A 112,342-nucleotide genomic window follows, 5' to 3' on the forward strand; every position below is an offset into this window, starting at 1 on the left:
GTCGGCAACTGCTGGAACGCCCCCGAGGTGGACGAGGCCGGGCTGCGCGCCCTGGGCCGGCTCGGCCCGCGCGTGGGCGCGTACGTGCTGGCCCTGCCCCCGCGCCCGGCGGACGGCGCGGCGCTGTCGTTCCTGGCCGAGGCCTACACGGCGGCCGGCGCCGCCGAGATCCACTGGTATCACGGCGGCCTCGCCTCCGCGGCCCGGCTGAAGGCGATCGCGGAGGCCGTCCGCCGCTGACCGCCTGCCGGCGGAGCCGCCCGCCATGCCCGGAACCCGCTCACCGCACCGTTCCGGGCATGGCGGGCCACGTGTCCCTGACCTCAGCCGAGGCCGGCGAACGGCTGGACGGCCCGTAGGCGGACGTGCAGGGTGCAGTCGCCGGCTCCGTTGCCGGGGGAGGAATTGATCGTTCCGGTGCTGTCCAGCGTCTTCAGCTGGTCCAAGGTGTACGGCCCCCACCACTGCCAGGTCCGGCAGACGTCCTCGTCACCGCTCAACTCGTCGAAGTCCCGGAAATGGATGTAGGTTTTGATCGACTCGTTGTGCCTGACCTTGACGCGGAACCTGTTGTTCGGCTTCCGATAATCCGTCCCACAGGACGAATATGTCTCAGCCGAGCACATGTGGGCGTCGGCGAAGGCGTACGTCGTGTCCTCGAGCATGCCGCGCAGGCAACTCTTGTTGTCTTCCCACCAGAAGTAATAGTCGGGGGTGCTGGTCCCCGGGCACGCCCCGGGAGCGCCGCCCCACGTGCCGAGGTTCCGGTACGGATAGGGATCGCTCTTTCCCGAACTGGACTGAGCGAAGATCGTGCCGTACACCTCGGCCCGATCACAGTTCGACGCTATTGCCTCGCAGTCGTCCACGGAGTTGAGCCGCACATCGGCGAACTCCACTTCGACCACGTAACCCATGACGCGGAACGGAGGATCCGCGGCCGCGATCGCGGACCCTTGCGGTGACACTCCCAGGAGCAGGGCTGCACCCACCGCTCCCAGGCGGAGGATGTGCGGTGTGAGTTTGACTGGCATGAATTCCCCATCCTCGTCCAGGGTGTTTCGATTGAGCTCCGCGCGGCGTCAGGCCATGCGCAGCCAGGCTCGGTACAGGCTCGAGTGGTCGTCGAACTCCAAACGCGGAAGCCAGCCCGACTGGGTCGTCACCCATTCGCTGTCGGTGCCTATGAAATCGTCGTTCGCGAGTCTGGCGTCGAGGCTGGCGCTCATGGCCTGCCTCATCTTCTCGCTCGTGTACGCCTTGTCCGCGTGCCGGTAGTCCTGCCAGTAGTTGTTCATGGCGAAGGCGAGGCTGTTGATCTCGCTCTGCCCGAGATCAGGATTGACGTCCTCTTCGACCAGTGTCACCACCACGAGCGAATTGTTGGGGGCATAGGAGGTGACGAGATGCTGCGGCTTCGACACATATCCGGTGTCCACGTTGTCGTCCCACCAGGACTTGCGGACCCTGGTGGTCATGTTGGTGCCGTCAGGCCGTCCCACGAACACGACGAAGTACGGGCTGTCGTCCCCGTCCTCCGCACTGGCCATGTAGCACTTGAACTCTTCGAATCTGAGTCCGCCGGCGGCGGCGGCCGGCGGCGCCGGCAGAACCAGCCCGGCCATCACGGCAAGCACGGCTGTAGCCGCGCGGAAAGATCGCCTGATCGTTCTTGTCGGCATCGGAACTCCGCTCTCGAATACGGCAGCGCCCCTCAGGTAGAGCGGCCAAGAAAACGCGACGGGAACTCGCCTCGCCGCGTGTTATCCCTGTGGCGCCGGCCGTGTCAGTGGTAGTCGTTGGGAGAGGTTCTGACCGTTCCGGAAAAGGTGGTCATGTCCAGCGTCCAGTTTGCGTTCGTCTTCGCCGCGTAAGCCCTGGAGATCTGATAATCGGCGACGCCCGGGGACGGGTCCCACCCAGCGGGATGGATGGCCTCGGCCTGGGCGGTCGGCAGGTAATCGCCCACCAGGTCCTGATTGGTGTAGAAGCTTTCCCAGGACATCTTCGACTGCGCGGCGGTCACCGTGTAGGTGTTGGACGGGTGGGTGTTCCGGATCCTGACTCGCGCGCCTTTCGAGACGTGCCCGTCGTCCGCCACCGCCCAGCGGACGCAGGACTGAATCTGGAGACCGGGCAACTTGTCGTCGCCGAATCCGTCGACCGGCCCCCAATAACCGCACGTCTCTCCACTGCTCAAGACCTTGGGACCGGCGAAGGCCGGCAGCGTGGTGGAGAAAGAAACCGCGCAGATCGCGGCCACGACGGCGGACTTCCTGAAAACCATCATCCTCTGCACCTTTCCTGGTGATCACGGCTCCGAAGAACACACATGCGCCTCGACGGGAAATTCCCTGCCGAGACACCGGGTTCCGGCACGGCATTCCAGCGACGAGAGCGGATTCACCCGGCGCCGGTATCCCTGTGAATACGACCCCTTCTTCCTTTTCGAGACCCAGCCTGCGGCCTCCCGTAGCGTGAGAGTCAACAAGTCCGGCCCATCACGTCGTACGGCGGCCGTGCCGGGTCAGGAGGCCGGGTCAGCGGCTACCCCCTGCATCGACGCGCGGCGTTGCGGGACAATCATGGGCATGCGGTTCGGCATCCTCGGCCCGACGGAGGCGCGGCCCGACGGCGAGCGCCCGGTCCCGGTCGGCGGGCCCGGGCTGCGGGCGCTGCTCGGCCTGCTGCTCCTCAACGCGGGGCGGGTGGTCACCACCGACCGCCTGATCGACGGCCTGTACGGCGCCGAACCTCCGTCCGGGGCGGCCAACGCGCTGCAGGCCCAGGTGTCGCGGCTGCGCCGGCACCTCGCCGGCCTCGGCGGCCTGGGCGACCTGGTCGTGCGGGAACCAGCCGGCTACCGGCTGGCGGTGGACCCGGACGACGTGGACGCCTCGCGCTTCGAACGGCTGGCGGCCGAGGGGCGGCGGGCGCTCGACGCGGGCGACCCCGCCCGGGCCGCCGATCTCCTCGGCGCCGCGCTCGCGCTGTGGCGCGGGCCGGCGCTCGCGGACGTGCCCGACGCGCCGTTCGCGCCCGCACAGGCGGCCCGGCTGGAGGAGCTGCGCCTGTCGGCGGCCGAGGACCTCGCCGAGGCCGGCCTGGCCCTCGGGCGGCATCGCGACCTGCTGTCCGAGCTGCAGGAACGGGTCGCCGCCCACCCGCTGCGGGAGCGCTCGCGCGGGCAGCTCATGCGCGCGCTGTACGCGGCCGGCCGCCCGGCGGAGGCGCTGGCCGTCTTCGAGGACGCCCGGCGGGTCCTCGCCGACGAGCTGGGCGCCGACCCGGCGGCCGAGCTGTCCGCGATCCACCTCGCCGTGCTGCGCTCCGATCCGGCCCTCGCTCCCGCCTCCACCGCCGTACCCGGCGGGCGGCCGGTCCCGCTCACCTCTCTCGTGGGCCGCGCCGCCGAACTGGAGCGCATCGACGCGCTGCTCGCCGAGGCGCGGCTGGTGACGCTCACCGGTCCGGGCGGCACCGGCAAGACCCGGCTGGCGATCGAGGCGGCCGCCCGGTGGCCGGGCGAGGTCTGCCTCGTGGAACTGGCCCCGCTCACCGACGGCGCCGACGTGCCGCAGGCCGTGCTCGGCGCGCTCGGGCTGCGCGAGACCGCCGTGGCCATCCCCACTCCCGGCACTCGGCACGGCACCGCCGATCCCGTCGCCCGCCTGGTCGCGGCCCTCACCCTGCGGCCGATGCTGCTCGTGCTCGACAACTGCGAGCACGTCGTGGAGGAGGCGGCCCGGCTCGCCGACCGGCTGCTCGCCGCGTGCCCCGCCCTGCGCGTGCTGGCCACCGGACGGGAGGCGCTCGGCATCACCGGCGAGCGCCTGTGCCCGGTTCCCCCGCTGCGGGTCCCTCCGCCCGGCAGTGAGCCCGCCGTCGAAGACGCGCTCGCCTATCCGGCCGTGCGGCTGTTCGCCGAACGGGCGGCCGCCGTACGGCCCGGCATCGCCTTCGGTCCCGGCGATGTCGAGCACGTGCTGCGGATCTGCCGGGCGCTGGACGGGCTGCCGCTGGCCGTCGAGCTCGCCGCGGCGCGGCTGCGCTCGCTGCCCCTGGCTCAGATCGCCGCCCGGCTGGGCAGCGACGACGGCGACCCCGTGGCGGAGGGCGATGCGCCCCGCTTCGCGTTGCTGTCCCGCGGCAGCCGTACGGCGCAGCCGCGCCACCGGACGCTGCGCGCGGTCGTCGAGTGGAGCTGGGACCTGCTCGACGAGCCGGAACGCGCGCTCGCGCGGCGGCTGACGGTGTTCGCGGGCGGCGCGACGCTGGAAGCCGCCGAGCGGGTGTGCGGTCTGCCCGACACCGACGGCGTGCTCGCCTCCCTGGTGGACAAGTCCCTCGTCGAAGTGGTGGACGACCGCTACCGGATGCTGGAGACGATCCGGGCGTTCTGTGCCGAACGGCTGACCGAGGCCGGCGAGAGCGAGCCCATGCGGAAGGCCCACCTCGCGTACGTCCTGGACCTGGCCACGACAGCCGACCCGCACCTGCGCGGCCCCCGCCAGATCGAGTGGCTGCGCCGGCTGGACGGCGAGCACGAGAACCTCACCGCCGCGCTGCGCCGGGCCGCCCGCGCGGGCGACGTGGAGGGCGGGCTGCGGCTGCTGTCGGCCATAGCCGGCTACTGGATCCTGCGCGGCCTGCGTGGGGAGGCGGCCAGGCCGGCCGCCGAACTGCTCGGCAGGATCGGCTCCGCGCCGCCCGAGGGGCTGGAAGAGGAGTACATCGTGTGCGCCTGCCTCGTGGCCTGGGGCGGAATGAGCGGCCCCGGCCTGGACACCCGCGTGGCCGAGGCCGTCCGCCGGACCTACACCCTGCCCATGCCGCCCCGGCAGCCGTTCCTCCTCGTTCTGCACGCCTTGATCAACGGCCCGCCCCCGCGGGAGGAGTTCCACGACATGGGGGGCCTGTTCGACGCGCTCAAGCGCGATCCGTGGACGCAGGCGCTCAGCCGCTTCAGCCTCTCTTATCTGAAGATGTTCGACGGCCGGCTCGCGGAGGCGGAACAGGAGCTCGCCGAAGCGCTCCGAGAGGCGCGTTCCATCGGCGACCTGTGGGTCCTGGTGATCATCCTGTCCGCGGTGGCGGACATCGCCGACCGGCGGGGAGATCACGAACAGGTCGAGGCGCTGGTGAACGAGGCGCTCGAGCTGGCCGAGCGGCTCGGCGCGACGTCGGACGTCGCGGAGACCCTCTGCCGGCGCGCCTGGGCACGGATGCGCTCCGGGCGCGTGGACGCCGCGAAAGACGACTACGACCGTGCCGCCGCGCTGTCCCGCCGCACGGGCGCCCCGGAGGTGCTCGCCGCGGCGCTCCTCGGGCTCGGCGAGCTCGCCAGGCTGGACGGCGACATGGCCGGGGCCCGGCGCCGGTACGAGGCGGCCCTGGCGGAGTGCACGACCGCGTGGTTCAACGTCGAGGAGACGCGCTCGCGCGTCTACCTCGCGCTCGGCTGGGCCGCGCAGAACTCCGAGTCGGCCGCCGAGGCGCTGGCGTGGCACCGCCGCGCCCTCACCACCATGCCCGGCACCCGCCGCAGCTTCGGGATGACCGCCGCGGTCGCGGAGGGAGTCGCCGGTGTCGCGCTGCTGGAGGGGGATCCCGGCCGGTCCGCGTGGCTGCTGGGCGTGGGCGCCGCCCTGCGCGGGGCCCCGGCCGCGGGCGACCCGGACGTCGCCCGGGTCGAGGCACACTCCCGGGCCGCCCTCGGCGGCGACGCGTTCGACCGGGCGTACGGCCAGGGCATGGCGTACGCGCGCGAGCGGATGGCGATCACCGCGGACACGGATGCGGCGGCGCTGACCATCGTCGAAGGGCACCTGTCAGCGCTCGGTGGGTGATCCGTCAGCGTACGGGCGGACGCTGCGGGCATGAACGACACCTCTCGTAAGTGGGGCACGCTGGTCATCGCCTGCCTGGCCGTGCTCCTGCTGTCCATCGACCTCACCGTGCTGCACCTCGCCCTTCCGAAACTGGGCGAGGACCTGGCGCCCACGGCCACCCAGTTGCTGTGGATCGCCGACATCTACGGCTTCGCGCTGGCCGCGCTGCTCATCACCATGGGCAACCTCGGCGACCGGATCGGGCGCAGGCGCCTGCTGCTCATCGGCCTGGCCGCCTTCGGCGCGACCTCGCTGCTGACGGCGTACGCTCCGAACGCCCCGCTGTTGATCGCCGCCCGCGCCCTGCTCGGGGTGGCCGGCGCGACGATCATGCCTTCGACGTTGTCGCTGGTCCGCAACGTGTTCCCCGACCCGAAGGAGCGGACCACGGCCGTCGGCATATGGAGCAGCGTCTCCGCCGTGGGGTTCGCCCTCGGGCCCATCGTCGGCGGCCTGCTGCTCGACCACTTCTGGTGGGGCTCGGTGTTCCTGATCAACGTGCCCGTCGTCGTGGCCGTCCTGGCCGCCGGGCTCGTCGTGCTGCCCGAGTCGCGCAACCCCCGTCCCGGCAGGCTCGACCTCGTCAGCGTCCCGTTGTCCGCCGTGGGCGTGCTCGGTCTGATCTACGCGATGAAGGAGGCCGCGACCGGCGGTGTCGCGCAGGTTCCCGTGATCGCCGCGGCGGTGATCGGGATCGCCGCGCTGGTCGTGTTCGTCCGCCGACAGACCCGGCTGGCCGAGCCCCTGATCGATGTGGCGTTGTTCCGGCGGCGCGCGTTCGCGGCCACGGTCGGCGCCCAACTGGTCGCGATCTTCGCGATGCTCGCCATGTCGGTGGTCTTCGCTCAGTATTTCCAGCTCGTCATGGGCTGGTCGCCGCTGACCGCCGGGCTCGCCGGCATGCCGGGCGGCCTCGCCGGAGGCGTCGGCGGCGCGCTGTCGGGGGTGCTCGTGCACCGGTGGGGACGCGGGCCGGTCGTCAGCCTCGGGCTGGCGCTGACCGCGATCGGATTCATCCTGTTCAGCCGGATCGACACCGAGACGCCCTACCTCTACATGCTCGTCGCCATGCTCATCCAGGGCGTCGGCATGGGCTTCACGTTCGCGGTGACCGGCGACACGCTGCTCGCCTCCGTGCCCAAGGAGCGGGCCGGCGCGGCGAGCGCGATCTCGGAGACCGCTCAGGAGATGGGCGGCGCGCTCGGCATCGCCGTGCTCGGCACGGTGCTGACCACCGCCTACCGCAGCGGCCTGGTGCTTCCGCCCGGGCTGCCCGACGACGCGGCGGCCGAGGCCCGCGACACACTGGCGGGCGCGCTGAAGGCCGCCGCCGCGCTCCCGGGCGACGCCGCGGGGGCCGTCGCCCGGGCCGCGCGGCAGGCGTTCGTCGAGGGCATCCACGTCACCGTGCTGACCGGCGCGGCCATCCTGCTCGTGCTCGCGGTCGCCGCGCCGTTCGCGCTGCGCGGCGTGCCCAAGGTGATCCCGGAGACCGGGGATGACATCGGCGGGCAGGAGCCCGCCGAAGGCGCTGTCACGGTCCGCTGAGGCGCTCAGGTCACGCGAGAGAGCCAGCGGTCGTGGGCGCCGCCGAAGGGGCCGGTCCGCGCGCCCACGGCCTCCATCAGCCAGGCGGCCGACCGCTCCGCCTGCCGGATGATTTCCTCCGGGTACGCGTACCGCACCTGGTGCTCGGCGAACTCGTCCTCGTCGTCCAGGATCAGCCGGCCGTCGCGCATCCGGAGCACGTCGAGGTCGAGGTCGGCCATGGTGATCCGGCCGTCGCCGCGGACGGGCACCGTCGTGATGTCGCAGTAGATCTCCGCCTTGTGCGGCGGGGCGTTGAACGCCGCCGTCCACCACGCGTCGCGGGGAAACAGGATGACGGACGCGAACTCGAAGACCGTGGGGGGCTCATGTCCCCGCTGAGCGATCATCCCGGAGGGACAACCGGCCCAGACGCCGTGCTCGTCCTCACCCAGCACCCGGGCGTGGTGGTGCCAGTGCAGCGATCCGCCGTACTTGCGGTAGATGATCCTCACCTCGGACACGGGCGGGACGCTACGCCACGCCCGTCTCCGAGTACAACGGGATTTGTTCCCTAGACCTCGACGACCACCGGAATGATCATCGGGCGTCGGCGGTAGGTGTCGCTCACCCAGCGCCCCACCGTACGCCGGATGGTCCGGCGGATCTGCATCTCGTCGGCCACCCCCGACGCGGCGACCTCCTGCAGCGCGGCCTCGATCTGCGGGATGACCGCGTCGAACGCGTCGGGGTCGATGCCCGAGCCGCGCGCGGTGATCTCCGGTCCCCCGGTGAGCTTCCCGGTGGTGGAGTCCACCACCACGACGATGGAGATGAACCCCTCGTCGCCCAGGATGCGCCGGTCCTTGAGCGCCACGTCGGTGATGTCGCCCACCGAGGTGCCGTCCACGAAGACGTACCCGCACGGGACCGCGCCGGTGATCCTCGCCTGGCCGTCGACGAGGTCCACGACCACACCGTCCTCGGCGATCACGATGTTCTCCGTGGGCACGCCGGTCAGCTCGGCCAGCCGGGCGTGCGCCCGCAGGTGCCGCCACTCCCCGTGCACCGGCATGAAGTTGGACGGCTTGGTGAGGTTGAGCACGTACAGCAGCTCGCCCGCGGCGGCGTGGCCGGAGACGTGCACCCGCGCGTTGCCCTTGTGGACCACCCGCGCGCCCCAGCGGTTGAGGCCGTTGATGACCTTGCTGACGGCCGTCTCGTTGCCCGGCACGAGCGACGAGGCGAGCAGGACGGTGTCGCCCTCGGCGATCCTGATCGGGTGGTCGCGGTTGGCCATGCGCGACAGCGCCGCCATGGGCTCGCCCTGGGAACCGGTGCAGATCAGCACCACGTCCTCCGGCGGCCACTCCTCGATCTCCCGGGAGTCCACGAGCAGGCCCCCGGGCACCTTCAGGTAGCCGAGCTCCCGCGCGACGCCCATGTTGCGGACCATCGACCTGCCGATGAGCGCGACCTTGCGGCCGTGCTTCTCGGCGGCGTCCATGATCTGCTGCACGCGGTGGATGTGCGAGGCGAAGCTCGCCACGATGATCCGCTTGGACGCGCTGCGGAAGACGTCGTCGATGACCGGCGCGATCTCCCGCTCGCTGGTGACGAAGCCCGGCACCTCCGAGTTGGTGGAGTCGGACATCAGCAGGTCGACGCCCTCGGCCCCGAGCCGGGCGAACGCCCCGAGGTCGGTCAGCCGCCCGTCCAGCGGAAGCTGGTCCATCTTGAAGTCGCCGGTGTGCAGGACGAGGCCCGCCGGGGTGCGGACCGCCACGGCCAGCGCGTCGGGGATCGAGTGGTTGACCGAGACGAACTCGCACTCGAACGGCCCGAACGAGCGCCGCTCGCCCTCGATCACCTCGACCTTGACCGGCTGCATCCGGTGCTCGGTCAGCTTGCTCTCGATGAGCCCGAGCGTCAGCCGCGAGCCCACGATCGGGATGTCGCGCCGCTCCCGCAGCAGGTACGGCACCGCGCCGATGTGGTCCTCGTGGGCGTGCGTGAGCACGAGCGCCTCGATGTCGTCGAGCCGCCCCCGTATGTAGTCGAAGTCGGGCAGGATGAGATCGACGCCCGGCTGGTCAGGCTCGGGGAACAGCACGCCGCAGTCCACCACGAGCAGGCGGCCGTCGTACTCGAACACCGCCATGTTGCGGCCGATCTCGCCGAGACCGCCCAGCGCGACGATGCGCAGGCCGTTCTCCGGCAGCGGCGGAGGCGGCCCTAGTTCGGGATGCGGATGACTCATTCCGCGCCCTCCGCCCCGCGCTCGCAGTGCGCGCTCACGCGCGGTTCCCTATCTTCGTTTCTTCTGTTCAACTCGCTCATTCGGCTCCATCTGCTGATCTAATCCACAAGCTTGAGGCCCCCCGTGATGAGGTCCTCCCGAAGCGCCGTGACCTGCTCCTCCGTGGCGTCCACGAGCGGCGGCCGGACGTAGCCCGCGTCCTGGCCCACCAGCTTCAACGCCGCCTTGACCATGATCGCGCCCTGGGTGCGCGTCATGATCGCCGAGACCACCGGAAGGAGCTGACGGTGGACGGCCAGTGCGTTCTCGACATCACCGGACCGGTAGGAGTCGACCATCGAGGCCAGCTCGGCGCCCACCACGTGGCCCACCACGCTGACGTATCCCGCCGCGCCGACCGAGAGCCACGGAAGGTTCAGCAGGTCGTCGCCGGAGTAGAAGACGAGGTCGGTGGAGGCCATCACCTGCGAGCCCGCGAACAGGTCGCCCTTGGCGTCCTTGACCGCGGCGATGCGCGGATGCTCGGCCAGCCGGAACAGGGTCTCGATCGTGATGGGCACCCCGGCGCGGCCCGGGATGTCGTACAGCATCACCGGAAGGCCGGTCGCGTCCGCGACGGCCGTGAAGTGCCGGAGCAGACCCTCCTGCGGCGGTTTGTTGTAGTAGGGGGTCACCACCAGGAGACCGTGCGCACCCGCGCGCTCGGCGGCCTTGGCCAGCTCGACGCTGTGCCGCGTGTCGTTGGTGCCGGCGCCGGCCACGACGGTGGCCCGGTCGCCCACGGCCTCGACGACCGCGCGGAGGATGCGGTCCTTCTCCTCGTCGGAGGTGGTGGGGGACTCCCCCGTGGTGCCGCTGACGACCAGGCCGTCGTTGCGCTGCTCGTCCACGAGATAGGCGGCGAGCCGCTGGACGCCCTCGTAGTCGACGGCGCCGTCAGAGGTGAACGGCGTGACCATCGCGGTCAGCGTGCGGCCGAAGGGGGCGTCGGAGGTTCCAGTAGGCGATGCCATAGACCGAACGGTACCCGGATCCGCAGGAGTGATGGACCTCGCCACCCCGTTATGTCCAGTACGGCCTGCGGCACCGCCGCGGACAGCGGAAGAGGCCGCCGATATGTGCTCGGGGGTACACACATCAGCGACCTCTAACCGGGAATCGCCGCGCCTTACGCGGACGTTACACGCCGGTGGCGAAATTTTTCCGGAAGGCCGCGAACTGCGGCTTCTGCACCCCTGGGGTGACTTCAGGGGCCGATGGCAGGGCCTCGGCGGAAAACACCGTGGCGGATCAGCGGACCTCCCCGGAGAGGAGCCTCACCCACAGCCCCTTCATCCGCGCGGCGACGAGCCGCTCGGTCTCACGGATCTCCATCTTCTTGCCCCTTTTCGTCCGCCGGATGAACCACAGCCCGCCCGCCGAGCACAGCTCGTAGATCGTCGCCTTGCACTCACACGTGTGGCGGTGCACCCGCACGCGGTCGCTGCGGTTGGTGGGCTTCATCCACGCGATCGGCTTGTGCCCGTCCCAGGGAGGGCCGGCATGGATGCCGTGATAGGGCGGCGGGAGGGGAATATCGGCACCTGGCCGCTTAGCGGCACAATCACCCATTAGCAGCCCTTTCAGCAGGCAAAGTTGGAGTCACAGACCAACGCCGTCACTCTCGGTGGCCCAGCGAATACGCCAAGATTTGGAGGACCCGTCACCCCCTCAGGGATGGATTGATGGCAAACTCTGATCCGGTCTACCTGCGCGTAGTCGAGGACATTCGCCGCCAGATCGTCGACGGCACGCTCCCCCCGGGCGCACCGATCCCCTCGCGGCACCAGATCACCCGGAAGTACAGCGTCGGAGAGACGGCCGCCCGTCACGCGCTGCGCGTGCTCGCCCAGGAGGGCCTCATCATCGGCCGGGTGGGCTCCGGCCACCGGGTGCGGGAGAAACCGATCCTGCTCCCGCTCCACCGCAGCCGCCTCCCCGAACCGCACGCCGCCTTCGCCAGCGACATGCAGGCGGGCGGGCGACAACCCAGCTGGAGCTGGCGCAGCGAGCTCGCCGACGCCCCTCCCGACATCGCCCATCGGCTGCGCGTCGGGGAATGCAGCCCGGTGATCAGAACCCGCTACGTCTTCCGTGGGGACGGCCGCCCGGTGCAGTTGCTCACCTCGTACGAACCGGTCGAGCCCGGGCAGAGCCAGGCGCCCGAGGAGGGCACGTACGAACGCCGGAGCGCGGCCTTCCGGCTCGCGGCGAGCGGCCTGCCGCTCACCGAGATCAGCGAGACCGTGCTCATCCGCGTCCCCCAGCCGACCGAGAGCGATCTGCTGGAGTTGCCCGCCGGCGTCCAGGTGCTCCAGATCGAGCGCACGTACTGGGCCGGGGATCGCCCGGTCGAGACCAGCGACGCCGTGGTGCCCGGCGACCGGTTCCGCCTGGTCTACGGCATTCCCAGCCCCCTCTGACTGTCGGTGCCCGCTGGTACAACCGATCCGGATCCCCCATCCGGAGGTGCCGATGCGCGTCAAGGACATGCCCCTGGCCGACCAGCCGCGTGAGCGGCTGCTGGCGTCGGGAGCCGCGGCGCTCGCCGACAGAGAGCTGCTCGCCCTGCTGCTCGGCTCGGGCAGCAGGGGCGTGAGCGCCGTCGAACTGGCCTCCCAGCTCATCGCCCACTGCGGCGACCTCGGCGAGCTGGCCCGCTCCGAGGCCCATCGGCTGCTCGCCGTCCCTGGTGTGGGCCCAGCCAAGGCCGCCCGCGTGGCGGCCGCGTTCCATCTCGTACGGCGGGCCCAGGCGGAGCCGGAGCGAAGCCGGATCACCTGCTCGGCCGACATCGCTTCGGCTGCCGCTCCCCTGTTGCACGGGCAGCCGCGCGAGCGGCTGGTCGTGGTCGTGTGCGACGGCCGCGGCGCGGTGCTGCGCCGGACAGTGGTCACCGAGGGCGGCAGCGACCACACCCCAGCACCCGTCCGCGACATCGTCACGACCGTCCTCCTCTCCGGCGGGGCCGCCTTCGGCCTCGCCCACAACCACCCGAGCGGATCGCTCGACCCCAGCCCCGCCGACGTCGAGGTCACGGCCCGCCTCCACGAGGCCGCCGACACCGTCGGCCTCCGCTTCCTCGACCACGTGATCGTCACCGACACCGCCTGGCGCCGTGTCCCTTGGCCTCCTGCGGAACATGCATAGTTGCATAGTACGTCTAGTTGTATTGCGTTGCCCAGGACAAAACACAACGCCTAATCAGACATAGCCATACAGATACCGTCGTAATGGGTCGTCTAGGCTTCGGGCGTGCTCGACCACGACGGTGACACGCATCTGTACGTGCAGATCGCCGAGATCATCCGGCAACAGATCCAGCGAGGCGACCTCCCGCCTGGACACCCCATTCCGAGCGAGGCCGCCATCCAGAGTGAGTTCGGCGTGGCCCGGACCACGGCACGGCGCGCCTTCCACATGCTGCGGGAAGAAGGCCTGATCTACACGGTGCAGGGCGAGGGCACGTTCGTGACCTCACCGGACACCGCGCCGCGAGAGCCGCGGAAGGTTCCGATGTACCGGAAGATCGCAGACGACATCGTCCAGGGAATTCGCAACGGCGACCTGCGGCCGCGTCGTCCCATACCAAGCGAGACGGCGCTGGTCCAGAAGTACGAGGTGGCACGCGAGACGGTACGCAGGGCGATCGGTCGTCTCCGCGAGCAGGGCTGGGTCTACACCGTCCCGCAACGAGGGACTTTCGTCTCACAGGAGGACAAGTGGCCGGCGGATTAGCGGTTTCCGTCGTCTAGTCGTCTGGATCCGTCTACCGTCGACTTATGCTCGACCGCGATGGGCCGGTACCCGTCTACAAGCAGATCGCCGGACTGATCCACGAACAGATCCGCCGAGGCGAGCTGGTCGAAGGTGATGCCATCCCAAGTGAGGCCGAAATGGAGGCCGAGTACGGAGTGGCCCGTCTGACGGCACGGCGAGCCGCCCGGGAACTTAGGGAGCTCGGCCTCGTACACACCGTCCAGGGCGAAGGAACCTTCGTAGGAGACGGCACCACATACCGCCCTCGGCGTAAACCGCTCCTACGCGAGCTGATCGCCCAGGAGATCGCGGAGCGGATCCACCGCCGGGAACTGAAACCGAATCGGCCGATCCCAAGCGAGAAGTCGCTCATGCAGCAGTACGGCGTGGCGAAGATGACCGTCCGACAGGCCGTCGGGCTCCTTCGAGATCAGGGCTACGTCTTCACCGTCCCCCATCGAGGTTCCTACGTCTCTCCGCAGGAGAACTGGCCGGAGGGCTGAGTTGCCACCGACAGCATGCCGCCGTACCCCACGCCAGCCGGATCGGGCGCCTACCGCAATTGGGCGCTCTCGCGCCCGGGCTGCGCTGAACCGGATTAATGAGAATGAACTTCGTCCCGGCGACCCGAAGGGGCGGACCTGGGGAGCAGTCCAGCTCCCGGAGAGACGCAAGGCATGCCGGGCGGCAAAGGTGGTCGGGGACTGCGACGAGTTCCCCTTCAACTCGGTGAAGGAGGGCCCCGGATAGGGAGACGGTAACTTCTCCGTCCGCGGCGTACCGGCGAAAAACAACAAGAGTGACGGCTGGTACCTCTCGGTGTTTTACGCTCGCTACCGCCTGCTTCTACCGGAAGGCGCAGCGCGGCCTAACGGCGACCGGTTCTGGGTGAGCGTCAAGGGCACGCCGACACCCTGATTCCACGAATCCTCGAGGGACCGCCGCCCGGCTCACTGGCCGGGCGGCGGCCTGCACATCATTCAACCAGGAGGGCGGATCGGCTTGAAGCCAACCGAGAGGCTGTACCACCTGCTCCGGTTGTACGACGACAGCGATGTTTCGATGCAGCAGTTCCACGCCGTATGGTGCGAAGGCATTTCCGTCGAAGATGCCGTTCTCCTCCTGAACGCCGACCCGAATACCGCCATGCCGGACCGTTTCGGTGGGTGGGGGCCCGGATCCGACGGGAGTGGAGACGAGGTCGGCGGCTTGCTTGCGGGGACGATGGATGCCTGGGTCGTGCTGATCGGCGACTACCGCTGCAGCGAAGACGACACTCTGACGGCTTTATCGGGGAACAACAGACGCACGCTGGGAATCAGCTGGGACCTACATGGCGATAACACGTTGAAATACGCCAGGAACGGCGAACTGATCACCGTCCTCGACATCCTCGACACGGGCTACCGATCCGGCCGCGACCCGGACGCGCTTGATCCTTACCTGCACAACCTGCGCTTCAACACAGACGAGCAGAAGCCTGGGGAGCCTGCGGTCGATCCGCGCGAGAGTTTCACCTCCGCGCTGACCGCAATCGGCAGGATGGTCGGTCGCGAGATCGACAAGGAATGGCTGGACTCCACACACAACTCCTACACCGTACGAGCGGACGAGTCCGATTGGTGAAGGCTGGACAACTGGCGACGTGCCGAGCGACACCGTCCTGCGGGTGACGAGAGTACGGCGGCATCGCGGAGCGCACATCGAGTTGTCTGACGTGAGACGACCAGTTCATACGCCGTTTTACGTACGCGCACAGCCCTCCGGGGGTGGATGCCGGGGCTGGCCGCGGCTGCCAGGCTGCGGCCATGCGCAGGCGAACGGCATGGGTGGCCTTCATCGTCGCGGTTGTCACCACTTCGGTGCTGGTCTATCCGTACCTGGGTCTCGATGCCGACGACAGCCGCCTCGATGTCCGCGACGGCCTCCACTACTACGTTCTGGTCGGTCATATCGGTACTGGATGATGCGCAACTACGCCTTGACGTTCCTCGCGGTCACCGCGCGCATCCTCGTTCCCCTGCTCCTGCTGGTCCAGCTCCCGCTTCGGGGGGCCGATCCGGGATCGATGGGAGAACTCGCGACCTCGGTGATCCCGATCGGCCAGACGCTGGGCTGGGTCGTCAACCTGGTCGTGGTCGAGACCACCATCAGGCGGCGCCGTCGCCTGCCCGAAGCCCGCCTGGCCGCCGGACAGTGACGTCGGGTCCGGTCAGCACATCGGGTTCGGAATCCGCAGTACGAGGGGAATCTCAGCCGCTCATGGTGCGAAGGCGGCGGTGATGATCTGGTTGACCAGGGCCATGTCGTTGCCTCCGCCTGTGACGGGGTTGAAGCAGTACACCAGGCGGCGGCGAAGGTCGGAGGTGGTGAACATGCCGTCGGTGTAGCCGTAGGTGCTGCCGGTCTTGCCCCATACGGTCACGCCCGGGCGGCCGTCGCTGCCGGGAATCGTGACGCGCATCAAGCCCGCACTGTAGTAAGCCTTGCCATGACCCGGGTCCTTGTCGGATCCGCCCAGGTAGGGCACACCGGGCACGGCGAGCAGTTCCTTCATCTGGGCCGGCGCCAGGAGCCGCCCCCGGAACAAGGCGGTCAGGAAGCCGTCGAGGTCGGCGGTGGTCGAGATCATGCCGCCCGCGCCGGGGTTCTGCTCGGTCACGTCGACCAGCTTGCTCTCTCCGTCTTGGGGGACGGCGAGGTAGCCATGAGCGTGGGGGCCGGGGATGGTGGGGTCGGTCTCGGGAGCGGTGGTGTGCCGCAGGTGCAGCGGGCGCAGGATGCGCCGGGTGATCTCCTGCTGGTAGCTGTGTCCGGTGAGCTTCTCGACGAGCATTCCTGCGACGTAGTAGCCGGTGGCTCCGTAGACCTGCATGCTGCCCGGCTCAGTGAAGGGCCGGTCATGACGGACGGCCTTGGCGACCAGCTCGGACAGCGGGTGGTCATCGAAGCGGTGCTGGACGATGGCGTCGGGCGTGGACGGCATGTCGTCGGCTGTCAGCTCGGGCAGGCTGCTGGTGAAGTTCAGCAAGGTGCGAACGGGGATCGGCGGGTAGTCGGCGGGCATTACGCCCGGAAGGTAGTGCTGCACGGGCTTGCCGAGGTCGACGCGGTGTTCGGCGGCCAGTTGCAGCACCACGGTGGCGATGAAGATCTTGGTGACGCTGCCGAGACGGAAGCGGCCGTCGAGCGGAACCGGCTGCTGCGTGGTGATGTCGGCGACTCCGTAGGTCCCCGTCCACTTCCCGGCGGGTCCGCTGACCCGTGCGAGTACGCCCGTCACTCGGTCGGGTGCGCTGGAGATCGCCTGCTGAAGCGCCTGGGGGTTCAGCTTCGGCAATGGGGAGTCGGCACGCCCGATTGTGGCAACCGGGTGCGTGGCAGGCGTGGCCGACGCGGGCGCGGCCACACCGATGACCACGGCGGCAGCGGCCGCGCACGACAGCACCGCCCACGTTCTTCTGCGTCGCCGCGACCCCAGGGCAATCGGACGATAGGTGGAAGAAGGCTCAAATGTCATGCGGAACAAGATCGCAGCTCCCCGGCTTGCCCGCCCTCAGGGATCATCCCGGACCCAGCCCCGAGCTGCCCCTGACCCGACCTCATGGCTGGCCGCGTCGACGCCACCCAAAAGATCGTCGCGCACACGGCTCCCAGGCGCCCGCCACGATCTCCGGGTGCCTCCGGTCTCCGATCAGATAAGAGCCATCGCCTTGTCGCTCAGGCCCGCCGGGGCGGTCTTCGGGTTGCCGGCGTCGAAGGGGGGCCGAGGGTCGTACTCGATCGCGAGCTGCACGGCCTGCGCCGTCTCCTCGTCACGCATCTCGGCCAGCAGGGTCAGGGCCATGTCGACGCCGGCGGACACACCCGCCGCCGTCACGATCCTCCCGTCGATCACGACGCGCTCGCTGACCGGCTCGGCGCCGAATCCGGCGAGCTGGTCGAGCCATCCCCAGTGGGTGGTGGCCCTGCGTCCCTTCAGCAGCCCCGCCGCGCCCAGCAGGAACGAGCCGCTGCACACCGAGGTGGTCCACCGCGTCCGCTCGTGGGCCCGTGCGAGCCAGCCCAGCAGCTCCGCGTCGGACAGCGCCTCGATCGTCCCGGGTCCTCCGGGCACGACGACCACGTCCGGCGCGGGCAGGTCGCCGTACGACGCGGTGGCCGCGAGGCTGAGGCTCCCCCGGTCGTCGAGCACCGGCCCGGGCTCGGCCGCGACGAACGTGACCGTGCAGCCCGGCGCGAAGGCCAGCACCGTGTACGGCCCGACGGCGTCGAGCGCGGTGAACCGGGGATAGAGGGGAATGGCGATGTTCATGATCTGCTGCCTTCCTTCGATCGGAACCGGCGGCGGTAGTCGCCGGGTGAGATGCGCCAGTGGCGGCGGAAGACCCGGTAGAGGGTCTCGGGAACGCCGAGTCCCGACTCCCTGGCCACCCTGTCCAGGGGGTGGCCGGTGGTCTCCAGCAGCCGCCGGGCGGCGTCGGCCCTGCTGCGTTCGACGTACCTGCCGGGTGAGACCCCGGTCTGCTCGGTGAAGACACGGGAGAAGTGCCGCTCGCTCATCCCCGCCCGCCGGGCGAGCGCGGGCACGCTCAGGTCCTCGGCCGGGTTGGCGTCGATGAACGCCTGGATCTCGCGCAGCGGCTCGGCGCGCGGGACGGCGGCCCGCACGGGGGCGCTGAACTGGCTCTGCCCTCCCGGACGGTGCAGGTACACCACGAGTCCGCGGGCGACGTTCCGGGCGACCTTGTGACCGTGGTCGTCGGCCACGAGCGCCAGAGCGAGATCCACGCCGGAGCTGACCCCGGCCGAGGTCCAGACGTTCCCGTCCCGGATGTAGATGGGATCGGCGTCCACCTCGACGTCCGGGTAGCGGTCGGCCATCTCGCGCGCCACCAGCCAGTGGGTGGTCGCGCGTCTGCCGCCCAGCAGCCCGGCCTCCGCGAGGAGGAAACTCCCGTTGCAGACGGAGGCGACCCGCCGGGCCCCGGCCGCCAGCCGGGCGACGCCCCCGACCAGTTCCTGATCGGGCAGATGCTCGGGCACGGACAGCCCGCCCACGACCAGCAGCGTGTCGATCGGCCCCGCGACCTCGCCGAGCGGCGTCTGCGCGAGCGTCGCGATCCCGTTCTGGGCCGGTACGGCCCCGGCGCGTACCGCCGTCACCTCGACCCGGTAGCCGGGCTCGGGCACGAGCAGGTTCGCCGTGGTGAAGACGTCGGCCGGTCCGGCGAGATCGAACATCTGGAAGCCATCGAAGATCACGATGACCACTCGTCGCTGCATGCCCTCGATGCTCCCGGGCCGGGCTTGATGGCGTCAACGACACAGATATTGCACATCACGCCATGACCGCAGGCCGGCCTGAGAAAATCCCGGGGATGCTGTCGATAAGGCCGCATCTCGTTCGTCGTCATCATGTGCGGCGCCTCGCCGCGCGAGGAAACGACAGGACGTGACAGGAGTTCGGGCCCGTGAAGTACATGTTGCTGATCAACGCCGGTGCGATCGACGCGAGCGGTGCGTCCGCCGAGTGCGACGTCCAGGAATGGACGGACTACGACAAGGCGGTACGGGACGCGGGAATCCTGGTCTCGGGTGAGTCGCTGGCGGACCTGGTCACCGCCACAACGGTCCGGGTCGGCCCGGACGGGCAGCGGTCCGTCGTCGACGGGCCGTTCGCGGAGACCCACGAGGTCCTCGGCGGTTTTTACGTCATCGACGTCCCGAACCTGGATGTCGCGCTGGACTGGGCCGCCCGCTGCCCGGGGGCACGCGGCAGCGGTTCGGTCGTGGTCCGCCCGGTCGCCGACTTCGGCGCCTGAGCACGATGCAAGGGCGGGCGTCCCGCGCCGGCAGGGCAGTGGAGTCGGTGTTCCGGGAGGAACACGGCAGGCTGCTGGCCTCTCTCGTGCAGAGGTTCGGCGACCTGGACCTGGCCGAGGAGGTCGCCTCCGAGGCGATCGAGGCGGCGCTGGTGCACTGGCCGGTGCAGGGCGTCCCCGCCAGGCCGGGCGCCTGGCTGCTGACGACGGCCCGGCGCAAGGCTGTCGACCGGTTGCGCCGGGACCAGACCTATGCCGCCCGGCTCGCCGTGCTACAGGTCGAGGCGGACCGGGCCGATCCCGCCCCGCCTGCGGACGCCGACGCCGATCTTCCCGACGAACGGCTGCAGCTGTTCTTCACCTGCGCCCACCCGGCTCTGCCGGATGAGGCGCGCGAGGCTCTGATGCTGCGCTGCCTGGCCGGGTTGACCACACCGGAGGTCGCGCGGGCTTATCTCGTCCCGCCGGCCACGATGGCCCAGCGGATCGTACGGGCGAAGAAGAAGATCCGTGAGGCCCGGATCCCGTTCAGGGTGCCCGGGGCGGACGAGCTGCCCGGGCGCCTGCCGGGCGTGCTCCAGGTCCTGTACTCGGTCTTCACGGAGGGGTACGCGGCCAGTGCGGGCCCTCACCTGCAGCGGCCGGATCTCGCCGAGGAGGCCATCCGGCTGGCGCGGATCCTGCGGCGGCTGTTGCCCGCCGAGCGAGAGGTCACAGGGCTGCTGGCGCTGATGCTGCTGGTCCACGCGCGGCGCGAGGCCCGCAGCGGGCCGGACGGGGAGCTCGTCCTGCTCGAAGACCAGGACCGCGGCCGCTGGGACCGCACCATGATCGAGGAGGGCCTCGCACTGGTGCCCGTCGCACTGACCGGCGGTCCGGCCGGGCCGTACGGGGTGCAGGCCGCGATCGCCGCCCTGCACGACGAGGCAGCTGATCTGGCGACCACCGATTGGCCCCAGATCGTGGCCCTTTACGAAGTATTGCTCGCGCTGGACCCGTCCCCCGTCATCGCGCTGAACCGGGCGGCGGCCGTGGCGATGCGCGACGGCCCGGAAGCGGGCCTGGCATTGCTCGACGAGCTGGCCGACGAGGAGCGGCTGCGCGGCTACCACCCCTACCATGCCGCCCGGGCAGACCTGCTGCAGCGACTCGGGCGACTCGCCGAGGCCGCGGCGGCCTACCGCCGGGCACTTGCGCTGGCCGGCACCGAGCCTGAACGGGCCCACCTGCGACGCAGGCTCGGCACAGCCGAGTCACCCACCCCGAACGGCGCGATGGACACCTGACGGCCGAACCTCTGCCCGTCTCCATCGACATGAACACTGACCAAGGAGGCCGCTACCAGGTCCTGCTGGGGGTGAAGGGGCCTGGTCCGGGCACGCGGCGACGGGAACCGGATGACCGCCGATCTGGCTCGCGCGCGGGTGGCCCGGTTCACGCCGGACGAAACTCATCGCGCATCCGCGAGACCGCGGACTCGGCGCGCCCCGCGCCCCTGTCCGCTCCTCTGGACCCGCTCACCGACGCGCTGGTGGCACCCGTACCTGGCGTCCGCCTCAGGCCGTGAGCAGCTGGGCTACGACGATGACGTTGCCGTACAGGTCGGCGAAGTGCAGGGAGCGGCTGTCGGGATCCTCACGCTCGTCCCAGACCCGTACGCCGTGCTCGCGCAGTCTCTTGGCGACCACGTCGAGATCGGCGGTGTAGAGGACGAGCAGCGGCTGTCCACCCGCCTGCCCGCCGATCAGTTCGCGCTCGCGGTCCGAGGTGACCGGCATCAACCAGACGCCGACCCCCTCCTGCCCTGGCACGCCCATGTGCAGGTAGCGATAGCCGTCCGCCGTCCGGTCATGCAGGACGACGAAGCCGAGGACATCGCGGTAGAAGGCCAGCGCCTCGTCGGGATCGTCGACGAGCACCACGACGCGGCCGAGCCCCGAGAAAATTCCGTCCGTAGTCATGACCCGGACCCTAGTCTGCGCCGCTGACAATTCCCGCCGGTTCCATCGCCCCTCTCACCGATACCAGCGGAGCCGTCACCGAGCGGGGACGGCGGCACGAGAGATGCACGCTCATCGCCGGTGACCGGCCGTGCGGCCACGGCGAGCTGTACGTGTAATTCCCGGTCGCGGTAATCGTCAGTCACCGGATCGAGTCAAGCAGCGCCGATTACCTGATGTTGTCAAAGCGTTCATTGACCATGCAAATGATCCATGATCTACTCATTTCGGCATATCGGCTAAAACGGGGGTGCGACTTGCGCTTACGCTCGATATCGATTTCCGCGCTGACGATCGTCCTGACCGCTTCGGCGCTCACTCCGTCCGTCCGGGCTGATTCCGGTGAACCTTCCCCCGGCACGAAACCGGGAACCCAGGTGGAGAAGGAGCCGTTCGGCTACCTGACACCCGAGACCAAACAGCGTATGGCGGCTCAGGAGCCGCTCATAAAGGCCGCCGACCGCATAATGGACGCGGTCAGAAGCGACAAGAAGGATCGCGGGTTCGCGGGCCTGAAACTCGACGACGGCTTCGTGCAGGTCTGGTGGAAAGGCGAGCCGCCCGCGCCGGTCCGTGAGGCGCTGGCCGGTGCGAACGCCTTTTCCCCGGTACGCGTGTCGCCCGCGAAGCACTCCCTGGCCGAACTCCAGGCCGCCGCGGCGCCCCTGCGGAAGAAGCTCTCCAAGAATCCGGGGGGCCCGATCCACGCGCTGGGCATCCAGCCGGACGGCAGCGGATTGTATGCGCTGACCGATTCGGGGGAGAGCAAGGCGAGCCTCGCCTCCAGCTACCCGGAACTCGACGCGCAGGTACCGACGGTGGTGAAGCAGGCGCCCCGTGGAGAGTTGACCAGCCGCGCGGAAGACACCCCTCCGTGGTGGGGCGGCGCGAAGATAGTGTCCGACGACACCGGGGCAGGATGCACCGCCGGCTGGCCCGTTCACTCGACGAGTGACCCCAACCATCACTACATCCTCACGGCGGGCCACTGCGGCCGCCCGTACGAGAACTGGCGCAACGGCAACAGGTCACGCTCGATCGGCCGGGTGGTCGGCGAGAACATGGGCCACGACCTGCTGCTCATCGATGCCCCGGACCATGTCGGCTACGAGATCTACGACGGCGGCGTCCCGAACGGCACCAACACCACTCCCGAGTTCAGCAAGCGCATCGTCGGATACGGCCATGTGTACTACGGCCAGTGGCTGTGCCAGTCGGGGGCGGTCAGCGGCGCGGTGTGCAACTACCAGGTCGCCACGAACGGTCAGGAGAGCTACTGCGGCTACGACGCCTTCGGCGCCTACGAGTGCTACAACGACCTGTTCGTAGCCATTCAGTACAACGGTCTGCCGGGGTCCATCAAGGGCGACAGCGGGGGTCCCGTTTTCACCCCGTCCGGCAACACCGTCATCGCGAACGGTGTGATCTCGGGACGCCGCGGCACCGACGGCCTCATCTTCCAGGACGTCGTCACGGCTTTCCAGGACTTCTCGGTGACGATCCACACCGGATGATCGGCTGAGGGAGCGGCGGCCCTTCCGTCCTGGCGGGCGCCGCCGCTCCTGCTTCTCCCTGCCGCACACCGGGGAGAAGGTTCAGTGCCGTACCGGGACCGGGTTGCCGTGAGGATCGATGATGACGCGCCCGCCGAGTGGCTTGCTGAGCTGGATCACGCGCTCGCTCATCCGGCCAAGGGCGTTCTGATCGCAGTCGGTACGGATGGACCCGGCCTCCCGCAGACCGATCAGCACCGCCGACTCGGACTCGTATCGCAGCAGGTCGTCTCCCGGTTTGTCATCGCCGCAGTCGGACGGGGGCCACATCATGGCCGTCGACAGGCGCGTCTGTTCCGGGCCGGCGGACGTCACCTCCACGGACACCGAGTGGCGCAGCTCGCCCAGCTGCCAGAACGCGCCGGGGGCTAGTGCCGGCCACGCGGCCGTTCCACCCGAGTCGGTGAGGAACGTCCATGTGGGAAGCTTCGTCGGACCGCGATCCGTGTCCCATTCCCGAACACCGTACTGGCTGCCGACTATCCGAATCTCCCTCGGCTCACCAGGAATTCTGGCGACATGTGCCGCCAATGCGCCGAAAGCCTCGGCCGCGGAGACCTGACCGAGCCGCGCCTCCCCGTCGGAAAGCGCGACGACCGTGGATCCGGGGTTCTTCGTCGGAAGCGGGATGGATGCCTCGGCGCGATTCGCACCTTTGGCCGCTCCGCTCGTCCCGGGAAGGTCACCCAGGAGAACAATGGGACGAGGGTGACGTTCAGCCGGGAATTCCCGCCATCCGGCTACCGCACGTTTCATCGACTCGTCCGACGCGCCGTTCCGTTCAGATCCGCTACCGGAGCAGGCGGAGGCCGATAACAGAGCGGCCAGCGTCAAACACACCAGCACGGGACGCATTCCCGCCTCGCCTTCGAAATGTACTCGTCAGCCCTCGACTGAAACGGTACGTGCAACCCAGACAGGGGTCCAGTATCACAAACCGCACTCATGTGGTTCCCGACGGACACGGTCGGGTCATTCACGGCGGCCAGGGCGGCGCGCCCTTCCACCGTGGCCCTCGCCGCCTCCGCCGCCTGCCGTACGGTCACTCCTCCCCGGAGAACCTCTCCCAGGCGGACTGGCGGGTCATGCCGAGCGCGGCGCCGATCCTGGCCCAGGTGACGCTCCGGTCACGCAGCCGGTGGACCCAGACCCGCAGGTTGTCCTCGACCTGCGCGCCCACGGCCGCGATGCGCGGGAGGAACTCCAGGATCTGCTCGTCGGTCATGGTGTCCGGCCAGGGAACCTCCGGCGCCGCGGGCGACTCCGCCTCGAGGATGGCGCTGCACAGGCCCACGCACTCGTTGCAGATGTGGACGCCCGCACCGGCGATCATCTTGCCCACGGCGCTCTTGGGCTTGCCGCAGAACGAGCAGCGGATGTCCTGTTCCGCCAGAGAAGGAGCCGGCATGTCGCTCTCCAAGGGAATGATTTGTCAGGCACTTCCTGACGCCTGGCCCCAAGGCTAGGCCGTCAGGAGCTGCCTGACAACCGATCATCCGGTAAGCGTTGTTTCCCGCGCCCCTCACCGTCCTGGCGTCACAGGGCGGGGGCACGCCGCTCGGGCTGGAGCTCCGCCGCCTGCTCCACGCCCGCCCGAGGCCGCCGAAGGACTACCAGTGTGGCCGCGAAGGCGCTGATCAGCAGGGCGAGGGAGACCGTGAAGGCCAGACGGTAGCCGCCGGTCAGCGCGACCGCCTCGCCCGCCCCGCCCGCCAGCAGCCCCTCCGTACGGGAGGCGGCCAGCGTGGACAGCAGCGCGACGCCGGCGGCCATCCCGACCTGCTGGGTCGTGTTGAAGAACCCCGAGACCAGGCCCGCGTCGTCGGAGCGGGCGTCGGACATGCCGAGCGTGGTCAGCGCCGGGAGCACCAGGCCGCCGCCCATGACGAGCACCATCACGGGGAGCAGGTCGGTCACGTAGCGGGCGTCGACCGGGACGCGGGTGAGCCAGGCCATCGCGCCGATCAGGAGCACCAGGCCGCCCAGCAGCACGGCACGCGCGCCGAAGCGGGTGCTCAGCCGCGGGGACACGAACAGCGACACCCCCGCGATGGCCAGCGCCGCGGGAAGCATGGCCAGGCCGGTGTCGAGCGCGTCATACCGGAGCACCTGCTGCATGAAGAGCGCGACGACGACCTGAAAGGCGAACATGGCGCCCAGCGTCAGGACCTGCACGAGGTTGGCCCCGGCGACGGCGCGCGAACGGAGGATCCGCAGCGGCATGAGGGGGGTGCGGGCGGTCGCCTGGCGGACGAGGAACGCGGCCAGCAGCACGAGCGACACCGCGCCGACCCACAGGGAGCGCAGGCCGTAGCGCTCGATCTGGACCACCGCATAGATGCCCAGCATGAGACCGGCCGTGACCAGCAGGGCGCCCAAGCCGTCCGCGCCCGCCGACAGCCCGAGCCCCCGCTCGGCGGGCAGTGCCCGGATCGCCAGCGCGATCGTGACCACGCCGATCGGCACGTTGATGAGGAAGATGTAGTTCCAGCCCAGCGTGTCGGTGAGGACCCCGCCGAGCACCTGGCCCAGCGACGCCCCTGCGGCGCCGGTGAAGCTGAAGACGCCGATCGCCTTCGCCCGCTCCCCCGCGTCCGTGAAGGTCGTCACCAGGATGCCGAGCACGACCGCCGACGCCATGGCGCTGCCGACGCCCTGGAGGAACCGGGCGCCGATCAGCATCCCCGGCCCGGTGGCGGCTCCGGCCAGCACGGAGGCGGCGGCGAAGACGGCGTTGCCCGCCAGGAACAAGGCCCGGCGGCCGATCAGGTCGCCCAGCCGGCCCGCCAGCAGGAGCAGGCCGCCGTACGCGATGAGGTAGGCGTTGACGGTCCAGCTCAGCTCGGCGGGCGCGAAGCCGAGATCCCGCTGGATGGCGGGCATGGCCACGGTCACGATGCTGCCGTCGAGCACCGTCATCAGCATCGTGGCGGACAGCACGCCCAGCACGAGCCAACGAGATCGGGATATACGCGACATGGGTCGCCTCCTGTTCATGAGGAACAGGAACGACCGTAGCAGATAGTTCCGTTGTAGACGATCCCTTATGGACCTATCAGCCTCGCTGGCGCGCCCTCCGCACCGCCTGCGGCACCTCCGCGGGCGTGGCCAGATGTCCCGTCACCAGCCGATTGAGGGCGCGTACGAGCACCTCCGCCTCCTCCTCCGGCAGCGATCCGAGGGCGGCCCGGTGGACCCCGTCGACGATCTCCTGGCTCCGCTTCGCGACCTCCGCACCCTTTTCCGTCACCGCGACGATCCGGGCGCGCCGGTCGGTGCTGGACGGCCGGCGCTCGGCGAGGCCGGCCTTCTCCAAAGCGTCGATCGTGACCACCATCGTGGTCTTGTCCATGTCGCCGAGCTCGGCGAGCTGGATCTGCGTACGCTCCTCCTCCAGTGCGTGGACGAGCACGCAGTGCATGCGGGCCGTCAGGCCGATCTCGGCGAGCGCCGCCGCCATCCGCGTTCGCAGCACGTGGCTGGTGTGGTCGAGCAGGAAGGACAGGTCGGGCTCGTTACGCGAGGGTGCCATGGCGGTCATGCACCCAGGCTACCAATTCGTCCGCTTGCGGATTATCTCCAAAGGTCACAGTGTCCGCAGGGCGGCCTCGATCGACGCCTGACTCGCCGGCACGAGCGGGAGCCGTACGGCGGCGGTGGGAATGCGGCCCCGCGCGTGCAGGACGCCCTTCAGCACGGTCGGGTTGGGCTCGGCGAACATGGCCGCCGACATGAGCGACAGCCGGTGACCGAGCGCGCGGGCGTGCTCGACCTCTCCGGCGCGCCACGCCTGGACGAGTTCGGCGAATTCGCCGGTGCGCAGGTGGGCGGAGGCGAGGATGCCGCCGGAGGCGCCCAGGGCGAGCAGCGCGGACAGGAACGGGTCGTCCCCGGCGAGCACCGCGAAGTCCGCCGGCAGGTCGGCGAGCAGGGCGACCGTGTCGAGGTCGACGCCGCCGACCGCGTGCTTGACCCCGGCCACCATGGGCAGCTCGCCCAGCCGGCGCAGCGTGGCCGCGCCCACCGACTGCCCGGTCCGGTACGGAATGTTGTAGACGACCAGCGGCACCGGGGTCTGCTCGGCCAGCGCGGTGAAGTGGGCGAGCACGCCGGCCTCGGACGGGCGGACGAACGCCGGAACCGTCACCAGCGCCGCGTCCGCCTCCCCCTTGAGAGCGCGCAGCGCGTCGGCTGTGCTCCGCGTGTCGGCCGACCCCGCGCCGACGGTGAGCGTCGCGCCCCGCTCGCGGCAGACCCGGCCACAGATCTCGATCACCGCGCGCCGTTCCTCCTCGGCCAGCGTGGCGACCTCCGCGGTGGTGCCGAGCGCGACGAGCCCGGACGCGCCGTCGTCGAGCACGCTGCGAGCCAGGTCTTCGAGCGCCTCGAACGCGATCTCGCCGTCCTCGGCGAACGGGGTGATCAGCGGGACATGGATGCCGGAAAGAGTCATACCGCGATCCTTCCGCGACCAACCATGTAGGTCCAGTTCGCCTTTCTGTCGAAACCGTTAAGCTGAACTGATGCTCGATGTCTCCAGACTCCGCCCGCGCTGATGCTCGATGTCCGCAGGCTTCGCCTGCTTCGTGAGCTCGCCTACCGGGGCACGATCGCGGCGGTGGCCGAGGCGCTGACGTTCACCCCCTCGGCCGTCTCCCAGCAGCTCGCCGCGCTGGAACGCGAAGCGGGGGTCGCCCTGCTGGAGCGCACCGGACGCCGGGTCGTGCTCACCCCCGCGGGGGTGGCGCTGGTGCGGCACGCGGAGGCCGTGCTCGAACGGCTGGAGCAGGCGGCGGCGGAACTCGCCGCGGCCAGGACCGACCTGTCCGGAACGAACCTGGCCGGGACCGTGCGGATCGGCGCCTTTCCCACGGCGACCCGCGCCATCCTGCCCTCGGCCCTGGCGGCACTCGCCCGAAGTCACCCGGGCCTGGATCCGATGGTGGACGAGGTCGACCCGGCCGAGGTCGCGCCTCGGCTGCGCGCCGGCGAGCTCGACGTCGCCCTGGTCCACGAGTACGACTTCGTCCCGGCCGAGCCCGACCTCGCCCTGGACGCCGTCCCCCTCCTCGACGAACCCATGTACCTGGCCACCATGCGCACCGTCAGCGGAGAGGGGGACGCGGCCACCCTCCTCACCTGCCGCGACGCGCCGTGGATCGTCTCCACTCCCGGCACGCTCTGCCACGCGATGACCGTGCGCGCCTGCCAGGCGGCCGGTTTCTCCCCTCGCGTACGTCACCACATCGACGACTTCGCCACGGTCCTCGCGATGGTCGCCGTCGGGCAGGGCGTGGCGCTCGTGCCGGAGCTGGGAGCCGCCGACCCGCCCCAAGGCGTCACGCTGACCGCGCTGTCCATGCGCCGCCGCACCCGCGTCGCCTTCCGCCGGGGCGCCGGAGGTCACCCCGCCGTCGTCGCCCTGATCGCGGCCCTGCGCTCCGCCGTCGAATAGGACTCAGAAGACTAGGACTCAGAAGACGGGGATGATGTCCTCCGGGTCGATGACGTCGACGTTCACGCCGTCGATGTCGAGTTCGGGGATCGCGGGGAACTCGATCCCCCACCGCTCGACGATCGCGCGTACGCGGGCCATCGCCAGCCGCCAGTTGTCGGCCTGCTCCTCGTACGACAACACGCCGAGGCCGCCCTCGCGGGCGTGGTCCATGAGCACCCGGTGGTTGTGTAGGAAGTACGGCGGGAGCTCCCAGAAGCCCTCGGGCGGCTCCCAGAGGATCATCGACAGGAACACGAACCCGGCGCGCAACTGCCGGGTGATCAGGCCGCGTACGTCGTCGGTGAGCCCCGGCCACTCGTTCTCCAGGATCGTCATGCAGATCTGGAGGTGGCGCGACTCGTCCCGGCCGATCTTGTGGAACATGTCCGAGAACAGCGGGTGCTCGGTGCCGGAGGCCATCCCGCGAAACAGCGTCGAGGCCGCCATCTCGCCCATCATGAAGCTCGTGAACAGCACGGCGAGCGAGTACTTCCCCACGGCCGCGTTGTAGCCGTTCCAGTAGCGCCCGCCGTTGTGGTAGAGCCAGCCGATGTTGTTGTGCGCCGCCCGCTCCAGGTCGGTGGAGGGCTGCCAGTCGAGCGGGCCGCCGGGCCACAGCCGCGCGATCGTGCGCTGGCAGCACTCCTCGTGGTTCATCTCGTCACGGGTGATCGAGAAGAAGCACTTGCGTACGGGATCCTCCTCGTGCTTCTCGAACGCCTGGATGGTCGCACGGGCGAAGACGGCCGGACCGGATGCGTCGAAGTTGGCCAGCACGGAGAACCAGTACATGATCCCCAGCCGCTGCTCGGCCGTGAACTCCCCGGGATCGAGCAGGTCCCACGGCAGGTCGGCCGGGTTCCAGACCATCCGCTTGGACTTCTCGTAGATCGTCGCGAGCTTCTCGGTCTCGACCCGCCACTCCATCGGGTAGATGTTGGGCTGCGGGATCTCGGGCGCCGGCCAGAAACCACCCTCAGGAACCACGACGTCCGACATCGCTCACCATCCCCGCGTCTGTGACCCGCCTCACCATGTAACAGCCTCAGCCTCATCCTGCGCCGTGCCGTTACACCAATCAAGTGCCCACACCGCGCCGCCGGCGGCTGGCTTGCGTGACCGCCACGCACACGAGCACGGCCAGGGCCGCCGCGATCGTCGCGGCGCCGATCTCCTCGTCCAGCAGCAGCCAGGCCCACACCAGCGTGAGCAGCGGCTGCACGAGCTGGATCTGCCCGGCACGGGCGATCCCGCCCATCGCGAGCCCGGCGTACCACGGGATGAACCCGAGGAACATCGACACCAGCCCGACGTACGCGAACCCGGCCAGCGACTCGGCCGAGGGCTTCATGGGCGTGGTGACCGTCAGCACGGCCGTCACGGGCACGGTGAGCGGAGCCGCCACCACCAGGGCGTACGAGATGACGCGCCAGCCGGGCGTCTCCCGCGCGAGGCGTCCGCCCTCGGTGTAGCCGACGGCGGCCGACAGCAGGGCGAGCACGAGCAGCACGTCCGCCCCGGCGAAGCGGCCGGTCCCCCGGGTCAGCGTGAACACGGTGATCGACAACGCGCCCGCCGCGCAGGCCGCCCAGAACAGGCGCTTCGGCCGCTCCCCCGCCCGCAGCACCGCGAACGCGGCCGTGGCCGCCGGGAGCAGACCGATGACGACGGCCGAGTGGGCCGTGCTCGCGCCGCCGTCCAGGGCCAGGCCGCTGAACACCGGGAACCCGAGAACCACGCCCAGCGCGATCATCGCGTACGACCGCAGGTGGGCGCGGGGCGGCAGGAGCGGCGCCCCGGCGGCCTTGAGGCAGATCACCGCGGCGAGCGCCGCGAGGGCCGCCCGCCCGATCGCGACGAGGTACGGATCGAATCCCCGCATCGCGGACACGGTCCCGGGCAACGACCCCGAGAACGACAGCACGCCCGCGCCCGCCAGGAGGCTGCCCCGCCATGCCCGGCGGCGAGGGGCGGCCGCGGCGGAGGCGTCCGCTATCGGAAGGACATCGATAGCGCTATTGTCATCTTTCATGCACGACGATAGCAGTATCGTCCGTCTCGCCGCGATACTCCGGGAGGAGACGGAAAGGTCGCGGCCGGGCGAACGGCTGCCGCCCAGCAGGGAGATCATGCGCCGCCACGGCGTGGGCCCGGTGACCGTCTCGCGGGCCATCGCGCAGCTCGCGGCGGAGGGCCGGGTCGTCACCCGGCCCGGCGCGGGCGTGTTCGTGGCCCCGGCACGGCGGCCGGTCGCGGAGGCGCCCGACCTGTCGTGGCAGACCGTGGCCCTGGGCGACCGGGTGGTGGACGACTCGGCGATGGCGAGCCTGCTGGCCCAGCCCCCCGACGGCGTCGTGCCGCTCACCGGCGGCTACCTCAACCCGGAGCTGCGGCCGGTGAAGGCGCTGGCCGCGGCGGCCGCGCGAGCCGTACGCCGGCCGGAGGCGTGGAGCATGCCCCCGCTGAACGGCCTGCCGGAGCTGCGCCGGTGGTTCGCCACAGAGGTCGGCGGCGCGGTGACGCAGAACGACGTGCTCGTGGTGAGCGGCGGGCAGTCGGCGCTCACCCTCGCGTTCCGCGCGCTGGCGGCCCCCGGCTCGCCGGTCCTCGTCGAGACCCCCACCTACCCTGGAGCGCTCGCGGCGGCCAAGGCGGCGGGACTGCGGGCGAGCGCGGTGCCGCTCGACCAGGACGGCGTACGGCCCGACCTGCTGGCGGAGGCGTTCGCGATGACGGGGGCACGGGTGTTCTACTGCCAGCCGGCGCTGCACAACCCCACGGGGGCGACGCTGACCCGCGAGCGCAGGGAGCAGGTGCTCGCCGTGGCCCGGGCGGCGGGGGCGTTCGTGATCGAGGACGACTACGCGCGATACCTGACCACGGGCCCGGTCCCGCCGCCCCTGGTGACCATGGACGCCCACGGCACGGTGGTCCACATCCTGTCGCTGAGCAAGGTCACCTCACCCAGCCTCCGGGTGGCGGGGCTGACCGCGCGGGGCCCGGCCGCGCATCGGCTGCGGGCCTGCCAGGTGGTGGAGTCGTTCTTCGTCGCCCGGCCCCTTCAGGAGACGGCCCTCGAGTTCGTCGGCTCCACCGCCTGGCGGCGCCACCTCGGCATCGTCCGGCAGGAGATCGGCGTACGGCAGGCCACACTGCTGGCGGGGCTGGCCCGCCACGCGCCCGCCGCCGAGGTGCACCTGGCGCCTCCCGGCGGCCTGCACGTCTGGGTGCGGCTCCCGCCCGGCACCGACGAGGCGGAGGTGGTCGAGGCGGCGCAGGCCCAGGGCGTCCTGGTGAGCCCGGGCCGCATCTACTACCCGTCCGAGCCTCCGGGGCCGCGGCTGCGGCTGACCCACACGGCCGCGGGCGGCCTGGCCGAGCTGGAGGAGGGAATCCGCCGCCTCGCCCCGGTCCTGTCCGGCCGGCCACGTCGGCCCCAGCGGTGAACCTCCGGCTCCAGACCCCTGGGTCGGTGGTGCAGTGTGCCGGACAGGCGAGCCGACTCCGGTGACAGGCTTACGGTGGTGTTGGCATTTCACGACCTCCGACTGTCGTACAGTGGTCACGAGGGGTGATCGATCATGACGGGCCCGGCGGAGCTGCTCCGCGACTTCGTGAACACCTACGACGTCGAGGGAGACGCCGACGAGCTGGCCTCGCCGGCCGAGCTGTCCGTCTGGCTGCGCGAACGGGGGCTGATCGGCGACGACGACCGCGCCGCCGACGAGGACCTCGTCGTGGCGACCCAGCTGCGCGAAGGACTGCGGGCCGCACTGCGCGGCAACCACGACGGGGGTCCGTACGAGGTTCCGGAGGGACTGGACGCGGCGCTGGCGGGACTGCCGGTGCGCGTGACGCTCTCGGCGGGGACTCCGGCGCTGGCGCCGGTGGCGTCCGGAGTGGCGGGCGGGCTGGCGCGGCTCGCGGCGCTGATCCCGGCCGCCCACGCCGACGGCAGCTGGCCACGGTTGAAGGTCTGCGCCGAGAGCACCTGTCAATGGGCGTTCATCGACTCCTCGAAAAACCGGTCTCGCTCCTGGTGCTCCATGCGCGTCTGCGGAAACCGCACAAAAACCCGGGCATATCGGGCACGACGCCAGGCGGAAGGTACGCCGAGGCCCTCCTGACCAGTACGGTGTTACAGGCTAAGAAAGGAGCCCGCCGAATGGGTGTTAGAGCTGCCCGCCTCGAGGACGTCGACGCGGTGACCAGCACCCAGATCCGGGCGTGGAAGGCGGTTTATCGCGACTTCCTGCCACCGATCCCGTTGGAGCAGATGACGGGGCCGGCGGCGGAGAAGATGTGGCGCCGCCAGTGGGAGGAGGCGATCCTCTCGCCGCCCACGCCGCGTCACCGCCTGCTCGTCGCCGTCGAGCGGGTGGTGCCCGACACCGACGCGTTCACCGCGCTCGGCCCCGGTGGCATCCTGGCGACCGCGGCCCAGCGCGCCTCCGACCGGGTCGTGGGCCTGGCGTCGCACGGACCCGCCGAAGACCCCGACCTGCACCCGGCCACGACGGCCGAGTTGATGACGTTGCTCGTCGATCCCAACCACATCAGGCGCGGACACGGCAGCAGGCTGCTCAACGCCACGGTTGACCACCTGCGCGAGGACGGCTACAGCACGGTCGTCACCTGGGTCTTCGCCGACAACCACCCGATGCTCGGCTTCCTGGAGTCGGCCGGCTGGGGCGAGGACGAGGCCGAGCGCGTCCTCGACATGGGCCGCCCGATCAGGATGATCCGCCTCACCACCGACATCAGCTGAGTCCGCACCGACCACTGTCCACGTCTCCCCTCCTGCCCGTCGTATGGCATTCCGCCCCCGGCGGCGTCGCCTCCGCCAACCCCGCTGTCATGGGATGACAGGGGATTGGCCAGACTAGGTAGGCCTCAACCGGCTACGCACAGGTAGGAAAAGGGAGTCACGTGGCCACCCCAGCTCAATGGTTAGCGGGCGCACGCCCCCGTACGCTGCCCGCCGCCGTCGTCCCGGTCGCCGTCGGCACCGGAGCCGCCGTCGCGGAGGACGGCGCGGTCTGGTGGCGAGCCCTGCTCGCGCTGTTCGTCGCGCTGGCGCTGCAGGTCGGGGTCAACTACGCCAACGACTACAGCGACGGCGTGAAGGGCACGGACAAGGACCGGGTGGGGCCCCTGCGGCTGGTCGGCTCCGGCGTCGCGGCCCCGAAGCAGGTGCTCGCCGCCGCTCTCGGCTGCTTCCTCGCCGCCGCGGTCGCCGGTCTCGTCCTGGTGGTGGCCACCCGCGCCTGGTGGCTGCTGCTCGTCGGCCTCGCCTCCATCCTGGCCGCCTGGTTCTACACCGGAGGCTCCCGGCCGTACGGCTACCGCGCGCTCGGGGAGATCTCGGTCTTCGTGTTCTTCGGCCTCGTGGCCGTCGCCGGGACGACGTACGTCCAGGTGGAGCGGCTGACCTGGCTCTCGCTGGCCGCGGCCGTGCCCGTGGGGCTGCTCGCCTGCGCGCTCCTCATGGTCAACAACCTCCGCGACATCGTGACCGACGGCCCCTCAGGCAAGCGCACGCTGGCCGTGGTGCTGGGTGACGCCCGCACGCGCCTGGCGTACTCGGCGACCCTGGTGCTGCCCTTCGTGTTCGCGCTCGCCCTGGTGCCGGTGCGGCCCTTCGCCGCGCTGACCGTGCTGGCGCTTCCCCTCGTGGTGACCCCGATCAGGACGGTCCGCTCGGGGGCGACCGGTCCCGCGCTCATCGCGACGCTCCAGCAGACCGGCCGCCTGCAACTGGTCTTCGGCGCCCTGTTCACCCTCGGCCTCGCTCTGTTCTGACCGGCGTCCGCCTCTGGGAGTCCGAATGGAACACCTGTGGACCCGGGATCAGGAGCTGCCCCTGCGATGGCTGCTGGTCGACGAGTACACCGGCGACATGGAGTTCGCGGCGGGTGTCACCGTCGAGCTGCGCTGACTTCGGCGTAGTCGCGGAGGGTGATGTTCTCGGCGGCCTTCCTGGCGATCTTGGTGGCCATGTTCTTGCCGGGGAGGTAGGGCATGACCTTGTAGTAGCGGTTGAGGACCGAGGCGAGGAAGCGGCTGCCGGGGACCATGAGCTTGGCCACGCCGTCGCCCATCTTCTGGCAGCCCTCCGCGTACTCGCGCATCTCCCGCTCGTAGGCGGCGAACGCGACGCGGTGGTCGCCGTGCGCGGCGGCCAGTTCGCCCGCCAGGACGTACGCGCCGACCAGGGCGAGGCCGGTCCCCATGCCGGACAGGGAGGACGGGCAGTAGGCCGCGTCGCCGACCAGCGCCACCCGCCCCCGGGTCCAGGAGTCCATGCGGACCTGGCCGACCGAGTCGAAGTAGAAGTCCGGCGCGACGCGCATGTCCCGCAGCAGCCGGTCGCTCTGCCAGCCGTTGCCGGTGAAGCGCTCGACGAGGACCGCCTGCTGCCGGGCCACGTCGCGGCGGTCCAGGTCCAGGACCGGTGAGCCGAAGTAGAAGACGGCCTTGGCCTCGGTGTTGTGACGCGCGCTGTACATCACCACCAGCTTGTTCGCGGTGCGGTAGGCGTGGCCGGTGTGGTCGAGGCCGAGGTGGTTGGCGGTGGTGAAGATCGCGCAGTAGAGACCCAGGTGCCTGACGTAGTCCTCCTCGGGTCCGAAGGCCAGGCGGCGGGTGACGGAATGCAGGCCGTCGGCGCCCACGACCAGGTCGAACCGGCGCGGCGCGCCGCGTTCGAAGGTGACGGTCACCCCGTGGGCGTCCTCGGCGAGTGAGGTGATCGAGTCTCCGAAGACATACTCGGTGTGCTCCTTGGTGGCGTCGTAGAGGATGCGGGCCAGGTCGCCGCGGAGGATTTCGACGTCTCCGGCGAACAGGTCGGCGGGCATCCTGGCCAGCGGCTTGCCGGCGCTGTTGACGTACGACATGGAGCCCATGCCGGTGCGGGCGCGTTCGACGTCGTCCAGGATGCCCATCCGGTGCAGGATCGACAGGTGCGCCTCACCCCGGAAGTCGACGGCGTAGCCGCCGTCGCGCAACGCGGGGGCGCGCTCCACGATGGTGGGGATGAAGCCGTGGCGGTGGAGCCAGAAGGCGAGGGCGGGGCCGGCGACGGAGGCGCCGGAGATCAGCACGGTCCGGTTGTTCGTCGCGGTGTTCGTCGCGGTGTTCGTCGCGGTGTTCGTCGCGGTGTTCGTCGGGTTGTCCATGGCAGCGAGCCTGCCGGTGAGGGCTCACCGGAGGCTCACCGCCGGCTCACCGCCTCGGCGACCGCCGTGGGAAGCCCCAGCAGGCGCAGCGCATCCGAAGCCGAGGGGCCCAGCACGGCCGCGTTCTCGGCGCCCTCGCGGTAGCGAATCCGGGCCGTGTCGTGGTCGCCGCGCGCTTCGGCGACGCGACCGAGGCCGACGAGGATGCGCACCTGGTTGCCGAGGCTTCTGATCCAGTGCGGGTCGATCCGCTCCAGGGCATCGGCGTAGAGCCGTTCCGCCTCGTCCAGGTCGCCGTTCCGCAGGGCGACGTCGCCGAGGCCGCGCAGGGCCGCCGCCAGGCCGGTGGTGCTGCCGGCGCGGCGGGCCAGATCGGCGGCCTCGGCGTAGTCGGCGTGGGCGGCCTCCGGATCGTCGGCGGCGGCGAGGTAGTCGCCGCGGTTGACCAGCAGGTCGGCGGCGTCCTCCTGGGCGCCGAGCCGGCCGGTCAGGGTGAGGGCCTCATCGGTCAGCGCGATCGCCCGCGCGTGGTCGCCGCGTCCACCGGCCAGCCCGGCGAGCATGTCCAGAGCCAGTGCGGTGCCCCATCGGTCACCGAGGACGCGAAACTCCTCGGCGGCCATGCCGAAGTCCCGCACCGCCGGTGCGACGTCCCTCTCACCCAAAGCTCCGAAGCCCGACACGTATCGGGCGAGCGCTCGTGCCCACGGCTCAGGGCTGTCGTGCTGAGCCGTCAGGAGCGCGAACGCGCCCTGCGCGTCGCTTTCGCCGGCGTTCCGCAGCATCCACAGCAGCAGAGCCGCCGGGTAGCGGCCGGCCCGGTCGCCGGGCCAGGCGGCGGCCAGTGCCTTCTCCGCCCTCGCCCGGTGACGTCGCCAGGTCTCGCGGTCGGACGCGGCCAGCAGCACGCACGTCGCGTACTCCTCGCCGAGGCCGTCCGGGGGCGTGTCGCCGAGCGTGCCGAGCAGCCTGGTCGCGTACGGCGCGACCGCGGCGGACGCGCCGCGGATCCACAGGTACGCCGAGGCCGAGGCGAGCAGTTCCAGGGCCGTCACGACGTCCGGAGCCTTGACCGCCCAGCGCACCGCCGCCAGCAGGTTCTCGTGCTCGGCGACGAGGATCGGCAGCCATTCCAGTTGTTCGGCTCTCCGCAGATGCGGATCGGCGGTCCGCACCAGCTCCAGGACATGCCGGGCATGGGCGCGCAGCGCGGGTTCGCGGTCGCCCGCTTCGCCGAGCCGCTCGGCGCCGTAGGCGCGGATCGTCTCCAGCATCCGGTAACGGCCGCGGGAGACCTCCAGGAGTGACTTGTCGACCAGCGATTCCAGCGTGTCGGCGTCCGCGCCGCACACCTGCCGCGCCGACTCCGCCGTCGCGCCTGCGGCGAAGACGGTGAACCGCCGCGCGGCCCGTTGCTCGGGTTCGGTGAGCATGTCCCAGCTCCACGCGACCACCGATCGCAGTGTCCGGTGCCGGCCGTCGGCCGGACGGCTGCCTCGGGACGTGATCGCGAGCCGGTCGTTCAGCCGTCCCTCGAGTTCGCCGAGGTCCAGCGCGCGCAGCCGGGCCGCGGCGAGTTCGATGGCCAGCGGCAGGTCGTCCAGGGCCGCGCAGATCCGCCGTACGCGCTGAGGGTCGGCGGCGAAACCGCGTCGCACGGCGCGCGCCCGGTCGGTGAACAGCCGCACCGCGGCGTCGCCGTCGAGCGGACGCACCTGGTGGAGGTGTTCGCCGATGACACCCAGCGGTTCGCGGCTGGTGGCCAGGACCCGCAGCCGCGGACAGGCCGCCAGCAGCCGTGCCGCCAGCGCGGCCGCTTCCTCGACCACGTGCTCGCAGTTGTCCAGTACGAGCAGGAGCACCCGGTGGGACAGCGCCGCGATCAGGCGGTCGACCGGCGTCTGCGAGCCGTTCCCCACCTGCAGCCCGCGCTCGCGCAGGCCGAGCGCGCCGAGCACCGCCCGCGGCAGCCCGGCGCCGTCGCGCAGCGCGGCCAGCTCCGCGAAGCACACCTCGTCGGCCGCCACCGCTGCGACCTCGACCGACAGCCGGGTCTTGCCGACGCCGCCGGGGCCGAGCAACGTGACCAGCCGGGCCACCCGCAGCAGGCCGGTGACCTCGGCCACCTCCTCGTCGCGGCCGACGAAGGAGGTCAGCTGGGCGGGCGGCGCGGCCGGCGCCGGCGAGGGATCGACGCTCAGCAACTCCCGGTGCAGCGCGACCAGCTCGGCCGAGGGGTCGGCGCCCAGTTCCTCCGCCAGGCGCCGCCTGGTCTCCTCGAACACGACCAGCGCCTCGGCCTGCCCGCCCTCGGCGGACAGCGCACGCATCAGCAACCCGGCCGGCCGTTCCCTGAGGGGGTGCCGGCCGATCAGCTCACGCAGCTCCGCGATGGCGGCGCGATGCTCGCCGAGCCGCAGTTCGCCCTCGATCCGGTCTTCCAGGGCCGCCAGCCGCAGCTCCTCCAGCCGCATCGCGGCGGCCCGTGCCGTCTCGCTCTCGGTGAGCTCGGCCAGCGCGGGCCCGCGCCACAGGTCCAGCGCCTCGCGCAGCAGCGTCACCGCTCGTTCCGCCTCGCCGTCGCGCAACGCCACCCGGCCCTGCCCGGCCAGCCGCTCGAACCGGCGGGCGTCCACGTCGTCGTCCGCGACCACGATCCGGTATCCCGCCCCGCTCCGCTCGATCGCGGCCGCCGGCCCCAGCGCGGTGCGCAGCCGGGACACCTGGGACTGCAGCGCGTGCGCCGACAGCGCGCCGTCCGGGTCGACCTCCTCGGTCAGCCGGTCGGACGGCACGACCCGACCTGGGCGGATCAGCAGCAGCGCCAGCAGCGCGCGCCGCGCCGGGCCGCCCAGCGGAACCTCGGTGCCGTCGTCGCGCCACGCCCGGGTCTCGCCGAGGATTCCGAACCGCATGCCGGCGATTATCCCCCGGCGGCCAACCGGCGATCACGCGGGATGTCGGCCTCGGGCCGTAGCGAATTGCCCGCCGGGATCGGGACGCGACTGCTTCAGCGAAGGGTCTGTGTGCCGATGACGGACAGCAGGTGCAGCTTGCCGTGGCTCTCGCTGCCAGGAATGGCGGTGTAGACGAGCAGCGAGTGGGCCTGGTCGGGGTCGACCAGTCTCTGGCACGTCAGCTCCAGGGCTCCGACTTCGGGGTGGATGAAGTGCTTGACCTTGTGGGGGCGTATCCCGATCTCGTGGGCGTCCCACGCTCGCCGGAACTCCTCGCTGCGGGCGAGGAGCAACTCAGCGAGGTGTGCGGCTCGGGAGGCGGGGCCGCGGAGGGTGACGATCTCGCGCAGCCCCGAGGCGTACATCCGTGTGAGGAACGGATGTTCTTCGGGCGCGTAGAGCTGCCGGGCGGCTGGATCGGTGAACCACCGGTACCCCGTGCTGCGGGCAGGTCCGGTGTACCGGGTCGTGTCGCCGGTGAGCGCGACGCCCATCGGGGTCTGCCGCAGGGTCTCGCCGAGCTCGGTGACGATCTCCGCGGGGGTGTCGTTCAGGCGGTCGAGAATGCGCAGCAGACCGGGGCTGATGTGCTCGCTGACTCCGCCGCGGGCGGGCGGGTTGTGTCCCGCGAGGCGGAACAGATGGTCTCGCTCGTCGAGCGAGAGGTGCAGGCCCTGGGCGATCGAGGCGAGCATCTGGCTCGACGGCCGCGGTCCGCGTTCTCGCTCCAGGCGGGAGTAGTAGTCGGTCGACATGTGGCACAGCGTCGCGACTTCCTCGCGCCGTAGCCCGGTTGTCCTGCGACGGGGACCGCGCGGGAGGCCGACGTCCTCGGGTTGCAGCACCTTCCGACGGCTTCGGAGGAACTCCGCCAGCCCAGCGCGATCGATCATGCATTCCCTCCACTCGCGGTGCTGCTCCGTTTCTACCGTCCCCGCGTGACGGCAACCACGGACCGTTGATCCCCCTCTCCGATCAGAGGAGCGGATGAGTCCGCATCCGTGGATCGCCAGTCCCTGGAACCTCCACGTGGCGTCCGGAACCGTGGATCCGAGACGACAACACAAGGAGCGGAGCAATGCCGCGTCAAGCAATCGACATCACCATTCCGGACCTATCCGGAAAGCGCGTGCTCATCACCGGCGCCAGCGACGGAATGGGACTGGGAATGGCCGCGCGACTCGCCGCGGCCGGCGCGGACATCCTCATGCCCGTCCGCAACCGCCGCAAGGGCGAGAACGCGATCGCCCGGATCCGCCAGAGCCTCCCGAACGCGAAGGTCTCGCTGCGCAGTCTCGACCTGTCGTCGCTCAAGTCGATCGAGGCCCTCGGAGACGCTCTCCGCGAGGAGGGCCGGCCTATCCACATTCTGATCAACAACGCCGGCGTGATGACCCCGCCGAGCCGGCAGACCACAGCGGACGGCTTCGAACTCCAATTCGGCACCAACCACCTCGGCCACTTCGCCCTCGTGAGCCGCATCCTCCCGCTGCTGCGCGCCGGCCACGCCCGCGTCACGTCGCAGATCAGCATCGCCGCGAACCGCGGCGGCATCAACTGGGACGACCTGAACTGGGAACGCGGCTACAACGCCACGCGCGCCTACCAGCAGTCCAAGATCGCATTCGGGCTCTTCGGTCTCGAACTGGACCGACGCAGCAAGGCCTACGGATGGGGCATCACCAGCAACCTCTCCCACCCCGGAGTAGCCCCCACCAGCCTCCTCGCCGCCCGCCCCGAGCTGGGCCGCAACGAAGACACCAGCGGCGTCCGCCTGATCCGCGCGCTCTCGGCCCGCGGCATTCTCTTCGGCACCGTCGAGACCGCGATACTGCCCGCGCTCATGGCCGCGACCGACCCCGGCGCCAAACCCGGCACCCTCTACGGACCCAGCGGCCTCGGCAACCTCAGCGGCCCACCCGCCGAACAACGGATGTACTCCCGGCTGCGCAGCACGGACGACGCCGAGCGCGTCTGGCAGATCTCGGAGCGGCTTACCAAGATCACCGTTGCGGCCGCTTGATCGACGCCGAGGCCATCCAGGCATCCGAAGCGTCGGACTTTGGAGAACGCCGCGGTGACGCGGAAAGAGCATGAGGCGTCGGATCGCGAGCTGGTGGCCTGGCTGGTCGACCAGCCAGGTCGCGGGTACCGTGTTGCCGGTGTTCGCCGGCCTGGACGCGCTGGCGCTGACGGCGGGCCTGGTCGCCGGGGCGAGGTTCACCGGCGGCAAGCTCGTCGGACGATCCGGCAAGGAGGCCGTATGACCGTCATAGGGTTGCGGCCTGCGACGCAGGCCGACAGCGAGTTCTGCTTCCGGCTGCACGAGGCCGCCCTGGGCGAGTACGTCGCGGCGATCTGGGGATGGGACGAGCAGGACCAGCGAGACCATCATGCCCGCGTGTTCGACCCCGGCAACACGCGGATCGTCACCGCCGACGGCGTCGACGTCGGCATGCTCAGTGTCGACTACCATCCCACCGAGATCTACCTCGGCCGCATCGAGATCGACCCGGCCTATCAGGGACGCGGCATCGGCACCCGTCTCATCACCGCGCTGCTGGACGAGGCCCGCCGGCGAGGTCAGGACCTGCTCCTGGACGTCCTGACGGTGAACCGCCGCGCTCACGCCCTCTACCGGCGACTCGGCCTGAAGGAAGTGGCACGTCACGGCGACGGCAACATCAAGATCAGGATGCGCTACACCCCGCCCGCCAAACGGCTGTGACCGCCGGCTTCGGCCGGAGACCTCCGGACGCGGCACGCCGTACCGGCGCCTGGGCCGCATCGCGGAGGTCCTCTTCCGGCAGCGCGTCACCACCCGGGCGGTCAGCCCTGGCCGACGAGCCGGTCCTTGATGAGCGCGATCACCTCGTCGAACCGCGCATCCATCTTGTCGAGTCGCTCGTCCACCGCGTCGAACCGGGCGTCCATGCCGTCCAGTCGCCGGTCGATGCCGTCAAGCCGGGCCTCGACCCGGCCCATCCGCAGGTCCAGGCCGTCGAGCCGGCGGTCGACGCCATCGAGCCGGGCCTCAACGCCATCGAGCCGGGCCTCAACGCCATCGAGCCGGGCCTCGACGCCATCGAGACGGCGGTCGACGCCGTCGAGCCGGGCCTCGACGCCGATGAAGCGGTCCTCCATCGCGGTGAACCGGTCATCCACGATGTCGAACCTGGCGTTCATCTCGGCGAAGCGCGCGTCCACGCTCCCGCGGAAATCTGTCATGTCGTCGCGCACCGCCTGGAACAGGCGGACGTTGGCGCCCTGCGCCTGCTGGATGTCCAGGCGCGCTCGCTCAACCTTGTTGTCGACGGCACCGATGAGGATCTTGATGGACTGCACGTCCATCTCGAGCCCCGTGACGCGCTCCTCGAAGTCCATGTCGGCCATGGTAGCCATGCCTTTCTCCTGGGGGGTCGTCGTTCGGCACGGGCCGCCGGGCGGCGGTCCGGGGGACAACCATGCCGCATGCCGGAAGCGGCCTCGAACCGCTTCGGACCACCGAAAACCGTTCTGGAGATGGACCTGAACCCTGTGGATGACGTTTGCCGCCCCGAGTGGACGGTAGGCACTCCCTGAGCCGCCTCTTGCCGCGCGAACTGCGCAGATACCGCTGAAAACGCCCAATGTCCCCAGTCATGTCCCGCGTTGTGGCACGATCTCCAGCCGTCCGGCGTCGAAACCGGTCGTGCCCACGACCGTGTGGATGCCGTGGGAGGCGCGCGCGGGGAGGCGGGACGGCGAGGAGCGGGCCGACCCGGCCGAATCCCCGTGCGGCGGGAGGCCCCACTCCCGGCGAGAGCCGTAAAGGGGCCGCGGCGGTGCGGAAAGGGCACCGGCGCGGCCTCCAAAGGTCTGGCCCGAGATGCGAAAATCGCTTGCCGTGAGATGCCGGATGCCGTTTGCATGGCTCCCATGTCCCGCCTGCGGATCGAACCGGTGACCGAGGCCACCCTCGAGGACTGGCGGCACGCCCACAACGTGATCATCCCTGACGACCCGCTGACTCTCGACGAGATACGTGAGCGTGCCGGGCGCAACCATCTCGAGGTGGCCTACGCGGACGGCGAGCTGATCGGCTGCTCGACCGTGCGCCCGCCCAGGGACGGCTCGCCCGTCGCGACCGTGATCGTGCGCGTGCTCCCCGCCCACCGGCGGCGGGGCTACGGCGAGGAGATGTACGCGCGGTCGGCGGCCCACGCCCGCGCACTGGGCGCGAGCGTGGTCGAGACCGTGGTGCTGGCGTCCAACACCGACGGCCTGCGCTTCGCCGAGTCCCACGGCTTCACCGAGGTGGAGCGCTACTACCCGCCCGAGGGCGGCGGCCCGTTCATCACCCTGAGCAGGTCCTGAGCCGGGCGGCGCGACCACTACAGGTCGAGCCACTACAGGTCGAGCCACTACAGGTCGAGCCGCTACAGGTCGAGGAGGCGCTCCAGGCCCACGGTGAGGCCGTCGAGCTCCCGCACGCGGCGCACGCCCAGCAGGACGCCCGGCGTGAACGACGCCCGGCTCATCGTGTCGTGCCGGATCGTGAGGATCTCCCCCTCGCCGCCCAGGATGACCTCCTGGTGGGCGATCAGCCCGGCGAGCCGCACGGCGTGCACGCGGACGCCGTCGACGTCGGCGCCCCTCGCGCCGTCGAGCGCGGTGGTGGTCGCGTCGGGAGAGGGGCCGAGACCCGCCTCACGCCGCGCCCGCGCCACCAGTTCCGCCGTACGGCGAGCGGTGCCGGAGGGGGCGTCGGCCTTGTGCGGGTGGTGCAGCTCGACGATCTCGACCGACTCGAAGTGCCTGGCCGCCTGCGCGGCGAAGTGCATCATGAGCACGGCCGCGATGCCGAAGTTGGGGGCGATGAGCGAGTTCGTGCCGGGGTTGGCGGCCAGCCAGCCCCGCACGGTCTCCAGCCGTCCGGCGTCGAAACCGGTCGTGCCCACGACCGTGTGGATACCGTGGGAGACGCACCACTCGAGGTTGCCCATGACGATGTCGGGGTGGGTGAAGTCCACCACGACCTCGGCGCCGGTGAGCGCGTCGAGCGGGTCGTCCTTGTCGACCTCCGCCACGAGCTCCAGGTCATCGGCCGCCGCGACGGCCTTGCACACTTCCACACCCACGCGCCCGCGGGCGCCCAGAACACCGACCTTAATCACGCGCCAAGGCTATAGCCCCGGGCAGCCGTGACGGCGGAGGGAGGTGCGGCGAGGAGCGGGCGCGACCACGCCGGCCCGGCTACGGCGGGAGGGGCGCCCCCGGCGAGAGCCGTAAGGAAAAGACGAAGAGGCCGCGCACGGTGCGGGAAGAGCACCGGCGCGGCCTCCACGGGCATGCTCAGGCGATGGCGAAGCCGAAGTCCTTGTCGGAGTAGGGACCGATCACGGCGAGGGTCAGCGGCCGGTTGAGGATGTCCTCGGCGACCGCGGCGATCTCCTCGGGGGTGACCGCCTCGATCCGCCCGAGCACCTCGTCGACCGTCATGAGCCGCTCGTACACGAGCTCGCTCTTGCCGATCCTGGACATGCGCGAGCCGGTGTCCTCCAGCCCGAGCACCAGCCCGCCGCGCATCTGGCCCTTGCCGCGGCCGATCTCGTCGGGGGTGAGACCCTCCGCGACGACCCTGGCGACCTCGTCGCGGCAGATCTTCAGCACGTCGTCCGTCTTCGAGGGCAGGCAGCCCACGTAGATGCCGAACTGGCCGGTGTCGGCGTACTGCGAGGTGTAGCTGTAGGCGCTGTAGGCCAGACCGCGCTTCTCCCGGATCTCCTGGAACAGGCGCGACGACATACCGCCGCCGAGCGCCGCGTTCAGGACGCCGAGGGCGAAGCGCCGGTCGTCGTTGCGGTGGACGGCGGTCATACCGAGGACCAGGTTGGCCTGCTCGGTGGGCCGGTCGAGCACCCGGACGCCGGTCCGCACGTCCACGCCGGGGCCGCCGATGCGCGGGGGCGCGGGCGCGGCGGAGCCGCCCAGCGCGCCCGCCCGCTCGTACGCCGCCGCCACCAGCGCGACCACCCGCTCGTGGTCCACGTTGCCCGCCACCGACACGACCGTGCGCGGCGGGACGTAGAACCGCTGGTAGTACTCGTGGATGCGATCACGGGTGAGGGCGTTGATCGACTCCTCGTTGCCGAGGATCGGGCGGCCGATCGGCGTGTCGCCGTACAGCTCGGCGGAGAACTGCTCGTGCACCACGTCGGAGGGATCGTCGTCGTGCATGGCGATCTCCTCCAGGATCACGCCGCGCTCCGACTCCACGTCCTCCTCGGTGATCAGCGATGAGGTCACCACGTCGGCGAGCACGTCGATCGCCAGCGGCAGGTCCTCGTCGAGCACCCGGGCGTAGTAGCAGGTGTACTCCTTGGCGGTGAACGCGTTGATCTCACCGCCGATGCCCTCGATGGACGCGGAGATCTCCATGGCGTCGCGCGTGGGCGTGCCCTTGAAGAGCAGGTGCTCCAGGAAGTGGGTGGCCCCCATGTGCTCGGGGGCCTCGTCGCGTGAACCGATGCCCACCCACAGGCCGACCGCCACACTGCGCACGGTCGGCATCGTCTCGGTCACGACCCGCAGGCCGCCCGGGAGGACGGTGCGGCGGATGACCCCCGCGCCGTCCTTGCCCGGGAACAGTGTCTCGGTGGTCACGAGTTGCGCTCGTCCCGTCCGCCGCGGGTGCGGCTGCGGCTGCGGCGCGGAGTTCGCGGCTGCTCCTCCTCCGCCGGAGCGGCGGCGGCCTCGGCGGCCGGAGCGGCTTCGGCGTCGTTCTCCGCGGCCGCGGCCTTCTCGGCGGCCTCCTTCTCGACCACCTCGACCGGGACCAGCGAGAGCTTGCCACGCGAGTCGATCTCGGCGATCTCCACCTGGATCTTCTCGCCGACGTTCATCACGTCCTCGACGTTCTCGATCCGCCGGCCGCCGTGCAGCTTGCGGATCTGCGAGACGTGCAGCAGGCCGTCCTTGCCCGGCAGCAGCGAGACGAACGCGCCGAAGGCGGCGATCTTGACGACCGTGCCCAGGTAACGCTCGCCGACCTCCGGCATGTGCGGGTTCGCGATGCCGTTGATCAGCGTACGGGCGGCCTCGGCGGACGGGCCGTCGGTGGCGCCGATGTAGATCGTGCCGTCGTCCTCGATGGTGATCTCGGCGCCCGTGTCGTCCTGGATCTGGTTGATCATCTTGCCCTTGGGGCCGATGACCTCGCCGATCTTGTCGACCGGGACCTTGATCGTGATGATGCGCGGCGCGGTCGGGTTCATCTCCGCCGGGGCGTCGATGGCCTCCTGCATCACGTCGAGGATCGCCAGCCGGGCGCCCCTCGCCTGCTTCAGCGCGGCGGCGAGCACGTGGGCCGGAATGCCGTCGAGCTTGGTGTCGAGCTGGAGCGCGGTGATCAGGTCCTTGGTGCCGGCGACCTTGAAGTCCATGTCGCCCATGGCGTCCTCGGCGCCGAGGATGTCGGTCAGCGTGACGTAGGTGTCACCCTCGCCGATGAGGCCCATCGCGATGCCGGCGACCATCTCCTTGAGCGGGACGCCCGCGTCGAGCAGGGCCATCGTGGAGGCGCAGACCGACCCCATCGAGGTCGAGCCGTTCGACCCGAGCGCCTCCGACACCTGGCGGATGGCGTACGGGAACTCCTCGCGCGACGGCAGCACGGGGATCAGCGCCCGCTCGGCGAGCGCGCCGTGGCCGATCTCGCGGCGCTTCGGCGAACCGACGCGGCCCGTCTCGCCCGTGGAGTACGGCGGGAAGTTGTAGTTGTGCATGTAGCGCTTGGTCCGCTCGGGATTGAGCGTGTCGATCATCTGCTCCATGCGCAGCATGTTCAGCGTCGTGATGCCGAGGATCTGCGTCTCGCCCCGCTCGAACAGGGCCGACCCGTGCACCCGCGGCACCACGTGGACCTCGGCGTTGAGCTGCCGGATGTCCTTCGGGCCACGGCCGTCGATGCGGACGCCCTCGTTGATGACGCGCTCGCGCATCAGCTTCTTGGTGAGCGACCGGAACGCGGCGCCGATCTCCTTCTCACGGCCCTCGAAGTCGGGCAGCAGCTTCTCCGCCGCCAGCATCTTGACGCGCTCGATCTCCAGCTCGCGCTCCTGCTTGCCCGCGATCGTCAGCGCCGAGGCGAGCTCGCTCTTGACGGCGGCGGTCACGGCCTCCAGGGCGTCGTCCTGGTAGTCGAGGAAGATCGGATACTCGGCGGTCGGCTTCGCGGCGACCTCGGCCAGCTTCGACTGGGCCTCGCAGAGCACCTTGATGAACGGCTTGGCGGCCTCCAGGCCCTGGGCCACGGCCTCCTCGGTCGGGGCGACCGCGCCCTCGGCGACCAGCTTGAGCGTGTCGCGGGTCGACTCGGCCTCGACCATCATGATCGCGACGTCGCCGTCGGCCAGGACGCGCCCGGCGACGACCATGTCGAACGTGGCGCGCTCCAGCTCGGTGTGGGTCGGGAACGCCACCCACTGGCCGTCGATCAGCGCGACGCGCACGCCGCCGATCGGGCCGGAGAACGGCAGCCCGGCGAGCTGCGTGGACATGCTCGCGGCGTTGATCGCGATCACGTCGTACAGGTGCTCGGGGTGCAGGGCCATGACCGTCGCGACGATCTGGATCTCGTTGCGCAGGCCCTTCACGAACGACGGGCGCAGCGGCCGGTCGATGAGGCGGCAGGTGAGGATCGCGTCCTCGGACGGCCTGCCCTCCCGGCGGAAGAACGAGCCGGGGATGCGGCCGGCCGCGTACATCCGCTCCTCGACGTCGACCGTCAGCGGGAAGAAGTCCAGGCTCTCCTTGGGATGCTTGGACGCGGTGGTCGCGGACAGGATCATCGTCTCGTCGTCCAGGTACGCGACGGCGCTGCCCGCCGCCTGCCGGGCCAGCCGCCCGGTCTCGAACCTGATCGTGCGCGTGCCGAAGGGACCGTTGTCGATAACGGCCTCTGTGCTGTGGACACCCTCCACGGGGGACCTCCTCTTCGGGTCGGTCTCCCCGCGTCCTCGGTCGCCGGGCTCCCCGTTCAGGTGCAGTGCCGGTCTTCGATCGAAGCGCCCGGTCCGTCCGCACGGCTGTCGCCGTGCCGACCGGGGGCCACTACCGAGGACCGGCCCTCTCACGCCGCGGGATCGCGCTGCGGCTTGCTTGCGGACGCGGGGCACTGTGTCTCGGCTATTCAGTTGTCTCGGGCTGTTCGGTTGTTTCGCTCAGCCCGTTGGGCCGGTTCCATTGTGGCCGGTTATGGAAAAGGAGCGGCGAAGAATCGCCGCTCCTTCCTCACCTTATCGGCGAAGGCCCAGCCGCTCAATGAGGGAGCGGTAGCGGGTGATGTCCTTGGCCTGCAGGTACTTCAGCAGCCGGCGCCGGCGGCCCACCAGCAGGAGCAGACCACGGCGGCTGTGGTGGTCGTGCTTGTGGGTCTTCAGGTGCTCGGTGAGGTCGCTGATCCGCTTGCTCAGAAGCGCGATCTGGACCTCCGGCGACCCGGTGTCACCCTCGCTGGTGCCGTACTCGCCGATGATGGACTTGGTGGTAGCGGCGTCAAGCGACACTGCTTCTCCGTTCTGGTGAAATGGCACGCGCAACGGTTCCGAGCCCGCGAACGACCGTGCGTGCCTACAGTCGCCGTGACAGGACAGCCGGGTGGCTCACGCCACCTGAGCATGGCTGACATACAACCCTACCAGCTCGCGGACACACCCTGTCACGACGCGCCACGGAGCAGGTTCAGGAGCGGCAGGTTCAGGAGGTGAACTCGCGGGCCCGGGCCACGTCGTCGTGCATCTGCTCGATCAACGCCTCGATCGAGTCGAACCTGAGCGTGTCGCGCAGCCGCTCGCCGAAGTCCACGGCCACGTGCGCACCGTACAGGTCCAGGTCGTCGCGGTCCAGCGCGTACGCCTCGACCGTGCGCTCCACCCCGTCGAACGTGGGGTTGGTCCCGATCGAGATCGCGGCCGGCCAGCGCTCCCCCTCGTACGGCGAGGGGCTCTGGGTGCACTGCAGCCATCCCGCGTAGACGCCCTCGGCGGGGATGGCGGTGTGCTGCGGCGACTCGACGTTGGCGGTGGGGAAGCCGAGCGCCCGGCCGCGCTGGTGGCCGCGGACCACCACGCCCTCCACCCGGTGGGCGCGGCCCAGCAGGACGGCCGCGCCCGCGACGTCGCCGGCGGCCAGCCGCTCCCGGACCAACGTGGAGGAGATGGCGTCGCCGTCGCTGACCAGGGGCACGCCCTCGGCTTGGAAGTCGTACTTCTCCCCCAGCGTCCGCAGCGTCTCCAGGTCGCCTGACGCCTTGTGGCCGAAGCGGAAGTTCTCCCCCACCACGACCCCCGCCGCGTGCAGCCGGTCGACCAGAGCCGTCTGGACGAACTCGTCCGGCGACATCCGGGAGAACTCCAGCGTGAACGGCAGCACGCACACCGCGTCCACGCCCAGCGCGCAGAGCAACTCGACCCTGCGGTCGGTGGTGGTGAGCCGCGGCGGGTGGCTGCCGGGCCGTACGACCTCGTCGGGGTGCGGGTCGAAGGTGACCGCCACGGCGGGCAGCCCCAGTTCGCGGGCCATGTCCACCGCGCGGGCCACCATGCGCTGGTGACCGAGATGCACGCCGTCGAACACGCCGATCGTGACGACGGACCTGCCCCAGTCCTGCGGGACCTCGTCCAGCCCGTGCCAGCTCTGCACCTCGACCTCGATTCCGTGTTCAGTTGCCGCACCTGCGGTGCGGCGGCTGAGTCGCCTCGCCTGGGAAGCGCGCAGTAGACAAGCCTGCCATGCCCCGGGGGGTGCCGGGGAACCAGCCCCGGGGTCAGGAGACGAAGACCACCAGAGGCCGGGCCGTCCCGCCGCGCTCCTCGGCGAGCGCGAGCAGCGTGCCGTCAGGCCCGAAGACGCCGATCGGGCCCGGCCCGAGGCCCGCCGCGCGCAGCCGCCCGCCGTGCGCGACCAGCCGCGCCTCGTCCTCGCCCACGTCCCTGCGGGGGAAGGCCGCCGCCACCGCCTCGGCCATGGGCATGATCACGCACTCGCGGGCGAGGTCCTCGATCGTGCGCGCCGCCTCGATGCCGTACGGCCCGACCCGGGTGCGGCGCAGCCGGGTGAGATGGCCACCGACGCCGAGCGACGCGCCGAGATCCCGGGCCAGCGCCCGGATGTAGGTGCCGCTGGAGCAGGTGATCACGGCGTCCAGGTCCACCGTCTCCGGGGTCCGCCGGATCTCCCCCACCTCGAACGCGTGGATCGTGACCGGCCGGGCGGCCAGCGCCACCTCCTCGCCGGCGCGGGCCCGCTTGTAGGCCCGCTGCCCGTCGACCTTGATGGCACTCACCTGTGGCGGCACCTGCATGATCTCGCCGGTGAGCGCACCGACGCCCTTGTGCACCTGCTCGTCGGTCACGTGCCCGGCCGGGGTGACGGCGACCACCTCACCCTCGGCGTCGTCGGTGTTCGTCGTCACGCCGAGGCGGATCGTCGCCTCGTAGACCTTCTCGGTCAGCGCGAGGTGCCCGAGGAGGCGGGTCGCCTTCTCCACACCGATCACCAGCACGCCGGTGGCCATCGGGTCGAGCGTGCCCGCGTGGCCGACCTTGCGGGTGCCCGCGATGCCGCGCATCTTGCCGACGACGTCGTGCGACGTCCAGTCGGCCGGCTTGTCCACGATGATCAGACCGCTCGGCGGCGGCGTCCTTCTGGCTTTGGCCGTGCTCATCACGGGCTCCCTTCCGGGGCGAGGAGGGGGCGCAGGGCGGCCATCGTGTCCGCCACGGACAGCGCCGAGGAGAACCCGGCGGCGCGCGGGTGACCGCCGCCGCCGAGCGCGGCGCAGGCCCGGGCCACGTCCACCGCGCCCTTCGACCGGGTCGAGACGTTCCAGCCGCCCTCGTCGTCCTCCTTGAGCACGACCGCGACCTCCGCCTCGTCGACCCGGCGCACGACGTCGATCATGCCTTCCACCTCGTCGTACGGCAGGCCCTCCGCGGCGCGGTCGGCGCGGCTCACGTAGGTCCACACCAGTCCGAGGCCGCCCGCGGCGTCCGGCTCCAGAGTGGCCCGCCCGAGCGCCGTGCCGAGCACCCGCAGGTACGCGAACGGCGAGCGGTCCCACAGCTCCCTGGCGATCTCCTCCGGGCGCAGCCCCGTGGCCAGCAACCGGCCGGCCATGGCGTGCGCCGCCGGAGAGGTGATCGAGTGCCGGAAGGAGCCGGTGTCGGTCACCAGCCCCGCGTACAGGCAGGTGGCGATCTCCCGGTCGATCGGGAGGCCGAGCCGATGGATGAGCTCCTCGACGACCGTCGTGGTCGAGGCCGCCGCGGGGTCCACGAGGTGGACCGTGCCGAAGCGGGTGTTCGACACGTGGTGGTCGATCACGATGAGTTCGCCGGCCTTGCCCGCGTGGGGCGCGAGCAGGCCCAGCCGCTCCATCGTGGAGGCGTCGAAAGTGATCATCAGGTCGGGCTCGGCGGGGTAGGCCGAGGGCTCCACCAGCAGGTGCCGCCCGGGCAGGAACCGCAGGAGCCGGGGCACCGCGAAGACCCGGTCGCCGAAGGACGCGACGACCTTCTTGCCCGTACGCGCCGTCGCCGAGGCCAGCGCCAGCCCGAGGCCCAGCATCGAGCCGAGGGCGTCCGCGTCCGGGGACACGTGACAGGCGAGTGCCAGCGTGTCGGCGGCGCGGATCAGCTCGGTCGCGCGCCGCCAGTCCGCCTCGCCGAGGGCGCTTTCGGTCGCGGTCACCGGGCGGCGTGCCCCGCCCGGCCGGTGGGCTCGTCCTCGCCCTCCTCCTCGGCCGCCTCGGCGTCGAGGTCCTCCTCGAAGCGGTAGGGGTCGGCGTCCCCGGCGAACTGCGCGCCCTCCGCCTGGCGGGCGATCTCCGCGTCCTTGGCCCTGGCCAGCGCGAACAGGTCGTCCATGTGGCGGGCGCTGTCGGGGAGCGGGTCGTGCACGAACGTGAGGCCGGGGGTGTGCCGCAGGCCGGTCTGCCGGCCGACCTCCGACCGGATGATGCCCTTCGCGCTCTCCAGGGCGGCGGCCGTGTCGGCCCGCTCCGCCTCGGAGCCGAAGACCGTGTAGTAGACGGTCGCGTCGCTCAGGTCAGGGGTGACCCTGGCGTCGGTCACCGTCACGAACCCCAGCCGCGGATCCTTGATCCGCCGCTCCAGCATCTCCGCGACCACCTGCTGGATGCGATCGGCCAGCTTCCTGGCACGCGCTGCGTCCATGCTCACGCTCCCTCGTATCTGTACGGCTGACGCGCGGGCCCCGGCCGTCTATTCCTCGTGGTCGTTGAAGAGCCGCCGCCGCGCGGACAGCAACTCGATCTCGGGGTGGTAGGCGACCAGGCGTTCGCAGGCGTCCAGCACCTCGTCGCAGTTGGCCGCGGACGCCGATATCACGGCGACGCCGATCTCGGCGCGCCGGTGCAGGTCGAGGTGGCCCGCCTCGGCGACGGCGACGGCGGGATACTTACGCTGGATCTCGGCGATGATCGGCCGGACCACCGAGCGCTTCTGCTTCAGCGAGCGGACGTCACCGAGCAGGATGTCAAGAGTAAGAGCACCGATGAACATGGGTCGTCACCACGTCACGGACGTCCGGCCGCCGCCCCCGCACGTGGCGGGGGCGGCGGGACGGCGCGTCAGACGCGCGGCTTCTCCTGCATCTCGAACGTCTCGATGACGTCCTCGATCTTGATGTCGCTGTAGCCGATACCGATACCGCACTCGAAGCCCTCGCGGACCTCGGTCGCGTCGTCCTTGAAGCGGCGCAGCGACGAGACGGTGAGGTTGTCGGCCACCACGACGCCGTCGCGGATGAGCCGGGCCTTGCTGTTGCGGGTGATCACGCCCGAGCGGACGATCGAACCGGCGACGTTGCCGATCCGCGGGACCTTGAAGACCTCGCGGATCTCGGCGGTGCCGGTCCTGACCTCCTCGAACTCCGGCTTGAGCATGCCCTTGAGGGCCGCCTCGATCTCCTCGATCGCCTGGTAGATGACCGAGTAGTACCGGATGTCCACGCCCTCGCGCTCGGCCAGGTCGCGCGCCCGCACCTCGGGACGCACGTTGAAGCCGATGATGACGGCGTTGTCGTCGCCCATCGCCAGGTTGACGTCGTGCTCGGTGATGGCGCCGACCGCGCGGTGGAGCACCCGCAGGCGCACCTCCTCGCCGACGTCGATCTTGAGCAGCGCGTCCTCCAGGGCCTCGACGGAACCGGAGACGTCACCCTTGATAATGAGCTTGAGCTCGTCGACCTGGCCCTTCTCGAGGTCCTTGAACAGCTCCTCGAGGGTGCGCCGGCGGCCGGACCTCGCCATGTCGGCGATCCGCTGCCTGGCCGCCCGCTGCTGGGCGATCTGGCGCGCCATGCGGTCGTCGGTGACGACGATGAAGTTGTCACCGGCGCGCGGGACGGCCGTAAGACCGAGGACCAGGACCGGACGCGACGGGTCGGCCTCCTCGACCGTCTCGCCGTTGTCGTCCAGCATGGCGCGGACGCGGCCGAACGCCTCACCACAGACGATCGAGTCGCCCACCCGCAGCGTGCCGCGCTGCACGAGCACGGTCGCCACCGGGCCGCGGCCCTTGTCGAGGTGCGCCTCGATCGCGAGGCCCTGGGCGTCCATCTCCGGGTTGGCCCGCAGGTCGAGCTCGGCGTCCGCGGTCAGCAGGATGGCCTCGAGCAGGTTGTCGATGCCGATGCCCTGCTTGGCGGAGATGTCCACGAACAGGGTGGAGCCACCGAACTCCTCGGCCACCAGGCCGTACTCGGTGAGCTGGGCCCGCACCTTGGTCGGGTCCGCGCCCTCCTTGTCGATCTTGTTGACCGCCACCACCACAGGGACGTTCGCCGCCTGGGCGTGGTTCAGCGCCTCGATGGTCTGCGGCTTCACACCGTCGTCGGCCGCGACCACCAGCACCGCGATGTCGGTGGCCTGCGCGCCACGGGCACGCATGGCGGTGAACGCCTCGTGACCCGGGGTGTCGATGAAGGTGATCTTCCGCTGCTCGCCCTCGTGCGTCGTCGCCACCTGGTAGGCGCCGATGTGCTGGGTGATGCCGCCGGCCTCGCGGGCCACCACGTTGGTGTGGCGGATCGCGTCGAGCAGCTTCGTCTTACCGTGGTCGACGTGACCCATGACGGTCACGACCGGCGGGCGCGGCGCGAGGTCGGCCTCGTCGCCCTCGTCCTCACCGAACTCGATCTTGAAGGACTCGAGGAGCTCGCGGTCCTCCTCCTCCGGGCTGACGACCTGGACGTCGTAGTCCAGCTCGGCGCCGAGGAGCTGCAGCGTCTCCTCGTTGACCGACTGGGTCGCCGTCACCATCTCGCCGAGGTGCAGCATGATCTGCACGAGCGAGGCGGGGTTGGCGCCGATCCGGTCGGCGAAGTCCGACAGGGACGCGCCACGCGGGAGGCGGATGGTCTGGCCGCCGCCGCGCGGAACCTGCACGCCACCGATCGCCGGGGCCTGCATGTTGTCGAACTCCTGGCGCCTCTGGCGCTTGGACTTGCGGCCGCGGGTCGGACGGCCGCCCGGACGCCCGAACGCGCCCGCCGTGCCGCCACCGCGGCCACGGCCACCGCCGCCGCCACCACCCGGACGGCCGGCGAAGCCGCCGCCGCCACCGCCCGGACCGCCACCGGGACCACCGGGGCGACCGGTACCCGTGGCGCCGGGACGCGGACCGCCGAAGCCCCCACCGGGACGACCGCCACCGCCACCCGGACGGCCACCGCCGCCGGGGCCGGGACGACCGCCGCCGCCGGGACGCGGGCCACCGCCGCCCGGCGCGGCCGGTCGGCCCTGCGGCATCATCATCGGGTTCGGGCGCGGACCGCCGGGACGCGGGCCGCCGGCGCCGGGACCCGGGCGCGGACCGCCCATGCCCGGACCGGGACGCGGACCACCGGCACCGGGTCCGGGACGCGGACCACCGGCGCCCGGAGCGCCGGAACGCGCGCCCGGCGGACGCGGGATGGCCCCGTCGCGCGCGCCGTCACGGCGCGGCTCGCGCGGGCCGCCGTCACCACGGTCGGGACGGTCACCGCGGTCGGGACGACCGCCGTCGCGGCCACCGGGCCGCGCGGGGCGCTGGCCCATGCCACTGGCGGTCGAGGAGAACGGGTTGTTGCCCGGACGCGGGCCGCGCGGGCCCGGCTTGGGCGCGCCGGGGCGCGGAGCGCCACCGGTGGGCGCGCCGGGACCGGCGGGTGCGCCACCCGGGCGCGGGGCCGGGGCCGGCCTGGGGCCCGGCTTGGGCGCACCGGCGCCGGGGGCACCCGGCCTCGGGCCGGCGGCCGCGGGACGCGGGGCCTCCGGGCGAGGCGCCTGCGGACGGGCGGCCTCGGGGCGCGCCGCGTCCGGCTGGGACACCGGCGGGTGAGGCATCGGAACCGGACGCGGAGCGGGCCGCGGGCCGGGCTTCGGGCCCGGCTTGGCCACCGCGCCGGTGGACTGGGAAACGGGCGCCTGCGGGGCGCCCCCGTTGGCCTGGCTCTCAGCCGGCCTCGGCGCAGGCTTCGGCTGCGCCGGACGGGCGGGCCTACCCCCGCCCTTGGAGGCGTCACCCTTGAACGCCTCGGTCAGTTTGCGGACGACCGGCGCCTCGATCGTCGAGGACGCCGACCTCACGAACTCGCCCATTTCGGTGAGCTTGGCCATGACGACCTTGCTCTCGACCCCGAACTCCTTGGCGAGCTCGTATACCCGGACCTTCGCCACTGCACTCCCTAACTCGGCCCGGGAGGCTCGCAGTGCCGCCGGACCGTCGCTACCTGAACGTACTCATCGCCGCGTGCTCATCAGGCGCTCATAGCAATCTGACTCCGCCCATCAACTCGGCGTCCTACATGACAATTTCGTCGTGCCCTGGCTCCCGGAGCCGATACCGAGGGCCAGCGGTAACCATTCACCCGGACCGCCCCGGCGTCAACCCCTCCAAGTGAGCCCGCAGGAGCGACGTGTCGAGCGGCCCCTCCGCGCGGAATGCGCGAGGGAACGCCCGGCGACGCTCGGCGAGCTCCAGACAGCGCGGGGACGGGTGCAGCGAGGCACCGCGTCCCGGGAGCCGTCCTCGTGTGTCGGGGACGATCACGCCCTCGGCCACGACCAGGCGGAGCAACTCGGACTTTACCGTGCGAACCCGGCAGCCCACACATGTTCTCAGCGGGGCTGCCTGGTAACCATATTCCAGCTTACCTCGCCGACGCATCAGCGGGATCAGCAGGTGCCTGCTCGGTGTCCGGCCGGATGTCGATCCGCCATCCCGTCAGGCGGTTGGCGAGGCGGGCGTTCTGCCCTTCCTTGCCGATCGCCAGGGACAACTGGTAGTCGGGCACGATGACACGCGCGGTGCGGTTGTCGGCGTCGACCACCTCGACACGGGAAACACGCGCGGGCGACAGCGCATTCCCGACGAACTCGGCCGGATCCTCCGACCAGTCGATGATGTCGATCTTCTCGCCGTGCAGCTCCGTCATGACGTTGCGCACGCGTGAGCCCATCGGGCCGATGCAGGCGCCCTTGGCGTTGACGCCGGGCTTGCGCGACCTCACCGCGATCTTGGTGCGGTGGCCGGCCTCACGGGCGATGGCAGCGATCTCCACCGTGCCGTCGGCGATCTCCGGCACCTCCAGCGCGAAGAGCTTCTTCACCAGGTTGGGGTGGGTGCGCGAGAGGGTGACCGACGGCCCCTTGGGGCCCTTCTTCACCTGCACCACGTAGCAGCGGATGCGCTCGCCGTGCCCGTACTCCTCGCCCGGGACCTGCTCGTTGTGCGGCAGGATCGCCTCGATCTTGCCGAGGTCGACCAGCACCACCCGCGGGTCCTTGCCCTGCTGGATGACGCCCGCGACCAGCTCGCCCTCGCGGCTCGCGAACTCGCCGAAGTTCACCTCGTCCTCGGCGTCCCGCAGCTGCTGGAGGATCACCTGCTTGGCCGTGGTGGCGGCGATCCGGCTGAAGTTGGACGGGGTGTCGTCGTACTCCCGCACGACCTCGCCGTTCTCGTCCAGCTCGGCGGCCCAGATGACCACATGGCCCGTGTCGCGGTCCAGCTCGGCCCGCGCCTTCTGCGCCGCGCCCTCCGTGCGGAAGTACGCGATGAGCAACGCGTCCTCGATCGCCTTGACGACCAGGTCGAAGGAGATGTCCTTCTCCCGCTCCAGGCTGCGCAGGACGCTCATGTCAATGTCCACAAGGCTCCCCCCTAGCCCTCGTCGTCGGCGTCGTCGATGTCTTCGTCGACATCGAGGTCCTCATCAAGTTCGTCGTCGAGCCCGGCGTCGCGCCGGTTGAACTCGACCTGCACCCGGCCGCGCACCAGCTCGCCGTACGCGATGCGGCGCGCGCCGTCCAGCTCCACGCCGGTCTCGTCGGCCTCGGTCACGCGGCCCTCCACGGAGGTGCCGTCACGCAGCTCCGCCTTCACCAGCCGCCCGCGCGCCCGGCGCCAGTGGCGCGGCTCGGTGAGCGGCCTGTCGACACCGGGGGAGGTGACCTCGAGGACGTACGGGCTGCCGCCGAGGACGTCCACCTCGTCCAGCCGCTTGGAGACGGACTGGCTCACGTCGGCCACGTCGTCCAGGCTCACGCCGCCGTCCCGGTCCACCACGACGCGCACCAGCCGCCGGCGGCCCGCCGGGGTGACCGTGACGTCCTCCAGATCGAAGCCCTCGGCGGCGACCACCGGGCCGAGCAGCTCAACCAGGCGGCCGCGTCGAGCGTCGCTGCCCATGCCGACCTCCCAATGACCGTGTGGACCGTGTGCCTGTGACCGTAGTGCCCAAGCCCGATGTGCCAACAGCCTATCGACACCGCGAGGTGGAAACAGCGCCACACCCGAGCGGCGATCCGACACGTGCACGATCATCACGGTCACGGGCGATGACCAGTGGGCGGCGCGCCGTACGATGCTGTGTCGTGAGACACAGCGGCGGGGCACAAGTGACGAGACGTGCGTTGCTGGGCTCCGCCGCCGCGGCCGGTCTGGCCGCGGCGGGCTGTTCCTCTGCCCCGCGGAAACCGGCCGCGCCGGCCTCTCCGGATCCGCAGACCGTGCTGCTCACCTCGCTGATCGCGGGCAAGGAGCAGCTGGTGTCGCTGTACGGGCGCGCGGCCGCCGCCCTGCCCGACCGGGCCGCCGCGCTGGAGCCGTTCCGCCGGCGTCACGCCGCCCACCTGCAGGCCCTGCGCGCGCTCCTGCCCGCCGGGAGCGGGCCGGGAACGTTCCCCGCGAGCCCCGGGGCCTCGTCCTCGGCGTCCCCGTCCGGAAGCCCGTCCGCGGTCTCGGTCGGGGCGCTCAGGGACGCCGAGCGGCGCGCGGCGTCGGCGCGACCGGCGCAGATGGCGACGGCCTCCCCCGCGCTCTCCCAGCTCCTGGCGAGCATCGGCGCGTGCGAGGCCGTCCACGTCGTCGCCCTGGGGAGGGTGCGTGACTGAGAGCGCGACCGAGCCCACCCGATCGCCGACCGGGGCGCCGGCCGGCGACGCGCTCGGCCGGGCGCTGACCGCCGAGCACGCCGCGGTGTACGCGTACGGGGTGATCGGCGGGAAGACGAGCGGCGCGCTGCTCAGGGCGGCCACGGCGGGGTTCGACGCCCACCGGGCGCGGCGCGACCGGCTTCGCGCGCTCATCACCCAGCGGGGCGGCACGCCCGCCGAGCCCGGCCCCACCTACCGCCTGCCCTTCGAGGTGCGCACCCCGGCCGACGCGGTGCGCCTCGCCGTGCTGGTGGAGCAGCGGGTGACCACCGCCTACCTGGAGCTCGCCGCCGACCGCGACCCGGAGCTGCGGCGGTTCGCCGCGCTGGCCGCGCAGGAGTGCGCGACGCGGGCGTACGGCTGGCAGCCGAAGATCGGCCCGTTCCCCGGCATGGACCGAGGCGGCGCCGACTCCGGTGGCGCCGTCCCCACACCGGGGTCTGAGTCCTCCGGCCCGGAGGGATCCGGGGGGACGCCGGGCCAGGAGGCCCAGCCGGAGGCGTCCGCGCCGGACGGCCAGTAGGCGGACGCCACCGGTCAGCGTGAGAAGCGGTCGAGCAGCGGCGCCAGCCGCCGGTCGTGCTCCTCGCGCCGTAACCTGCCGCCCCGCATCAGCGCGACGAGCCCGGGCCGCCGCTCGGCGAAGGCCGCGTGCGGCCCCGGCGGCGGCGAGGTCGGCGAAGCCCTCCACCACGACCGCCGCCATGATGGCGTCCTTGCCCTTGAAGTGGCTGTGGAGGACCGGCAAAGAGGCGCCGCCGCCCCTGAGGGGGACGGCGGCGCCGTGTGTCAGAAGATCAGGCCCGGCAGGCGGCCAGCACCCGCTCGACGGCCTCGTCCAGCGGGATCTCCTCCTTGGTCCCGGTGACCCGGTCGCGCAGCTCGACCACGCCGTTGGCCAGGCCCCGGCCGACGATCAGCACGGTGGGCAGGCCGAGCAGCTCGGAGTCCTTGAACTTGACGCCGGGCGAGACCCCGGGACGGTCGTCCACGAGCACCCGCAGCCCCCGAGCCTCGAGGGTCTCGGCGAGCGTGCTGGCCACCTCGATCTGGTTCTCCTTGCCGGTGCCGACGATGTGCACGTCGGCCGGCGCCACCTCCCTGGGCCACACCAGGCCCAGCTCGTCGTGGCGCTGCTCGGCGAGCACGGCCACCGCCCGGGACACGCCGATGCCGTACGAGCCCATCGTGATGCGGATGGGCTTGCCGTCGGGCCCGAGCGCGTCGAGCTGGGCGGCGTCGGCGTACTTGCGGCCGAGCTGGAAGATGTGGCCGATCTCGATGCCCCGGTCGATCGACAGCGGGTGCGCGCAGCGGGGGCAGGAGTCGCCCGCCCGCACCTCGGCGGCCTCGATCGTGCCGTCGGGCTGGAAGTCGCGGCCGGCGACCACGTGCGCGGCGTGCCTGCCCGGCTCGTTGGCGCCCGTCACCCAGGCCGAGCCCTCCACCACCCGCGGGTCGACCAGGTAGGTGATCCCCAGATCCCCGAGCACCTGCGGGCCGATATAGCCGCGCACCAGGCCGGGGTGGCGGGCGAAGTCCTCGGCCTCGAAAATCTCCGGCACGCCGGGCGAGAGCGCCGCCTCCAGGCGCTTGAAGTCGACCTCGCGGTCGCCGGGCACGCCGATGACCACCGTCTTGACCTCGTCGGAGCCCGGCGTGCGGACCTTGACGACGAGGTTCTTCAGCGTGTCGGCGGCGGTGACGCCGAGGCCGTGGTGCTCGTTGACGTACGAGACGAGCGACTCGATCGTCGGGGTGTCGGGCGTGTCGAGCACCCTCATGGGCGGATGCGCGGTGGTGACGGCGGGCGGCGCGGGCGTGACGACGGCCTCGGCGTTGGCCGCGTATCCGCAGTTGTGGCAGGCCACGAAGGTGTCCTCACCGGTCGGGCAGGGGGCGAGGAACTCCTCGGAGGCCGACCCGCCCATCGCGCCCGACATCGCGAAGCAGATCCGGTAGTCGATGCCGAGGCGCTCGAAGATCCGGATGTACGCCTCGCGGTGCATCTCGTAGGACCGCTTCAGGCCGTCGTCGTCGAGGTCGAAGGAGTAGGAGTCCTTCATGACGAACTCGCGGCCCCGCAGGATGCCCGCCCGGGGCCGGGCCTCGTCGCGGTACTTGGTCTGGATCTGGTACAGCGTGACGGGGTAGTCCTTGTAGGAGGAGTACTCCCCCTTCACCATGTCGGTGAACATCTCCTCGTGGGTCGGCCCGAGGAGGTAGTCGGCGCCCTTGCGGTCCTTCAGCCGGAACAGCGTGTCGCCGTACTCGGTCCAGCGGCCCGTGGGCTCGTAGAAGTCCCGGGGCAGCAGCGCGGGGAACAGCACCTCCTGCGCGCCCATCCGGTCCATCTCCTCGCGCACGACCCGTGCGATGTTCTCCAGCACGATCTTGCCGAGCGGCAGCCAGGAGTAGATGCCGGGCGCGACCCTGCGGATGTAGCCGGCGCGGACGAGCAGCTTGTGGCTCGGCACTTCCGCGTCCGCCGGATCCTCACGCAGGGTGCGCAGGAACAGGGTCGACATACGCAGCAGCACGGCTACTCCTTGCTCGTTAGAGGTCTCGTCCGCAGCGCCCCCTCGGGATCCCCGCGATGCGGTCTCCTCGCGGACCCTCGGAGACGATCCTCGCGGACCCTCGGAGACGAACTGAGAGACGAGACGAAGACGATGTGCTCCCAAGGCTATCGACTCCGGGGCCTTCACCGCCTCACGTAAACGTCGGCGGCCGATATCGGCCGCCGACGTCAGCCGCCGAGCAGTTCCTCCCAGTGCTGGCGGGACCGTCCGCCCGTGCCCACGGGGCCGGCCGGGCCGTCCAGCGCCGCCGACAGCCGCCACAGGCCGGGCCTGGTCCGCAGGCGCTCCATGCCGAACGGGTCGATGGCCCGCAGCACGAAGGTCACGCCCATCACGTTCAGCATCGCCGTCGACGTGGTCGCCGGGCCCGCGGGCGCCGCCCGCACGGCGTCCGGACCAGGCTCGCCGATCCGCTCCAGGAGCAGCACCGCCACCTCGGCGGCGTACGGGCCGTCGCGCCACTCGATGTGCCAGGAGCGGTCGGTGCCCCGCCACCACGTGAGGTCGCGGCACGCCTCGAGCGTCTCCGCCTCGCCGGATAAGGCGGCCATGACCCGCCCCAGCGCCTCGTACCTGAGCCCGTCCGGCCCGGAACCGTGCGACGGCGGCGCGTCGCCGTCGTCTTGACCGTTCTGCGGGCCGTACGCCGTGGCCGGTGAGGCCCCGAGCTCGTCCCGCCCCCCGCGGAGTCCCCTCATGTCAGGGAGGGTGCCACCGCCCGGCCTTCTCGTCCGCGGGTTTCCCCGTCTTTTAGCCCCACTGCCCACGGGCATCACTTTGATCGTGGCCGCCGGGTCGCCGCAACCCCGCGAACCATCACAACACGGACGACAATCCGGCCCACGGCACGGCGTTCCCCTGGCAGGGCGACCGGCGGTGATAAAGAATCACTGGTAGAGGACGCCCGCCGCTGCTGGAGGCCATGGTGACACTGCGCGTCGCGATCGTCGGGTCGGGCCCGGCTGGGATCTACACGGCCGAGGCGCTGGTCAAGCAGTCGCACGATCCCGTCGAGGTGGACGTCCTCGAACGCCTGCCGACGCCGTACGGGCTCGTCCGGTACGGCGTCGCGCCCGACCACACGTCGATCAAGTCGATCGCCGGCTACCTGCGGAGGGTGCTGGAGACCCCGGGGGTCCGCTTCCTGGGCGGCGTCGAGCTGGGCGCGGACCTGTCGGTGGACGACCTGATGTCCTGCTACGACGCCGTCGTCTACTGCACGGGCGCGATGGTCGACAGGCACCTCGGCGTCCCGGGCGAGGACCTGCCGGGCAGCGTCGCGGCGACCGACTTCGTCAACTGGTACTGCGGCCACCCCGACGTCCCGCCGAACGCCTTCTCCCTCGACGCGGAGGACGTCGTCGTCATCGGCGTCGGCAACGTCGCGGTGGACGTGGTGCGGATCATGGCCAAGACGGCCGACGAGCTGCGCGGCACCGACGTGCCCGAGGAGGTGCTCGACCGGCTGGCCGCCTCTAAGGTGAAGCGCATCCACATGGTCGGCAGGCGCGGCCCGGAGCACGCGAAGTTCACCCTGAAGGAGCTGCGCGAGCTCGGCGAGCTGCTCAACGCCGACGTCCTCACCTTCCCCGACGAGATCGCGGTCGCCGACCTGACGACGTTGTCGCGACAGGTCAAGGGCAACGTGGACGTGCTGCGGTCGTGGTCGGAGCGCAAGCCGGCCGACCGGCCACGCCGTCTGGAGGTGCGCTTCTGGCTGCGCCCCGTGGAGATCCTCGGCGTGTCCCGGGTCGAGGGCGCACGGCTGGAGCGGACCCGGCTGGAGGGCGGGCGGGTCGCCGGGACGGGCGAGTTCGAGACGATCCCGGCGGACATGGTGATGCGCTCGGTGGGCTACCAGAGCGTGGCGCTGCCCGGGGTGCCGTTCGACCCGGGGTCGATGACGGTGCCGAACGTCGCGGGAAGGGTGGCGGAGCGGCAGTACGTCGCGGGCTGGCTCAAGCGGGGGCCGACGGGCGTGATCGGGACCAACAAGTCCGACGCCGCCGAGACCGTGCGCACGCTGCTCGCCGAAGCGGTGCCGGGAACCGCGACCACCCGGCTGGACGACCTGCTCGCCGCGCGCGGGCTGAGCCCGGTGACGTACGAGGACTGGCTCGCGATCGAGGCAGCGGAGGCAGCGCTGGCCGGCAACCTCAGGAGAGGCGAGCGGGTGAAGCTGGTGGGCAGGGACGCGATGCTGGGCGCGTGCGGCCGGCTCGCCCGGCCGGGCGGCGCGACCTGAGGGACGCCCCGGTCAGGACCAGTGGGCCGGCCGGTGGTAGCGCGCGCCGTCGCGGCCGGGCACGAGTTCGGGAAGCTGCGACTGCCGGATGAGCGCCTCGCCGAGGGGGAACCAGGCGTCGCTCGCGAGGCGCAGGCCGTCCGAGCGCCTGCCGGGCGGGAAGACGGAGACGACCCGGGTCTTGCCGCCGCGCCGGGCGTCCACCTGGCGCACCGCCTCGATCGCCGCGCACAGGTCGGAGTCCGCCGACAGCAGCAGCACCATGTCGACCAGGTCGAGCGCCACGTCGCCGACCATGGCGGCGGCCAGGGCGACGTCGGACTGCTTCTCCTCGTAGGTCCGCCAGGAGACGCCGCAGGCGCGGCAGGCGGCCCGCTGCTCCTGGAACCGCCCGAGCACCACCTCGACGCCCAGGGTCTCCAGGGCCGCCTGGTAGGTCTGCTGGCGGGCGAGGGCACGAGCGTCGCCCCGGATGGGGGCGGTGAAGTAGCGGACGGCGGTCAGCGTCTGCCCGGTCCTCAGCAGCCGAAGAGCCAGCGCCCGTAGATCGAGCCAGAGGTAGCGGCGTCCCCGCAGGGAGCGCAGTCCGTAGTAGAGGTTGAACCCGTCGACGTAGACCCCGACACGCACGACTTGGGGAACGGGGTTGTCGCGCACCGCCATCATCTCCTAACATGGAGTCACCGCGCCCGCGGCTACGTCCCCGGGCTCTACGGCCCCCGGTAGGGGGCCGTTTCTTTATCTCCACCGATTCGCTCATCTGTTCGATCGGCTGTTTGAGGAAAAGGATAGCCAACGCTGCGTTGTCATGCAGCGACGTTGCGTGATTGCGCTCACCGTGGCGGGACTCTGCGAGGATCGTCTCCATGGAGACGACGCTGACCGGCGCGGACGGGCCGCTCGACGGGCTGCTCGACGGCTTCGCCGGCGCCCATCGCGAGCAGCTCGCCCGGTTCCCCGTACGGGAACCCGCGTGGCAGCCGGTGCACACCGTGTACGTGCCCGCGGACCGGGTGACGGCGGACATCGTCCAGCGGTGGCGGCACGCCGCCACCGACCTCCTCCACCGGCTCCTGTTCACCCCCGCCGAGCTGGCCGCGCTGTTCGAGCTCGACCCCGAGCTTGCCCAGCCCGTGCACGACCGCGTACGCAGGAAGCTGCACGCCGAGCCGATCGAGGACCTGCGGATCGACTTCGAGGACGGCTACGGCCAGCGCTCCCCCGACGAGGAGGACCGGCATGCCGAGTCGGCGGCGGCGGCCGTGGCCGCGATGCACGAGGCGGGCACGCTGCCCCGCAGGTGGGGGCTGCGGGTGAAGTCGTTCGCCGACGGCGACCCCCGGCGCTCGGTGCGCACGCTCGACGGGTTCCTGACCGGGGTCGTGCGGCGGGCCGGCCGGCTCCCCGGCGGGTTCACGGTGACGTTCCCCAAGGTCCTGATGGAGGACTACCTGCGCCAGTTCGCCGGCTGCCTGGAGGCGCTGGAGCGGGCGTTGCGGCTGCCCGACGGCACGCTGCGCTTCGAGATGCAGGTGGAGGCCCCGCAGACCGTGCTCATGCTCCAGCGGTCGGCCGACCTGGTGCCCTCGCTGGGCGGCCGGCTGGCGGCCGCCCACTTCGGGGTGTTCGACTACACGGCCGCGCTCGGGCTGCCGCCGGACGAGCAGCGGCTCGACCACCCGGCCTGCGACCACGCGCGGCACGTCATGCAGACGGCGCTGTCGGGGACGGGGGTGGAGTTGTCGGACGGCTCGCTGGCCGCGGCCCCGGCCTCGGACGCGGCGGCCGACGTGCACGCCCTGCTGCGCAGGCACTCGGCGCTGGTGTCGCACTCGCTGGCGCACGGCTTCTACCAGGGCTGGGACATGCACCCCTCGCACCTCGTCAGCCGCTTCACGACCGTGTACGCGTTCCACCTCGCCTGCTACGAGAAGTACGCCGACCGGGTGCGCGCCTGGCAGGAACGGCGCGAGGCCGCGGGAGGCGTGCTGGACGAGCCCGCGACGATCAGGACGCTGGTCGCCGCCCTGGCCCGGGCCGACCGGGCCCTCTGCTGAGGTTTGCCATATCGGCAACGTTCCTTGCCACTCTCGCTGCCCGTGCCGCACTGTTCGACAGCAGACATCTGAAGCAGACGTCGACACAGGAGGCAGGGGTGGACGAGAAGAAGTACGACGTGGTCGTGGTGGGCGGCGGCGCCGCGGGCCTCAGCGGCGCCCTGGCGCTGGCGCGGGCACGGCGGTCGGTGCTGGTGGTGGACGCCGGGGAGCCGCGCAACGCACCCGCCGGGCACATGCACAACTACCTCGGCCGGGACGGCACGCCGCCCGCCGAACTGCTGGCGGCCGGGCGCGAGGAGCTCTCCCGCTACGGCGTCGAGGTCGTCACCGGGCGGGCCGAGGCCGCGACTCGGGAGGGCGATGACTTCCTTGTGACGCTGGACGACGGGCGTGCCGTCCGGGCCCGCCGCCTGCTGGTGGCGACCGGGGCCGTGGACGAGTTGCCCGACGTGCCGGGCCTGGCCGAGCGGTGGGGTCGCGACGTGCTGCACTGCCCGTACTGCCATGGATGGGAGGTCCGCGGCCGGCGCATCGGCGTGCTGGCGACCGGGCCGCTCTCCGTCGAGCAGGCCCTTCTGTGGCGGCAGTGGAGCGAGGACGTGGTGTTCCTGGCCCACCACTGCCCCGCGCCGTCCGAGGAGGAGGCCGAGCGGCTCGCCGCACGCCGGATCCCCGTCGCCGAGGGCCCGGTCACGGGCATCGAGGTGACCGGCGACGCGCTCACCGGGGTGCGGCTGGCCTCCGGCGAGGTGGTCGCGCTCGACGCGCTCGTCGTCGGGGCGCCGCTCACCGCCCGGGCCGGCGTGCTGGAGTCGCTCGGGCTCAAGCCGGTCGAGATGGAGCTCGGCGGCCACGCGGTGGGCACGCGGATCGCCGCGGAGCCGACCGGGGCGACCGCCGTGCCCGGTGTCTGGGTGGCGGGGAACGTGACGGACCTGCGCGCCGTGGTGATCGCGTCCGCCGCGGCGGGCCTGGCCGCCGGCGCGGCGATCAACATGGATCTGATCAACGAGGAGACCCGGGAGGCCGTCGACGCCTACCGGCACGAGGTGCGCACGCTGTTCGAGGAGGCGGCCTGGGAGGAGCGGTACCGCTCCCGGCCGGCGATCTGGAGCGGCCGCCCGAACCCGCAGCTCGTCGCCGAGGCCGCCGAGTTGCCCCCGGGCCGGGCCCTCGACGTCGGCAGCGGCGAGGGGGCCGACGCCGTCTGGCTCGCCACAAGGGGCTGGCGGGTGACGGGAGCCGACATCTCCGCCACGGCGCTGGAGCGGGCCGCCGCCCACGCCGCCGACGCGGACGTCGCGGACCGCGTCGAGTGGGTGCGCGCGGACCTGCGCGACCATGCCTTCCCCGAGGGCGCGTACGACCTGGTGTCCGCGCAGTACATGCACCTGCCGGGCGAGGCCAGGCGGACGCTGTTCGCCCGGCTGGCCGCCGCGGTGGCCCCCGGCGGCACCCTGCTGATCGTCGGGCACCACCCGTCCGATCTGCTGACCAAGGCCCGGCGGATGCACTTCCCGCAGATGATGTTCACCGCCGAGGAGGTCGCGGCGTCGCTCGATCCGGCCGAGTGGGAGGTCACGGCGGCCGAGGCCCGGCCGCGCACGGCGGTGGACCCGGAGGGGGGCGAGGTCACCATCCGCGACGCCGTCCTGGTCGCCCGCCGCCGCGCCTGAGCTGCGCATTCACAACCGCGCGGTCACAACCACACGGTCACAGCCGCACAGTCACAGCCGCGCGGTCACAGCCGCGCGGTCACAGCCGCGCGGTCACAGCCGGTCGACGATGCGGCGCCAGCGCCGGACGCGGTCCGGGTCGACCGGCTCCCGCCACGAGCCGCGTACGGCGCTGCCCACGTGGAAGGCCCGGACGCCGTAGTCGAGCAGCACGGGGACGTGCTCCTCGCGCAGGCCGCCGCCGGCGAGCACGAGCGAGGCGTCCCCCGCCTCGGCCCGCGCGCGTAACACGCCGAGGCCGCTGCCGACGCCCTCGGGCGAGCCGGACGTGAGGACGGTCGCCAGGTTCGGCAGCAGCCGTACGGCACGCCAGGCGGCCCGCACGTCGGCGGCGTGGTCCACGGCGCGGTGGAAGGTCCAGGGCAGCGGCGAGACCGCGTGGATCAGGGCGTCCGTCGCCTCCCTGTCGACCGACCCGTCCTCGGTCAGGAAGCCGAAGACGAACCCCGCCGCGCCGGCCTCGGCGAGTTCCTTGACATGGCCGCGCAGCCGGTCGAGCTCCTCCGAGGTCACGGTGAACCCGGCGTTGCAGCGGAGCATGACCATCTGCGGCAGCCCGCACTCGCGCGCGATCTCCGCGACGAGGTCCGCCGAGGGGGTGAGCCCGCCCGAGTCCATGTCGGACACGATCTCCAGGCGGTCCGCTCCGCCCTCCTCGGCGGCCACGGCGTCACGCAGGTCGAGCGCGATCACTTCAAGGAGGGATCCCGTCATGAAGTGAACAGTATCCGGTCCCTTTGCGGTGCCTCACGGCATCCGCCCTGTTCAGCACTCGATCAACTCGTTGTGCGCGGTGATGTCAAGAACCTTCCAGGCTTGCGCCGCATGTCCCGAGCGAGGGGCAGGCACCACAGGCGCAGGGCGAGGGGCTCCCGGGAGCGCGGCGCAGGCGTCCCGCTCGAACAGCGCGCCTGAGGCATCGCGCTCGAACAGCGCGCCTGAGGCTCGGTGCGGCAGGTCGACGGTGCGGACGTGCCGGAAGCCCGCCCTCCGGTAGTACGACTGCAGCCGGGCGTTGCCCTTGGCGCAGTCCAGTCGCAGGTACGGCCGGTTGTGCATGGCGGCCCGCAGGGCGGCCCAGTCGAGCAGCGCCTCTCCCAGCCCCTGGCCCGAGTACGTCCTGCTCACGGCGAGCTTGTGGACGTAGAGCGCGTCGTCGGGGCGGTCGGCGGGGGTCCAGAACTCGGGGTCGGCGTGGCCGTCCACGGCGATCGTGGCGGCCGGCACCCGTCCGGCCTCTTCGCCGGTGTCCTCTCCGGTGTCCAGGAGGTACATGACGCCCTCGCCGATCAGCGGTTCGATGCGCTCGGCGGGAAAGCCCCCGGCGGGCCACTGCCGTACGCCGAGGCCGTTCAGCCACCCGGCGGTGCGCGCCAGCAGGGCGAGGACCCCCTGCAGGTCGGCGGGGGTGGCGCGACGCAGCGTGAGTTCCGTAACAAGATCCAGGGTGTTCGCGGGCATGCCTGATTCCTTTCGTGCCGACGGCGGCGGTTTGATCACTGAGAGTGACGGCTTAATGCCGTACAGCGTCCGTCCGGAGACGGCGGACCCCGCTAGGGCGCGCGGGTGCGGCGTGGTCCCCTGCCGGGGTCAGGAAGGGAATCGCGGGAGAGGCCCTCCGGAGGAGGGCCCGGCGGCCGGGGACGCCCGCTCAGACCAGGGGGCGTCCGGGCCTCGTCAATGACGTTCCAGCTCGTATCGGATCAGATGCTTGTCTGCGGGCAGCACGGACACGGCGACGCGGACGGGCGTGTCGTCGGCGTCGTAGCCGACCCTGGTGTGGACGACGACCGGAGTGCCGGGCTCCAGCTGGAGCCGTGACGACTCGTCAGAGGTCGGCATGCGGGCCGAGAGGTCGTCGATCACGCGGACCTGGAGATGGCCCAGCTCCTCGAGCACCCGGTTGGCCCCGCGCGTGATGTCGCCGGGCCGGGCGATCTCGGAGTCCCCCACGATCTCCAGGGGGAAGTACGAGTCCAGCGTGTTGTACGGCTGGCCGTCCACGAAGCGCAGCCGGCGGCGCACGACGGCCAGGGCGCCGTCGGCGAGGGCGAGGCGGGTGGCCACATCCTCGGGCGGCTCGACGATCGAGACCTCGATCCTCTGGTCCGCCGTACGGCCCTCGGAGAGAACCGCGTGGACGAACGTGTCGAACCGCCGCCCCTCCTGGTCGTACGGGAGGAACTCGTCCTGGGGGCGCATGAGGAGGGGACGGCGCTCGCGTACGAACGTTCCACGCCGGCGCATCCGCAGGATGAGACCCTCGTTCTCCAGCTCACCCAGCGCCAGCCGTACGGTGTTGCGGCTGACGCCGTGCGCCTCCATGAGGTCGGCCTCGGTCGGGATCTGGTCGCCCGGCGCGAGTTCGCCCGCGTAGATGGCCCTGCGTACCTCGGCGGCCACCTGCTGGTAGAGCGACGATCGTGCCATCTTTCCTCAATCCACCCTTTTGTTCCAACAAATCTAGAGGATCTCGGTCTACCGGGAAACAACCCCTTGACCGGAGCCCACCCAGCCGCGCATTATCCAAACGTTGGTACAAATCCATCCAATGGAGGTGGGCCCGTGCGGGCGGTCGGTGCGAGAACGCCGAACCTGTCCTGGCGCGAGCCCGACCTACCCAGAGCCAGACCTATCAGAGCGACGGGAACGACATGTCAGAGCTGTCGGTATCCACCGACATGACCGCCTTGTGCGGGAACGGCGTGACATGCCCGAGCACGCGGTATCACCGCACGCCGGAGCGGCCGTACGAGGCCGGCCGCTCCCCATGGACTCCGTGCGATTGAACGAGGTCTCGACCCCAACCCTCGCCGGGGTCGAGGTCTCGCGCCGGGGCGGAGCGCGTCCTGGCGGGTCCCCCACGCCCGCCAGGACGCGCCACCGTTAATCGCGCACAGGGGAATGCATCGCCTCCCGCCCTCCTTGACCTCATGGGGAGGCGCGACTGAGGAGGCACGTGCGCGATGAGCATCCCTGTGGCCCGGAGGGTCGGCCATGACGGGGCCAGGAGGATTCCGGCCGTCAATCCCCAGCACTTCAGGAACGTTCTCGGCAGGTACGCCACCGGTGTGGTGGCGGTCACCGCGATCGACCCGCGGACCGGGGAGCCGGGCGGCCTGGCCGTCAACTCCTTCACGTCCGTGAGCCTCGACCCGCCGCTGGTCTCGTTCTGCGTCTCGGAGACCAGCACGAGCTGGCCGCGCCTGAGAGCCGCGGAAACCCTGTGCGTCAACGTGCTCGCCGACCACCAGGGGGAGGTGTGCGAGCGGTTCGCCGCGAAAGGCGGGGACAAGTTCTCGGGCCTGTCGTGGGCACTGTCCCCCGGCGGCGCGCCCGTGCTGGACGGCGCGCTCGCCTGGATCGACTGCACGGTGGACAAGGAGCACCCCGCAGGCGACCACGTCATCGTCGTCGCCCGGGTCACCGGGCTGGACCGGTACGACGACGGCGGCCCGCTGGTGTTCTTCCGCGGCGCGTACGGAAGCTTCACTCCCTGACGCCGGAACCGACCGGTCGGTATGCTGCCCGCATGACTCTGTTCTCGGTGGAAGGCAAGACGGTCGTCGTCACGGGCGGGTCCCGGGGCATCGGGAAGATGATCGCGCGGGGGTTCGTCGACGCGGGCGCCACCGTCTACATCTCCTCACGGAAGAAGGACGAGCTGGAGGCCACGGCCGCCGAGCTGGGCTGCCACGCCGTACAGGCGGACCTGTCCACCCCCGACGGCGTCGAGGCGCTGGCACAGGCGGTGTCGGAGCGGGAGAGCCGGCTCGACGTGCTCGTCAACAACGCCGGGGCGAGCTGGGGCGCGCCGCTGGAGGAGTACCCGGAGCACGCCTTCGACAAGCTCTGGAACATCAACGTCAAGGGCGTCTTCTTCCTCACCCGCCGCCTCCTGCCCCTGCTGCGCGCCGCCGCGTCGCCCGGCGACCCGGCACGAGTGATCAACATCGGGTCGATCGACGGGCTCCGGGTGCCGTTCATGGAGAACTACGCGTACTCGGCGGCCAAGGCCGGCGTCCACATGCTGACCCGGCACCTCGCTCACCAGCTCGCCCGGGAGTCGATCACGGTCAACGCGATCGCGCCCGGGCCGTTCGAGTCGAAGATGATGGCCTTCGCGCTCGACGACCCCCAGATGCGCGGCGCGATCGAGAGCAACGTCCCGCTGGGCCGGATCGGCAGGCCCGACGACATGGCCGGCGCGGCGATCTTCCTGGCCTCACGCGCCGGGTCCTACCTGACCGGCGCCGTGATCCCGGTGGACGGCGGCATCTCCGCCTAGCCTTGTGCGCATGTGGCAGGTGGCGGTGTGCGGACCGGGCGAGTGCACCCCGCAGGAGGCCGAGGCGGCCCGCGACGTGGGCCGCCTGCTGGCCGAGCGCGGCGCCGTCGTGCTGTGCGGCGGGTACGGCGGGGTGATGGCCGCCGCGGCGGCGGGCGCCCGGGAGGCCGGAGGCGTCGTGGTCGGCGTCCTGTCCGGCCGGGACCGTGCCGGGGCGAGCCCGGACCTCACCGTGGCCCTTCCCACCGGCCTGGGCGAGGCCCGCAACGCGCTGATCGTGCGGGCCGCAGACGCGGTCGTCGTCGTGGGCGGCTCCTGGGGCACGCTGTCGGAGCTGGCGCTCGCCCAGCGGGGCGGCACGCCGGTCGTCACCCTCGGCGGGTGGCGGGTCGTCGACGCCGAGGGCCGTCCGGTGCCCGGTCCTGTGGCCGCGACCGGCCCGGCCGACGCCGTACGGCTGGCGCTCCGGATGACCGGACCGCTGATCTGACCGGGTTCAGCCCTTGAGCATCTCGGCGAGGGTCTCGGCGAACAGGTCCGGCGCGGCCAGTTCGTCCCGCAGGAACAGGTAGGGCTCGGTGAGCTCCAGCTCGATCAGGACCGGCTCGCCGTCCGGCATCCGCACCAGATCCACCCGGGCGTACAGCAGGGTGTGCGGCACGGCGGCCAGAACCCGCTCGGCGAGGGCGAACTGGTCGTCGTCCGGGTCGCGCAGCGTGGCGCGGTTCTCCGCGGTCTCCGCCACGCCGGTGAGCATCGGGTGGCGCCGTACGGCGTGGCTGAACTGGCCGCCGAAGTACAGCAGCGACAGCTCCCCCTCCTGCTCGACGGACGCGATGTACGGCTGCACCATGACCGTGCGGCCCGCGGCGAGCAGCGTGGCCGCGTGACCGGCGGCGGCGTCCCGGTCCGTGGTGCGGATGGTGTCGCGGGCCCCCGCGGAGACGGCGGGCTTGACGACGTACTCGTCCCACTCGGGCAGATCCGTTCCGGGTTCGGCCCAGTGGGTGGGAACCGTGGGCACGCCGAGCGTGCGCAGGTAGGTCTTGTCGGTGTTCCACTCGATCACCGACGCCGGGTTGAACAGCCGCGTCACCGACTCCACCCGGTGGGCCCACGCGACGAACTCGTCACGGCGGTCGATGTAGTCCCAGGGCGACCGGACGACCGCCGCGTCGAAGTCCGACCAGTCGACGCGGGGGTCGTGCCAGTTCACCGGAGAGCCCTCGATGCCGGCCCCGAGCCAGGCGGCGAGGACGATCTCCCGCTCGTCGTCCCGCTCGGCCGCCGGATGGTCCGTGGTGACGTATGCGACCTTCATGACGCTCCCATCCGCATGTCAGCAGTGACCAATGCTATGGGCAATGTCAGGCGAGACCGGCCAGCACCTCGGCCGCCGCCTGGCCGCAGACCCGGGCGGCGCCGTGCGTCGCGATGTGGACCGCCCCCAGGTCCGTACGGCCCGGCAGCCCCATCTCGACCACGACGCCGTCCGGCCGGGCGGCCAGCAGGCGCTCCAGCAGGTCCGTCTGCCAGGGGTGGCGGTGGGCGTCCCGCACCACGATGACCAGGGGCCGGTCGGCGGCCTGGCTCAGCACCGTGCCGGCGACGCCGTTGTTGACGTCCGGCTCCCGCAGCCGGGCGACCGTGGTGCCGGGCAGCAGCTTGCTCAGCGGCTCCCCCGCGCCCCACGGCATGCCCTTGTCGATCGCGAGATTGGTCTCCGGCGCCAGCTCCACCACATGCGGGGCCGCGGGCAGCGGCAGCACGCCGTCCGCCCCGCGCCGGGTCACCCGTACGGCCCGGCGGGCGGCGACCAGCCCGATCTCGTCCGGGCGGTCGTCCACGGGCGGGGCCTGCGCCTGCCAGGCGGTCAGGGCGCGCACCCGCGCGGCGGCCTCGGCGAGCCGCTCCTCCGACAGCCTGCCCTCGGTCACCGCGTCCGCCACGGCGTCGCGGATGCGCTCGTAGGTCGCCTCGTCGGCGTTCTCCCCGCCCACGCAGACCGCGTCGGCCCCGGCCGCCACGGCCATCGCGCTCGCGCCGCCCAGGCCGTACCGGCCGGAGACGGCGGCCATCTCGATGCCGTCGGTGACGATGAGGCCGTCGAAGCCCAGCTCCTCCCGGAGCAGGCCGGTGAGGACGCGGGGGCTGAGCGTCGCCGGCAGCTCCTCGTCGTACGCCGTGACCAGCAGGTGGCCGGTCATGATCGAGCGCACGCCCTCGTCGATGGCCACCCGGAACGGCCACAGCTCGACCTCGGCCAGCTCCTCACGGGAGACCGTGACGCGCGGGACGCCGTGGTGGGAGTCGACCGACGTGTCGCCGTGCCCGGGGAAGTGCTTGGCGCAGGCCGCCACGCCGGCGGACTGCAGGCCGCGGATCCAGGCGGCGGTGTGCCGTGCGACGAGCAGCGGATCGGCGCCGAACGACCGCAGGCCGATGACCGGGTTGTCCGGGTTGGAGTTGACGTCGGCGGCCGGGGCGAAGTCGATGTTCACCCCCGCCGCCCGCAGGTCCCGCCCTATATCGCGGGCCACCCGCTCGGTCAGCTCCACGTCGTCCACGACGCCCAGGGCGTAGTTGCCCGGCCTCGAGCTGCCCGTGCGGGCCTCCAGTCTCGTCACCTCCCCCGCCTCCTCGTCGATGCCGATCAGGATCTCGGGATTCTCCGCGCGCAGGGCCGAGGTGAGCGCGGCGAGCTGGGCCGGGGTGTCGACGTTCCGGGAGAACAGCACCACACCGGCGAGCCCGCCGGCGAGCCGCCGCCGCACCCAGTCGGGGGCGGTGGTCCCGGCGAAGCCGGGCAACAGGACCGTGTCGGCCAGACGGAGCAGGTCAGGGCTTCGCTTCATGCTGCGCCCACAGGGCATCGCTCAGGCATGCCCCGCAATCTAATAGGAAAGTTTCCTATTTGCTAGGGGGCAGGCCTGGGTTGTCGCCCGTTTCCCGATCACACGTCGGTGCGGTGGAGCCTGTTCTCCTTCACCTCGAAGCCGGCGATCGTGGTCAGCGGCGCGCCGGGACGGTCCACGAAGGCCACGGCCCGGTAGTCCGCGCGGAAGTTCTCCATGTCCGCCACGCAGGACACGTAGCCGTGGCGGCTGTCGAAGAAGGCGATGTGCGGGTTCAGCGTGAGGATCGCGCTCGCGTCGGTGATGCCCGGCATGCTCGTCACCGACGGCCCGACGAACTCGACCCCAAGTGCGCGGGAGGCCGGATCCGCCCAGTCGGCGCGCACGTCGCAGGCGTACGCGCTGTGCACGTCGCCGCTCAGCACGACCAGCCCGTCGGGGGCGGCGGCGAGCACGCGGGCGCGCGAGTCGGGGTAGCCGTCCCAGGCGTCGGCGCTGACGGGTTCGAGCGGGAACTTCCGCTGGGAGAAGAACACCGCCTGCGCGAGCACCTTCCACCGGGCCGTCGATCCGCGCAGCCGGTCCGTCAGCCACTTCTCCTGCTCGGCGCCGAGCATGTCGCGCCCCTCGCGGTACTGCCGGGTGTCGGCGAGCAGGAAGTCGGCCACCCGGCCGTACGGCCGCCAGCGGTGGTTCTGGAGGCCGGACCCGGACGGATGGACGCGCAGCGGCTGGTGCTCGTAGTACGCCTTGAACGCGGCGGCCCTGCGCTTGAGGAAGGCGGCCGGGCTGCCGCCGTCACCGGGCAGCGCGCCCGCCCAGTTGTCGCGGACCTCGTGGTCGTCGGGGATCGCGACCCACGGCGCGGCGGCGTGGGCGGCCTGCAGGTCCGGGTCCATCTTGTAGCGGGCGTAGCGGTCGCGGTAGGCGCCGAGCGTCGTGCACTCGGCCGTCGACTCGAGCGGGCGGACCCAGCGGCCCGGCTTGGGGTTCTTCGGCTTGCCGTACTCGTAGATGTAGTCGCCGAGGTGGAGGACCAGGTCGGGCCGCTCGGCGGCGAGGTGGCGCAGCGCGGTGAAGTAGCCGTGCTCGTAGCGCTGGCAGGAGACGAAGCAGAACCTGACCGGGGCGGTCGAGTCCGGGCCGGGCGCGGTCCTGGTGCGGCCCACCGGGCTGACGTGGCCCTCTATTGAGAAGCGGTAGAAGTAGTCGGCCGCGGGCCGCAGCCCGGTCACCCGTACGTGCACGCTGTGCGCCCAGTCCGGCTGCGCGGGCGCGGTGCCCGACTGGACGACCTTCGTGAACGCCTCGTCCTCGGCGAGCTCCCACCGTACGGTCATCGCCCGGTTGGGCATGCCGCCGGGCAGTGTCGGATGCAGCGGCTCGGGGGCCAGACGGGTCCACAGGATCACGCCGTCGGGTAACGGCTCTCCTGACGCCACCCCCAAGGTGAACGGATACCCCAATTTCGCCATGGGTTCGATCCTGCCCTACCGATTCCGTTCATGCGGGGAGGTCGGCCGAGCCGAGAATGTGAACAAGCCCTTGCTTGACGGCCATAATGGGAGCCGTGAACCAGCGTAAGGACTCCGGCGGCACGGCGGCGCCGGTCAAGGCGAAGCGGGGGGCGGCCGGTTCTCCCTCCGAACGGCGCGACCACCTCGTCAAGCTCGCCGCCGAGTTGTTCGCGCGCAAGGGCTTCCAGGCCACCACAGTGCGGGAGATCGCGCTTGAGGCCGGCATCCTCTCCGGCAGCCTCTATCACCACTTCGACTCCAAGGAGACGATCGTCGACGAGGTGCTGCGCACCTTCCTCGAGGATCTGATCACCCGCTACCGCGCGGCGCTGGGCACGCACGCCGACCCGCGTTCGGTCCTGGCGGAGATGGTCCGCATCGGCTTCGGCACCCTGGAGGACCACCGGGCGGCCATCACGGTCATGCAGAACGACTGGAACTACCTGCGCTCGCTGCCCGGCGACCGGTTCGACTACCTCGTGCGGGCCGAGGACGAGGTCGAGCGCATGTGGGTGGAGCAGATCACGAGCGGCCAGGCCGCCGGGCAGTTCCGCCCCGACGTCGATCCCAAGCTCACCTACCGGATGATCCGCGACACGATCTGGGTGACCGTGCGCTGGTTCCGCCCCGGCGGCAGGCTCGACACCGACGCCCTGGCCGACCACTTCGTCAAGCTGCTGTTCGACGGCCTGGCGACCGGCGAGCGGGCGAGCCAGCCGTCATGACGCTACTGAAGGCCGTACGGCTCGCGCTGACCGAGCTCGCCGACCCCGCGCGTGCCGCCTCCATGCGGTCGTACATGAAGTCGGAGATGCCGTTCCTCGGGGTGACGGCCGTGCCGCGGCGGGCCGCGCTGCGCAAGGTCTTCGCCGAGCACCGGCTGGACAGCGCCCCCGAGTGGCGCAGGGCGGTGCTGGCGCTGTGGCGCGAGGCGGAGTACCGCGAGGAGCGCTACGCCGCCATCGAGCTGTCCGCGCACCGCTTCTACCGGTCCTGGCAGACGCTCTACACGCTCCCCATGTACGAGGAGATGATCGTCACCGGCGCCTGGTGGGACCTGGTCGACGACATCGCCGTGCACCGGATCGGCACGCTGCTGCGGCTGTATCCCGAGAGCATGCGCCGCCTGGTGCTGGAGTGGGCGCACGACCCCGACCTGTGGAAGCGGCGCACCGCCATCCTGTGCCAGAACTCCTTCAAGGACCGGACCGACGTCCACCTGCTCTACGCCTGCATCGAGCCGAGCCTGTCGGACACCGACTTCTTCGCCCGCAAGGCGATCGGCTGGGCGCTGCGGGAGTACGCGAAGACCAACCCGCAGGAGGTGCTCCGCTACGTGAAGCACCAGGGCCTCAGCGGGCTGAGCCGCCGCGAGGCCCTGCGCAACATCCCCGGCGAACAGGTCACGCGGGACGGAACGAGTCGCGCGCCTGCGGGGCCGCGTGCTTGATCATGAGGTGCCGGGTGACCGAATACTCCAGCACGGCCTCCTGGCTCATGTCCTTGCCGAACCCGCTGCCCTTGACGCCCCCGTGCGGCGCCTCCGAGGCGATCGGCAGGTGGTCGTTCACCCACGTCACGCCCACGTCCAGCCGGTGGGAGACGCGCAGCGCGCGGGCCACGTCCGTGGACCACACCGACGAGGCCAGCCCGTACGGCGTGGCGTTGGCGAGCCGCACCGCCTCGTCCTCGCCGTCGAACGGCATCGCCACCAGCACCGGGCCGAAGATCTCGTCCCGCACGATCTCGCTCGCCGGGTCGGCGTCGGCGATCAGCGTCGGCGTGTAGTGGAAGCCCGGGCCGTCGATCGGCCCGCCCCCGTGGACGACGCGGCCGGACGCCCTGGTCACGAAGCCGTGGACCCGCTCGCGGTGCTCGGCGCTGATCAACGGGCCGATGTCGGCGTCCGCCGCCCAGGGGTCGCCCGGCCGCACGCGGGCGACGGCCTCACGCAATGCCTCGACCGCCTCGGCGTACCGCGACCTTTCGACGTACACCCTGGTCGCGGCCGTGCAGTCCTGGCCGGTGTTGTAGGTGGCGCCCATGACGACCCCGGCCGCCATGTCCTCCATCGAGGCGTCGGCGAACACGAGCGCGGGGGCCTTGCCGCCCAGCTCCAGATGGACCCGCTTGAGGCCGTCCACCGCGCCGCGCATGACCTCGCGGCCGGTGGCGGTGGACCCGGTGACGCTCACCATGTCCACACCGGGGTCGGTCACCAGGGCCCGCCCCACGTCCGCGCCGCCGGTCACCACCCGTACGAGGCCCTCCGGGGCCCCGGCCTCGGCGAACAGCTCGGCGAGCCGCAGCGTGGTGCGCGGCGTCCTGGGCGCCGGCTTGATCACGACGGCGTTCCCCGCGGCGACGGCCGGGCCGATCTTCCAGATCGCCATGATGAACGGGAAGTTCCACGGCGCGATCGCCCCCACGACCCCGATCGGGCGTCTGATCAGCACGGACGTGTATCCGGCGCTGAACACGCCGGCGCCCGTGCCGTCCAGGGACCTGGCCGCGCCGGCGAAAAACCGGAGGTTGTCGGCGGCGAACGGCAGCTCGCCGTCCCGGAACACGGCGGCGGGTTTGCCGGTCTCCTCGACCTCCAGCCGGGTCAGCTCCCCGGCGTCCCGCTCGACGAGGTCCGCCAGGCGCAGCAGCACCAGCGCCCGCTCCCCCGGTGTGGTCTCGCGCCACTGCTCGAAGGCCTCCCGGGCCCCGTGTACGGCCCGCGCCACCCCGTCGAGCGGGGTGTCGGGCACCTCCTCGATGATCCGGCCGTCGGCGGGATTGATCAATGTCGTCATGAGGTCGTCCTCAGCTGTCGAAGCCGATGCCGAAACGGTCGAGTGACCGCAGCCAGGGCCCCCTGCGGCCCTCGTTCTCGTCGGCGCGGGCGAGTTCGCGGCGGGTGAGCTGCACCACCGGCCACCGCAGCGGCTCGGGCGGGAACGGCACCGGGCGGCGGCGGACCATGTGCAGCCGCGTCCGCGCGGTGGACCGCCGGGCCAGCAGGTCGAGGCCGGTCAGCGCGCCGAACCTGGACGCGCCGACGCCGAGGCCGGTGTATCCGAGGGCGTAGGCCAGCCGCCCGCCCATCGCCGTGCCGAAGAAGGGGGTGAACCGGCTGGTCGAGTCGATCATCCCGCCCCACCTGTGGGTGAAGCGCAGGCCGCGCAGCTGCGGGAACGTCGCGAAGAAGTGCCGCGCGAGCCGCTCGTGCGTGGCGTCGCGCTGGTCGGATCCGCCGCCGCCGAAGTTGTAGATCGCGTCGTACCCGCCCCACAGGATGCGGTCGTCCCGGGTGAGCCGGTAGTAGTGGAAGCGGTTGCCCGCGTCGGTCAGGCCCTGGCCCTCCGGCCACCGGATCGACGCCCGCTGCTCGGGCGACAGCGGCTCGGTGACGAGCACGTAGTCCCAGACCGGCAGCACGAACAGGCCCAGCCGGCGCAGGGGCGAGGGGAAGGCGTTGGTGGCCAGCAGCACCTGCCCGGCGCTCACCACACCGTTCGCCGCGCCGTTCACCACACCTTGGCCCCCCGTCCGGGCCTCCACGCCGGCCCGCGTCCGGGTCAGCGCGGTGACCTCGGTGCCCTCGTGGATACGCACCCCGAGCCGCGCCGCGACGCGGGCCAGGCCCCACGCGAGCCCGGCGGGGTCGAGGACGCCGCCGGTGCCGCGCAGGCGCAGCCCCGCGAGGTAGGTGGGCGAGTCGACGTCGGCGCGCATCTCGTCGCGGCCGAGGAACACCGCGTCCTCGCCGTGCTCGCGGTGCAGCTTCTCGGCCCGCCTCAGCTCCTCCACCTGGTGCGGCGCCACCGCGACGGTGGTCTTGCCGACGAGGCGGAGGTCGGCGTCGATGTCGTGGGCGTCGACGAAGCGGGCGATGGCCGCGAGGTTCTCCCGTCCCAGCGCGAGCAGCGCGGCGTTCTCCGACGGCCACAGGCGCGTCCCCTGGCCGAGGCCGTGGGTGAGGGAGTCGGAGACGAACCCGCCGTTGCGGCCGCTCGCGCCGTACGCGACGGAGCGGCTCTCCACGAGGACGACGTCGCAGGCGGGGTTCTCCTCCTTGGCCAGCACGGCGGCCCACAGTCCGGTGAAGCCCCCGCCGACGATCAGCAGGTCCGCCGTCGTGCGGCCGCGCAGCGGCTCGTAGGGGCCGGGCGCCCCGGGCCTGTCGGTCCAGAAGACCCGGGGAGCGGCGTCCTTGATCAGACGGCTGTCCTTGGTCACTTCGCCGCGATCTTCTCGATGACGTCCGCGGCCGTGCGCAGGCCGTCGCGACGGCGGATCTCCTCACCGGCCGCCGCGAGCCGGTCCCGCAGGTCCTGGTCGCCCAGCAGTCTCTCGATCGCCCCGGTCAGTTCGTCGTCGGTGAAGCGGTAGGTGTCCAGGCGGACGCCGTAGCCGGTCTCGTGCACGCGCTGGGCGTTGTCGTACTGGTCCCAGAACAGCGGCAGCACGATCATGGGCTTGCCGAAGTGGAACGCCTCGGTCGTCGTGTTGTTGCCGCCGTGCGTGATCACCAGGTCGACCAGCGGAAGGATCTTCGTCTGCGGGACGAGCTCGGCTCCCCACATGTTGGGAGCCAGCTCGATCTCCTCGTGCAGCGGGCCCTTGGAGACGATGTACCGGTGCGGCGTGCGGGCCAGCACGGAGATCACGCGGCGCATCAGCTCGACGTCGGCCGAGCCGAGCGAACCCAGCGAGAAGTAGATCAGCGAGCCCTCGCCGGGGATGTCCGGCAGCGTGAAGTCCTCGTCGGTCTCCCGCACCGACGAGTCCAGCCGGGTCCACGACTCGCCCAGCGGCCGGTCGGCCGTGTAGTCCGCGATCTCGGGATACACGTACAGGTTGGCGTCGCCCTCGTGGATGAACTCCAGGTCCGGCAGCGGCGGCGCGCCCTGCTCGACCACCCACGCGTTGAACGCCTCCCACATCTCACGGTGGGTCCGGTCGTACTCGGCCCGGTACTCGGCCCAGCCGGCGCCCTCGGCGGGCAGGCCGGAGAACGCCGGAGCCACCCCGGGGCCCTTCACCTCCAGGGGGTTGCACGACACGATCCGCACGAACGGCACCCCCGCCGTCATCAACGCCGGGAACGCGATCACGTTGTCCTCGACGATCACGTCCGGCCGCACCCGCTCGATGATGGCCCTGAGCTGCGGCTCGCAGTACTTGGCACCGTCGATCAGCGCCTCCCAGATCGGCTTGACCACCGTCTCCAGCTGCTCGGCCGTGCTCTTCCGGTATTCCGGCGCCGTGTCGCGGATGAAGTCCTTCCAGAACTGGCCCGGGTCCTGCTCCGCCCCGTTCTCTTCCGCGGGGGCCGGCGGCGCCAGGTCGACCAGGTCCTCCTCGAACCCCAGCGCCTCCAGCTTGCCCTTCCACGACGCCTCCGCGGCGAACACCACACGATGGCCGCGGCGGCGCAGCACGTCGCCGACCCCGATGCAGTTGTTCGTCGGCCCGTAGGCACTCTCCGGCATGAACAGGATCGTCAAAGGCGTGACCGTCATTCGGGGGCTCCTCAGGTACTAGTTGAAGCGAGATTCAAATACGTACGTGATACACCCGTCAAGAGCTGGCAGGGTATCGTGTCGGGCGAAATGAAGCCAGGTGCAATGAGAGGGGTGGGATGACACAGCGCAAGAGCAAGGCGGACCGGCGGCTCGACCTCATCAACGCCGCCCACAGGGCGATGCTCCAGCACGGCGCCGAGGGGGTCCACCTCAACCAGATCGCCGAGGAGGCGGGGCTCACCTCCGGCGCGGTGCTCTACCACTACCCCGACCTGCGCGAGCTGCTGATCGAGGCGCACCACGCCGGCATGGAGCGCTTCTACGAGCGGCGGATGAAGAAGATCGGAGGCATCTCCGACCCGGCCGAGAAGCTGATCGTCACGATCCGTTCGGGTTTGCCCGACGGCCCGGACGACCCGGGGGTCAGGCTGCTGTGCGAGCTGGGCGGCGCGGCCGGCCGCAACCGCGTCTACGCGACGCTGCTGACCACGCTGTTCGACCGGCAGGTGTCGATGTACCAGACGATCCTGGAGACGGGCGCCGCCCACCGCGTCTTCACGCTGGCGCAGGACTCCGAGACCATCGCCCGCAACCTGGTCGCCCTCGAGGACGCGTACGGCTACCGCATCGTCGCCCGGCACCACTCCATCGGCCCCGACGAGGCCGTCGAGCTGATCCTCGACTACGCCCGCCTGGCCACGGGAAACCCGCTCAGGCCCGCCGGCCGCCGCTGATCCCCGTCAGTCACGAGGGCATCGGGATGAGGGCGGCGTCGTCGGCGTCCCATGAGATGACGACCTCGGCACCGGTCTCCACCCTGGCCCGCCCCTGCGTGGCCACGAGCAGGTTGCGGTCGTGGCCCGCCAGGCTCAGCGCCACGTGGGAGACACCCCCGTAGAAGCTGACGTCGACGACCCGGCCGCGCAGCACCGCCTGATCCTCCGTGACCGGGTCGAGGCGGATCCGCTCCGGCCGTACCGCGAGCATCGCCGTCCCGCCCTCCACGGGTCCCTCGGGCGCGGGGAGCAGGCCCAGCCCGTCCACCTCCAGCCCCTTTTCCTGCACCGTGCCGGTGAAGAGGTTGTTGGCCCCGATGAAGCCGGCCACGAACGGCGTGCGCGGCCGTTCGTAGAGGTCCGCGGGAGCGTCCACCTGCTCGACCCTGCCGCCGTCCATGACCGCGATCCGGTCGGCGAGCGACATGGCCTCCTCCTGGTCGTGGGTGACCACGACGAACGTGATGCCGACCTCGTGCTGCAGCCGCTTGAGTTCGAGCTGCATCTCCGACCGGACCTTCTTGTCCAGGGCGCTCAGCGGCTCGTCGAGCAGCAGCAGCCGGGGGCGCTTGACGACGGCCCTGGCCAGGGCGACCCGCTGGCGCTGGCCGCCCGACAGCTCGTGGGGCCTGCGGCGGGCCTGCGCGGCCAGTCCGACGGTTTCCAGCACCGCGGCGACCCGCTCCCGGATCTCCGCGCGGGGCAGCCGCTCCCGCTCCAGGCCGTACGCCACGTTCTTCTCCACGCTCATGTGCGGGAACAGGGCGTACGACTGGAACATGAGGTTGACCGGGCGGCGGTGCGCGGGGATCGCGAGCAGGTCGGCCCCGTCGAGCCGCACCGAGCCGGTGTCCGGCTGCTCGAACCCGGCGAGGATCCGCAGCAGGGTGGTCTTGCCGCAGCCGGACGGCCCCAGCAGGGCGAAGAACTCGCCCTGCCGGATGTCGAGGCTGACCGAATCGAGGGCGGTCACCTCGCCGAACCGGCGGCTCACGCCGTCGATGGATATGAGTGTCATCGCAGTGCCTCGGTCAGTCTGGTCAGGCGCTGCGCGACGATCACGACGGTGAAGCTCACCGCGAGCAGCAGCGTCGCCAGCGCGTTGATCTCGGGGGTCACGCCGAACCGCACCATGGAGTAGATGACGATCGGCAGCGTCGGCTCGGACGGAGCCGCGGTGAAGAACGCGATCACGAACTCGTCCAGCGAGAGCGTGAAGGCGAGTAGCGCCCCCGCGACGATGCCCGGGGCGAGCGTGGGCAGCGTGATCTTCACGAACGTCGTCAGCGGGGCCGCGCCGAGGTCCCGGGACGCCTCCTCCAGCGACGTGTCCATCCCGCTGAGCCTGGCCCGGACGACGGCCGTGACGAAGGCCATGCCGAAGACGGTGTGCGCGATCAGCACGGAGTGCAGCCCGAGCGTCAGCTTGATCGTGGAGTAGAACACCAGGAGTCCGATCGCGATGACGAGGTCGGGCAGGATCGCGGGCAGGGTCGAGAGGGCGTCGAGCAGCCGGGAGCGGGTGTGGCGGGCCAGGCCGACCGCGAGCAGCGTGCCGAGCACCGTGGACAGCACCGTCGAGCCGAAGGCGACGATCAGCGTGTTCACCAGCCCGGTGCGGATCGAGTCGTTCTCCGCCAGCCTGCCGTACCAGTCCAGGGAGAAGCCACCCCAGGTGTAGGGCGACTTGTTCCGGTTGAACGACATCACGACGAGCACGACGATCGGCGCGTACAGGAACAGGTAGGTCAGCCAGAAGGGCAGCCGGAGCCAGCCGTGTCTACTACGCACCACGCCCCGCCCTCCGCGCGGCCCACGCCTGGGCGAACAGCAGCAGCACGAGCACGGCGATCACGGCCAGCGCCAGCACCGACCCGAACGGCCAGTCGCGGGCCTTGAGGAACTGGTCGCGGATGAGGTTGCCCACCATGATCCGGCGCCCGCCGCCGAGCAGCTCCGGAATCACGAAGTTGCCCAGGCTCGGCACGAACACGAACACGCAGCCGGTCAGCACGCCGGGCAGCGACAGCGGGAGCGTGACCGACCAGAACGTCCTGGCGGGCCGCGCGCCGAGGTTCGCCGAGGCCTCCCGCAGCTCCGGGTCCAGCTTCTCCACGGCCGAATACAGCGGGAGGATCATCAACGGGAGATAGGCGTAGAGCAGCCCGGCGACGATGGCGCCGTCGGTGTAGAGCAGTTCCACCGGCCCCAGCCCGAGCGCCTTCAGCCCGGAGTTCACCGGCCCCTCGGAGTTGAGCAGCACGATCCAGGCGTAGGTGCGGATGAGGAAGTTCGTCCAGAACGGCAGCACGACCGCCACCAGGGCGATCACCTTCCACCGGGCGGGGAGCTTCGCGATCAGGTACGCCGTGGGGTACCCGAGCAGCAGGGCGAGCAGCGTCGTGATCGCCGCGAGCTTCACCGACCCGATCACCACGTCGAGGTAGAGCGGGTCGGCGAGGCGGGTGAAGTTCTCCCCCGTCGGCTCGTAGACCACCCCGCCGAACCGGCCCCGCCGGAACACGGTGTAGCTCAGCACCAGCGCCAGCGGGACCAGCATGAAGACGGTCAGGAAGCCGAACCCGGGCCCCATGGTCGCGACGCGGCCGGCCGCCTTCCCGAGAAGGCGGGCGGGCTGTCGGGCCGTCATTGCGCCGCCGAGACCTCGGTGGACAGGCGGGTGTACGCGGTGGAGGCCTCGCCCAGGTCGACCAGGCTCTCACCCTTCAGCAGCTCGGACGGCGGCTCCGCCAGCGTCGGGTAGCTCTCGAGCAGCTTCGGGTCGACCTTGTCCATGGCCGCCTTGTTGGGGATCCTGTAGAGGATGTTCGCGGGCACCCAGCCGTGGTTGTCGGGCTCGAGGATGAAGTTGACGAAGGCGTGCGCCGCCTCCTTGTTCTTGGAGCTCTTGAGGATCACCATCGTGTCCGCCCAGAGGTCGCTGCCCTCCTTCGGCACCACGAACTTGATGTTCTTCTCCGACGTCGGGCACCAGCCGTCCCAGGCCTCGACCATCACGGCCTCGCCGGACTTGAGCCGGTCGCCGAACGTCGTGTCGTCGTAGGCCAGCAGGTCGGGCTTGACCTTCAGCAGCAGCTCCTTGGCCTTGTCGATCGTGGCCTGGTCCGTGGTGTTGACCGAGGCTCCGAGCAGCTTGAGCGCCGGAAGCGCCAGCCACCGCTCGGTGGTCATCATCGTGATCTTCTTCTTCACGTCCTTGGCCGGTTCGAGCAGGTCCTTCCAGCTCGTCGGCGGCGTCTTCACCAGGTCGCTGCGGTAGCACAGCCCGGTGGTTCCCCAGGTGTACGGGACGGAGAAGACGTTCCCCTTGTCGTAGGCGAGCTGGGACGCCTCGGGGTAGAGGTTCTTCAGGTTCGGGATCAGGTCGCGGTGGAGGGGCTCGAGCAGGCCCTGCGCGTTGAGCGCCTGCGCGTACTGACCGGACACGAACGCCACGTCGATGCCGCTGTCGCCGCCGGCGGTCAGCTTGGCCATGATCGTCTCGTTCGTGTCGTGGATGGCCACCTTGGTGTCGAAACCGAGCTTGGCCTTCACTCGCTCCGGCAGATCCTTCGGGCTGTACCCGTCCCAGATCGAGATCGTCAGGCTCTGCTTGGATAGGTCCGCGCTCGCGTTGAGCGCCGTGGGCGCGGAGTCGGTGGCCGCGCCGCCGCCACTACAGGCGGTCAGCGCGGAGGCCAGACAAACAGAGGCCACGACGACGGGCGCGCGACGTGTCATGGGGGGGCTCCCTTGCGTGAGGAATGGCGGCCAGTGTTGCACGATAGCTCAACCTAGACAAAACTTCGGATGCCACGTAAACGTCGTAATTTTGTTGTGTTGTTGAATTTACATTCAGGAGGGCGAGTGGACGGCTCCCGCTGGCCTCAGGTGACCGAGGGGCCGGACGGCGTCCTCACGCTGGAGATCGGCGACGGGGTCACCGGGTGCGTCCTGCGCGATCTCGCACGGGGATCCGCTCCGCCGCCCTTCTCGGTGCGGGCGCTTCGGCCGCTGCCACCGGTGCCGCCCGGCGAGCGGGCCATCACCGTGGACCAGACCAACCACTCGGTGATCGCGGGCGAGACCGTGGTGGTCAAGTGGTTCCCCCGGCCCTCGCGGGCCCCGCACCCCGCGCCGGGGCTGCTCGCCCATCTGGCGGGCTTCGCCCGTACGGCCACGCCGTACGCCGCGGTCTACTGGCAGGACGCGCTGGTCGCCCTGGTGACGGCGTACCTGCCGGAGGCGCGCGACGGCTGGGAGTGGTGCGTCGACGAGGCCGAGGCCGGCCGCACCGGCTTCGCCGCCGAGGTCGGCGCCCTCGCCGCCGAGCTGCACCTCGCGATGGCCACCCCGTCCGCGGTCTTCCCCGACCCCGTACGGCCGTCGCCGCCCGGCTCCCAGGCGTGGCGGGCCCGCGCCGAGGAGGCGCTGAGCGAGGCCCTGGCGCTGACGGACGGCGCGGACGGCGCGTGGCTGGCGGGGCGGGCCGAGGCCCTGCGCCGCGAACTCGAGCCCCTCGCCTGCGCCCCTTCCACGCCGCTGATCCGCATCCACGGAGACCTGCACGTGGGACAGATCCTGCGCTGGCGGGACGGCTACGCGGTGGTCGACTTCGACGGCAACCCGACCGTGGCGGACGGCGACCCCTACCAGCCGGCGGCCCGCGACCTCGCGCAGCTCACCACCAGCGTGGACCACGCGGGGCAGGTGGCCGTCAGGCGCAGGTCCGCCGACCCGGACGCGACGGCCGCCTGGGCCGCCGCGGCGCGCCGGGACCTGACGGCGGCCTACGCGCGGACGCTCGCGCGGGCCGGCCGCGCCGACCTGCTCGACCGGTCGCTGCTGCGGCCGTTCGAGGTCGAGCAGGAGTGCCGCGAACTGATCTACGCCGCCCGCCACCTGCAGCGCTGGCGGTACGCGCCGATGGGCGTGCTGCGCACCTGGTACGCCTGACCACGAATCGAAGGGATGGATGTGGACGCGGGGCTCTTCCTGGCCGACCTGGAGACGAAGCCTGAGGCGCTGGAGGCGCTGGCCGGCTTCCTGGACGACGGCGATCCGTTCGAGGGGCTGACGCGGCGGTTCGACCGCGTCGTGTTCCTCGGCATGGGCAGTTCGCGCTACGCGGCGGGGGTCGCGGCGCAGCGGCTGCGCGCGGCCGGGGTGGACGCCGTCGCGGAGTACGCCTCCGCCGCGCTCGGCACCCCGCCCGGCCCGCGCACCGCCGCCGTCGTCGTGTCGGCCACGGGCGGCAGCCGGGAGACGCTCGACGCCCTCGCCCGGCATCGGGGCAGGTCGTTCGTCGTGGCGCTGACCAACCGGCCCGGCTCCGCCGTGACCGAGGGCGCGGACCTGGTCGTGCCGATGCTCGCGGGCGAGGAGCGGGGCGGCGTCGCCTGCCGGACCTTCCAGCACACGCTCGCCCTCCTGCTCACGCTCGCCGAGGGCCCCGATGCCGTGGCGGGCCTCGTACGGCGGGCCGCGGCGGCCACCGCCGACCTGCTGGAGCGGCGGCGGGAGTGGCTGGCGGACGCCGTGGGGCTGCTCGACGGGCCGCACGGCGTCTACACGATCGCGCCCGCCGAACGGCTGTCGTCGGCCGAGCAGTCGGCGCTGATGCTCCGCGAGGGACCGCGCGTCCAGGCCGACGCGTGCGAGACGGGCGACTGGGCGCACGTGGACGTCTATCTCACCAAGACCTGCGACTACCGGGCCGTGCTGTTCCCGGGGTCGCGCTACGACGAGCAGGCGATGGAGTGGATCCGCCTGCGCGGGTCGCGCGTGCTGGCCGTCGGCGGGGAGGTCGAGGGACAGGCGGCGGCGGTGCGCTACCGCCACGACGACGATCCGGACGTCGCCCTGCTCACCGAGACGCTGGTGCCCGAGCTGGTCGCCGCGACGCTCTGGGGGCGGTGAGTCTTCGGACATCAGCTCCCGAGGAGCCACCGCGCCGCCCGCCGCAGCAGGGTGCGGCGCACCGGGTTCGCGTACGACCGGGTGTCGTGGCCGAGCGCGTCGTACACGACCCTGCCGCCCGCCACGGTCCTCGCCCACAGCAGGGGCTGGTCCCCCGAGTACGCCAGCGGCTCCACGTCCGGATGGACGTCGAGGTCGGTGTAGACCTCGTCAATCACCTCGAAGCCGGCCAGGCCGTCGACGATCGGATGGCCGGCGCCGAGCCGGACCCGCGCCGGGCCGATCGGCGGGTGGTAGGACGTGCCCCACCTCCACGCGCCGCCGAGGATCCCGGCCCACTCGGGCCAGTCGTCGAAACAGAGCGAGGCGGTGTGCACGGCGAGAAGCCCGCCGCCCCGCGCGAGGTGACCGAGCAGTGCCCGCCTGACGGAGTCCGGCGTCTCGAAGCGCCAGCGGTCCCGCTCCTCCGCGAAGTCGTCGCCGTCCATCCTCCATCGGAACGCGTTGACCGTGATCAGGCCGACCGGTGGAGGCGCGGCCAGGGCTCCGGCGAGGTCCTCGGTGATCTCCGACTGGATGCCGATCTCGGCGAGCACGCCCGCGAGGGCGGCTGAGGTGGCCGGGAAGTCGTGGGCCACTCCCCCGGACAGGATGAGGTTGCGCGGCATGGGCAATCACCATAGGAGTGGAGGGCTCGGACGCCAGTGTCGGGGAGGACGCCGTGCGCATCACCGTTTTCGGAGCCACCCGGGGCACCGGCCGCCGTTTCGTCCGGCTGGCCCTCGAACGGGGACACGAGGTGGAGGTCGTCGCGAGGAGGCCCGAGGCGGTGACCGACCGGCACCCGAACCTGACGGTCCGCCGAGGCGACGTGCTGGCGCCGGAGACCGTCGGTGTGGAGGGCGCCGACGCCGTCGTCTACGTCGTGGGGCCCAGCGGGCGCGGCCCCACGAACCTCTATTCGGAGGGCGGCCGCAACGTGATGGACGCGATGGCCCGGCAGGGCGTGCGCCGCATCGTGGCCGTGACGAACGCGCTCGGCGACCAGCCCTCGGACACGATGCCGCAGCGACTGCTCAAACGGCTCGTACGGAGGGTCTTCCTGGAGGCGGCCTGCCGGGACGCCCGGCTGCTCGAACGCGAGATCCGCACCCGCGACCTGGACTGGACCGTCGTGCAACCACCCCGCCTGACGAACGGGCCGGCCAGGGGCGCCTACCGCACCGCCGTCGGTGACGGTGTCCGCGGCGGGGTGCTCATCTCCAGGGAGGACCTGGCCGGATATCTGCTGAAGGCGCTGGAGGACAGCGGCACCGTCCACAGCGTCATAAGCGTCGCCTACTGAGAGACCAGACGCCGGCCGGCCCGGCCGCGGCGGTCAGGGCTGGGCACGGTCGCCCAGTGCGAGCAGGACGTCCCTGAGCAGGTCGGCCAGGGCGCGCGCGGCCGGTTCCGGCACGCCCGCCAGCAGTTCCCGGTGCGCCTCGGTGGTGGCCAGCGACAGCTCCTCGGCCCTCTCGACGCCGAGCGGCGTGAGCCGGACCCACGAGCTGCGCCCGTCCGCCGGATCGGGCTCCCGCTCCACCAGCCCCGCGGCGACCAGCCGCTGCAGGATGTTGCTCGTCCCCCCGGTCGTGAGCATCAGGTGGGAGGCGAGCCTGCTCGGTTTGAGCCGGTACGGCCGACCGGCCCGGCGGAGGGTGGCGAGCACGTCGAACTCCGCGTACGTCAGGCCGTGGCGGCCGAGCACCGCCTGGGTGACCTCCTCGACACGGGCCTTGAGCCGGCTGACGCGCTTGACGATCTCCAGTTGGACGGTGGCCGCCTCCGGCAGTTCGGCCCGCCATCCCTCGATCATCTCGTCGACCCGGTCCCGCTGGCGCATGAGGTTGAGCCTAGTCCCTCACGCTGATAGCTTTCAGGAAAGCTTTACCAAAAGCATGCGGAAAAGAGGTATCTCGTGAGAACGATCATCGTCAACGGCACCGTCGTCGACACCGAGCCGCGCCCGCACGTCGTGCCGGACGCGGCCGTCGTCGTCGAGGACGGCGTCATCGTGTCGGTCGGCCCGCGGCCGGACGACCGGGCGGAAGGCGCCGAGGTCATCGACGCCGCCGGCGGCATCGTGCTGCCCGGCTTCGTGGACACCCATCGCCACGTGTGGCAGAGCGTGCTGCGCGGCATCGCGGCCGACGCGACCCTCGGCGCATACCTCGACCTGGTCCTCGGCACCCTCACCCCGGCGTTCCGCCCAGAAGACGTCTACGCCGCAAACCTCTGGGGCGCGATCGAGGCGCTCAACGCCGGCGTCACCACCGTGTACGACTGGTCGCACATCCAGCTCACCCCGGACCACACGGACGCGGCCGTCGAGGCGTTACGCGAGTCCGGCGTGCGGGCGGTCTTCGGCTACGCCCATCGGGGGACCGGCGACGCCGACCGTGCCGAGGGCGAGGTGCGGCGGGTCCGCTCGGTGCTCCTGCCGTCCGACGACGGCCTGGTCACCCCCGCCCTCGCCGCCTGGGGCCCGGTCTACGGCTCGGTGGAGGCGGCGCGGGCCGACTGGGCGCTCGCCCGCGACCTCGGCCTGCGGGTCAGCCTGCACGCCACCGGCGAGGGCCCGGTCGAGCGGCTCCACGACGCCGGCCTGCTCGGCCCTGACGTGCTGTTCGTGCACTGCAACGGCATCCCGGACGAGTCGCTGAAGCTGATCGCCGGCAGCGGTGGCACCGCCTCGGTGGCCCCGGCGGTGGAGTCGCAGATGGGACACGGCCACCCCGAGACCGGCAGGCTGCGGTCGTCCGGGATCACGACGGGACTCGGCGTGGACACGGTCACCGACGTGCCCGGCGACATGTTCTCCGCGATGCGCGCCGCGTTCGCGGCCGGACGCGCCGGACGGGCGGCGCCGGAGCTCACCGCGTCCGACGTGCTGGGCATGGCCACGCTCGAGGGCGCGGCCGCGATCGGGATGGACCACAGGATCGGCTCGCTGCGCCCCGGCAAGCAGGCCGACATCGTGATCCTGGACGCCGGAGCCCCCGGTCTCGCGCCCGTGCACGACCCGGTGGCCGCGGTCGTCACGGCGGCCGACACCGCCGCCGTGGACACGGTGCTGGTCGGCGGGCGGATCGTCAAGCGCGGGGGCCGCCTGGTGGGCGTGGACGTGGACCGCGCCCGCGACCTCGCCGTACGGGCGGCCCGGCACGTGACCACGCAGGCCGGGACTACATCCGCAAGGTGACTTTTTTGCTCCGGTGACAACCGCCCTTTCGGGTGAGACCTTGAGTCAGGGCTATCCGAGGGGGCGGCGTCATGAACGCCTGGTCGGTACCGGGCTACCGGGAGGTGCGCGAACTCGGCGCGGGCGGCGCCGGGCGGGTCGTGCTGGCGACCTACGTGACCACCGGCGCCTACGTCGCGATCAAGTACCTGCGCGACGAACTGCGGCGGGATCGGCGCTTCCTCGCCGGGTTCCGGCACGAGGCCCGGGTCATGGTGGAGCTGAACGATCCCAACATCGTGCGCCTGTACGAGTACGTCGAGGCGCGCGACGGCGCGGCGATCGTCATGGAACTGGTCGACGGGGTCTCGCTGCGCAGGATCCTCACCGAGCACGGCTCGACCAGCCCCGAGGCGGCGCTGGTCGTGCTGAAGGGATCGCTGGCGGGCCTGTCGGCCGCGCACGCCGCGGGCATCGTCCACCGTGACTACAAACCGGAGAACGTGCTGATCCAGGCCGACGGGACCAGCAAGCTCTCGGACTTCGGCATCGCGACGCCGAGCGGCGCGCCGGAGGCCCCCGCGGGCACGCCGCCCTACATGGCCCCCGAGCAGTGGTACGGCGGGCCCGCCGGCCCGGCCGCCGACGTCTACGCGGCCACCTGCGTGTTCTACGAGTGCCTCACCGGGCGCCGGCCGTACCGTGCCGACGACCTGACGGCGCTGCGCATGCTGCACCGCGGCGCTCCCATCCCCGCGGCGGACGTGCCGGGCTCGGTGCGGGGCCTCGTCACGCGCGGTATGGCCAAGAACCCGGCGGACCGGCCGCCCACGGCACGGGCGTTCATCGCCGACCTGGAGACCGCCGCGACGGCCGCGTACGGGCCCGAGTGGGAGCAGCGGGGCCGCCGCCACCTGGCCGAACTGGCGACCCTGCTGGCACTGACGTTCCCCCTGGCCACTCCGGCCGAGCCGGTCGAGGCGTCCACGTCCCTCGCCCAGACCGTGCTGTCCGAGCGGCTCGCGCGCTTCGCGCCCCGGTTCGCCATCGGCGCCGCCGTGCTGTCGGCCGCCGTGATCGCGGCGGTGGTCGCGGCCAACCGGCAGACCCCGGTCGCGCAGGACACCCTGCTCACCCCGCCGCCGCGCAGCGCTCCGGCGGCGCTTCCCCCGGCCGCGGACTCCCCGGAGACCGCGCCGGACGAGACGCCGCCGACCGATGCCGATCCGACCGGCACAGGACCCACCGGTACAGGACCGACCGATGCGGGACCGGACGACGCGGGACCGACCGATGCGGGACCGGACGAGAACGCCGGGACCACGCCGCCCGATCTGTCCGGCACGCCGGTGTCGTCCGTGTCCACCGGGCCGGCCGTGCCGACGGGACCTTCCGGTCCTCCGGGGAACCCCACCCCCTCGCACATGGGCGCGACCTCGTCACCGGCGCCGGCGCGGGTGACGGACCTCGGCATCGCAATGTTCGACGGCCAGGCCGTCACGGTGGACGTACGGGCGAGCACGGCGGCCCGGGTCCTGCTCACCGCGCGTTTCGCCTCCGGGCCGTCGCCGGACGCGCTCGCCGCCGCGCCGCCGCAGACGATCGCGCTGCGGGGCGCCACGTCCTACCGCATGGGCCTGCAGCAGCCCTTCCCCTCCCCGGCCTGCGGGACCACCGTTTACCGGCGGGTCGAGGTGTCCACGGTCCCGGCCGCATCCGGGGGAACCCGTACGCGCACGCGGAAACTCACCGGGCCGCCCTGCCCTGCGCCAGAGGTCGAGGACGTGGCGATCGACGGCTGGGACGGCAAGGCGGCGGCCGTGACGGTGCGGGCCACGGGCAGGGGCCCGGTCAGCGTCTCCACCGTCTTCACGCGCGACGGCCGCGAGGCGGCGGCCGACACCCGCACGCTCTCGGGCCGCACGTCCTACTCCTTCACCGTGGCCGCCGGCCTCGGCGCCGTGGACTGCGGGAAGAGGGCCGTGCTCGGGGTGCGCGTCACGACCGATCCGGCCGCTCCCGGCGGGCCGCGCGAGGCCGAGGTGCGGGTCTCCGGTCCCCGGTGCCCGAAGCCGCAGGAGTCACCCTCAGGCCCGGTGAGAGAGAGTCCAGGCCCGGCGACGAGTCCCGAGCCGCCCGAGTCCCACAGCCCCGAGTCCCACAGCCCCGAGTCCCACAGCCCCGAACCGCGCGACCCCGAACCGAAGAGTCCCGAGCCGCGCAGCCCTGAACCTCGCAATCCTGAACCGGGCGACAGCCCGGCGCCGGACAGGCCGGGGACTCAGGACGGCCCGAGGACTCAGGACGGCCCGAGGACGCAGGACGGCCCGAGGACGCAGGACGGCCCGCCCCTCCGGTGATCTCCTGCCCCGGCGACGACGAGCAGGAGGACTGAAATATTCACCGCCGTCCTGACGGCCGGCCTTCCACACGCTTCCGTGAAGCGCCTGCTCAACAGGGATTCCACGGCGTGAGGGGAAACCAAGGGCAATATCAAGCTCCTTGACTCGCCCCTTTGTGTCGGGGTTGACTCGCGGCTCCAGGAGCTCACCACCCGTCGACATCGGCGTCCTGGGGTTGTTAGCGCTAACACCCGTTGTCTCCGAGAGGGAAAAGCCCGTGCGACCTGACAGCTCTTTCCGCCGGCGGTCGAGGCTGTCCGCCGGCGTCGCCGCCGTGCTGCTGACGGCCGGCGTCACGGTGGCCGCGGCCCGGGTCGCGTCCGCGGCCACGACCGGATGCGAGGTCGGCTACACGGTGACCAGCGAGTGGCCCGGCGGCTTCGGCGCGAGCGTCAGCGTTCGCAACCTCGGCGACCCGGTCAACGGCTGGAGGCTGACCTGGTCGTTCCCGGCCGGGCAGACCATCACGCAGCTGTGGAACGGCTCCTACACCCAGTCCGGCTCTCAGGTCACGGTCGCCAACGCCTCCTACAACGGCGCCATCCCCAGCGGCGGCAGCGCCGGCTTCGGGTTCAACGGGAGCTGGAACGACTCCAACCCGGTGCCGTCGAGCTTCGCCCTGAACGGCGTGGCCTGCACCGGCGGCGTCTCCTCCCCGTCCCCCACCCCGAGCCCCAGTGCCACACCGAGTGCCAGTCCCACGCCGAGCCCCAGTCCTACGCCGAGTGTCAGTCCCACACCGAGCCCCAGTGCCACACCGAGCCCCAGCCCCACGCCGCCGAGCCGGCCTGCCATCGACAACAACTTCCCGGTCACGCGGGAGGGCGCGTACGGCACCAACCGCTACACCGTGTTCCGGCCGTCGAACCCCTCGGCCGTCGGTCGCGCCATGCCCGTGCTGGTCTTCGGCAACGGGGCCTGCGCGCACACCAACGGGAGCGAGGTGATCCAGGCGCTGACGTTCATCGCGGCCCGCGGGTTCGTCGTGGTGGACACCGCGTCCGTCGACGGCTCACCGAACGGGGTGCAGAGCGGGTCCCCGATCCCGTCGCTGCTGACCGACGGGATCGGCTGGGCCGAGCGGGAGAACGCGCGCACCGGCTCGCCGCTCTACCAGCGCCTGGACCTGTCCAGGATCGCCGCCGCCGGCCACTCCTGCGGCGGGCTGGAAGCGCTGGTCGCCGCGCAGGACGGGCGGGTCAAGAGCGTCGTCTCGCTGGACAGCGGGTTCTTCGCCGACGGTTCGTTCGGGTACCCGCGCTCGGAGCTCTCCAAGCTGCACACCCCGGTGATGTTCCTCGACGGCGGGCCCTCCGACATCGCCTACGACAACACCCGGGCCAACTACGACCTGGCCCAGGTGCCGGCCGTGCTGGCCGAGCAGCCACAGGCCGGTCACGTCGGGTTCATCACCGGCGCCCAGATGAGCGAAGGCATGACCGCGGTGGTCCAGTTCCTCGACATGACGCTCAACGGCAACGCCACGGCGCGGTCGTACGTCCTGGGGCCCTCCGGCCTGGCGGCCAGGGCCCCCTGGACGGTCCGCAGCAAGAACTTCTGATCCCGGACGTCGATCGAGTGACCGATCGAGTGACCGTGTCAGGCGCGGGCGTGCCGGCCCGCGCCGACCAGGTCGGGCTCCGCCTCCGCGGGCTCGCCGTCCTCCTCGTGGCCCTCGATCGACAGGTTCGGCAGGATCCGGTCGAGCCAGCGCGGGATCCACCAGTTGAGCCGGTCGAGCAGCACCATCGTGGCGGGCACGAGGAAACCCCTGATCAGGGTCGCGTCGACGGCGATGGCCACGGCCAGCCCGACGCCGAACACCTTGACCAGGGGGTCGGGGTAGGCGATGAACGCGGTGAACACCGCCACCATGATCAGGGCGGCCGAGGTGATGACGCGGCCGGTGGACCCCAGCCCCTCGGCCACCGCGCTCCGGTTGTCCCCGCTGCGCGAGTAGGCCTGCCGTACGGAGGTCAGCAGGAAGACCTCGTAGTCCATCGACAGGCCGAACAGCACGGCGAACAGTATGAGCGGCACGTACGTGTCGATGGGCACCGAGAAGAACAACGTGGCGAGGTAGGACCCGTCGGCCGAGGGCGGGGGGTCCATGCCGACCAGGCGGCTGCCCAGGCCGTGGGAGAACACCACGGCAAGGGCGCCGAAGGCGGCGCCGAGCGAGACGAGGTTCATCACCGCCGCCTTGATCGCGACCAGGGGCGCGCGGAAGGCCAGCAGCAGGAGCAGGGCACTGAGCAGCACGACGATGCCGACGACCAGCGGCGTCCTGCCCATGATGCGGTCGCCCGCGTCCGCCAGCCCGGCCACCTCGCCGCCGACGTGGACGTGCGCCCCCGGCACCTCGATGGCCCGCACCCGCTTCACCACGTCGAGGGCGCGCGGGTCGCTCGGCGCGTAGTCGGGGACGGCCTGGATGAGCACCGAGCGGCCGTCCTCGTTGACCTTCGGCGGGGGGACGAACGCGACACCCTCGGTGTGCTCGACCCGCTGCCGCAGCACCTGCACGACCGGGTCGGGCGGCGTCGAGTCGGCGATCTTCTGGTCCAGCTCGGCCACGACGACGAGCCCGCCGTTGGCCCCCGGGCCGAAGCCCGCCTCGATCAGTTCGTACGACCGCCGGGCCGGGGTGCCCTTGTCGCCGTACCCGTTGTCGAGCGGACCGAGCGTGATCGTGGCGGCCGGGGCGGCGAGCGCCGCCAGCACGACCACGGTGACGGCGAGCACCCGCCAGGGGCGGCGCGCCACCCAGGCGCCCAGCTTGGCCCAGCCCGTGGCCGGGCCGTCGCGGCGGGCGGTGCGCCCGGCCAGCGGCAGCCGCAGCGCGTTGATCCGGTGCCCGAGGAGGCCGAGCAGCGCCGGCACCAGCGTGATCGAGGTGAGCACGGCGCACACGACCGAGACGCCGGTGATCCAGCCGAGCGTGCTCAGCAGCGGGAACCCGGCGAACATCAGCGCACTCAGCGCGATCACGACCGTGCCGCCGGCGAAGAGCACGGCCCCGCCCGACGAGGCCGCCGTGCGCCGGACCGCCTCGTGGACCGGCACGCCCTCGGCCAGCAGCGTCCGGTGCCGCGACAGCAGGAACAACGCGTAGTCGATGCCGACGCCGAGGCCGATCATCGTGGCCAGGATCGACGCGGTCGAGGGCACGTCCACCACGTGCCCGAGCAGCGCGATGAGGCCGAGCCCCACGCCGATGCTGATCAGCGCGGTGAAGATCGGCACGAGCGCGGCGACCAGCGTCCCGAAGGCGAACAGCAGCACCAGCAGCGCGAAGACGACGCCGGCGACCTCGCTGGCACCGGTCTTGATCTGCTTGTCGGCGGGCGTGGAGCTGTCGGAGGGGACGACCTCGATGCCCGCCCGCACCGCCGGCGCGGCGGCGGCGACGAGCTGCTCGGAGGTCTGGGCGAGCTTGGTGGTGTCCTGCCCCTTCAGCCGTACGGTGATCATCCCGATCCGCAGGCTGGACGACATGCCGCCCATGCGGTACGGCGTCTCCACCTCGACGACGTGCGGCGTGCGCCGCAGGACGTCCATCGCCTCCTCGACGGCCTGTTTACGAGGCTTGTCGATCAACGTACCGTTCGCGGTGTAAAGAACGAGCTGAACCGTCCCGCCGGGGTCGTATCCCGGCCCGAAGCCCTCGCGCATGAGCTCGTGCGCCCGCTGCGCGTCGGTGCCGGGGATCGACACGTTGTTGTTCACCGGCCGGCCCCACACCAGCGTGCCCGCGGTCAGCAGGCCCGCCGCGAGCACCCACAGCGTCAGCACGATCCAGCCGTGGCGTGCGCACCATCCGCCGAGCCGCCCCAGAAGCCCGCTCATCGCCGTCCGTCCCGGGTAGCATGTCCTGACGACCGTCCTGTACGGCCGTACAAAACGAGGGTAAAAGGAATCCATCGGCGGGCGAGCGGCGCGCCGGAAAATGAGACGATGACCACACTCGACCAGGGCAACGCGACCCGGTCCCGGATCCTGGCCGCGGCTCGCGACCTGTTCGCCGAGCGGGGATACGCCGCCGTGTCGCTCGCCGACATCGCGGCGGCGGTCGGCCTGACCAAGACGGCGGTCGCCTACCACTTCCATCCCAAGGACCGGCTGGCGGCCGAGATCATCGCTCCGGCCGCCGACGACCTGCTCGCGCTGCTCGGCGCCGAGTTCTCCGGCCACCGGGAGTTCCTGCGCGCGTTCACCGCGTTCGCCGTACGGCACCGCGCGGTGATCCGGCTGCTCACCGAGGACATCGACGGCGCCGACAGCGCCCCTCCCGGATCTCCGGGCGAGGCGATCAGGGAGTTCGGCCGGGAGCTGTTCACCCGCCTGGCCGGGCCCGACCCCTCCCCCGGCACGCGCGTACGCGCCTGGGCCGCCCTCGGCGCGGTGCAGTCCGGCGTGGTGAAGACCATGGACGTGCCCGCCGAGACGGTCGAGGAGACGCTGACCGCCGCCGCCGTCGCCGTGTTCGAATCTTGATGTACCGATCCCCTTGCGATCACTCTCCGAGCGCGTCACATTTCGTGTGAACGTTCAACCTTTCCGCCGCGTCCTAGAGACACCAGCGGGACGGATGCGAAGGGAGTGACGGCCAGCCGTGGACGTACCGGCCGTCGGGGAGGGCCGCGCGGGCGCGCTCGGCCAGGTGGTCTCGGCCCTGTCGAAAACGCCGCGGACCGTCCTCGTCGTCGGTGAGCCCGGCATCGGGAAGACCCATCTGCTCGGCGAGGCCGCGACCCGGCTGAAGGGCTTCCGCGTGCTGCGCGGCCAGGCCCGCGAACTGGACGGCGGGCGCGCCTACGCCCCACTCGTCGAGGCGCTCGGCGCGCTGCGCGGCGAGGCGGCCGACGTCCTGACCGACCTGCTCGAGGCGATCGACCAGGCCGCGCTCGGACACCCGGCCGCGGCGCCCGGCGCGATGGCCGCCCGGCTGCTGGAGTCGCTGCCCGGCCCCACCCTCCTCGCCATCGACGACCTGCACCTGGCCGACGCCGACACGCTGAGCGTGCTGCGGGCCCTGCCGCGCCGCCACGACGCCGTCGCGATCCTCGGCACCGCCCGCCACCCTCCCCCGCTCGAGGTGGACCTGTCGGTCCGGCTCCAGCCGCTGACCATGACCGAGGTCGCGGACCTGGTCACCACGCTGCTCGGCCGTACGCCGAGCGACACCGTCCTGCGGCGTATCCACGTCGCGAGCCGGGGCAACCCGTGGTTCGCGCAGGAGGCCGTGCTGGCCCTGGTGCAGGGCGGCGCCGTGCGTTCGACGGACCCCGGGGCGCGGCGGGGCGCGATCCTGAGCCGGCTGTTCCAGCGCGGCCGGGGCGGACGCGACCTCGCCCGCGTGCTGGCCGCGCTGTCACGCACCCGGGAGGCCGCCGATCTCACCGCGCTCGCCGAACTGGCCGGGCTCGACCCGGATCAGGCCGAGCGCGCCTTCGACGCGCTGGTCCGGGACGGCGTGGTGACCAGGAACGGCGACGGCTACGCGCTGGCGCACCCGCTGGTGGCCGAGGCGCTCTACGACGACCTCGGCGCCTCCGGCCGCCGGGAGGTGCACCGCCGCATCGCCGACATGCTCGAACGCGAGGGGCTGACCGGGACAAGGCGGGTCCTGGAGTGGGCCACCCACATGGCCGAGGCCGGGCCGCCCGCCGAGGCCCTGCCCGCGGTGCTGCGCGCCGCCGAGCTGACCCGCTGGACCGCGCCGCTGTCGGCCGCGCACTGGTACGGCAAGGCCGCCGAGCTGTCCCCCGAGCCCGGCGAACTGCTGGCCAGGCAGGCTCTCGCCTACTGGAAGGGCTCGCGGCCCGCGCTGGCGCTGAACTCGGCCCAGCGCGCGCTCGCCGTGCTGCCCGCCGGGCGCCGCCGCACCCGCGCCGCGTACACCGCGGTCGGCGCGGCTCACGCGATGGGGTGGTATGAGATCGCCCTCGACGTGGCCCGCCGCCAGATCCCGAAGGCCGACGACGCCTCGGCGCTGCTCGCCCAGCAGGCGCTGGTCAGCGCGGAGATGGGCCACCCCAGCAGGGAGGCCGCCCGGCGAGCCTGGGAGGGCCTGGCCGACTGCCCGCCGCAGGATCGCGCGATCACGGTCGGATATCTGGCCATCCACGCGCTCGTACAGGGCGACTGGGCCGAGACACGACGGGCGGTCGACGACCTGCTCACCTTCGCCGCCGCGCTGCCGCCGGGCGCCCGGCTCGCGTCGCTGGAGTCGGCCGCGCACGTGCTGGCGATCGCCGGGCTGCGCTCCCGCGCCGTCGAGGTGCTCGACCAGGCCGAGCAGATCCACCGCGGCCTCGGCTGGCACGACATCGCCGGACAGCACGTACGGACCATGGCCGTGATCCGGCGGATGGGCGGCGAATGGGCGCGGGCGCTGGAGGAGATCGCGGTCGCGGGCCGGGCACTGGCCGAGGCGGGCCTGCTGGAGAACCTCGCCCTGCTGCGCAACATGGAGCTGGACATCCTGCTCGACCAGGGCAGGCTGGACGAGGCCGCCCGGGTCCTCGCCGAACCGCCGCCCGGTTCCGCGCTGCAGCACGGCATGCGATGCGTGTTCCGCGCGCGCTTGGCGCTCGGCCGGGGCGACCTCGCCGCCGCGCGGCACGAACTCGACGGCGCCCTCGCGTACGGAGTGCCCGAGGTGGTGCACCGGGCCCTGGCGGTCAAGGTGCTGGTGACGGGAGCGGCGGGCGACGACGCGGGCTGCCGGGCGGCGGCCTCCCGGCTGGACGAGCGGTCGGCGAACGGCACCCCCCGGGCCCGGCTCGCCGCCGACCTGGCGGTGGGCTGGGCGTTCCGGGACCGCGTGCGGACGAGCGCGGCGCTGGAGCGCGCCCGTGCCGACGGCCTGCCGTTCGAGGAGGCCCGGGCCCGGCTGGTGCTCGGCGCGCTCGGCGACACGACGCAGCTCCCCCGCGCGCACGCGATCTTCACCCGGCTCGGCGCCGCGCCCTGGGCGGCGCTGTCGGAACGCCGCCTGCGGGAGGCCGGTCTGGTCCCCGAACCGGCGGGCCGCCTCACCCCTGGCGAGCGCCGTGTCATCGAACTGGTCGCCGACGGGCTCAGCAACCCTCAGATCGCCGAGGAGCTGCACTACAGCCGCAAGACCGTGGAGGTCTATCTCACCCGCGTCTACGCCAAGACCGGCCTGCGCTCACGGGTCGAACTCGCCCTGGCCGTCGAACGCGGCGAGCTGTGACGACGGGTTGTGACTCCACGTTGTCGCAGGTGAAGGGCTTGGATCGATAGGGTGTTCGAGGTAGGGTTGGGGCAGCCGTTACAGGTGAGCCTAGTGGGTGGGCCGTCGGTGGCCGTACGCCCTGTGTTGAGCCGAGTCTGCGTGAAGGAAGTCCCGATCCGGGCGGTCGGGAACCGATCAGTCGCCTTCGTCTCCGCTCCCGGGGGTCACCACCGTGTCCGCTCCGCAGTCGCCGTCCGCTCTCGCGGGGCCGTCCCCTCATTGTGGGGGCGGAGCGCCGGCGGCGATTCCCGAAGGGCTGGCGGTGATGCCACCTGGGGCCGAACTCGCTCAGATGCTGGCCGACATCGATGTGGAGCAGGTGTCGGGGTTCGACACCGTCGAGGTGCTCAAGGCCGCCTACCGTCAGGCCTGCCACGACCGGGCGCGGTTCCTGCAGGCACTGCTGGAGGTCGGGCTGCGCGAGCAGTTCTCCGGCGACAGCGTGGTCCGCTTGGAAGTCCCCGACGAGTTCGCCCCCGATGAGGCACGGGCGGCGCTGGTGTGGTCCCGCCGCCGGGCCGATTCCGCGTTCGATCTGGCGTGGAACCTGCACCGCCGCCTTCCTGTTCTCGGCGAGGCCATGCTGGCGGGAGAGCTCGACGAGCCACGGGCGGCCGCGTTCATCCGCTGGACGAGCGGTTTGACCGACGCCCAGGCCTGCTGGGTCTGCGAGCACCTGATCAGCCGGGCTCCGGCCTGGACGGTGGGAGAGCTGATCGAGCACATTCAGCGTCTGGTGCTGGCCATCGACCCCGGCTGGGCGGAGAAGCGCTACAGGGAGGCGGTGCGCAAGCGCCGCGTGGTCGGCATGCGCAACGACGACGGCACCGCGACGGTTTCGGGTCTGGATCTGCCGCTGGATCGGGCGGTGGCCGGCTGCGAGCGCATCGACGAGCTGGCCCGCGCCTGCAAGCGCGCCGGAGACCACCGTCCCGTCGACCACATCCGTGCCGACCTTTTCCTCGGCAGCCTGGACGGCAGCTTCGAGGGTCTGTCCGACGCCGAGATCATCACTCATGTCCGCACCCACCCTTTCGTGGACGCCGCCCCCTCCGACGCCCCAGCCGACTCCCCAGACGACTCCCCAGACGACTCCTCTGACATCCGCCCCGGAGACCAGGCCACCGAGCCGACCACCGAGCCGACCACCGAGCCGACCACCGCGCCCGTCGACAACGCGGCCGACGGGCGCGATGACGAGCCCGATCACTTGGCCGATGAAGAGCCCGATCACGCGGCCGACGACAAGGCCGATGACGCGACCGACGGCGAGATCCCTGACGAGCCCCTCAGCGCGAGGCGCCCTGAAACCCGCCGCCAGACACGCCCTGGGCCTCCCAGTGAGGCCGGCGGCCCGACCGGCGCTGGACTCCACGGCGAAGCGGGCGGGGCGGCACCCGACGAGGCATGCGGAGGGACCGGGCAAGACCACCCACAGCAACCCGGACACGAGCCCAGGCAGGAACCCCGACACGACCGGGGACACGATCACGGACAGGGACTGCGGCAGCGGCTTGGACATGCCGATCGGCAGCCCCTCGCGGCGCAGTCATCGGCGCAGGCATGGTCGGCACGGGCGTGGTCGGTGCCGGAGATACGAGTGGAGCTGACTACCCTCCTCGGTCTCGATGAGCACCCGGCCCACTTGCCCGGCTGGGGCATGGTCCACGCCGCTCAGGCCCGCCAGATTGTCGCATCCATGCTCGCCGGGCAATGGCGCTATGTCGTCTGTGCCGACAATGGGCATTTGCTGCTGACCGGCATCACCGGGCGACGCCCTTGCCCGCCCGCGCAACGCCCCGCACGCGATGCGCGACGCGGCGGCATCGTCGAGCTTCAGGTCACCCTCTCCCAACTTCGCGAACTGGCCGCCGCACCCAGCACCATCGGCGTCTGGGCCCCGCTGATCACCGACCTGGCCCGCCATGCCCAGCTCGCCGAGACCGGGCAGCCAGACCCCTGCCGCCCCGGCACTCGTTCACCTGAGGCGGCGGAGTCGGCCGAATCGGCCGGTCGACGGCATGCTGGTGCGGCCTTACGCCGATACGTCCAGATTCGGGGCCGGGTCTGCTCCTGGCCGGGCTGCCGCATGCCCGCCACCCGGACGGACCAGGACCACATCCATGCCTGGGCCGACGACGGCGCCACCACTGCCGACAACCTGCACCTGGCCTGCCGCCACGACCACCGCGCCAGGCACCTCGGCGGCTGGCGGGTCACCTCCGCGGGACCCCACCTGATCGTCTGGACCAGCCCGCTCGGACACTCCTACCCGAGCCGGCTCCCAAAGATCATCGAGCCTGTCCCCCGACCCCGGCCCCGCAACTGGCCCGACGCCCCGCCCGGACACCTGCCCGCCGACCTCCCCAGAGCACCGGACACGATCATGGCTCCACCAAGCCCTCCTCCGCCCCACAGCGGCGGACGTGACGGCACGACCAGCGGTGAGGCGGAAGGCGAAGCCGGGGCATCGTCCTTCGACGCCGACCTCTACGTGCCGCCGTAGTGAACGCCACATGTCTTTGGCACCGGCCCTCGGGACACCGGTGTCGATGGCTCGGCTCCCAAGCCGGACCACCGGCACCGGCACCAAGATCGACCCCGGCACGGGTCGCACGGTCACCGGGGTCACACGGGTCCCAGGGTCACCGGGGTCGCACGGGTCGGCAAACGGTCACCGTGAATGGCATCGGTCGGCACGGACATTAGGGATCTCCCTACTGTGCACCGCCCGCCCGGAGGATCAGGCTCTTGACATGGAATCACCGATCCTTTCGTACGCCGATGAGGTCTGGCGTGGTTCGGTGCGCCCCGAGGACGTGCCCTACGCGGAGTTGCGCCGCGACGGAATGCAGGAGATCGCCTACGGCGTGGCGATGTGGCCGGCGTGCGGCAACGTGTACGTGGTCCGTGGCGAGGACGGGCTGGGTCTCTTCGACACGGGCGACGCCCGCGAGGCTTCGCAGTCGTACCGCGCGATCAGGAAGTGGTCGGCCGAGCCGCTCAAATACGCGATCTTCTCCCGCAGCCGATCCGACCGGCTGGCCGGGATGGAGGAGTTCGACGCCGAGCCGGGCCCCCGCCCGCTCGTCGTGGCGCAGGAGGGGCTGGCCCGCAGGCTCGCCCAGCAGGGCAGGACGGCCGGCTACAACGCGGTCGTCGACCTGCGCGAGCAGGGCTTCCCCCGGATGGTCTGGCCGCCCCCGCAGCGGCTCCCCGACCTGACCTACCGCGACCGGCTGTCCCTGTCGCTGGGAGACGTCACCTTCCAGCTCACCCACGCCTGCGGCGACACCGACGACGCCACCTGGGCGTTCCTGCCCGAGCGGGGCGTGCTGCTGACCGGCGACCTGTTCGCCTGGACGGTCCCGGGGGCGGGCGCCCCTCAGCGGATCCAGCGTTATCCGGACGACTGGGCGGTGGCGCTGCGGGCCATGGCCGCACTCGACGCCGACCTGCTGCTCCCCGGGCGTGGGCTGCCGATCCGCGGGTCGGCCCGGGTGCGCCGGGCGCTCACCGACACGGCCGACTATCTCGACAGCCTGGTGGAGCAGACGCTCGACCTGATGAACGCGGGCGCCCGGCTGGACGACATCCTGCACTCGGTCAAGCCGCCGCCCGCGCTCGCGGGGCGGCCCTACCTGCGCGAGCGCCACGACGAGCCCGAGTTCATCGTGCGCAACATCTGGCGGCTGCACGGCGGCTGGCACGACGGCAACCCCGCCAACCTCAAGCCCGCGCCAGACGCCGTGTTCGCCCGCGCGGTCGCCGAGTTGTCGGCGGGCGCGGCGTCGGTCGCGGGCCGGGCCGTCGCCGCGGCGGCCGACGGCGACCTGCGCCTGGCCTGCCAGCTCGCCGAGCTCGCCGCGCAGGCCGAGCCGGAGGACCGGAGGGTGCACGAAATCAGGGCTCTCGTCTACGCGATGCGGGTCCAGCAGGAGCGCGGCGCGATCGCGCGCGGTGTTTACGCGTGGGCCGCCGCCGAGTCACGCAGCAAGACCACCGGCATGGATCTGCTCGACGTCTACCACGACGTCGCCGAGGGCCGGATGTGGTGGCTGCCGAGCAAAGCCAACTGAGCCGGCCGAACTGAGCCAGCCGCACTGAGCCGGCCGAACTGGGCCGGCCGAACGGCCGGCGGACGCGTGGAGGGGAGCGCCCGCCGGCCCTGCCGGTAACCTTCCTCTCGTGCTCGAACAGATCACGGCGACCCGCTACGTCGCGCCCCTGCGCGAGGGCGGGTCGCTGCCCGGAGTCGTCGAAGCCGACGACCTCGGCACGTACGTCGTGAAGTTCCGCGGTGCCGGGCAGGGCCGGCGGGTGCTCGTCGCCGAGATCGTCTGCGCCGAACTCGCCAGGCGGCTCGGCTTCGCCACTCCGGAGCTCAAGGTCATCGACCTCGACCCGCAGCTCGGCGCCCGCGAGCCCGACGAGGAGATCCAGGACCTGCTCACGGCGAGCGCCGGGCACAACCTCGCGATCGACTTCCTGCCCGGAGCGCTCGGCTTCGACCCGCTCGCCTGGGAGCCCGACGCCGAGTTCGCCTCCCGGGTGCTGTGGTTCGACGCGTTCGTCCACAACGTGGACCGAAGCTGGCGCAACCCGAACCTGCTCGTCTGGCACGGCGGGGTGTGGCTGATCGACCACGGCGCGGCCCTGTGGTTCCACCACAACTGGCCGACGGCCGACCCGCGCCGCCGGTTCGACGGCCGCGACCATGTGCTCGCGCCGTTCGCGACGAAGCTTGAGCAGGCCGACGCGGACCTGGCCGTGCTCGTCACCCGCCCGCTGCTCGACGAGGTGACCGCGCTGGTGCCGGACGAGTGGCTGGAGGGCGAGCCGGGCTTCGCGGACGCGCAGGCCGTACGGCGGGCCTACACCGAGCACCTGCTCGCCCGGGTCGCCGGGCCCCGCGACTGGCTGCCCGACCCGGCCATCAACGCCGCCACCGCTTCCGCACCGCGCCGCGGCGAGCGGAGCGCGACGATCGGCGGCTTCTGGCGTGCGGCGCGAGAGGGCGGCCGATGAGCGACCTGGACGTCTACGAGTACGCGGTGATCCGCGTGGTGCCCAGCGTGGAGCGGGGCGAACTGGTCAACGCGGGGGTCATCCTCTACTGCCAGCCGCGCGGCTACCTGTGCGCGCGGGTCGAGCTGGACGAGGGCCGGCTGCTGGCGCTGGGCGCGCCGGTGGACGTGCCCGGCGTACGGCTGGCCCTGGCCGCCTACGAGCGGGCGTGCGGCGAGGAGGCGGGGCCCCTGTGCGGGGAGCCGCTGGGCGCCCGGTTCCGCTGGCTCACCGCGCCGCGCAGCACGGTCGTGCAGACCGGGCCGGTGCACGCCGGGCTGACCGGCGACCCGGCGGCCGAGCTGGACCACCTGCTGACCCGGCTGGTCCGGCCGACGCCGGCCGACTGCAGCGCTTAGAACAGCAGAGTCGGAACAGCACAGTCAGAACAGCACAGTCAGAACAGCACAGTCGGAACGCGCGATCAGAACAACACGGACATGAAGGTGTCGACCTCCTGGAAGCCCACCTTGCGGTAGACGGCCCTGGCCGGGAGGTTGAAGTCGTTCACGTAGAGGGTGACGACCGGGGAGAAATACTTCAGCGCCTGCTCGACCACGGCGGCCATGCCGGCTACGGCGTGGCCGCGTCCGCGCAGGTCGGGATGGACCCACACACCCTGGATCTGGCACGCCTGCGGCGTCACCGCGCCGATCTCGGCCTTGAAGACCACCTGGCCGTCGTCGATCCGCGCGTACGACCGCCCGATGCGGATGAGCTCGGCGACCCTGGACCGGTAGAGCGCTCCGCCGTCGCCGTTGTCCGGCGAGACGCCGACCTCTTCGGTGAACATCGCCACGCAGGCGGGCAGCAGGATGCCGAACTCCTCGGGACGGACCCTCCGTACGAGCAGGTCCGGCTCGACGGCGGGCGCGGAACTCGTGGCCATGACCGGCTGGGCCCACCGGATCGCCCGGGCACCGCCCCAGTGCGGCTCCAGCCGCTCCCAGAGCTGCTCCACGGCGCCGGCGGGGCCGACGATGGACGAGCAGCGACGGCCCTGCTTGCGCGCCCGGTCGGCGAAGGCGTGTATGGCCTCGCGGGTGGCGTTCACGGGCACCAGGTTGGCGCCCGCGTAGCACAGGGACACCAGCCCCCCGCGCGGGCCGTAGCCCCACATCTGACCGCCGAGCCGTGAAGGGCTGAGGCCCACGGCCCTGACCCGGGCCGCTACGAACACATTGGCGACCGGATCGGTGTCGAGGAGCGCCAGCACCTCGTCACGATCGCTGTCGTCGAGCACGCGCGACGCCGATGTTCGCAGCATCACGGGCCCAGCCTACGCGAACGGTTCGCGTTTGGGAGGTATCGGCCCGGCCGGGCTCACCGCCGTACGGCGGAGACGTGGGACGCCGTTCCCGGCGCACCCGCCGCGACCTTCATCAGCGTGGCCCGCGGCTCCGGCTCGCCCGGGCAGGTGGCGTCGGCGCCCCGCTTGCCCCTGCGCTGCGGCGACAGCGCCGCGTCGCGCAGGTAGGCCGCCAGTTGCCGGTCCACGCAGGCGTTCCCGGCGAGCGACACGCCGTGGTTGCCGCCGCCCGAGGTGAGCAGGCGCGCGGTCGGGAACAGGCGGCGCATGCGCAGCGCCCCCTCGTACGGCGTGGCGGCGTCGCGCTCCGCCTGGATCAGCAGGACGGGTGGCAGGTGCGACGTGCCCACCTTGACCGGCGTGCCGCCCTTCTCCGGCCAGAAGGCGCACGGCGCGTTGTAGACGGCGTTGGGCCAGGCCATGAACGGCGCCTCGGTGTGCGCCTTGCGCGTGTCGGCCCGCCAGCGGTCCCAGGACCGGGGCCAGGCGGCGTCCCGGCACTCCACGCCCAGGTAGACCGCGTAGGAGTTCTCCTCCTTGGCGTCGATCTCGGCCTCCAGGTGGAACAGTTTCACCAGGACGGAGGGGTCGCCGTCGCGGACGTAGGACGAGAACGCGGCGCCCAGGTAGGGCCAGAGCCGGTCGCTGTAGGCGCCGTTGGAGAACACGTCGTCCAGTTCGCTCGGGCCCACGACCCCGCCCGCGGGCCTGTCGCGCAGGCGGGAGCGCATGGCGTACCACGCGAAGGACACCGTCGCCTGCGTCTTGCCCAGCTTGTAGACGTCGTCGTGCTCGGCCACCCAGGCGAGGAAGTCGCGGTGCCGCCGGTCGAAGCTGTGGTCCTGGGCGATGTTGGCCTCGTACCAGACGCCGTCGGGGTCCACCACGCTGTCCAGCACGAGCCGGCGCACCCGCTCCGGGAAAAGGGTGGCGTAGACCGCCCCCAGGTAGGTGCCGTACGAGTAGCCGAGGTAGCTGATCTTCTCCTCGCCGAGCGCCGCGCGCACCGCGTCCATGTCCCGCGCGGTGTTCTCCGTGGTGAGGTAGGGCAGGAACCAGGCCCAGCGGTTGCCGCAGCCCTCGGCGTACTGCCTGGCCCGGCCGGCCAGCACCTGCTCCTCGGCGTCGTTCTTCGGCACGTTGTCCGGCCGCGGCGGCGCGTAGAAGCGGGCCGGGTCCACGCACGACATGGCGGGCTGGCTCGGGGCCACCCCGCGCGGCGCGAACCCGACGATGTCGAACCGCGCCGCGACGTCCGCGGGCAGCCGCGCCGCGACGTACCTGGCCAGGCTGAGCCCCTCGCCGCCGGGCCCGCCGGGGTTCACCAGCAGCGAGCCGAGGTGGTTGCCGTCACGCGAGGCGGTGCCCTTGATCCGGTTGAGCGCCAGCGTGATCTGCTGGCCGTACGGCTCGCGGTAGTCGAGCGGGACACGCAGCTCCGCGCACTCCTGCACCGGCTCCCGCCGGTCCCCCCGGCGGGCCGGCCGGGTCTGCCTGCTCCGCCGGGCCGAGCCGAGGCCGAGCAGGCCGCCGGAGGCCGACTCGGTCTCCGGCGGGCACTGCTTCCATTCGAGCGGACGCTGCGGCGGTCCCCAGTGCCCCGCCCGGTCCGGCCCGGCGGCCGCCCCTTCCGGTCCGACCAGCCCGGCGACCAGCGTCACCATGCCCGCGACCACACCAACGACCCGCTTCACCGGCATTGCTCCTCTGCTTCCGAACAGCAGAGGACAGCTTCGCGATGTGATCGGCCGGGTACGGTCCGTACTACCCGATCATTGCCATTGTGTAGTCAGAGCATTGCTTAATGTAAGGCCCGGGTCAGCGGACGACGACTTCCGGACCGGCGCCGTCCTGGTCGAGGTCCTCGTCGAGGTCCACGTCGACGCCCATCTCCTCGGCGAGGCGCAGGGCCTCCTCGATGAGCGTCTCGACGATCTGCGACTCGGCGACGGTCTTGATGACCTCGCCCTTCACGAAGATCTGGCCCTTGCCGTTGCCGGAGGCGACGCCGAGGTCGGCCTCCCTGGCCTCGCCGGGGCCGTTGACCACACAGCCCATGACGGCCACGCGCAGCGGCACCTTGAGCCCGGCCAGCCCGGCCTGCACCTGCTCGGCGAGGGTGTACACATCCACCTGGGCACGGCCGCAGGACGGGCAGGAGACGATCTCCAGGCCACGCTCGCGCAGGCCCAGCGACTCCAGGATCTGCGTGCCGACCTTGACCTCCTCGACCGGAGGCGCCGACAGCGACACCCGGATGGTGTCGCCGATCCCCTCGGCCAGCAGCGCGCCGAACGCCACCGCGGACTTGATCGTGCCCTGGAACGCCGGTCCCGCCTCGGTCACACCGAGGTGCAGCGGGTAGTCGCAGCGCTGGGCGAGCAGCCGGTACGCCTGGATCATGACGACCGGGTCGTTGTGCTTGACCGAGATCTTGATGTCGCGGAAGCCGTGCTCCTCGAACAGGGAGCACTCCCACAGCGCCGACTCGACCAGGGCCTCCGGGGTGGCCTTGCCGTACTTCTGCAGCAGGCGCGGGTCGAGCGAGCCGGCGTTCACACCGATCCTGATCGGCACGCCGGCGTCGGAGGCGGCGCGGGCGATCTCGCCGACCTTGTCGTCGAACTTCTTGATGTTTCCGGGGTTCACCCGTACGGCCGCACACCCCGCGTCGATCGCCGCGAAGACGTATTTGGGCTGGAAATGGATGTCGGCGATGACCGGGATCTTGGACTTCTTCGCGATGGCGGGCAGCGCGTCGGCGTCGTCCTGCGAGGGGACCGCTACCCGGACGATCTGGCAGCCCGCCGCGGTGAGCTCGGCGATCTGCTGCAGGGTGGCGTTGATGTCGGCGGTCAGGGTGGTGGTCATGGACTGCACCGAGACCGGCGCGTCCCCGCCGACGGGGACCGAGCCGACCATGATCTGACGTGACACCCGCCGCTTGGCGATCGGCTGGGTCCGTACGGCGGGAATCCCGAGATCAACAGACATTTCTGCACCTTGTGTAATAGGCGACACCCGATGGAGGGGCCCTCCCAGTCTAAGGAGTGCCGAGAGGCCGGACGGCCCGAAACCTTTTCACGAGGAATGAAGGTTTCATGACCTGTGGCCGAAGGGAGAGCCGCCACCTGCGAGGACGGGCGCGGCGGCCCTCGCCCGGGTGGGCAGGCGGCGGTGGCCGACCTAGAGTCCGAATCGCGAGAGCGCTCTACGCACCACCTGGTCGGTAAGTCAACGGCTGTCCCCCCGGGCCGACGTGCTCGCGCCGTCGGCGGTGCCGTGCTGCACCACGAGTGCGGCAGCCATGACCACGCGAAAGGGTAGCCCGTGGGTAGACCACGAAGAAAACTGTCGAAAGCGACGATCGGGCTGATCGTCGCCGCGCTGTCCGCCCTCGTCTCCGCCGTCGTGCTCGCCTCCCCGGCGTCCGCGCACGGCGCCCCGATGGTTCCCGGCAGCCGTACCTACCTGTGCTGGAAGGACGGTACGACCTCGAGCGGAGCCATCCAGCCGAAGAACCCCGCCTGCGCGGCCGCGGTCGCCAAGGGCGGGACCAACGCGCTGTACAACTGGTTCGCCGTGCTGCGCTCGGACGGCGCGGGCCGGATGTCCGGCTTCATCCCGGACGGGCAGCTGTGCAGCGGCGGCGCGGTCGTCTACGACTTCAGCGGTTTCGACCTCGCCCGCGACGACTGGCCGGTCACCCACCTGACGTCCGGGGCGACCATCCAGTTCAAGTACAACAAGTGGGCCGCGCACCCCGGCACGTTCCGGTCGTACATCACCAAGGACTCCTGGAGCCCGACCCGCCCGCTGGCCTGGAGCGACCTGGAGTCGACGCCGTTCGACAGCGTCACCGACCCGCCGAGCGTCGGCTCGGTGGGCACCGAGGACGGCCACTACTACTGGAACGCCCACCTGCCGTCGGGTAAGAGCGGCCGCCACATCATCTACACCGTGTGGCAGCGCTCGGACAGCAACGAGACGTTCTACAGCTGCTCCGACGTCGTCTTCGACGGCGGCAACGGCGAGGTGACCGGCGTCGGCACGGGCCCGAGCACCAGCCCGAGCCCCAACCCGCCCGTCTCCCCGTCCCCCGGCACCTCCCCCAACACCTCGCCCAGCCCGACGGTCAGCCCCTCGGCGAGCCCGACCGCCGGCCCCGGCGGCTGCTCGGCCACCTACAAGGTCGTCAGCTCGTGGGGCGGCGGATTCCAGGGTGAGGTGACGGTGAAGGCCGGCTCCTCGTCCATCGGCGGCTGGACCGCCAGATGGACCCAGCCGAGCGGCGTCACGATCACGCAGGTCTGGAACGGCACGCTCAGCCAATCCGGCAGCGACGTCAGCGTGAAGAACGTGAGCTACAACGGCAGCCTGGGCGCCGGCGCCTCGACCACGTTCGGCTTCCTGGCCAACGGGTCGAGCGGCAGCACCCCGACGCTGACCTGCTCGGCGGCCTGACCCCGCCGGCCCGCGGCGCGGCCCGCCTGACCCGGGCCGCGCCGCGGGACTCAGCTCGTCAGCTCGGCCGCCCGCGCCCTCGCCCACGCGTCCGCCGCGAGGACCTCCTCCACGGACGCCGCCGGGCCGGGGGTGTGGGCGGCCACCACGCGTTCCACCGTGTCCACGATGCCGAGGAACGGCAGGGCGCCCTTCAGGAACGCCTCCACGCACACCTCGTTCGCCGCGTTGTAGACCGCGGGCGCCGTGCCGCCCAGGGCGCCCACGTGACGGGCCAGCGCGACCGACGGGAACGCCTCGTCGTCGAGCGGCTCGAAGGTCCAGGTGTGGGCGGTGGCCCAGTCGACCGGCCGGGCCGCGCCGGGCACCCGCTCGGGATAGGCCAGCGCGAGCGAGATCGGCAGCCGCATGTCGGGCGGGCTCGCCTGCGCGACCGTCGAGCCGTCGGCGAACTCCACCATCGAGTGGATGATCGACTGCGGGTGGACCACCACCTCGATCCGGTCGAACCCGATGTCGAACAGCAGATGGGCCTCGATCACCTCCAGGCCCTTGTTCACGAGCGTCGCCGAGTTCACCGTGATGACCGGGCCCATGCTCCAGGTCGGGTGGTTCAGCGCCATCTCCGGCGTCACGTCCGTCAGCTCGGCCCGCTTCCTGCCCCGGAACGGGCCGCCGCTCGCCGTCACCACCAGCCGCCGTACGGCCGCCGGGTCGGCCCCGCCGGGCCCGGCCGCCCACAGGCACTGGGCGAGCGCGGAGTGCTCGGAGTCCACCGGGATCATCTGCCCCGGCCCGGCCAGGCGCTTGACCAGCGGGCCGCCCACGATCAGCGACTCCTTGTTGGCCAGCGCGAGCACCCGGCCCGCCTCCAGCGCCGCGAGCGTGGAGGTCAGCCCCAGGGCCCCGGTGATGCCGTTGAGCACGATGTCGCAGGGCGACGCCGCGACCTCCGCCACCCCCTCCGGGCCCGCCAGCACCCTCGGCCGCGCGCCCGCCGCCGCTAGGGCCTCGCGCAGCGCCGGTACGGCCGCCGGGTCGGCGACCGCCACCGCCTCGGCCCCGAAGTCGGCCGCCTGCCTCGCCAGCAGGTCGACCCGGCCGCCGCCCGCGGCGAGCGCGGTCACGCGGAACCGTCCGGGGGCGT

General features: G+C 71.7%; 104 protein-coding genes (2 of these 104 cut by a window edge). 46 read left to right on the top strand and 58 right to left on the bottom strand.

Features of this window, described 5'->3' with window-relative positions:
- Positions 1–240, top strand: the 3' portion of a protein-coding gene (locus ABZ857_RS07375; protein ID WP_357038971.1) for a hypothetical protein. Its footprint begins 882 nt before the window's first position; 240 of the gene's 1,122 nt are visible here — the last part of the coding sequence; the start codon falls outside the window, past its left edge; the stop codon is at positions 238–240.
- 83 nt (positions 241–323) lie between these two features.
- On the opposite strand, the gene ABZ857_RS07380 is transcribed toward ABZ857_RS07375, so the two are convergent.
- The 3 genes from ABZ857_RS07380 to ABZ857_RS07390 form a co-directional block, all read right to left on the bottom strand.
- Positions 324–917: a hypothetical protein gene (locus ABZ857_RS07380; RefSeq protein ID WP_357038974.1), complete on the bottom strand. Its 594-nt coding sequence runs from the start codon at positions 915–917 to the stop codon at positions 324–326.
- Between the two features lie 165 nt (positions 918–1,082).
- Entirely contained in the window at positions 1,083–1,682 is a 600-nt protein-coding gene (locus ABZ857_RS07385; protein ID WP_357038977.1) for a hypothetical protein, read from the bottom strand.
- A gap of 104 nt (positions 1,683–1,786) precedes the next feature.
- Positions 1,787–2,290 (bottom strand): hypothetical protein, encoded by a 504-nt coding sequence (locus tag ABZ857_RS07390; RefSeq protein WP_357038980.1) that lies wholly within the window; start codon positions 2,288–2,290, stop codon positions 1,787–1,789.
- A 301-nt stretch (positions 2,291–2,591) separates the two neighbouring features.
- Here ABZ857_RS07390 and ABZ857_RS07395 point away from each other — a divergent pair, with 301 nt between their 5' ends.
- Both ABZ857_RS07395 and ABZ857_RS07400 read left to right on the top strand, forming a co-directional pair.
- Complete coding sequence (locus ABZ857_RS07395) at positions 2,592–5,849, top strand: BTAD domain-containing putative transcriptional regulator (RefSeq protein ID WP_357038982.1); 3,258 nt, start codon at positions 2,592–2,594, stop codon at positions 5,847–5,849.
- Positions 5,850–5,879: 30 nt separating this feature from the next.
- The gene (locus ABZ857_RS07400) at positions 5,880–7,439 is read left to right on the top strand and encodes a DHA2 family efflux MFS transporter permease subunit (protein ID WP_357038985.1); all 1,560 of its coding nucleotides are present in this window, start codon (positions 5,880–5,882) and stop codon (positions 7,437–7,439) included.
- A gap of 5 nt (positions 7,440–7,444) precedes the next feature.
- Here the strand turns inward: ABZ857_RS07400 and ABZ857_RS07405 are convergent, their stop codons facing one another.
- From ABZ857_RS07405 to ABZ857_RS07420, 4 genes are all read right to left on the bottom strand, one after another.
- On the bottom strand, positions 7,445–7,942 hold the full coding sequence (locus tag ABZ857_RS07405; RefSeq protein WP_357038988.1) for a DUF402 domain-containing protein: 498 nt from the start codon (positions 7,940–7,942) through the stop codon (positions 7,445–7,447).
- A gap of 50 nt (positions 7,943–7,992) precedes the next feature.
- Positions 7,993–9,678 carry a ribonuclease J gene (locus tag ABZ857_RS07410; protein WP_357038991.1) on the bottom strand — a complete coding sequence of 562 codons (1,686 nt, stop codon included), beginning with the start codon at positions 9,676–9,678 and terminating at the stop codon, positions 7,993–7,995.
- Between the two features lie 98 nt (positions 9,679–9,776).
- The gene (gene dapA / locus ABZ857_RS07415; RefSeq protein WP_357038994.1) at positions 9,777–10,691 is read right to left on the bottom strand and encodes a 4-hydroxy-tetrahydrodipicolinate synthase; all 915 of its coding nucleotides are present in this window, start codon (positions 10,689–10,691) and stop codon (positions 9,777–9,779) included.
- A gap of 277 nt (positions 10,692–10,968) precedes the next feature.
- Positions 10,969–11,181, bottom strand: a complete 213-nt coding sequence (locus ABZ857_RS07420; protein WP_357038997.1) for a hypothetical protein — start codon at positions 11,179–11,181, stop codon at positions 10,969–10,971.
- A gap of 221 nt (positions 11,182–11,402) precedes the next feature.
- Here ABZ857_RS07420 and ABZ857_RS07425 point away from each other — a divergent pair, with 221 nt between their 5' ends.
- The 7 genes from ABZ857_RS07425 (at position 11,403) to ABZ857_RS07455 (ending at position 15,676) form a co-directional block, all read left to right on the top strand.
- A complete protein-coding gene (locus ABZ857_RS07425) occupies positions 11,403–12,140 on the top strand; it encodes a GntR family transcriptional regulator (protein WP_357039000.1) in 738 nt (245 codons plus the stop codon).
- Positions 12,141–12,192: 52 nt separating this feature from the next.
- Positions 12,193–12,867 carry a DNA repair protein RadC gene (gene radC / locus ABZ857_RS07430; RefSeq protein WP_357039003.1) on the top strand — a complete coding sequence of 225 codons (675 nt, stop codon included), beginning with the start codon at positions 12,193–12,195 and terminating at the stop codon, positions 12,865–12,867.
- Positions 12,868–12,972: 105 nt separating this feature from the next.
- Complete coding sequence (locus ABZ857_RS07435) at positions 12,973–13,455, top strand: GntR family transcriptional regulator (RefSeq protein ID WP_357039006.1); 483 nt, start codon at positions 12,973–12,975, stop codon at positions 13,453–13,455.
- Between the two features lie 44 nt (positions 13,456–13,499).
- Complete coding sequence (locus ABZ857_RS07440) at positions 13,500–13,979, top strand: GntR family transcriptional regulator (RefSeq protein WP_357039008.1); 480 nt, start codon at positions 13,500–13,502, stop codon at positions 13,977–13,979.
- A gap of 499 nt (positions 13,980–14,478) precedes the next feature.
- Positions 14,479–15,102, top strand: coding sequence for a DUF6461 domain-containing protein (locus ABZ857_RS07445; protein WP_357039010.1), 624 nt, complete (start codon positions 14,479–14,481; stop codon positions 15,100–15,102).
- Positions 15,103–15,284: 182 nt separating this feature from the next.
- Positions 15,285–15,443 (top strand): hypothetical protein, encoded by a 159-nt coding sequence (locus ABZ857_RS07450; protein ID WP_357039013.1) that lies wholly within the window; start codon positions 15,285–15,287, stop codon positions 15,441–15,443.
- On the top strand, positions 15,440–15,676 hold the full coding sequence (locus ABZ857_RS07455) for a hypothetical protein (protein WP_357039016.1): 237 nt from the start codon (positions 15,440–15,442) through the stop codon (positions 15,674–15,676). Before ABZ857_RS07450 ends, ABZ857_RS07455 begins: the two co-directional genes overlap by 4 nt.
- Before the next feature lie 60 nt (positions 15,677–15,736).
- On the opposite strand, the gene ABZ857_RS07460 is transcribed toward ABZ857_RS07455, so the two are convergent.
- The 3 genes from ABZ857_RS07460 to ABZ857_RS07470 form a co-directional block, all read right to left on the bottom strand.
- Positions 15,737–16,996 (bottom strand): serine hydrolase domain-containing protein, encoded by a 1,260-nt coding sequence (locus ABZ857_RS07460; protein WP_357039377.1) that lies wholly within the window; start codon positions 16,994–16,996, stop codon positions 15,737–15,739.
- A 174-nt stretch (positions 16,997–17,170) separates the two neighbouring features.
- The gene (locus tag ABZ857_RS07465) at positions 17,171–17,791 is read right to left on the bottom strand and encodes a DJ-1/PfpI family protein (protein WP_357039019.1); all 621 of its coding nucleotides are present in this window, start codon (positions 17,789–17,791) and stop codon (positions 17,171–17,173) included.
- Positions 17,788–18,762, bottom strand: a complete 975-nt coding sequence (locus ABZ857_RS07470) for a GlxA family transcriptional regulator (protein WP_357039022.1) — start codon at positions 18,760–18,762, stop codon at positions 17,788–17,790. The genes ABZ857_RS07465 and ABZ857_RS07470 overlap by 4 nt, the downstream gene beginning before the upstream one ends.
- A 197-nt stretch (positions 18,763–18,959) precedes the next feature.
- On the opposite strand from ABZ857_RS07470, the gene ABZ857_RS07475 reads away from it, so the two are divergent.
- Positions 18,960–19,301, top strand: a complete 342-nt coding sequence (locus ABZ857_RS07475) for a YciI family protein (protein WP_357039380.1) — start codon at positions 18,960–18,962, stop codon at positions 19,299–19,301.
- A gap of 5 nt (positions 19,302–19,306) precedes the next feature.
- Complete coding sequence (locus ABZ857_RS07480; RefSeq protein ID WP_357039025.1) at positions 19,307–20,587, top strand: sigma-70 family RNA polymerase sigma factor; 1,281 nt, start codon at positions 19,307–19,309, stop codon at positions 20,585–20,587.
- A gap of 270 nt (positions 20,588–20,857) precedes the next feature.
- Here ABZ857_RS07480 and ABZ857_RS07485 read toward each other — a convergent pair whose 3' ends face one another.
- Positions 20,858–21,262, bottom strand: coding sequence for a VOC family protein (locus ABZ857_RS07485; RefSeq protein ID WP_357039028.1), 405 nt, complete (start codon positions 21,260–21,262; stop codon positions 20,858–20,860).
- 245 nt (positions 21,263–21,507) lie between these two features.
- Between ABZ857_RS07485 and ABZ857_RS07490 the strand changes: the two genes are divergently transcribed.
- Positions 21,508–22,815: a trypsin-like serine protease gene (locus ABZ857_RS07490; protein WP_357039031.1), complete on the top strand. Its 1,308-nt coding sequence runs from the start codon at positions 21,508–21,510 to the stop codon at positions 22,813–22,815.
- Positions 22,816–22,896: 81 nt separating this feature from the next.
- On the opposite strand, the gene ABZ857_RS07495 is transcribed toward ABZ857_RS07490, so the two are convergent.
- From ABZ857_RS07495 to ABZ857_RS07515, 5 genes are all read right to left on the bottom strand, one after another.
- Complete coding sequence (locus tag ABZ857_RS07495; protein WP_357039034.1) at positions 22,897–23,709, bottom strand: hypothetical protein; 813 nt, start codon at positions 23,707–23,709, stop codon at positions 22,897–22,899.
- A gap of 187 nt (positions 23,710–23,896) precedes the next feature.
- A complete protein-coding gene (locus ABZ857_RS07500) occupies positions 23,897–24,262 on the bottom strand; it encodes a ClpX C4-type zinc finger protein (RefSeq protein WP_357039037.1) in 366 nt (121 codons plus the stop codon).
- Between the two features lie 128 nt (positions 24,263–24,390).
- Positions 24,391–25,833, bottom strand: a complete 1,443-nt coding sequence (locus tag ABZ857_RS07505) for an MFS transporter (RefSeq protein WP_357039040.1) — start codon at positions 25,831–25,833, stop codon at positions 24,391–24,393.
- A gap of 76 nt (positions 25,834–25,909) precedes the next feature.
- The gene (locus ABZ857_RS07510) at positions 25,910–26,395 is read right to left on the bottom strand and encodes a MarR family winged helix-turn-helix transcriptional regulator (protein ID WP_357039043.1); all 486 of its coding nucleotides are present in this window, start codon (positions 26,393–26,395) and stop codon (positions 25,910–25,912) included.
- Positions 26,396–26,440: 45 nt separating this feature from the next.
- Positions 26,441–27,307, bottom strand: a complete 867-nt coding sequence (locus tag ABZ857_RS07515) for a 4-hydroxy-tetrahydrodipicolinate synthase (RefSeq protein ID WP_357039046.1) — start codon at positions 27,305–27,307, stop codon at positions 26,441–26,443.
- Positions 27,308–27,409: 102 nt separating this feature from the next.
- On the opposite strand from ABZ857_RS07515, the gene ABZ857_RS07520 reads away from it, so the two are divergent.
- Complete coding sequence (locus ABZ857_RS07520) at positions 27,410–28,309, top strand: LysR family transcriptional regulator (RefSeq protein WP_357039049.1); 900 nt, start codon at positions 27,410–27,412, stop codon at positions 28,307–28,309.
- An 18-nt stretch (positions 28,310–28,327) separates the two neighbouring features.
- Here the strand turns inward: ABZ857_RS07520 and ABZ857_RS07525 are convergent, their stop codons facing one another.
- Both ABZ857_RS07525 and ABZ857_RS07530 read right to left on the bottom strand, forming a co-directional pair.
- Positions 28,328–29,350: a hypothetical protein gene (locus tag ABZ857_RS07525; RefSeq protein WP_357039052.1), complete on the bottom strand. Its 1,023-nt coding sequence runs from the start codon at positions 29,348–29,350 to the stop codon at positions 28,328–28,330.
- 79 nt (positions 29,351–29,429) lie between these two features.
- Positions 29,430–30,383 (bottom strand): DMT family transporter, encoded by a 954-nt coding sequence (locus tag ABZ857_RS07530; RefSeq protein ID WP_357039055.1) that lies wholly within the window; start codon positions 30,381–30,383, stop codon positions 29,430–29,432.
- Between ABZ857_RS07530 and ABZ857_RS07535 the strand changes: the two genes are divergently transcribed.
- From ABZ857_RS07535 to ABZ857_RS07550, 4 genes are all read left to right on the top strand, one after another.
- Positions 30,382–31,797: a PLP-dependent aminotransferase family protein gene (locus tag ABZ857_RS07535; protein WP_357039058.1), complete on the top strand. Its 1,416-nt coding sequence runs from the start codon at positions 30,382–30,384 to the stop codon at positions 31,795–31,797. The two genes, ABZ857_RS07530 and ABZ857_RS07535, sit on opposite strands and share 2 nt — an antisense overlap.
- Positions 31,798–31,932: 135 nt before the next feature.
- Entirely contained in the window at positions 31,933–32,478 is a 546-nt protein-coding gene (locus ABZ857_RS07540; RefSeq protein ID WP_357039061.1) for a CGNR zinc finger domain-containing protein, read from the top strand.
- A gap of 38 nt (positions 32,479–32,516) precedes the next feature.
- Complete coding sequence (locus tag ABZ857_RS07545; protein WP_357039064.1) at positions 32,517–33,119, top strand: GNAT family N-acetyltransferase; 603 nt, start codon at positions 32,517–32,519, stop codon at positions 33,117–33,119.
- Positions 33,120–33,280: 161 nt separating this feature from the next.
- Positions 33,281–34,153 (top strand): 1,4-dihydroxy-2-naphthoate polyprenyltransferase, encoded by an 873-nt coding sequence (locus tag ABZ857_RS07550; RefSeq protein ID WP_357039067.1) that lies wholly within the window; start codon positions 33,281–33,283, stop codon positions 34,151–34,153.
- Between the two features lie 116 nt (positions 34,154–34,269).
- Here the strand turns inward: ABZ857_RS07550 and ABZ857_RS07555 are convergent, their stop codons facing one another.
- The 3 genes from ABZ857_RS07555 to ABZ857_RS07565 form a co-directional block, all read right to left on the bottom strand.
- On the bottom strand, positions 34,270–35,532 hold the full coding sequence (locus ABZ857_RS07555) for an FAD-dependent monooxygenase (RefSeq protein ID WP_357039069.1): 1,263 nt from the start codon (positions 35,530–35,532) through the stop codon (positions 34,270–34,272).
- 35 nt (positions 35,533–35,567) lie between these two features.
- A complete protein-coding gene (locus ABZ857_RS07560; protein ID WP_357039072.1) occupies positions 35,568–38,447 on the bottom strand; it encodes a BTAD domain-containing putative transcriptional regulator in 2,880 nt (959 codons plus the stop codon).
- Positions 38,448–38,542: 95 nt separating this feature from the next.
- The gene (locus tag ABZ857_RS07565) at positions 38,543–39,382 is read right to left on the bottom strand and encodes a helix-turn-helix transcriptional regulator (protein WP_357039076.1); all 840 of its coding nucleotides are present in this window, start codon (positions 39,380–39,382) and stop codon (positions 38,543–38,545) included.
- Positions 39,383–39,567: 185 nt separating this feature from the next.
- On the opposite strand from ABZ857_RS07565, the gene ABZ857_RS07570 reads away from it, so the two are divergent.
- The 3 genes from ABZ857_RS07570 to ABZ857_RS07580 all read left to right on the top strand — a co-directional run bounded on the left by ABZ857_RS07570 (position 39,568) and on the right by ABZ857_RS07580 (position 41,217).
- Positions 39,568–40,512 (top strand): SDR family oxidoreductase, encoded by a 945-nt coding sequence (locus tag ABZ857_RS07570; RefSeq protein WP_357039079.1) that lies wholly within the window; start codon positions 39,568–39,570, stop codon positions 40,510–40,512.
- A gap of 70 nt (positions 40,513–40,582) precedes the next feature.
- On the top strand, positions 40,583–40,756 hold the full coding sequence (locus tag ABZ857_RS07575) for a hypothetical protein (protein ID WP_357039082.1): 174 nt from the start codon (positions 40,583–40,585) through the stop codon (positions 40,754–40,756).
- On the top strand, positions 40,753–41,217 hold the full coding sequence (locus ABZ857_RS07580; protein ID WP_357039085.1) for a GNAT family N-acetyltransferase: 465 nt from the start codon (positions 40,753–40,755) through the stop codon (positions 41,215–41,217). Before ABZ857_RS07575 ends, ABZ857_RS07580 begins: the two co-directional genes overlap by 4 nt.
- Before the next feature lie 101 nt (positions 41,218–41,318).
- Here ABZ857_RS07580 and ABZ857_RS07585 read toward each other — a convergent pair whose 3' ends face one another.
- On the bottom strand, positions 41,319–41,873 hold the full coding sequence (locus ABZ857_RS07585; RefSeq protein WP_357039088.1) for a hypothetical protein: 555 nt from the start codon (positions 41,871–41,873) through the stop codon (positions 41,319–41,321).
- A 534-nt stretch (positions 41,874–42,407) separates the two neighbouring features.
- On the opposite strand from ABZ857_RS07585, the gene ABZ857_RS07590 reads away from it, so the two are divergent.
- Positions 42,408–42,845, top strand: a complete 438-nt coding sequence (locus tag ABZ857_RS07590) for a GNAT family N-acetyltransferase (RefSeq protein WP_357039091.1) — start codon at positions 42,408–42,410, stop codon at positions 42,843–42,845.
- A 62-nt stretch (positions 42,846–42,907) separates the two neighbouring features.
- Here the strand turns inward: ABZ857_RS07590 and dapB are convergent, their stop codons facing one another.
- The 13 genes from dapB to rimP all read right to left on the bottom strand — a co-directional run bounded on the left by dapB (position 42,908) and on the right by rimP (position 57,226).
- On the bottom strand, positions 42,908–43,645 hold the full coding sequence (gene dapB, locus ABZ857_RS07595; RefSeq protein ID WP_357039094.1) for a 4-hydroxy-tetrahydrodipicolinate reductase: 738 nt from the start codon (positions 43,643–43,645) through the stop codon (positions 42,908–42,910).
- A gap of 178 nt (positions 43,646–43,823) precedes the next feature.
- The gene (locus tag ABZ857_RS07600) at positions 43,824–45,134 is read right to left on the bottom strand and encodes a pitrilysin family protein (protein WP_357039097.1); all 1,311 of its coding nucleotides are present in this window, start codon (positions 45,132–45,134) and stop codon (positions 43,824–43,826) included.
- Entirely contained in the window at positions 45,131–47,452 is a 2,322-nt protein-coding gene (locus tag ABZ857_RS07605) for a polyribonucleotide nucleotidyltransferase (protein WP_357039100.1), read from the bottom strand. Before ABZ857_RS07605 ends, ABZ857_RS07600 begins: the two co-directional genes overlap by 4 nt.
- A 315-nt stretch (positions 47,453–47,767) precedes the next feature.
- The gene (gene rpsO / locus ABZ857_RS07610) at positions 47,768–48,037 is read right to left on the bottom strand and encodes a 30S ribosomal protein S15 (protein WP_030510715.1); all 270 of its coding nucleotides are present in this window, start codon (positions 48,035–48,037) and stop codon (positions 47,768–47,770) included.
- 190 nt (positions 48,038–48,227) lie between these two features.
- A complete protein-coding gene (locus tag ABZ857_RS07615; RefSeq protein ID WP_357039103.1) occupies positions 48,228–49,172 on the bottom strand; it encodes a bifunctional riboflavin kinase/FAD synthetase in 945 nt (314 codons plus the stop codon).
- A gap of 124 nt (positions 49,173–49,296) precedes the next feature.
- On the bottom strand, positions 49,297–50,196 hold the full coding sequence (gene truB, locus ABZ857_RS07620) for a tRNA pseudouridine(55) synthase TruB (RefSeq protein WP_357039106.1): 900 nt from the start codon (positions 50,194–50,196) through the stop codon (positions 49,297–49,299).
- Positions 50,196–51,221 carry a bifunctional oligoribonuclease/PAP phosphatase NrnA gene (locus tag ABZ857_RS07625; protein ID WP_357039109.1) on the bottom strand — a complete coding sequence of 342 codons (1,026 nt, stop codon included), beginning with the start codon at positions 51,219–51,221 and terminating at the stop codon, positions 50,196–50,198. Before ABZ857_RS07625 ends, truB begins: the two co-directional genes overlap by 1 nt.
- Positions 51,218–51,706: a 30S ribosome-binding factor RbfA gene (gene rbfA, locus ABZ857_RS07630; RefSeq protein ID WP_357039112.1), complete on the bottom strand. Its 489-nt coding sequence runs from the start codon at positions 51,704–51,706 to the stop codon at positions 51,218–51,220. Before rbfA ends, ABZ857_RS07625 begins: the two co-directional genes overlap by 4 nt.
- Before the next feature lie 48 nt (positions 51,707–51,754).
- The gene (locus ABZ857_RS07635) at positions 51,755–52,054 is read right to left on the bottom strand and encodes a DUF503 domain-containing protein (protein WP_139576060.1); all 300 of its coding nucleotides are present in this window, start codon (positions 52,052–52,054) and stop codon (positions 51,755–51,757) included.
- Between the two features lie 68 nt (positions 52,055–52,122).
- The gene (gene infB / locus ABZ857_RS07640; RefSeq protein WP_357039115.1) at positions 52,123–55,212 is read right to left on the bottom strand and encodes a translation initiation factor IF-2; all 3,090 of its coding nucleotides are present in this window, start codon (positions 55,210–55,212) and stop codon (positions 52,123–52,125) included.
- A gap of 187 nt (positions 55,213–55,399) precedes the next feature.
- Entirely contained in the window at positions 55,400–55,702 is a 303-nt protein-coding gene (locus ABZ857_RS07645; protein WP_357039118.1) for a YlxR family protein, read from the bottom strand.
- Positions 55,686–56,675: a transcription termination factor NusA gene (gene nusA, locus ABZ857_RS07650; RefSeq protein ID WP_357039121.1), complete on the bottom strand. Its 990-nt coding sequence runs from the start codon at positions 56,673–56,675 to the stop codon at positions 55,686–55,688. The genes ABZ857_RS07645 and nusA overlap by 17 nt, the downstream gene beginning before the upstream one ends.
- A gap of 23 nt (positions 56,676–56,698) precedes the next feature.
- Positions 56,699–57,226, bottom strand: a complete 528-nt coding sequence (rimP, locus tag ABZ857_RS07655; protein ID WP_357039124.1) for a ribosome maturation factor RimP — start codon at positions 57,224–57,226, stop codon at positions 56,699–56,701.
- 209 nt (positions 57,227–57,435) lie between these two features.
- Between rimP and ABZ857_RS07660 the strand changes: the two genes are divergently transcribed.
- Together ABZ857_RS07660 and ABZ857_RS07665 are read left to right on the top strand one after the other, a co-directional pair.
- On the top strand, positions 57,436–57,930 hold the full coding sequence (locus ABZ857_RS07660) for a hypothetical protein (RefSeq protein ID WP_357039127.1): 495 nt from the start codon (positions 57,436–57,438) through the stop codon (positions 57,928–57,930).
- Complete coding sequence (locus tag ABZ857_RS07665) at positions 57,923–58,495, top strand: ferritin-like domain-containing protein (RefSeq protein WP_357039130.1); 573 nt, start codon at positions 57,923–57,925, stop codon at positions 58,493–58,495. Before ABZ857_RS07660 ends, ABZ857_RS07665 begins: the two co-directional genes overlap by 8 nt.
- A 274-nt stretch (positions 58,496–58,769) precedes the next feature.
- Here ABZ857_RS07665 and ABZ857_RS07670 read toward each other — a convergent pair whose 3' ends face one another.
- Both ABZ857_RS07670 and ABZ857_RS07675 read right to left on the bottom strand, forming a co-directional pair.
- Positions 58,770–60,512: a proline--tRNA ligase gene (locus tag ABZ857_RS07670; protein WP_357039133.1), complete on the bottom strand. Its 1,743-nt coding sequence runs from the start codon at positions 60,510–60,512 to the stop codon at positions 58,770–58,772.
- A 209-nt stretch (positions 60,513–60,721) separates the two neighbouring features.
- A complete protein-coding gene (locus ABZ857_RS07675; RefSeq protein WP_357039136.1) occupies positions 60,722–61,252 on the bottom strand; it encodes a hypothetical protein in 531 nt (176 codons plus the stop codon).
- A 224-nt stretch (positions 61,253–61,476) separates the two neighbouring features.
- Here ABZ857_RS07675 and ABZ857_RS07680 point away from each other — a divergent pair, with 224 nt between their 5' ends.
- On the top strand, positions 61,477–62,799 hold the full coding sequence (locus ABZ857_RS07680; RefSeq protein WP_357039139.1) for an FAD-dependent oxidoreductase: 1,323 nt from the start codon (positions 61,477–61,479) through the stop codon (positions 62,797–62,799).
- A 12-nt stretch (positions 62,800–62,811) separates the two neighbouring features.
- Here the strand turns inward: ABZ857_RS07680 and ABZ857_RS07685 are convergent, their stop codons facing one another.
- A complete protein-coding gene (locus ABZ857_RS07685; RefSeq protein WP_357039142.1) occupies positions 62,812–63,456 on the bottom strand; it encodes an NYN domain-containing protein in 645 nt (214 codons plus the stop codon).
- A 209-nt stretch (positions 63,457–63,665) separates the two neighbouring features.
- Between ABZ857_RS07685 and ABZ857_RS07690 the strand changes: the two genes are divergently transcribed.
- Entirely contained in the window at positions 63,666–64,856 is a 1,191-nt protein-coding gene (locus ABZ857_RS07690; RefSeq protein WP_357039144.1) for an aldolase, read from the top strand.
- 98 nt (positions 64,857–64,954) lie between these two features.
- Positions 64,955–66,535 carry an FAD-dependent oxidoreductase gene (locus ABZ857_RS07695; protein WP_357039147.1) on the top strand — a complete coding sequence of 527 codons (1,581 nt, stop codon included), beginning with the start codon at positions 64,955–64,957 and terminating at the stop codon, positions 66,533–66,535.
- A 93-nt stretch (positions 66,536–66,628) separates the two neighbouring features.
- On the opposite strand, the gene ABZ857_RS07700 is transcribed toward ABZ857_RS07695, so the two are convergent.
- The 3 genes from ABZ857_RS07700 to ABZ857_RS07710 all read right to left on the bottom strand — a co-directional run bounded on the left by ABZ857_RS07700 (position 66,629) and on the right by ABZ857_RS07710 (position 69,025).
- The gene (locus ABZ857_RS07700) at positions 66,629–67,309 is read right to left on the bottom strand and encodes a copper homeostasis protein CutC (RefSeq protein WP_357039150.1); all 681 of its coding nucleotides are present in this window, start codon (positions 67,307–67,309) and stop codon (positions 66,629–66,631) included.
- Positions 67,310–67,360: 51 nt separating this feature from the next.
- Positions 67,361–68,056, bottom strand: coding sequence for a GNAT family N-acetyltransferase (locus ABZ857_RS07705; RefSeq protein WP_357039153.1), 696 nt, complete (start codon positions 68,054–68,056; stop codon positions 67,361–67,363).
- A gap of 216 nt (positions 68,057–68,272) precedes the next feature.
- Entirely contained in the window at positions 68,273–69,025 is a 753-nt protein-coding gene (locus ABZ857_RS07710; RefSeq protein WP_357039156.1) for a GntR family transcriptional regulator, read from the bottom strand.
- A gap of 536 nt (positions 69,026–69,561) precedes the next feature.
- Between ABZ857_RS07710 and ABZ857_RS07715 the strand changes: the two genes are divergently transcribed.
- From ABZ857_RS07715 to ABZ857_RS07725, 3 genes are read left to right on the top strand one after another with little or no spacing between them, the layout of a single operon-like run.
- Positions 69,562–70,095, top strand: coding sequence for a flavin reductase family protein (locus tag ABZ857_RS07715; protein WP_357039159.1), 534 nt, complete (start codon positions 69,562–69,564; stop codon positions 70,093–70,095).
- A gap of 32 nt (positions 70,096–70,127) precedes the next feature.
- Positions 70,128–70,883 carry an SDR family oxidoreductase gene (locus ABZ857_RS07720; RefSeq protein WP_357039162.1) on the top strand — a complete coding sequence of 252 codons (756 nt, stop codon included), beginning with the start codon at positions 70,128–70,130 and terminating at the stop codon, positions 70,881–70,883.
- A gap of 10 nt (positions 70,884–70,893) precedes the next feature.
- Entirely contained in the window at positions 70,894–71,373 is a 480-nt protein-coding gene (locus ABZ857_RS07725; RefSeq protein ID WP_357039165.1) for a TIGR00725 family protein, read from the top strand.
- A gap of 6 nt (positions 71,374–71,379) precedes the next feature.
- Here ABZ857_RS07725 and ABZ857_RS07730 read toward each other — a convergent pair whose 3' ends face one another.
- The 3 genes from ABZ857_RS07730 to ABZ857_RS07740 form a co-directional block, all read right to left on the bottom strand.
- Positions 71,380–72,204: a hypothetical protein gene (locus ABZ857_RS07730; protein WP_357039167.1), complete on the bottom strand. Its 825-nt coding sequence runs from the start codon at positions 72,202–72,204 to the stop codon at positions 71,380–71,382.
- Between the two features lie 46 nt (positions 72,205–72,250).
- Positions 72,251–73,738: a glycoside hydrolase family 3 N-terminal domain-containing protein gene (locus ABZ857_RS07735; RefSeq protein WP_357039170.1), complete on the bottom strand. Its 1,488-nt coding sequence runs from the start codon at positions 73,736–73,738 to the stop codon at positions 72,251–72,253.
- A gap of 98 nt (positions 73,739–73,836) precedes the next feature.
- Entirely contained in the window at positions 73,837–75,213 is a 1,377-nt protein-coding gene (locus ABZ857_RS07740) for an alkaline phosphatase D family protein (RefSeq protein ID WP_357039173.1), read from the bottom strand.
- Positions 75,214–75,308: 95 nt separating this feature from the next.
- Between ABZ857_RS07740 and ABZ857_RS07745 the strand changes: the two genes are divergently transcribed.
- Together ABZ857_RS07745 and ABZ857_RS07750 are read left to right on the top strand one after the other, a co-directional pair.
- Complete coding sequence (locus ABZ857_RS07745; protein ID WP_357039176.1) at positions 75,309–75,980, top strand: TetR/AcrR family transcriptional regulator; 672 nt, start codon at positions 75,309–75,311, stop codon at positions 75,978–75,980.
- Positions 75,977–76,705, top strand: coding sequence for a DNA alkylation repair protein (locus tag ABZ857_RS07750; RefSeq protein WP_357039179.1), 729 nt, complete (start codon positions 75,977–75,979; stop codon positions 76,703–76,705). Before ABZ857_RS07745 ends, ABZ857_RS07750 begins: the two co-directional genes overlap by 4 nt.
- Here the strand turns inward: ABZ857_RS07750 and ABZ857_RS07755 are convergent.
- Genes ABZ857_RS07755 through ABZ857_RS07765 form a run of 3 tightly spaced genes read right to left on the bottom strand, consistent with a single transcriptional unit; the run spans position 76,659 to position 80,768 of the window.
- Complete coding sequence (locus tag ABZ857_RS07755; RefSeq protein ID WP_357039182.1) at positions 76,659–78,056, bottom strand: aldehyde dehydrogenase family protein; 1,398 nt, start codon at positions 78,054–78,056, stop codon at positions 76,659–76,661. The genes ABZ857_RS07750 and ABZ857_RS07755 overlap by 47 nt on opposite strands.
- Positions 78,057–78,066: 10 nt before the next feature.
- Positions 78,067–79,482 (bottom strand): FAD-dependent oxidoreductase, encoded by a 1,416-nt coding sequence (locus tag ABZ857_RS07760; RefSeq protein ID WP_357039185.1) that lies wholly within the window; start codon positions 79,480–79,482, stop codon positions 78,067–78,069.
- Positions 79,479–80,768 carry a glycosyltransferase gene (locus ABZ857_RS07765; protein ID WP_357039188.1) on the bottom strand — a complete coding sequence of 430 codons (1,290 nt, stop codon included), beginning with the start codon at positions 80,766–80,768 and terminating at the stop codon, positions 79,479–79,481. The genes ABZ857_RS07760 and ABZ857_RS07765 overlap by 4 nt, the downstream gene beginning before the upstream one ends.
- A gap of 119 nt (positions 80,769–80,887) precedes the next feature.
- Here ABZ857_RS07765 and ABZ857_RS07770 point away from each other — a divergent pair, with 119 nt between their 5' ends.
- Positions 80,888–81,505 carry a helix-turn-helix domain-containing protein gene (locus tag ABZ857_RS07770; protein ID WP_357039191.1) on the top strand — a complete coding sequence of 206 codons (618 nt, stop codon included), beginning with the start codon at positions 80,888–80,890 and terminating at the stop codon, positions 81,503–81,505.
- Positions 81,506–81,515: 10 nt separating this feature from the next.
- Here the strand turns inward: ABZ857_RS07770 and ABZ857_RS07775 are convergent, their stop codons facing one another.
- Genes ABZ857_RS07775 through ABZ857_RS07790 form a run of 4 tightly spaced genes read right to left on the bottom strand, consistent with a single transcriptional unit; the run spans position 81,516 to position 85,288 of the window.
- The gene (locus ABZ857_RS07775) at positions 81,516–82,565 is read right to left on the bottom strand and encodes an ABC transporter ATP-binding protein (RefSeq protein ID WP_357039194.1); all 1,050 of its coding nucleotides are present in this window, start codon (positions 82,563–82,565) and stop codon (positions 81,516–81,518) included.
- Positions 82,562–83,341, bottom strand: a complete 780-nt coding sequence (locus tag ABZ857_RS07780) for an ABC transporter permease (protein ID WP_357039197.1) — start codon at positions 83,339–83,341, stop codon at positions 82,562–82,564. The genes ABZ857_RS07775 and ABZ857_RS07780 overlap by 4 nt, the downstream gene beginning before the upstream one ends.
- Positions 83,331–84,197, bottom strand: coding sequence for an ABC transporter permease (locus ABZ857_RS07785; protein ID WP_357039200.1), 867 nt, complete (start codon positions 84,195–84,197; stop codon positions 83,331–83,333). Before ABZ857_RS07785 ends, ABZ857_RS07780 begins: the two co-directional genes overlap by 11 nt.
- Positions 84,194–85,288 carry a spermidine/putrescine ABC transporter substrate-binding protein gene (locus ABZ857_RS07790; protein WP_357039203.1) on the bottom strand — a complete coding sequence of 365 codons (1,095 nt, stop codon included), beginning with the start codon at positions 85,286–85,288 and terminating at the stop codon, positions 84,194–84,196. Before ABZ857_RS07790 ends, ABZ857_RS07785 begins: the two co-directional genes overlap by 4 nt.
- 126 nt (positions 85,289–85,414) lie before the next feature.
- On the opposite strand from ABZ857_RS07790, the gene ABZ857_RS07795 reads away from it, so the two are divergent.
- Positions 85,415–86,503: a hypothetical protein gene (locus ABZ857_RS07795; RefSeq protein ID WP_357039205.1), complete on the top strand. Its 1,089-nt coding sequence runs from the start codon at positions 85,415–85,417 to the stop codon at positions 86,501–86,503.
- A gap of 15 nt (positions 86,504–86,518) precedes the next feature.
- A complete protein-coding gene (locus ABZ857_RS07800; protein ID WP_357039208.1) occupies positions 86,519–87,466 on the top strand; it encodes an SIS domain-containing protein in 948 nt (315 codons plus the stop codon).
- 11 nt (positions 87,467–87,477) lie between these two features.
- Here the strand turns inward: ABZ857_RS07800 and ABZ857_RS07805 are convergent, their stop codons facing one another.
- Entirely contained in the window at positions 87,478–88,134 is a 657-nt protein-coding gene (locus ABZ857_RS07805; protein ID WP_357039211.1) for a ThuA domain-containing protein, read from the bottom strand.
- A 53-nt stretch (positions 88,135–88,187) separates the two neighbouring features.
- On the opposite strand from ABZ857_RS07805, the gene ABZ857_RS07810 reads away from it, so the two are divergent.
- A complete protein-coding gene (locus ABZ857_RS07810) occupies positions 88,188–88,811 on the top strand; it encodes an NAD(P)H-binding protein (protein WP_357039214.1) in 624 nt (207 codons plus the stop codon).
- Between the two features lie 33 nt (positions 88,812–88,844).
- On the opposite strand, the gene ABZ857_RS07815 is transcribed toward ABZ857_RS07810, so the two are convergent.
- On the bottom strand, positions 88,845–89,351 hold the full coding sequence (locus tag ABZ857_RS07815; protein WP_357039217.1) for a MarR family transcriptional regulator: 507 nt from the start codon (positions 89,349–89,351) through the stop codon (positions 88,845–88,847).
- Positions 89,352–89,426: 75 nt separating this feature from the next.
- Here ABZ857_RS07815 and ABZ857_RS07820 point away from each other — a divergent pair, with 75 nt between their 5' ends.
- The 3 genes from ABZ857_RS07820 to ABZ857_RS07830 all read left to right on the top strand — a co-directional run bounded on the left by ABZ857_RS07820 (position 89,427) and on the right by ABZ857_RS07830 (position 94,652).
- Positions 89,427–90,710 (top strand): amidohydrolase family protein, encoded by a 1,284-nt coding sequence (locus ABZ857_RS07820; RefSeq protein WP_357039220.1) that lies wholly within the window; start codon positions 89,427–89,429, stop codon positions 90,708–90,710.
- Between the two features lie 71 nt (positions 90,711–90,781).
- Positions 90,782–93,049, top strand: a complete 2,268-nt coding sequence (locus ABZ857_RS07825; RefSeq protein WP_357039223.1) for a protein kinase — start codon at positions 90,782–90,784, stop codon at positions 93,047–93,049.
- Positions 93,050–93,308: 259 nt separating this feature from the next.
- Positions 93,309–94,652 (top strand): cellulose-binding domain-containing protein, encoded by a 1,344-nt coding sequence (locus tag ABZ857_RS07830; protein ID WP_357039226.1) that lies wholly within the window; start codon positions 93,309–93,311, stop codon positions 94,650–94,652.
- Between the two features lie 38 nt (positions 94,653–94,690).
- On the opposite strand, the gene ABZ857_RS07835 is transcribed toward ABZ857_RS07830, so the two are convergent.
- Entirely contained in the window at positions 94,691–96,940 is a 2,250-nt protein-coding gene (locus ABZ857_RS07835; RefSeq protein WP_357039229.1) for an MMPL family transporter, read from the bottom strand.
- A gap of 108 nt (positions 96,941–97,048) precedes the next feature.
- On the opposite strand from ABZ857_RS07835, the gene ABZ857_RS07840 reads away from it, so the two are divergent.
- From ABZ857_RS07840 to ABZ857_RS07865, 6 genes are all read left to right on the top strand, one after another.
- Positions 97,049–97,588, top strand: coding sequence for a TetR family transcriptional regulator (locus ABZ857_RS07840; protein ID WP_357039232.1), 540 nt, complete (start codon positions 97,049–97,051; stop codon positions 97,586–97,588).
- A 118-nt stretch (positions 97,589–97,706) separates the two neighbouring features.
- On the top strand, positions 97,707–100,313 hold the full coding sequence (locus ABZ857_RS07845) for an AAA family ATPase (protein ID WP_357039235.1): 2,607 nt from the start codon (positions 97,707–97,709) through the stop codon (positions 100,311–100,313).
- Between the two features lie 334 nt (positions 100,314–100,647).
- Positions 100,648–102,861 carry a DUF222 domain-containing protein gene (locus ABZ857_RS07850; RefSeq protein WP_357039238.1) on the top strand — a complete coding sequence of 738 codons (2,214 nt, stop codon included), beginning with the start codon at positions 100,648–100,650 and terminating at the stop codon, positions 102,859–102,861.
- A gap of 250 nt (positions 102,862–103,111) precedes the next feature.
- On the top strand, positions 103,112–104,434 hold the full coding sequence (locus tag ABZ857_RS07855; RefSeq protein WP_357039241.1) for an alkyl sulfatase dimerization domain-containing protein: 1,323 nt from the start codon (positions 103,112–103,114) through the stop codon (positions 104,432–104,434).
- 109 nt (positions 104,435–104,543) lie between these two features.
- Positions 104,544–105,383, top strand: a complete 840-nt coding sequence (locus ABZ857_RS07860) for a HipA family kinase (RefSeq protein ID WP_357039244.1) — start codon at positions 104,544–104,546, stop codon at positions 105,381–105,383.
- Positions 105,380–105,781 (top strand): DUF3037 domain-containing protein, encoded by a 402-nt coding sequence (locus ABZ857_RS07865; protein WP_357039247.1) that lies wholly within the window; start codon positions 105,380–105,382, stop codon positions 105,779–105,781. Before ABZ857_RS07860 ends, ABZ857_RS07865 begins: the two co-directional genes overlap by 4 nt.
- A 65-nt stretch (positions 105,782–105,846) precedes the next feature.
- On the opposite strand, the gene ABZ857_RS07870 is transcribed toward ABZ857_RS07865, so the two are convergent.
- From ABZ857_RS07870 to ispG, 3 genes are all read right to left on the bottom strand, one after another.
- A complete protein-coding gene (locus ABZ857_RS07870) occupies positions 105,847–106,689 on the bottom strand; it encodes a GNAT family N-acetyltransferase (protein ID WP_357039383.1) in 843 nt (280 codons plus the stop codon).
- A gap of 56 nt (positions 106,690–106,745) precedes the next feature.
- The gene (locus ABZ857_RS07875; RefSeq protein ID WP_357039250.1) at positions 106,746–108,425 is read right to left on the bottom strand and encodes an alpha/beta hydrolase; all 1,680 of its coding nucleotides are present in this window, start codon (positions 108,423–108,425) and stop codon (positions 106,746–106,748) included.
- Positions 108,426–108,549: 124 nt separating this feature from the next.
- Entirely contained in the window at positions 108,550–109,725 is a 1,176-nt protein-coding gene (gene ispG / locus ABZ857_RS07880) for a flavodoxin-dependent (E)-4-hydroxy-3-methylbut-2-enyl-diphosphate synthase (protein WP_357039253.1), read from the bottom strand.
- A gap of 336 nt (positions 109,726–110,061) precedes the next feature.
- Between ispG and ABZ857_RS07885 the strand changes: the two genes are divergently transcribed.
- Positions 110,062–111,195 carry a lytic polysaccharide monooxygenase gene (locus tag ABZ857_RS07885; RefSeq protein ID WP_357039256.1) on the top strand — a complete coding sequence of 378 codons (1,134 nt, stop codon included), beginning with the start codon at positions 110,062–110,064 and terminating at the stop codon, positions 111,193–111,195.
- Positions 111,196–111,245: 50 nt separating this feature from the next.
- On the opposite strand, the gene dxr is transcribed toward ABZ857_RS07885, so the two are convergent.
- A protein-coding gene (gene dxr, locus ABZ857_RS07890; RefSeq protein WP_357039259.1) for a 1-deoxy-D-xylulose-5-phosphate reductoisomerase crosses the window boundary here: on the bottom strand, positions 111,246–112,342 show its 3' portion. Its footprint extends 91 nt past the window's final position; 1,097 of the gene's 1,188 nt are visible here — the last part of the coding sequence; its start codon lies off the right edge, out of view; the stop codon is at positions 111,246–111,248.

The organism is Microbispora sp. NPDC046933 (assembly GCF_040644635.1).
In the GTDB taxonomy this organism is placed as follows: domain Bacteria; phylum Actinomycetota; class Actinomycetes; order Streptosporangiales; family Streptosporangiaceae; genus Microbispora.

What these genes read in the sequence shown, in the direction of transcription:
- ABZ857_RS07505 (WP_357039040.1), bottom strand. Translation starts at nt 25,833, where the DNA reads ATGTCGCGTATATCCCGATCTCGTTGGCTCGTGCTGGGCGTGCTGTCC.
- ABZ857_RS07500 (WP_357039037.1), bottom strand. Translation starts at nt 24,262, where the DNA reads ATGCCGGCTCCTTCTCTGGCGGAACAGGACATCCGCTGCTCGTTCTGC.
- ABZ857_RS07495 (WP_357039034.1), bottom strand. Translation starts at nt 23,709, where the DNA reads ATGCGTCCCGTGCTGGTGTGTTTGACGCTGGCCGCTCTGTTATCGGCC.
- ABZ857_RS07380 (WP_357038974.1), bottom strand. Translation starts at nt 917, where the DNA reads ATGGGTTACGTGGTCGAAGTGGAGTTCGCCGATGTGCGGCTCAACTCC.
- ABZ857_RS07420 (WP_357038997.1), bottom strand. Translation starts at nt 11,181, where the DNA reads ATGAAGCCCACCAACCGCAGCGACCGCGTGCGGGTGCACCGCCACACG.
- ABZ857_RS07800 (WP_357039208.1), top strand. Translation starts at nt 86,519, where the DNA reads ATGGATGTGGACGCGGGGCTCTTCCTGGCCGACCTGGAGACGAAGCCT.
- ABZ857_RS07540 (WP_357039061.1), top strand. Translation starts at nt 31,933, where the DNA reads ATGACGGGCCCGGCGGAGCTGCTCCGCGACTTCGTGAACACCTACGAC.
- ABZ857_RS07385 (WP_357038977.1), bottom strand. Translation starts at nt 1,682, where the DNA reads ATGCCGACAAGAACGATCAGGCGATCTTTCCGCGCGGCTACAGCCGTG.
- nusA (WP_357039121.1), bottom strand. Translation starts at nt 56,675, where the DNA reads ATGAGCGTCCTGCGCAGCCTGGAGCGGGAGAAGGACATCTCCTTCGAC.
- ABZ857_RS07440 (WP_357039008.1), top strand. Translation starts at nt 13,500, where the DNA reads ATGCTCGACCGCGATGGGCCGGTACCCGTCTACAAGCAGATCGCCGGA.
- ABZ857_RS07705 (WP_357039153.1), bottom strand. Translation starts at nt 68,056, where the DNA reads ATGCCCGCGAACACCCTGGATCTTGTTACGGAACTCACGCTGCGTCGC.
- ABZ857_RS07730 (WP_357039167.1), bottom strand. Translation starts at nt 72,204, where the DNA reads ATGAAGGTCGCATACGTCACCACGGACCATCCGGCGGCCGAGCGGGAC.
- ispG (WP_357039253.1), bottom strand. Translation starts at nt 109,725, where the DNA reads ATGTCTGTTGATCTCGGGATTCCCGCCGTACGGACCCAGCCGATCGCC.
- ABZ857_RS07475 (WP_357039380.1), top strand. Translation starts at nt 18,960, where the DNA reads ATGTTGCTGATCAACGCCGGTGCGATCGACGCGAGCGGTGCGTCCGCC.
- rbfA (WP_357039112.1), bottom strand. Translation starts at nt 51,706, where the DNA reads ATGGACGCAGCGCGTGCCAGGAAGCTGGCCGATCGCATCCAGCAGGTG.
- ABZ857_RS07545 (WP_357039064.1), top strand. Translation starts at nt 32,517, where the DNA reads ATGGGTGTTAGAGCTGCCCGCCTCGAGGACGTCGACGCGGTGACCAGC.
- ABZ857_RS07675 (WP_357039136.1), bottom strand. Translation starts at nt 61,252, where the DNA reads ATGAGGGGACTCCGCGGGGGGCGGGACGAGCTCGGGGCCTCACCGGCC.
- ABZ857_RS07455 (WP_357039016.1), top strand. Translation starts at nt 15,440, where the DNA reads ATGATGCGCAACTACGCCTTGACGTTCCTCGCGGTCACCGCGCGCATC.
- ABZ857_RS07840 (WP_357039232.1), top strand. Translation starts at nt 97,049, where the DNA reads ATGACCACACTCGACCAGGGCAACGCGACCCGGTCCCGGATCCTGGCC.
- ABZ857_RS07735 (WP_357039170.1), bottom strand. Translation starts at nt 73,738, where the DNA reads ATGAAGCGAAGCCCTGACCTGCTCCGTCTGGCCGACACGGTCCTGTTG.
- ABZ857_RS07835 (WP_357039229.1), bottom strand. Translation starts at nt 96,940, where the DNA reads ATGAGCGGGCTTCTGGGGCGGCTCGGCGGATGGTGCGCACGCCACGGC.
- truB (WP_357039106.1), bottom strand. Translation starts at nt 50,196, where the DNA reads ATGAGCACGGCCAAAGCCAGAAGGACGCCGCCGCCGAGCGGTCTGATC.
- ABZ857_RS07790 (WP_357039203.1), bottom strand. Translation starts at nt 85,288, where the DNA reads ATGACACGTCGCGCGCCCGTCGTCGTGGCCTCTGTTTGTCTGGCCTCC.
- ABZ857_RS07645 (WP_357039118.1), bottom strand. Translation starts at nt 55,702, where the DNA reads ATGCGTCGGCGAGGTAAGCTGGAATATGGTTACCAGGCAGCCCCGCTG.
- ABZ857_RS07700 (WP_357039150.1), bottom strand. Translation starts at nt 67,309, where the DNA reads ATGACGGGATCCCTCCTTGAAGTGATCGCGCTCGACCTGCGTGACGCC.
- ABZ857_RS07680 (WP_357039139.1), top strand. Translation starts at nt 61,477, where the DNA reads ATGGTGACACTGCGCGTCGCGATCGTCGGGTCGGGCCCGGCTGGGATC.
- ABZ857_RS07815 (WP_357039217.1), bottom strand. Translation starts at nt 89,351, where the DNA reads ATGCGCCAGCGGGACCGGGTCGACGAGATGATCGAGGGATGGCGGGCC.
- radC (WP_357039003.1), top strand. Translation starts at nt 12,193, where the DNA reads ATGCGCGTCAAGGACATGCCCCTGGCCGACCAGCCGCGTGAGCGGCTG.
- ABZ857_RS07565 (WP_357039076.1), bottom strand. Translation starts at nt 39,382, where the DNA reads ATGATCGATCGCGCTGGGCTGGCGGAGTTCCTCCGAAGCCGTCGGAAG.
- ABZ857_RS07570 (WP_357039079.1), top strand. Translation starts at nt 39,568, where the DNA reads ATGCCGCGTCAAGCAATCGACATCACCATTCCGGACCTATCCGGAAAG.
- ABZ857_RS07525 (WP_357039052.1), bottom strand. Translation starts at nt 29,350, where the DNA reads ATGTCGGACGTCGTGGTTCCTGAGGGTGGTTTCTGGCCGGCGCCCGAG.
- ABZ857_RS07740 (WP_357039173.1), bottom strand. Translation starts at nt 75,213, where the DNA reads ATGGCGAAATTGGGGTATCCGTTCACCTTGGGGGTGGCGTCAGGAGAG.
- ABZ857_RS07750 (WP_357039179.1), top strand. Translation starts at nt 75,977, where the DNA reads ATGACGCTACTGAAGGCCGTACGGCTCGCGCTGACCGAGCTCGCCGAC.
- ABZ857_RS07725 (WP_357039165.1), top strand. Translation starts at nt 70,894, where the DNA reads ATGTGGCAGGTGGCGGTGTGCGGACCGGGCGAGTGCACCCCGCAGGAG.
- ABZ857_RS07390 (WP_357038980.1), bottom strand. Translation starts at nt 2,290, where the DNA reads ATGATGGTTTTCAGGAAGTCCGCCGTCGTGGCCGCGATCTGCGCGGTT.
- ABZ857_RS07770 (WP_357039191.1), top strand. Translation starts at nt 80,888, where the DNA reads ATGACACAGCGCAAGAGCAAGGCGGACCGGCGGCTCGACCTCATCAAC.
- ABZ857_RS07785 (WP_357039200.1), bottom strand. Translation starts at nt 84,197, where the DNA reads ATGACGGCCCGACAGCCCGCCCGCCTTCTCGGGAAGGCGGCCGGCCGC.
- ABZ857_RS07530 (WP_357039055.1), bottom strand. Translation starts at nt 30,383, where the DNA reads ATGAAAGATGACAATAGCGCTATCGATGTCCTTCCGATAGCGGACGCC.
- ABZ857_RS07450 (WP_357039013.1), top strand. Translation starts at nt 15,285, where the DNA reads ATGCGCAGGCGAACGGCATGGGTGGCCTTCATCGTCGCGGTTGTCACC.
- ABZ857_RS07580 (WP_357039085.1), top strand. Translation starts at nt 40,753, where the DNA reads ATGACCGTCATAGGGTTGCGGCCTGCGACGCAGGCCGACAGCGAGTTC.
- ABZ857_RS07510 (WP_357039043.1), bottom strand. Translation starts at nt 26,395, where the DNA reads ATGACCGCCATGGCACCCTCGCGTAACGAGCCCGACCTGTCCTTCCTG.
- ABZ857_RS07465 (WP_357039019.1), bottom strand. Translation starts at nt 17,791, where the DNA reads ATGAACATCGCCATTCCCCTCTATCCCCGGTTCACCGCGCTCGACGCC.
- rimP (WP_357039124.1), bottom strand. Translation starts at nt 57,226, where the DNA reads ATGGGCAGCGACGCTCGACGCGGCCGCCTGGTTGAGCTGCTCGGCCCG.
- ABZ857_RS07765 (WP_357039188.1), bottom strand. Translation starts at nt 80,768, where the DNA reads ATGACGGTCACGCCTTTGACGATCCTGTTCATGCCGGAGAGTGCCTAC.
- ABZ857_RS07400 (WP_357038985.1), top strand. Translation starts at nt 5,880, where the DNA reads ATGAACGACACCTCTCGTAAGTGGGGCACGCTGGTCATCGCCTGCCTG.
- ABZ857_RS07480 (WP_357039025.1), top strand. Translation starts at nt 19,307, where the DNA reads ATGCAAGGGCGGGCGTCCCGCGCCGGCAGGGCAGTGGAGTCGGTGTTC.
- ABZ857_RS07460 (WP_357039377.1), bottom strand. Translation starts at nt 16,996, where the DNA reads ATGACATTTGAGCCTTCTTCCACCTATCGTCCGATTGCCCTGGGGTCG.
- ABZ857_RS07825 (WP_357039223.1), top strand. Translation starts at nt 90,782, where the DNA reads ATGAACGCCTGGTCGGTACCGGGCTACCGGGAGGTGCGCGAACTCGGC.
- ABZ857_RS07850 (WP_357039238.1), top strand. Translation starts at nt 100,648, where the DNA reads ATGCTGGCCGACATCGATGTGGAGCAGGTGTCGGGGTTCGACACCGTC.
- ABZ857_RS07635 (WP_139576060.1), bottom strand. Translation starts at nt 52,054, where the DNA reads ATGTTCATCGGTGCTCTTACTCTTGACATCCTGCTCGGTGACGTCCGC.
- ABZ857_RS07720 (WP_357039162.1), top strand. Translation starts at nt 70,128, where the DNA reads ATGACTCTGTTCTCGGTGGAAGGCAAGACGGTCGTCGTCACGGGCGGG.
- ABZ857_RS07710 (WP_357039156.1), bottom strand. Translation starts at nt 69,025, where the DNA reads ATGGCACGATCGTCGCTCTACCAGCAGGTGGCCGCCGAGGTACGCAGG.
- ABZ857_RS07560 (WP_357039072.1), bottom strand. Translation starts at nt 38,447, where the DNA reads ATGCGGTTCGGAATCCTCGGCGAGACCCGGGCGTGGCGCGACGACGGC.
- ABZ857_RS07410 (WP_357038991.1), bottom strand. Translation starts at nt 9,678, where the DNA reads ATGAGTCATCCGCATCCCGAACTAGGGCCGCCTCCGCCGCTGCCGGAG.
- ABZ857_RS07395 (WP_357038982.1), top strand. Translation starts at nt 2,592, where the DNA reads ATGCGGTTCGGCATCCTCGGCCCGACGGAGGCGCGGCCCGACGGCGAG.
- ABZ857_RS07535 (WP_357039058.1), top strand. Translation starts at nt 30,382, where the DNA reads ATGCACGACGATAGCAGTATCGTCCGTCTCGCCGCGATACTCCGGGAG.
- ABZ857_RS07715 (WP_357039159.1), top strand. Translation starts at nt 69,562, where the DNA reads ATGAGCATCCCTGTGGCCCGGAGGGTCGGCCATGACGGGGCCAGGAGG.
- ABZ857_RS07575 (WP_357039082.1), top strand. Translation starts at nt 40,583, where the DNA reads ATGAGGCGTCGGATCGCGAGCTGGTGGCCTGGCTGGTCGACCAGCCAG.
- ABZ857_RS07515 (WP_357039046.1), bottom strand. Translation starts at nt 27,307, where the DNA reads ATGACTCTTTCCGGCATCCATGTCCCGCTGATCACCCCGTTCGCCGAG.
- ABZ857_RS07470 (WP_357039022.1), bottom strand. Translation starts at nt 18,762, where the DNA reads ATGCAGCGACGAGTGGTCATCGTGATCTTCGATGGCTTCCAGATGTTC.
- ABZ857_RS07870 (WP_357039383.1), bottom strand. Translation starts at nt 106,689, where the DNA reads ATGCTGCGAACATCGGCGTCGCGCGTGCTCGACGACAGCGATCGTGAC.
- ABZ857_RS07775 (WP_357039194.1), bottom strand. Translation starts at nt 82,565, where the DNA reads ATGACACTCATATCCATCGACGGCGTGAGCCGCCGGTTCGGCGAGGTG.
- ABZ857_RS07490 (WP_357039031.1), top strand. Translation starts at nt 21,508, where the DNA reads ATGATCCATGATCTACTCATTTCGGCATATCGGCTAAAACGGGGGTGC.
- dapA (WP_357038994.1), bottom strand. Translation starts at nt 10,691, where the DNA reads ATGGCATCGCCTACTGGAACCTCCGACGCCCCCTTCGGCCGCACGCTG.
- ABZ857_RS07425 (WP_357039000.1), top strand. Translation starts at nt 11,403, where the DNA reads ATGGCAAACTCTGATCCGGTCTACCTGCGCGTAGTCGAGGACATTCGC.
- ABZ857_RS07855 (WP_357039241.1), top strand. Translation starts at nt 103,112, where the DNA reads ATGGAATCACCGATCCTTTCGTACGCCGATGAGGTCTGGCGTGGTTCG.
- ABZ857_RS07590 (WP_357039091.1), top strand. Translation starts at nt 42,408, where the DNA reads ATGTCCCGCCTGCGGATCGAACCGGTGACCGAGGCCACCCTCGAGGAC.
- ABZ857_RS07520 (WP_357039049.1), top strand. Translation starts at nt 27,410, where the DNA reads ATGCTCGATGTCCGCAGGCTTCGCCTGCTTCGTGAGCTCGCCTACCGG.
- ABZ857_RS07585 (WP_357039088.1), bottom strand. Translation starts at nt 41,873, where the DNA reads ATGGACTTCGAGGAGCGCGTCACGGGGCTCGAGATGGACGTGCAGTCC.
- ABZ857_RS07755 (WP_357039182.1), bottom strand. Translation starts at nt 78,056, where the DNA reads ATGACGACATTGATCAATCCCGCCGACGGCCGGATCATCGAGGAGGTG.
- ABZ857_RS07690 (WP_357039144.1), top strand. Translation starts at nt 63,666, where the DNA reads ATGGAGACGACGCTGACCGGCGCGGACGGGCCGCTCGACGGGCTGCTC.
- ABZ857_RS07485 (WP_357039028.1), bottom strand. Translation starts at nt 21,262, where the DNA reads ATGACTACGGACGGAATTTTCTCGGGGCTCGGCCGCGTCGTGGTGCTC.
- ABZ857_RS07805 (WP_357039211.1), bottom strand. Translation starts at nt 88,134, where the DNA reads ATGCCGCGCAACCTCATCCTGTCCGGGGGAGTGGCCCACGACTTCCCG.
- ABZ857_RS07865 (WP_357039247.1), top strand. Translation starts at nt 105,380, where the DNA reads ATGAGCGACCTGGACGTCTACGAGTACGCGGTGATCCGCGTGGTGCCC.
- ABZ857_RS07555 (WP_357039069.1), bottom strand. Translation starts at nt 35,532, where the DNA reads ATGGACAACCCGACGAACACCGCGACGAACACCGCGACGAACACCGCG.